Source organism: Pseudonocardia sp. Cha107L01, assembly GCF_052566575.1.
In genome coordinates, this window is sequence record NZ_CP199579.1 from 6372632 (window position 1) to 6485362 (window position 112731).

The following is a 112731-nucleotide window of genomic DNA, read 5'->3' on the forward strand; positions in this document are numbered from 1 at the left end:
CCTCGAGCAGCCGGGTGACCTGCCGGTTCACCGTGGCGTGGCTCAGCTCGGTCGCGGCCACCAGCTCGTCGCGGAAGATCAGCCCAGCGCGCCGGGCGGCGTCCAGTACCGCGGCTGAGGGTGGGCGTGGGGTTGGGGACGGACCCCGGTGGCGCACCGCGGGAATCGGCACCGCGGGAACCGGCACCGCGGGAACGGGCACTGCGGGGACCGCCGCGCGGGGGATCGACGGAGCGGTGGCGGGCGGAGCGGTGGTGGGAGACACGGGTGTCCTCGCGGGAATCGCCCCGGTCGGCTCTCGGCGACGGTCCGGCGCGTGGGGCGCGGCGGGCAGTGCTCGCGGGTCGGCGAGCGTCGGTCACCGGGAGCCGGGGGACGGAAGTCGGCTGGCTCGAACGGACTCTGTCGGACTCGGTCGGGGGCGGGGTCAGGCCCGACAGAGCGCGGTGGCCGTACGGCAGAAGTCCACGTGGCGACGGGTGCGCAGCAGTGTGACGTGCAGTGCGCGCGGGTGCTCGCCGTCACTCATAAAGGTGACGCTAACACGGGCACGGGCCGTCGTCGATGACCCGCGAACCGATTCGGGTCACATTGAGCATCTCTATCGGTTCGCTCAGGATGCGCACCTCTGACCGGCGTCGACCCCCACCCGTCACTTGCCTTGCGTGACCAGCGGGGCGATCTGGGGGTTGAACCGGCGATCGACGTACGCGGCGAAGTCGACCTTGCCCGGCAGCTGGCCCGCCGAGGCGAACGCGTCGGCCAGCCGCTGTTCGGAGGCGACCACCGCGTCGTCGACCGCGACCGGGGAGAGCGCGATCCTGGGCACCGCGATCTTCGCGATGTCCACCGGGATGCCGGTCTGCTGGGCGTAGATGCCAGCCCACTGGTCCGGATGGTTCTTGGCCCACAGGTTCGCCTTGGCGACCCGGACGACGTAGTCCGCGATAGCGGCGTTCTTGCCGGCGTCGGCCAGTGAGCTCCGGTTGGCGATCTGCAGCGAGTAGCCGTTGGACAGCGCCGTGCCGCCGGCGAGGCCGGTGCCGTTGAGGGCGTCGGCGCCGCTGACCAGCTCCCGCGCGCCGAGGCTCGCCACGGCCTCGCTCACGTACGGCTCCCACACCGCCCAGGCGGCCACGCTGCCCTGGTTGAACGCCGCGTACGCGTCACTGGGCTGCAGGTAGGAGATGGTCACGTCGGACGGCTTCAGCCCGGCCTTGGCGAGGGTGTTCAGCAGGGTGCCGTTGGCGGACGAGCCCTTGGCCACCGCGATGGTCTTGCCGCGCAGGTCGGCCAGGTTGGCGAGCGCGGAGCCCTTCGGCACCAGGACGGCGTCACCGACCGTGGAGCGCAGCGCGCTGACCAGGTCGATGTTCCCGTTGGCGGCGGCGGAGAAGATCGGCGGCGTGTTCCCGACCTGCCCGATGTCGATGGCGTTCGCGTTGGCGGCCTCCAGCATCGGCGGTCCGGAGGTGAAGGTGGACCACGCCAGGTGGTACGGGACGCCGTCCAGCAGCCCGGCCGCCTTCAGCAGGACCTGCTGGCTGGTGCCCTTCTGGTCACCGACGCGCAGGGTGGTCTCGGCCAGCTGCGCCGGGCTGACCGCCGCCGGGACCGCGGCCGGCGCGGCGGGCTGGGCCGGCGCTGCGCACGCGGAGAGTCCCAGCGCCGCGAGACCCACCACCGCCGCGACGACGCCGAGCGGAACGAGGTCACGCGGCTTCATGATCATTTACTCCCAGGTCGGACAACACGTGCGCGCGCAGCTCGGACAGCTGCGCGATGCTCCGGGGCCGGGGCGCGGACACCAGGTGCTCGGCCGCGATCCGCCCGCCCTCCAGTACGAGAACCCGGTCGGCGAGAGCGAGCGCCTCGTCCACGTCGTGGGTGACCAGCAGGACCGCCGGCCGGTGCCGTTCCCACAGCTGGGTGACCAGGCGGTGCATGGCCAGCCGGGTCAGCGCGTCCAGCGAGCCGAACGGCTCGTCCAGCAACAACAGGTCGGGCTCCCGGACCAGTGCCCTGGCCAGCGAGACCCGCTGCGCCTCGCCGCCGGACAGGGTCCGTGGCCACGCGTCGGCCCGCTCGGTCAACCGCACCTCGGCCAGCGCGCGCTCCGCCACACCCCGTGCATCGCCGGTCTCCACACCGAGGGTGATGTTGCGCCAGACCCGCCGCCACGGCAGCAACCGGGGCTGCTGGAACGCCATCGACACCTGGCCGTCCACCGTGGACTCGCCCTGGATGTCGGTGTCCATCCCGGACAGGACGCGCAGCAGCGTGGACTTGCCGGAGCCACTGCGGCCGAGCAACGCGGTGAACTCGCCGCGCCGCACGGTCAGGTCGAGGCCGTCGAGCACCCGGCGGTCGCCGAACTCCTTGACCAGCCCACGCACCCGGGCCGTCTCGGCGCCCGTCATGACACCCGCCAGCGCAGGATCCACCGTTCGGCCAGTCGCACGACGGTGTCCATCAACAGCCCGACCACCGCGTAGACGAGCAGCCCGACGATCACGATGTCGGTGCGCAGGAAGTCCCGGGCATTGTTGATCATGTACCCGATCCCGGAGTCGGCGGCGATCGTCTCCGCGACCACCAGCGCCAGCCAGGCCGATGCCACCCCGAGCCGGACGCCGACCAGGGTGTACGGGGCCGCGCCCGGCACCACCACGTGCCACAGCCTCTGCCACCGGGAGTAGCCCAGCACGGCGGTCGCCTCGACCAGGTGCGGATCGGCGTTGCGCATACCGGCGTGCACGTTGAGGTAGATCGGCAGCCCGGCGGCCAACGCGATCAGCACCAGCTTCGGCAGCTCACCGATGCCGAACCAGAGGATCAGCAACGGGATCAGACCGAACAGCGGCACATTGCGGATCATCTGCATCACCGGGTCGACGGACACGTCCCCCCAGCGCAGCAGTCCGGCGAACACCCCGAGCGCGGCGCCGATCACCGCGCCGATCACGAACCCGATCAGCATCCTGCGCAGCGATACCGCGAGCCCGTCGCCCAGCTGGCCGTTACCGGCCACCTCGAGGGCGGCCCGCCACACCGTGGTGGGCGGCGGCAGCTTGCGCGGCGAAACCAGACCGGTGCCGCTGACCAGCTGCCAGCCGAGCAGCAGCACCAGCGGGCTGACCCAGCGGGCCAGCTTCGCGCCGTGCCGACTCAAGCCGCGCCGATTCACGCCGTGCCAACTCAAGCCGCGTCGACTCAGACCGCGCCGATCACGCCGGGAAGGCGGACTGGAGCGGGAGTTCGGCGCCGCGGCCGCGCCCGGCACCTGTCGCGATGCATCGCGCTGCTCCCCGAGCGGAGCCCGCGTCGCGGCATCAGCCCCCATCAGTACTTCACGCTCCTGTAGCGGTGCCGCCGACCAGCATCTGACGAGAGAGTGATAGTCGAGTTCGCACCGCCGGAGAAGGGTTTGGCTCACCGTGAATCTGGCGCGGCCGCGCATGACGCCGGGCCAGCGGAGCAGGGCCGGACGGAAATGCTCACCGAGCGACGCATCCGACTGGATCACCGAACGCGACCAGCGGCATCATCCAGGACCCTCCTAGACCTAGATGTGCGTTCTCGACCTGCCCGGTCGGACGAACCGCCGGGTGGCCCGCGCCGGCCGTCCAGCCCGGCGCCCCCTCCCAGCCCGGTCCCACGCGGCGTGCGCGCACGCCGCGAGAATGGCGCGCCCGGCCTTCTACGTGTTGTCGGGTCCGTCGTGGTGTCGGCACTGCGGTCCTGCGCGCGCTGCACATTCCCGCCGTCGAGACGATTGTTTCGCCGAGTTCAACCCCACCCGCTGTTGATCACGCGCGGGAGGCCGCTGTGGTTGAACTCGGCGGGGGTGGCGGCTCGCCGGGCGCGGACCTGAAACCGGCGCCACCGGCTGAATCTCCTCCGGTCCGATGTGGAATCGACTGGTGTGCCAGCGAGGATTGGGACGTAAGCTCTCAGCTCATGGCCGGCTTCCTGACGCAGCGTCGTTGGATCGACTGCTGTTTCGTCACCTCCAGCGCCTGTCAACTCGGCTGACAGCGGCCCGCCAGCACTAGCGCGCCGCGTTTCGACATTCCTTCCGCCCCATCCCCCGAATACCCGCGCGCGCCCGTCCGCCGGGCGTGGCACCGTCCGCTGGAGGTCACCTTGAGTACGAACCCGTCGGAGACAACCCCGACCCCGGACCCGGATCCGTCGCACCTGGGCCTGACGGCCCGGCTCGGAGCGGACTGGGCGGCCGTGATCGTCGCGGCCGTACTGGTCCTGCTCGCCGTCACGGGCCTGCTGCCCTCGATCCCCTTCCTCGTCAAATGACCGCCCCCGCGGAGTCCACCACCAGCAGCGGCGCCAACACGGGAATCCCCGTACTGCGCTACCTGCCCGGCCTGGTCCTGCTGGTGGTCGTCGGCGTGATCGGCACCTTCGCCCAGACCGGGCTGCGCAGCGTCGGCAAGGCCACCGGGACGGCGTTGCCGGACATCGAATATGTGCTGTGGGCGATCATTCTCGGCCTGCTCATCCGCAACACGGTCGGTGTGCCCAAGGCGTTCCGCCCGGGCGTCGGCACCTACGAGTTCTGGCTGAAGATCGGCATCGTGCTGCTCGGCGCGCGGTTCCTGCTGGGCGACCTGGCGAAGCTCGGCGGCTTCAGCCTCGGGCTGATCCTGATCGACATGGTGGTCGCCACTACGGTGATCCTGCTGGTCGGCAAGGCGTTCGGGCTGAGCGGCAAACTCTCGACGCTGCTGGCGATCGGCACGTCGATCTGCGGGGTCTCGGCGATCATCGCGGGCAGGGGAGCAATCGACGCCGACGACGAGGACTCCGGCTACGCCATTGCCGCGATCCTCGCCCTGGGCGCCGTCGCGCTGTTCAGCTTCCCCGCCATCGGGCACGCGCTGCAGCTCTCCGACACGCAGTTCGGCCTCTGGGCCGGCCTCGCCGTCGACAACACCGCCGAGACCACCGCCACCGGCGCGGCCTACTCCCAGCACGCCCAGCAGGTCGCGGTGGCGGTCAAGAACACCCGCAACGCGCTGATCGGCATCGTCGTGCTCGGATACGCGATCTACTGGTCCAACCGCGGCGGGGTGGCGGTGGCCAGCGGGCTCCGGGCACGGTCGGCGTTCGTCTGGCGCACCTTCCCGAAGTTCGTGCTCGGCTTCATCGCCGTCTCGGCGCTGGCCACCGCCGGAGCGTTCACCAAGGCCGAGGTGACCAGCCTCGGCAACCTGTCGAAGTGGGCGTTCCTGCTCTGCTTCGCCGGCGTCGGACTCAACTTCGATCTCCGCGAGATTGCCCGCAGCGGTGTCCGGCCGCTCATCGTCGCCGCACTCGGCCTCGTGGTCGTCGCGGGCTGCTCACTCGGGCTGGTGCTGCTGACGTCCAACTGGATCACCGGCACCTGAGCGACCGGCGGCCCCGGGGGCCGAGCGTCGCGATCGACAGCTCGGATCGGCGAAGCGTGGCCCGCTCTCGCCGGTCCAGGCCGGTCCGGGGCCGGCAGGCCGCGACAACCAGCGCACCCAGCGCTGAAAGGCCCCCGGCGACCAGGGTGGAGTGATTCCAGCCGGCAACCATCGCGGCGGGCTCGGCGTGTGTGCTGAGCACTGCCACCACCGTCACTCCCAGGGCCCCACCGAGGTAGCGCGCCGTGTTGTTGGCCCCGCTGCCGATGCTGGCCAGGCCGGCCGGCGCACTGGCCACCGCCTGGCGGGCCAGCGCGGCGTTGAGCACCCCGTTCGCCACACCGGCCACCAGTAGACCGGGCAGCAGGTGCGCCGCGCCCGCCGCGGGGCCGAGGCCGGACATCGCCAGTCCCACCCCGACCCCGAGGAGGCCGAACACCAACTGCGAACGCGGGGAGACCCGGGCCGGCAACCGGCGGGCGAGCAACGCGGTCAGCACGCTGGTGGCCGACCAGACCAACAGGACCAGTGCCGCGTAGGAGGCACTGTGGCCGAGGCCTCGCTGGACCAGGGTCGGCAGGAACGACATGGCCGCGACGACCCCGGCGCCGGTGGCAAGCGCGGCGATCGTCGCACCCGCGAAGTCGGGCCGGCCGAACAGTCGCAGATCCAGCATCGGCGCCCGCCGACGCAGTTCGACGACGACGAACACCGCGCCCAGCACGACACCGCCGACCAGTAGACCCACCACCAGCGGCCGGCCCCACCCCGCCCGCCCCTCGACCAGGCCGGCGATCTCGCAGGCCAGCGCCGCGGCGAGCAGAAGCATGCCGGCCAGGTCCACAGGTTGCCGCCGGTCCGCCCTGGACTCGGTGAGCAGCCGCCGGGACAGCACGCCCAGCACCGCCGACAGCGCCGCGGTCGACCAGTAGGCGCTCCGCCACCCCGGCCCGGCATCCAGTGCCCCGGCCATCAGCGGGCCGACCGCGATCCCCGCGCCCAGGCAGGCGCCCCACACCCCGGTGGCCTGGATCCGCCGGGGGCCGGGCGGGAACGCGTGCCCGATCAGCCCCAGTCCGCAGGACAGGATCGCCGCCACCGCGAGACCCTGCCCGACCCGGGCCAGAGCCAGCGCAGCGGTGCCTGGTGCGAGCGCGGCGGCCGCCGACGCCACGGTCAGCCCGATGGCCCCGGCGAGGAACATTCGGCGCCGCCCGTGGTCGTCACCGAGCGCACCGGTCGGCAGCAGCCCGACCGCCAGCCCGAGGCTCATCGAGCTGAGGATCCAGGCCTGGCCACCCGGGCCGGAGCCCAGGTCCCTCGCGGTGCTAGCCAGCGTGGCGATCGGGGTGGTGAAGGTGACCAGCGCCAACACCGTGCCGGCCGCCGCCACACACAGGGCGCGAGCCTGCTCGCCGGTAGGCCCCTCCTGAAAACGCATGGTCATCTGCTCCTCTTGATCTGATCACCCCTCGGCGGCGGCCAACCCGGGCCGACCCGGCTGGCGGGAGCCGCCCAGGGAGCGTCCGACGCGGCCTAGCGCTGGACTTCGTAGATGCGGTTGAACGGCGTCTCGGCGGCCAGCCGGAACCGGGTGAACCCGGCGTCCGCCGTCACCTGGCGGATCGCCTCCCCACCGGCCTGGGCGCCGAGGGCGTAACCGCCCGGTTGGGACAGCCCGTTCGGCACGCACAGGAACGTTGACGCCGAGTAGTACATGCGGCCCACCGGGTTCAGGTTGTCCTCGACGCGGTCACCCGCGGCCGGCTCGACCACCATCCAGGTGCCGTCCGGGGCCAGCGCTTCGCGGACGTGCTGTGCGGCCCCGAGCGGGTCACCCATGTCGTGCAGGCAGTCGAAGGAGGTGACCAGGTCGTAACCGGTACCGGTGAAGCTCTGGGCCGACGCCAGCTCGAAGGTCGCACGGTCGGCGACCCCCGCGTCGACCGAGTGCTTGCGCGCCAACTCGATCGAGGCGTCGTGGTAGTCCGAGCCGACAACCCTTGCTCTCGGATAGGCCTGCGCCATCAGCACGGTCGAGGCCCCGAGCCCGCAGCCGATGTCGGCGACGGTTCCCCCCGCCGTCAACTTCGCCTCGACACCGTCCAGCGCGGGGATCCAGTTCGCCGTGAGGTTGGCGAGGTATCCCGGGCGGAAGAACAGCTCGGTGCCGGTGAACAGGTCCTCGTGGTGCTCGTGCCAGCCCATGCCCTCGCCGGTCCGGAAGGCCTCGGTGATTCTCGGTTCGGCGCGCAGCGCGGCGAGCGCGAGCAGGAATGCGCCGGGCAGGTAGACCGGACCGGACGGGTCGGTGAGCGCGAACGCCTGTTCCTCGGACATGTCGAACGTACCGGTGGCCGGGTCGTAGCCGACGTAGCCGCCGGCGGCCTGCCCACGGAGCCACTCGGCCAGGTAGCGGGGATGGCAGCCGGTCCGCTCGGCGAGCTGCTCCGGGGTGGCCGCACCCTCCGCGAGCGCTCGGTACAACCCGAGTCGGTGGCCGATCACCACGCCACCGGCGGCCATGGTCGCCCCCAGATCTCCTACGAACTGCCCGAGCAACTGCATCAGCTTGTCGTCGTCGACGGCCATGTCGGTTCTCCTGTCGTTGGTGACATCGCCGCCCACAGTGCCGCCGGTGGATTGCAAACCGATTGCACCCGGGCTGTAACAGACCCGGCGGGATCAGCAGGATCGGCGAAGGCAGGAACGCGCAACGGCGACAGCCGCCGCGGCGGAGAGCCCCGAGCCGAGGGACCGGGCGGCGGCGAACCGCTCCGCGCCGAGGACCTCGGCCAGCCCCGCCGCCCGCGACGCATCCAGCGGGGACGGCTTGGCCGCCGCCAGGAGGCAGTGATGCAGCACCACGGCGTCGTAGTCCGCACCGAGCCGGACGAGCAGTCGCACCACGTACCGCAGGTTGAGCCACTGCTGGGTCCGGTCCCCGACCCGATCCCAGTGATCCAGGACGTCGATCAGAGCCCGGGCAGCGACAGCCGGCTCACCGTGCACCGCGCGGGTGGACGCGGCTTCCATCAGCGCGATCCCCGACCACCAGAAGTTGTGCACCGACGCGGCCAGTGCCGCGGCCTCGTCGAACAGCGCCAGCGCCTGGTCGGGGTCGGACTTCTTGAGCACCAGGCCGAGCGCGTAGCGGGCCATCGACACGGCGGTCGGGTTCGCGGTCGCCTCCGCCACCTTCCGGCACTCCCGGGCGGCGGGGAGCCCGAGCTCGGGTGCACGGCGGACGGCGTGGCAGATCGCCACGTAGTAGAGCGTCCACACCAGCCGGATCGGGTCGTCGTCGCGCCGCGCGAGCAGGACCTGCGCCTCGTAGTGGCGCAGGGCGGGGTCGACGTCACCCTCGTAGAGGCCCACGTCCGCCGCGACGTCGGCGGGATACCCGGACCGCGCCGTGCCGCGATCGGGGACCCGCCCGCCGGCCCGTGCCACCAGACGGCGGGCGCGCGCGAAGTCGCCGACGTTCCACGCGCCGCGGGCCGCCGCACCGACACCCGCGACGAAGAGCGGGTGGCTCTCGGATGTCAGCTCGAGCGCACGCTCGGCCCAGCCGGCCGCCTCGTAGCCGACCCGGATGTGGGAGACCTCGGGCAGCGATGTCACCAACCGCATGGCGAGGTCGGGATTGCGGTCGGCGACAGTCCGCTCGAATGCCGCCCGCAGGTTGTCCTGGTCCGGCAGCGTCCGCTCGACCCAGATCCGTTCGTCGGGGCCCTGCACCCCGAGCGCCGCCTGCTCGGCCAGCTCCGTGTAGTACTCGGCGTGCCGGTCCGCGAGCGATCCGCCCGCCGGCCGGCGCTCCCGCCCGTACGCGCGCAGCGTCTCCAGAACGCGGTACCGGGTGCCGCCCGGACCACCCGCCGCCACCACCATCGACTTGTCCACCAACGCGGCGAGCAGGTCGAGGGTGTCGGCCTCGCTTCGCCCGGGCTCAGCGCACACCGCGTGGACCGCGGCGAGATCCGCGCCGCCCGCGAACACCGACAGCCGCGCGAACAGCCGCTGCTCGGGTTCGGACAGCAGCCGGTAGGACCAGTCGATCGCGGCGGTGAGGCTCTGATGGCGCGGCTGCGCGGCACTGGATCCACGGGCCAGCAGGCGCCCGTCGTCGAGTCGGCGGGCTACCTCCGCCGCGCTCATGACCCGCATCCGCGCGGCGGCCAGCTCAATCGCGAGCGGCAGGCCGTCGAGCCGCCGGCAGATCTCGGCGACCGAACCCTCGATCTCGTGATCGGGGTGGAAGTCCGGGCGGGCCGCCCGTGCGCGCTGTACGAACAGCGCGGTCGCGTCGTCCACCGACAGCGGCGGCAGCGGCCAGACCTGCTCGCCCTCGACTCCCAGCGCCTCCCGGCTCGTGGCCAGCACGACGACATCGGGGCAGTGCGAGACCACGCGATCGAGTAGCCGCGACGCCGCGTCCAGTACGTGCTCGCAATTGTCCATGACCAACAGCAGCTTGCGGACCCGCAGGTACTCGATCACGGTCTGCTCGATCGTCAGTCCGTGTCGTTGCTGTACCCGGAGCGCGACGGCGACGGCATGACTCACCGGACCGCCATCGGCGAGCGGCGCGAGCTCACAGAGCCACACGCCGTCCGGGAACCGGGACCGGTCCTGCCCCGCCGCCTCCAGCGCCAGCCGTGATTTGCCGACACCACCGACGCCCGTCAGTGTCACCATCGACGCGTCGCGCATCGCCGCGGTCACGCGCCGGATCTCGTCGTCTCGGCCGATCAGACTGCTCGCCCGCCGCGGCAGGTTGCTGGGCGGTCCGGAGCGGGGCGGCACGAGAGCGGGGTCGTGCGTGAGCATCTGCCGCTGCAGGGCCCGCGCCGGCTCCGACGGCTCCACACCCAGATCGCCGACGAGCCGCCGGCGCAACTCCTGGTACACGGCCAGCGCATCGGCCTGGCGGCCACAGCCGTACAGCCCGCGCATCAGCAGGACCGCGAGCCGCTCCCGCTCGGGGTAGGTCTGGAAGAGCGCGGCGAGCTCGGCCACGACCTCACTACCTCGGCCCAGTCGCAGCAGTGCGTCCGCACGCTCCTCGATGGCGGTAAGCCGCAGGTCAGCGAGTCTGGATGCCGCCGCGCCGACAAAATCGAGGTGCGCGAACTCCGCGAGCGGATCATCGCGCCACAGTCCCAACGCGGTGTCCAGCAGCTGAACGACCTGCTCGTACTCAGCTGTCGCCGCCGGCCCTCGGGCCAGGGAGATCAGCCGTGCGAACTCCGCGGCGTCGAGCTCGCCGTCGGCCAGTGCGAGCACGTATCCCGGCGCCCGGTAACGCAGCCGCTCCGCACCGCCGACCGAGCCCAGGACGGTCCGCAGGCGCGAGACGTAGGCGCGTAGCGCGCTGAGCGCGTTCGGTGGCGGGGCGTCGCCCCAGACAGCCTCGACGAGGCGGTCGGTCGACACGGCCGCTCCCGGTCTGAGGAGCAGGGCCGCGAGCAGCGCACGCGGCTTCGGACCGCCGAGCGCGACGGGTTCGCCGTCGGCCGTGACCTCCAGTGTCCCCAGGATCCGGAACTGCATTCGCCCTCGCTCACGGGATGCAATCCGATTGCAAGCCGGTCCCGGGAGAGTAGTGCGACCTGGACGGAGGAGGACAGATGCGATCAGCCCCCCTGCCCGCGACCGAGCGTGGCGACCTGTCCCACATCGCCTACGGGTTCATGGCCTCCAAGGCGCTGTTCGCCGCCCTGGAGATCGACCTGTTCAGCCTGCTCGCCGACGGACCGCGCAATGTCACGACTTTGTCGGCGACGACCCGCATCCCGCCGAACCGGTTGCGGACGCTCCTGCACGCGCTGGCCGCGCTCGGGCTTCTCGTCACCGAGGGGCCGTGCTACCGGAACGCGCCGGCGTCGCAGCGCTACCTGGTGCGGGGTGCACCCGGTGACTTCGGCGAGTACTTCCGTCTCCAGGTCGCCCGGCAGATCTATCCGGCGCTCCTGCACCTCGACGTCGGGCTCGCGGGTACCGGCTCCGCATTCGACACCCTCGGCGGGCTGATGTCCGAGCCGGCGGAGGCCCGTACGTTCACCGCGGCCCAGCACGCGGGCTCGCTCGCGGCGGCACGGGTCCTGGCCCGGCGGGTTCCGCTGGGCGCCGCCGAGCGGCTGCTCGACGTGGGCGGCGGCAGCGGTGCGTTCTCGATCGCCCTGTGCGAGGCGAACCCGGGCCTGCGGGCCACCGTCCTCGACTTTCCCGCCGTCGTCGATGTCGCGCGGGACTACCGCGACGCCAGCGGCCTCAACGCGCGGATCGATCTGCGGGCGGCCGACGCTGTGCACGACCCCTGGCCGGGTGGGCAGGACGTGGTGGTCATGTCGTACCTGCTCAGCGCGCTCGGCGAGTGCCAGATCGACACCGTGCTCCGGAAGGCACACGCCCGCCTCGCACCTGGCGGACTGCTCCTCGTGCACGACTTCATGCTCGACGACATCGGGCCCGGGCCGGCGCTCGCTGCACTGTGGTTCCTGCAGTACCTGGCCTACCGCTCCGACGGTGTGTCGTTCTCCGCCGCCGGGCTGTCCGACCGGCTCCGCGGCGCCGGCTTCGCGCCCGCCCCCGCCGAGGTGCTCATCCCCGAGATCACGAAGGTGGTCCTGGCCAGGAAGGTGTCCCGATGACCACGATCCGACCGCTCGCCGTCGGGATCACCCCGCTGGAGACCCGGCGTGAGGTGGTGCTGCACCTGGCCACCCGGGCCGAGGAACTCGGCTACACCGCATTCTTCGTGGCCGAGGCGTGGGGCCACGACGTCTCGGTGCTGCTGACCGAGATCGCCATCAGGACCAGCCGGATCCAGCTCGGGACCGGCGTGCTCAACATCTGGGGTCGCAGTGCCGGGAGCATCGCGATGCTGGCCAGCAGCCTCGCCGAGCTGTCCGGCGGGCGTTTCGTCCTCGGCCTCGGCGCGGGCAGTCCACAGCTCGCCGAGGGACTGCACGACGTCGCGTTCCGCGCGCCGGTCGAACGGCTCGGTGCCGTCACCCGCCAGGTTCGGAGGTTGCTCGACGGCGGCCGCATCGTGTCCTCGGTCTCCGGCGGGAGCAGGCCGCTGCGGCTCGGGGTGCCTCCGTCGTCGGATATCCCGATCCAGTTGGCCGCGCTGGGCCCGGCGGCGGTACGGCTCTGTGGTGAGCTGGCGGACTGCTGGTACCCGTTCCTGCTGCCAGCGTCCGGTCTGAAGGAGGGTCTGCGCCTGATCGAGGACGGTGCTGCCCGTGGCGGGCCCGGGAGGCCGCTGCCGCGGATCTGTCCTGGACTGCCCGTCGCCGTGGCTCCCGATCCGGCCCGAGCCCGCGCGCTGGCCTCATGGTGGGTCGCGTTCTACCTGACCAGCATGGGCCCGCTCTATGCGCGCACGCTGCGAAACCACGGCTTCGGGGCCGCCGTCGACGCGGTGCTCGCGGCGAACCCGACCCACGGCACCTCCGAGGTACCGGCCGCCGCGGCGGTACTCCTCGACGAGCTCACGATATGGGGGAACCCGGACGCCGCACGGGCTGCCCTGTCCGGGTGGTATGCCGCCGGCGCGGACATGCCGGTCCTGGTCCTGCCGCCGAATCGCGACCGGGACGAGTTGGACGCCGTCCTCGACGCCCTGCGCCCGAGCTCACCGTGACCGGGCACGAGGGGAATGCCGGTGCTCAGCGAGGTCTGAGCGACGCCGGCTCCGGGGGTTCTCCCTACCTCGGACTGGCGGGTTCTACCCGGCCGGTGTGGGGCCTGCTCGATGGTCCGCGCCGCGCGGGCGGAGCAACCTTGCAGGTGTCCGGGAAAGCCAGCGGACACCCAGAGATCGGCAACGCGGCCCGCGATCGGACCGGAAAGGACCGGCAATCATGAACACCACCTCTCCCACCCAGTTGAGCAGCCGGGACCGCGCCGTTCTCCGCGCGATCGCCGAGGGACGCTGCATGGTGTCCGGCAGCTGTGGCACCTCGCTGACCGTCGACGGTTTCTGCCTGGCGGACCAGTTCGCCGGCTCGCGGCTGGCCAGCGCGGGCCTCATCACGGCGACCGGTGCGATGCCCGCTCCGGCCGCGCTGACCTCGGTGGGTCTGGCAGTCCTCCAGGCCGCTTGAGATCGGTGACCGGGAGAGTCACAGTGCGTAGCGCCCGGGCGGCCGCACCGTCACACACAGTGAGACGGAGCAGCGGTCCATCCTTTACGTCACCTTAACCTCCTATTGAGTTAACTCTTCCGGGTCTATCAGTGACGGAATCGTTCTGAGAAGTTACAAATTGCGAGGTGATATTCACCCGATCGGAAACCTGATCAGGTGACCTGCATCGAGCATTGCGCCGATCGGGCCGTCATCGCAATAACGAGGAGCGCTGCCGCGTCCCGACTTCTCAGCCTCCGGCGAGACGCGGCAGAACCGCATCCCAGACCCAGATCCGGTACTGACACAGGAGCCGAACCATGGAGGATTCCATCCAGTCACATACCGCCGGCAGCCATGCGCCCGGGGCGGGCAGCCGGGGCGCCCACCGGCTCGACGTGCATCCCCTCCCCGGTGGGGACCAACGCCCCGGGGACAACGGTGCCCGCGTCCCCCAACAACGCGGCGAAACGCCCGACGAGCAACTCGAACCGGAACAGTCGGACGGTCACAACCGCGACGCTCAGGGCCGATTCATCCGACGCACCCCGTTCGCCCCGCTGCCTGACCTGGTGGCCGTGCTGTCGGCCGTTCCGGGCGGCCTCGGCGTCGAGCAGCCCACCGAGTTCACCTTCGCCGGGATCGACTGGGACTCCGCCGACGCGGCCGTGGACGGCGCCCCGATCGGGTTCCGCCTCGCCAGCGAGCTGCACCAGACCGCGGAAGAGCGGAATTCGACCTCGCGATAGCGGGTCGATCGTGGGATCTCGTAGCCGTCCGATCGGGTGCCGGTCCGCGCGACGGGCCGACAAGGGGCAGGATGGCGACGTGTCCACACCAGACGTCACCGCCGACCACCCGATCGACGTCACGACCACGCCTGAGTGGTCCGCTCTGACCGAGCACCACACGACGATCGCCGATACCCATCTGCGCGAGTTCTTCGCCGACGATCCCGGCCGCGCCGAGGCCATGACCGTCCAGGGCGCCGACCTGCGCCTCGACTACTCCAAGCACCGCATCACCCGCGACACGCTGCCGCTGCTGACCGCGCTCGCCCGGCGCGCGGGCCTGCCCGAGCGCACCGAAGCGATGTTCGCCGGCAAGCACATCAACACCAGCGAGAACCGGGCCGTGCTGCACACCGCGCTGCGACTGCCGCGCGACGCATCACTCGTGGTCGACGGCCAGGACGTTGTGGCCGACGTCCACGAGGTGCTCGACCGGATGGGCGCGTTCACCGACGACGTCCGCTCCGGGAAGTGGACCGGGCACACCGGTGAGCGGATCCGCACGGTGGTGAACATCGGCATCGGCGGCTCCGACCTCGGCCCGGTGATGGCCTACGAGGCGCTCAAGTCGTACTCGGACCGGGGCTTGGAGCTGCGCTTCGTCTCCAACATCGACCCGACCGACATCAGCGAGGCCACCCGCGACCTCGACCCGGCCAGCACGCTGTTCATCATCTCCTCCAAGACCTTCACCACCCTGGAGACGCTGACCAACGCCCGCACCGCCCGCGACTGGCTCCTGGCCGGGCTGGACGGCGACCCCGCCGCGGTGGCCAAGCACTTCGTCGCCGTGTCGACGAACGCGAAGGAGGTCTCCGCGTTCGGCATCGACGAGGCCAACATGTTCGGCTTCTGGGACTGGGTGGGCGGGCGCTACTCGGTCGACTCCGCGATCGGTCTCTCCCTGATGGTGGCTATCGGCAAGGAACAGTTCGCCGAGTTCCTGGCCGGCATGCACGCCATGGACGAGCACTTCCGCACCACGCCGCTGGAGCAGAACCTGCCGGTGATCTCCGGGTTGCTCAACGTCTGGTACGTGAACTTCTTCGGCACCCAGACCCACGCGGTGCTGCCCTACAGCCAGTACCTGCACCGGCTGCCGGCCTACCTGCAACAGCTGACCATGGAGAGCAACGGCAAGTCGGTGCGCCGCGACGGCACGCCGGTCACCACCGACACCGGGGAGATCTTCTGGGGCGAGCCGGGCACCAACGGCCAGCACGCCTTCTACCAGCTCCTCCACCAGGGCACCCGGCTGGTCCCGGCCGACTTCATCGGCTTCGCCGAGCCGAACAACCCGGTGCCCACCGACGACCCGAGCACCGACATGCACGACCTGTTCATGTCGAACCTGTTCGCCCAGACCACGGCGCTCGCGTTCGGCAAGACCGCCGAGGAGATCGCCGCCGAGGGCACCCCGGCGGACGTCGTGCCGCACAAGGTGATGCCCGGCAACCGGCCGACCTCGACGCTGCTCGCGCGGAAGTTGACCCCGTCGCTACTCGGCCAGCTGATCGCCTTCTACGAGCACGTGACGTTCGTGGAGGGGACGATCTGGGGCATCGACTCGTTCGACCAGTGGGGCGTCGAACTGGGCAAGGTGATGGCACGCCAGCTCGGGCCGGTGCTCACCAGCGACACACCGGACACCGCCGGGCTGGACAGCTCGACCGCCGCGCTGGTGCGCACCTACCGGGAGTGGCGCGGCCGCTCGGTATGAGATCCGCGCGGGGTGAGCTTGCCGCGGTACGTCCCCCGGGCCGGGCACCTGGGGGACGTACCGCTCCGCGGGTTCGGGACGGCCCTTGTCCCCCGGGCGGAGCCGCGAACCGGAGAGATTAGGTCCGGTCAGCCACGGCGGGGCGCGCCGTGCGAACGGGACACAACCACCGCCGTGACGCCGGAGATAACGCCGCGTCACCGACAGGGCGGCCTGGTGTCAGCAGCCCTGGCGCGACTGGCGCGTCAATTGTTCACCGAGACCAACGTCAGTCCGGTATTTTTCGACGTGCGCATCGGTCACACCAAGTCGCTCTGCGGAACGCCCAACTCAGCCACCACCTCGGCGGTCCGGCGCCCAGAGCTAGGAGCTGGCCTCGCTACGGGGGCCGTGACAGATCAGCAGCCGAGCCGGCGGAAGGTTTGCCCAGGTCGGAGAGGTGATTGCGACCTCCTTGAACGACGCCTCGAGGATCGTCCGGAAGGTGCGCGAGCGCGGGTTGAGCCGGGTCGGCAGGCAGGCGATGGTGGCGAACATCCCGCCCGGAACGAGCACCGAACACACCTCGGCCATGATGCGCCGCTGGAGGTCGCCGTCGAAGTAGCCCCAGGGCAGCGCGCTGATCACCACGTCCACCTCGTCGACCTCGAGGGCAGCGAGATGGCTGACCAACTCGGCGGCATCACCGGGAATTCGCTGCGCCCACGGGGCCCGGGTCTCGAGGGCGACAAGCAGGTCCGGGTCGCGCTCGAGGGCGAAATGCCGCGCTCCCGGACCCAGCCGAGGCCCGATCGCGGTGCTGACCGCGCCGGTGCCGGCACCGAGCTCGACCACCCGCAGGCCTGGCGTCGGCGGGATCAGCCCGGCCAGGCGTCGCGCCAACCTGGGGAACGTGGGCGCGATGGCGCCGATGTTGGCTTGGTCGGTGATTACGCGGCGAAGAAATGCCGCCGTTCCCGTGCCGGATCCCCGTTGGGAGATCGGAGATCTCGACATGTGGCCCTTCCCTTACCTTCTCCGCACTTCGACCTTTTCCGCATTGCCCCGACGATCACCTACATACCCGACCGATCAGGCCGGCAACCGTCGACTCGCCGCCACCGCGCTGTGACCTCGGGCTCAGAAACGTCGCCTGACGGGCTGCACTCTCCCGCCTACGCGGCGTGCACCACCCACTCGGCCCGAGCAGAAGGTACCCCGAACGGCGGCTAGTGACCGGCCACAGGACACTAGGCCAGCGCCGCCCGATCGGTTACACTCAGTAGGCACGATGCCGCGCTAGGTGTCCTGCGTCCGGGCGTCAGCGCCTGGTGTCGTCGACTTTCGCTCCCCTTTGAGGTCTTCTGTGGCGAACGACCCGTACCCACATACCCGCAGGAACGTGAATGCCCCCGCCTCGAGCGAACCGGCCCAGGGGATTCGCGTGCACGAGCTCGCCGCGGAGCTGGGCACCACCAGCACCCAGGTGCTGAGCGTTGCCGAGCGCCTCGGGTTCTACCTGCGGAGCGACTCCAGCCAGGTCGGCCTCTCCGACGCGCGGCGGATCAAGGAGGCGTGGCGGGCCCGTCAGCGGCGCCCGAGCGGGCCACCCGCCGCACGGCCCGCGCCCACCGAGGACTGGACGACCGCGGTGGCCGAAGAAGACCCCGATGAGGCCGCGATCCGCCGCTTCCTCGGCGTCGGCACCAGCCAGGCGCCGCACCGCCCCCGACTGCCCGGACGGCCCCGCCCGGCGGGCCCGCCCGCACAGCGCCCCCAGACCAACGCCCTCGCGGCGGAGCTGCAGCGGCGCGAGCCCCGGCTGAGCGACGCCGAGGCCGCCGCCCATGCCCAGGCCTGGGTCACCGCGCTGGCCCTGCCGCCGGAGGACTGCATCCCCTGGCTGGAAGTGTTCCGCCACGATCAGCTCGCCCAGGTGAAGCGACTGGCCGGGGTGGGTATCACGCCCGAGCTGCTCAACACCCCCGTGCAGAACGGCAGAACCGCGGGTTGGCTGCTGCGCAAGGGCGAACCCGTCGACTACGTCGTTCGCCTGCTCCGCGACCAGGGCCAGCTCTAGAGCGAGCCCCGCGGGTCATCCAGCCGGCTTCGCGGCGAGCCGGGCGCGCCCCGCCGCGTTGTCGCGGCGGCCGGTCAGGAGACCAGGCCCTGGCGGAACCCGTGTGCCACGGCTTCGGCGCGGTCCTTGACGCCGAGCTTGCGGAACAACCGGCGGGCGTGGGTCTTGATGGTGTCCTCGGACAGGAAGAGCTCGCGGGCGATCTGGCCGTTGCTCTTGCCCTGGCTCATGCCCAGCATCACCTGCAGCTCCCGCTCGGTGAGCGCGGTGACCGGGCCGGTGCGGGTGACCGCGGACTGCACCGCGTTGCTGGTCAAGGTGTGGGTCAGCGCGGCCAACAGGTCCGGGCGGGTGGCGTCCCATCGGAGGTAACCCCGGGCTCCCCCGGCAATGGCCGCGGTGATGCTGCCCGCGTCGTCCGGTGCACCGAACACGATCACGTTGGCGGTCGGGTAGGCGGCAAGGAGTCGACGCACCGCGTCCACACCGGTCGGCACTGCCCGCTGGGTGCCCACCAGCACGATGTCCACCGGCTGGCGCGAGTACCGGGCCAGCAACTCGTTGCCATGCCCGACAGCGTCGATCCGCACCATCCCCGTCACCGCGCCCATCACGCGGGTCAGACCTTCACGAACACTGCGTCGATCGTCGCAGATCAGAGCAGTCGTCATCGGGACCCCCTTCGCACACCGCATCGACGGGCGTGGGCCACGCCTTTAATACGGGCAGGCAAATCCTTTCACTCCAACACCACACTTCACAACTCGGGCGCGCCGCCGGCAGTCGGCGGGAAATCTCGAAGATCACTACGAGAAGACGATGAAGATCGGTTCGTAGCGGCTATGACGTCGCGGGTAATCGACAGTGCCGGTCTGGCGCATCAGGCTGATACGGACATCGAACCCGAATTCCCGGCCCGCTATCGAGGGAGCACCTCATGACCGCCTACGCAATTGCGAACCTCCGCGATGTGAACCTCGGCGCGGGCATCGTCGAGTACCTGGAACGAATCGACGCCACGCTCGCGCCGTACCAGGGGCATTTCATCGTGCACGGCGACGAGCCGGAGCGAATGGACGGGCATTGGGTCGGCACCCCCGTCGTGATCGCCTTCCCGAGCGTCGAACATGCCCAGAACTGGTACGCCTCACCGAGCTACCAGGCGATACTGCCCCTGCGAACCGAGAACTCTACCTCCGACACGATCATCGTCGGCGGCGTCGGTCCCGAGCACAAGGCCACGGACGTACTCGGCTGAGCTCCTCGAGACGGACCCGGCCCGGCGTCAGGGACGACCTCGACCATCGAGGAAGTCCCGCAGCGCACTACCGAACGACTCGGGCCGGTCGACCATCGGCGAGTGACCGGCCCCGGCGATCTCGACCGAGGTGCAGTCGGGAATCCCCGCGCACAGGATCCGGACGTGCTCCTCGGTGCGGGCGGCGTCCTGCTCGCCGCGCACCACCAGCGTCGATACGTCGATGCCCGGCAACTGGTCGGTGAGGTCCCGGCCGAGGACCCCGCGCAGCACGGCACTGAGGAACGGGTAGTCCGCCGAGGCGACCGCGTCGGCGTACACCTCGAACGTCGCCGGGTCCGGGTCGGCGGCCAGCAGCGACCGCACCGCCGAGCGGGTCAGTTCCGGGGTCGGTGCACCTTCGGCGTCCAGCCACTCGGCGAGCGTCGCGCGGAACGGGGCAGGGATGCCAACTGCCGATGCCCCGGTCCCGACCAGCACCAACGCCTCGAGCGGTGGCCGGCCGGCGATGGCGATCGTCTGGGCCACCAGCCCGCCGGTGGAGTTGCCGGCGAGGACCACCGGGCCGTCGGCGACCTCGCCGATCAGCGCGGTGACCGCGGCCGCGAGCCCGTCGAAACTGTTGTCGTCCGCACTGATCGCGGCGGCGCCGGAGTACAGGTCGACGAGTACCCAGTCGCGCTCCGGGAACCGCTCCACGACCGGCAGCCAGAACTGCCAGCACCCGAACCACGGGTGCAGCGCGACGATCGGGGCATGGCCGGACCCGGTGCCCCGCCGGACGTAGTGGTCCAACCCGGACGTCGAGCGGACCGGGCCGTCGACGGCGCTCACCTCGGCAGCAACCCGAACTGCTCCGCACGGGCCAGCACGGCCTCGCTGCGCAGCGCGATCGGGTAGTCGACGAGCTTGTCATCCACCGTGATCGCGGCGATGCCCTGGCGCTCCGCCTCCCGGAAGGCGTCCACCACCCGGCGTGCCACGTCGATCTCGCCGGCGCCCGGCGACAGCACGTCATTGACGATCGCCACCTGGTCGGGGTGGATCGCGAACTTGCCGCTATAGCCCATGGCGAGGGCCTCCCCGGTCTGCCTGCGCATCCCCTCGGGATCACGGACGTCGGCGAACGCGGTGTCGATCGGTTGGATCCCGGCGGCCTTGGCCGCGAGCGCCACCTGGGCGCGGACCTGCGCCAGCAGCGGGCCGGACGTTTCGACCCGCACGCCCATGTCGAGAGCGAAGTCGTAGGCGCCGAAACAGATCCGCCGGGTTCGGCTGCCCGGCCGGGCCAGTCGCTCGGCCGCCAGGATGCCCAACGCGGTCTCCACGATGAGCACGATCTCGAGGGCATCGGGACTGGACTCGGCGGCGCGCAGCCGACTCTCCACCTCGGCCACCACCGACGGGTCCTCGCACTTGGGCACGATCACCCCGAGAGCCCCGATCGCCGCGGCCGCCGCCAGGTCCTCGTCGTGCCACTTCGTGTCGACCGGGTTCACCCGCACGTACACCGGCACCCCGGCCTCGGCCGCCAGCTCGGCGCCGGCCGGAAGGTTGTCCCGGGACGCCGCCTTCTGGCTCACCCCGACCGAGTCCTCCAGGTCGAGGATCACCGCGTCGGTCCCGCTGGCCACCGCCTTCGCGAATCGTTCCGGCCGATTCGACGGCACGAACAGCAGGGATCGGGGGTCGAAGGTCATCGTGGTCTCCGTTCGTTGCGGTGCTGGGGCAGGGACCTCAGAGTGAGCCCGACTCCCGGACTTCCTTGCGACGGCTGTACCTGGACGCGCACACCGCCACGACGAGCGCCCCGCCGTAGAACAGGTCCTGCACGTACGACTGGGCGCCCATCGTCGTCAGGCCGGTCGTTCCGGTGACCAGGAAGTAGACCGCGAGCAAGGAACCCCACGAGTTGAACTTGCCGGGCAGGATCGCGGTCGAACCGAGGAACGCGGCGGCGAAGGTGGGCAGCAGGAACGCTTGGCCGGACACCGGGTCGGCGGCGCCGGTGGTGCCGGCGTACAGGACGCCCGCCAGCGCGGCGATCGTCGCGGAGGCGACCAGCGCGCTCCAGCGGATCCGCGTCACCCGGAGGCCGCTGAGCCGGGACACGGCCCGACCACGCCCCACGAACAACAACCGGCGACCGGCGGCGGTGTACTCGAGGAAGTACCAGAGCAGCGCGGTCAGGATCAGCCCGTACCAGAAGGCCAGCGGCACCCCGAGGAAGCGGTAGACGATCACATAGTTGGTCAGGCCGGTGGAGATCCCGCTGATCGTGGTCGAGTCACCGATCCACAGGACGACACCGCTCAGCACCGTGCCGGTACCCAGCGTCACGATGAACGGATCCACGCCGAAGAGCAGTACGAACGCGCCGTTGATGAACCCGACAACGGCACCCGTGACCAGGCACAGGACGACGACCAGTCCGATGTTCATGTGCAGCTGGGCGTTGAGGACGCCGATCATCATCTGCGACAGCATCAGTACACCCGCCACGGACAGGTCATAGTCACCGGCAGTGAGCGGGATCAGCAGCGCGCAGGTCAGCACGACGAGCACCGCCTGGGACCCGAGGATGCCCTGCAGCATCGACGTGGTGAGGAACGCGTCCGGTTTGAGCGCCCCGAACACAATTACCACCACGACGAGTGCGATGACGATCGAGAAGCGCTGGGCCAGGCCGCGGGTCAGACCCCCCACCGCCGATGCCCGGCCAGCTCCTGTGGCGTCTTCTGCCTGCTCCGCGGTCCGCGGTACCTGAGTCATCGCCCACCAGCCCTCACCTGGTCAGCCTGGCCGTCAGTTGCGGCGGGGCCGGTTGGATCCACACGATCGGCGAGCGTGTAGCACTCGTGCGCGATCCGGTCCTTGCTGATCTCCGAACCGCGCAGCTCACGAGCCACCCGGCCACGGTCGAAGATCAGGACACGGTCGCAGATCAGGGCGAGCTGCTCATAGTCGGAGCTGGCGCAGAGTACCGAGCAGCCCTTGCCGGCGGCATCATGGATGAAGCGGTAGATCTGCGCGCGGGCGCCGACGTCGACGCCCTGGGTCGGCTCGTGCAACAGCAACATCTCGGGTTCCGCGCTGAGCCACTTCGCCAGCAGCACCTTCTGCTGGTTGCCTCCGGACAGGGACTGGTAGGCGATGCCGGGTATGGGCGGGCGCACGTCGAACCGTTCCAGGGTGCGCTCGCAGTCCCGCGCCATCCGGCGGCGCTGCAGTCCCCGCCAAGAGGTGTAGCGGTCGATCACCCGGAGCATCGCGTTGTCCCGGACGCTGATGCTCCCGACGCTGCCATCGCGCTGCCGGTCCGCCGGGATGAGCGCCATCCGGTGCGCGATCGCCTTGACCGGGTCCATCGCCGGCAACAGCAGTTTCTCGCCCGCAATCTCGAGTGATCCGGACCCGGCGGCGAAGGCACCGAACAGGAGATACGGAACCCGCTCGAAGCCCGATCCGAGCAGCCCGGTCAAACCGAGCACCTCGCCGGCCCCCAGATCGAAGGAGACCGACCGGAGGCGTTCGTCGGACAGGTCGCTCACCCGCACCGCCAGGTCACTCTCCACCGCTCCATCGGCCGAGATAGCCACGTGCTCGGCGGAGTAGTCGGGCAGCTCACGACCGATGATCAGCTGCACCAGGTCCGCGTCGCTGACCCCGGCTGTGTCGACGGTGGCCTTCAGCAACCCGTCCCGGAACACCGTGACGCGGTCGGTGATCTCGCGGACCTCGTCGAGGTCGTGCGAGACGAACAGAACGGCGGCGCCATCGGCGGCGATCTCGCGCATGAGCGCGAACAACTGCCGACGCCCGGTCTCCGGCAGGAACACCGTCGGCTCGTCCAGGATCAACATTCCGGGCCCCGTCCTGGCCCCGCCGCGCAGCGTGCGCATCTCGTGCACCGCGCGGACGATGGCGAGCAGTGCCCGCTCGGTGCCGGACAGGTCCGACACCCGTGCCGCCGGGTCGAGGTCCAGCGCGAACTCCGCGAACAGCTCCCGCGCCGCCTGTGCTTCCTTGCGCCACGAGATCGCCCAGCGGCTGGCCCGGCTGAAGGTGCCCAGCCGCAGGTTCTCCAGCACGCTCAGGGTCGGCATGAGCCCGAGGTCCTGGTGCACGAAGCTCATGCCGTAGTCGCGGAAGGCCCCCGGGGCGAGCGGCATCGGCACATCCTCGCCGTTGACCTGCAGCTCGGCACCTGGGTCCGGCTCGTGGAAGCCCGCCAACACCTTGATGAAGGTCGACTTCCCCGAACCGTTCTCCCCGAGCAGGCCGTGAATCTCGCCGGGGAGAACGTCGAGGTCCACGGCGTTGAGCACCCGCACGCCGCCGAAGCTCTTCGAGACGTTCCGCGCCCTGACCAACGGAGGACGGTCCAGCTCCGCCGCGTTCATCCGCCCAGGCCCCTCGTCGATCGTGCGCATCAGGCAGTCAGGCCCCACAGCTTGAGGTAGCCCGCGGTGTAGGCATCGCCGTAGCCCTTGCCCAGCTCGGCCGGCGTGCCCGCCTCGTTGACGTTGGTCCTGGTGAACACCCGCAGCGGAATTCCCTCGTCACCGGAGGCGATCGGTCCCGCTCCGGTCAGGATCCGGCCCACCTGGTCGACTACGGCATAGCCCACCTGTGCCGGGTTCTCCCCCACGTCCATTCGGACGACGTCGGCGTCCTGCATCATCTTCAGCACGAACGGGGTGCCGTTGAATGTCGAGATGTGCACCCTGCCGGTCGCGCCGGCCAGCTGGATGCCCGGCACGACGAACTGCGACATGCTGTCGTAGAGCGGCACGACGTAGTTCAGTTTCGGGTCGGCCTGGATGGCCGTGCGCACGATGCCGGTGATCTGGGTCGACCAGTCGGGCACCGAGACGTTCTGGAAGGTCAGCTTGCACTGCGGGCACTGGGTCTTGAACTCGTCGGTGAGCGCGTCGATCGAAGCCGGGCTCCCGATGACCTCCTTGGAAGTCAGCACCAGCACATCGGCCGAGCAGCCGGTGTCCTTGATCGCGTAGTCAGCGCTCAGCCGCGCCGCCTGCGTGTACGGCTGAGCGACGCGAGCGGTCACGTCGGGCCCCTGCGGCTGGGTCAGGTCCTCGTTGACCACCGTGATGATCGGGATCCCGGCCTCTCGCGCGGCGGTGGCCTGGGGCTTGAAGTAGTTCGGGCTGATCGTGCCGCCGGTGAGGGTGATCGCGTCCGGCTTCTGGGCGATCGCCGCATTCATGCCCTGGATCCACTGCGTGTGGTCGCCCTGGTTCGGGTAGTCGACGACCTTGATACCGACCTTCTCGGCGGCCGTGGTCATCGCGGCGGTCAGCGCCTGGGTGAACGGGTTGGCGCTCGACTCCTGGATGTTGAAGATGGTCTTGCCCTTTGCCTTGCTGATGTCGAAGGCCGGCCCGGGATCCTTGTATTCCGGAATCCCCGAGTACTTGTCCAGGGCAGCGTTCACCTTGCTCAGGTCACAGGCCGCCGCGGACCCACTCGAGCTGGACGCGTTCGAGCTGGACGCGCCGGTCGAGCAGGCGGTCAGGGTCACCAACAAGGTGGCCGCGCCCACGACTGTCAGCCGTCGTCGGAAGGTATTGGTCATCATGGTTTCTCCTCGTTCCGCGAATGGCATTCCACTTCCGGCAACCGGTCGATCAATCGGCTCTTCCGACGAGGGTCGCCAAGTACTTCTCGACTTCTTCCCGCCGCATGACGTCCGCGTACTTGGCCCTGATGTCGAACAGGTTCGCCCGGTGCGGCGCCTCGGCCCGGTCGAAGACGCACTCCTCCGGGACGACCACCCGGAATCCGTAGGACACCGCGTCCACCACGGTCGCCCGGATGCACCCCGAGGTGGAGCAGCCGGTGACGATCACCGTGTCGATACCCCGCTGGACCAGGTGCGAGGCGAGATGCGTGCCGAAGAACGCCGACGGGAACTTCTTCACCAGCACGAGCTCGTCCGGGCGACGCCGGAGCAGCGGGTCGATCTCCACCGCGGCCGGGTCCTCGGTGCGCAGTTCCCGCAACGCCGGCACCTTCGCGCCGAAGAACGCCCCGTCCTCGGCCGGCTCGAACGCGATCGTGGTGAAGACGACGGGTACGGCCGCGGCTCGTGCGTGCCCGAGGAACTCGGCGATCTCCGGGACCGCCGGCGGACTGTCGGCACCCACGCCGTAGGCCGAGGAGGTGAATGCTCGGGAAACGTCCACCACAATAACGGCCGGGCGTGACCCCAGACCGGACGATCCACCGATTCCCCGGTCGGCGTAGAAGCACTCGACAGCTTTGAACTGTGCCCCGGAATCGGCCACGTCACACATCCTTCCGCAGTGTCGGATAACGGCGCTCAGATAACGCCGGTGGTCTCCAGGTGGGCTATTTCCTCGTCCGAGAGACCGAGCTCGCCGCGATATACCTCGCTGTTGCTCGATCCCTTCGGAGCCCCGGCGAAACGCACCTTTCCCGGTGTGTCGGACAGGACGGGCACGACGTTCTGCATCAGTACGTCCCCCAGTCCCTCGTGCGGAACCCGAACCACGGACTCCCGGGCCAGGTACTGCGCGTCGCGGAGAATGTCCTCGATGGTGTACACGGGTGCGATCGCTCCCTCCGCGGCCTCGAAGGCGGCGAGCACCTCCTCGGCCGTGCGGTCCCCGATCCACCCGCCGATCACCTCGTCCAGCTCCTCGGCGTGCTCCACCCGGCCCCCGTTGTCGGCGAACCACGGCTGCTCGATGAAGTCGGGCCGCCCGATGAGCCGGACCACCCGCTCGGCGATCGACTGCGCGGTGGCAGAGAGCGCCAGCCATTTGCCGTCCTTGGTCCGGTACGCGTTGCGCGGCGCGGTGAAGGGAGTCCGGTTGCCGGTGCGGCCGATGATCTCGCCGGTCTTGTCGTACAGGGCCGCCTGCGGCCCGAGCATCCAGAACATCGGCTCGTAGATCGACAGGTCGATGACCTGGCCCTTGCCGTCGCCGCCGTGCTCGCGCCACCACAGCGCGAACATGATCGCGAAGCAGCCGGTGAAGCCGGCGATGCAGTCACCCAGGGCGAACGGTGGCAGTGCCGGTGGTTTGTCCTCCCAACCGTTGATGTTGGCGAAGCCGGAGATCGCCTCGGCCAGAGTGCCGAACCCGGGCCGCCTGGCGTACGGACCGGTCTGCCCGAAACCCGTCGTACGCAGGATGACCAGTCTCGGGTTGATCTCGTGCAACACCTCGGGGCCGAGGCCCCATCGCTCCAGCGTGCCCGGGCGGAAGTTCTCGATGAACACGTCGGCCTCGGCGACCAACCGCTTCAGCAGGTCACGCCCCTCCGGCACCGACAGCTTGAGGGTGATGCACCGCTTGTTGCGCGACACCAGGGCCCAGAACAGTGACTCCCCGTCGACCGTCCATCCCATTGAACGGATGCTGTCGCCGCGTGGATGTTCGACCTTGACGACGTCCGCGCCGAAGTCGGCCATCAGTGTGGCCGCCACGGGGCCGGCGAAGATCGATGCGGCATCGATCACCTTCAGCCCCGCCAGGGGAAAGTCTGTCATAGAGCACAGCTCCTCATCCATAGAAAATTAAAAATATTCTATGTAACAATGCGCAACACGCACCGCTCAGCGGACCGGTACGTCGGGGTGCTCGGCGAGCCAGAACCGGGCGATCTCCTCGCGGGTGGTGAACCAGACGTCCGACTCGCCGAGGGCGTGTTCGATGAACTCCCGCAGCGCCGAGGTCCGTCCCGCCTGGCCCACCCAACGGGGGTGCAGCCCGATCGACATCATCTTGGGATGCCCGCCCCTGCCCTCGCGCAGCAGCTCGTCGAGCCCCCGGCGGCATACATCGAAGAAGTCGGTGGGGCTGCTCATCCCCGGCGGCATTGCGAACTTCACATCGTTGTAGACCATGGTGTACGGCACGACCAAGTGCCTCGCCCCACCGACGCTGACGTAGTACGGCAGGTCGTCGGCGTAGGAATCGGAGTCGTAGACGAAGCCACCCTCCTCCACCAGCAACTCACGCGTGTGCACGCTCGGGCCGTACCGGCAGTACCACCCGACCGGCCGGGCACCCACGGTGTGCTCGAACGACGCGATCGCCGCCTGGATGTGCTCGCGTTCCTCGTCGCGGCTCAGCAACCAGGGCTCTTCCCAACGCCAGCCATGGCTGCAGACCTCGTGCCCGCCCCTGCCGATCCACTCGGCGACCTCCCGGTTGCGCTCGAGCGCAACCGCCGCCGCGAAGAAGGTCGTCCTGAGCCGGTACTCCTCGAACAGCCGGAGCAGGCGCCAGATGCCGGCCCGCGCCCCATACTCGTAGATCGACTCGACGCACAGGTCCCGGTACTCGGCGGACATGCCGTACGGGATCTCCCCCAACCCCTCGTTGCGCCCGTCGCCGGAAGCGAACGAGACCTCGGACCCCTCCTCTGCGTTGACCGCGATGTTGACCGCGATCTTCGCCCCACCCGGCCATTGGACGACCGGCGGCGCGGAGCCGTATCCGACGAGGTCTCGCCGGGGGCCCGGTACATCCGTCACGCTGAACCGCAACGTCATCGTTTCCTCATTCGGTTGGGGACCGACCGTTCAGCTCGGGCTGCTCGGCGGCGGAGCCCGCTTGAATGTGAGCGCGCATCGCCTTGGCGCCGGCCTCGGCGTCGCCCGCGTTGAGTGCGGTCATGACCTGGTCGTGTTCGATCACGCTGTCGGCGGAGCGTTGGTCCAGCGCCCAGTTCGTTCGCCAGGGAAAGACGTCCCAGAGCCGCGCGATGAACTCCTGCAACATCTCCGAGCCGGAAGCCTGGTAGATCGCCAGGTGCCAGTCCGAGTTGAGCTTGGCCATCCGGGCGCCCCGTCCCGCTTTGCCGGCGGCGAGGAACTTCTCGTGGGTGCGGTTGATGGTGTCCCTCTGTTCGGGGGTCATCCGCTCGATCGCCAGGCTGGTGGCCAGCGGCTCGAGTTCCAAACGCATGTCGTAGACGTCCGACAGCCGCTCCGGCGAGTGCCGTGCGACGACGACGCCGCGGTGTGGTTCGTAGTGCACGAGCCGATCGGCCTGAAGCAGGCGGAGCGCCTCCCGGATCGGCGTCGGGCTCATCCCGAGTTCCTCGGTGAGGTCGAAAACCTGCAGTCGGTGACCCGCCTGCAGCTCCCCACTCCGGATCCGCTCGCGGAGCACCCGCAGCGCCAGTTCGGTCTTGGTCTGGTGCCCGGGCAGATCGGGATCAGTCATGGAAGGAATCTTGCACGATCACCCTGGCCGAGCAGCCTCACAAGGGCCCTCCTCTCCACGATGTTGCACAAAATAGAAAATAACTTGCAGAATCCACGAACCGCAACGGGCGCCACCCACTCAGCCGAACGCACGCGAACAGGCCCCGAGCTGGCGAGCAGGCCGCGGTCAGCGGACGCCGGCGAGTGCCTCGTCGAGCACCCCGGCACGCGCGTCATCCACGATCGCCGCGAGTTGCACGAGGCTCAGCTGGATCCGCTGACCGAAGTCGTCGGTGATCACCACGCGGCGGTCGTCGTCGGCGGCGGGATCTATGAACAGCTCCGGGCATCCGCAGTTGCACTGGCCACAGAAGGTGGCGACGTGCCTCAACTGGTGATCGGCCATAATCGATATTCTCCTCTATCCTCGCGACCATTCGAGGCCACTGGTGGGCAACCACTGTATTGCCACGCAAACCGCACTGTGCGAACCTTGTTCAATCTCTTACACCCGGGAACTTCTCGGACGGTTCAACCGACTCCTCTGAAATGCGGGGTCGGTCCACGGATAGACCTAGAGCAGGCCGAGTACGGAGCGCCCGATAAGGTCACGGACGGCGTCGGAGTTCCCTCAAGCAGGAGCTCGGCCTCGGCGACGTGGTACTGCACGAAGGGCTACGGCAGCACTGATCAGCCGGCCGGGACCAGTCAGATCGACGTGTCCGACCACCTCGAGGCAGCGGTCAGCGTGCCACGGCCAGTGCGATGGCCCGGTGCGGCGCGAACGCTACCGACAGCGCGCGCTGGTGATTCGACAGAAGTCGACGTGTGCACGCGAAGTGAGCGGCGGCCGAATTGACACAGGTCGAAAGTAACCGCGCCCGTCGGCAGGGTCAAAGCGTGCCCCGAGACGACGACTTTAAATCAACGAGAGATTAAGGACACGCGGGACACACTCCGGGCGGCCGCCTCCATGGGTAATGTGGGAGCTGTCTACGATCGACAGAGGTAGGACAGGGTGGGAATGCTCGGTCGGCATCCGCTGGACAATCCGGCACGGTCATCGCTGCTCGGACCGCACGCCCATCTCGCCGAGCGCCTCGGCGAGGTGCTGCGCTACCCGGCGGACGTGTCCCCGTTCGTCGCACTGCCGGACGAGCCTGACGAGCGCGCCTGGCACGACGTCGCGGCGCTGCTCGGCCCCGGGTCACTGGTGCCGCTCGCCGCGGTGCCCACCTCCCCGCCGGCCGGGTGGGAGGTGGTGATGAGGGGCTCCGGGGTGCAGCTCGTCGATGAGGGCGTCGCCGCGGTGCCCGACAGCGAGGCGGTACCGCTCGGCCCGGCGGACGTGCCCGAGATGCTCGCACTGGTCGAGCGGACGAAGCCCGGCCCGTTCCTGCCCCGGACGATCGAGCTCGGCACGTACCTGGGCATCCGCCGCGCCGGCGCGCTCGTCGCGATGGCCGGCGAGAGGTTGCACCCGCCGGGGTGGACCGAGATCAGCGCGGTGTGCACCGACCCCGGCCACCGGGGCCAGGGCCTGGGGACCCGGCTCGTGCACGCGGTGGCCGCCGGCATCCGCGCACGCGACGAGACGCCGTTCCTGCACGCCGCCGCGACCAACACCAGCGCGATCCGGCTGTACGAGTCCCTGGGGTTCCGCCTCCGCAAAGAGGTCACGTTCCTCGCCGCGCGGGTACCGATCCGAGAACCCGCGAGCTGAGCCCGGCGCGACTCCGAGCAGACCGACCGGTCCAGTATTGATTGCCGAGCGCGGACGACCCGGACTAACGTGCGGGACGGTCATGGACATCAGCGTCGAGCCGCATGCCCGCACTCCCACCGCGCACTGATCTCAGCAGGAAGCGACGTCAACCACCGAGCACGAGGGCGACACCCTGCGCGAGCACCTGCACCTCGACCCGGTGGCGCCCACCGACCGGTCGGTGGGCGCGGCGTCGTGACGCCGGTCAGCCGCGGGCGGCACGGCGTCCGCCGGTCGGCCGGTCCTGAGCGGTGAGATGGGCGATCAGGTCGTCGCGGGCCCGGGCGACCCTGGAGCGGATCGTGCCGACCGGACAGTCACAGATCTCCGCGACCTCGAGGTAGCTGAGGCCGAGGACCTGGGTGAGTACGAAGGCCAGCCGTCGGTCCGGGTCCAGCTCGCCCAGCAGGGCGTGCAGCGCCACCGACTCGCCGAGGTCACCGGGCGCGCCCGCCGCGGCGGCGTCCTCGGCGCCCAGTTCCGGCGCGGTCCTGGGCCGGGCGCGGGCGGCCCGGATGTGATCGGCGGCGACCCGGCGGGCGATCGAGAGCAGCCACGGGCGGATGGGCGACTCGCCGCGGAAGCTCGGCAAGGACCGGAAGGCTCGCGCGTAGGTCTCCTGCGCGAGGTCCTCGGCCACGCCGCGGTCGCTCAGCGCGACCAGCATCCGCCAGAGCAGCTGATGGGTCTGCCGCACGAAGAGCGTCGCCGCCGCACTGTCGCCAGCACGCGCCCGCAATGCCAACGCGGTGAGCGCGGCGTCGTCAACCACGGCACGTCCTCTCTCGGTCTGCTGGTAACGGGCGGGCTCATGGGTTGTGCGGTGGTGTGCCGAGCGTGGGGCTGATCGGGACGACGGTGCCGCCGGGGTACCAGTCGGACGGTTCCCCGCCCATGTCCATCTCGTCGTCCATGCCCATCGGCACGTTGACCGGTGCGGATCCGTAGAAGGTGGATCGGCTGTCCAGCGGCGTGCGCTGCTGGGCGGCCCAGGACAGATAGCCGGCCGAGGACGGCGACTCGCCGGGGAACACCGCGCTGACGGTCGAGGCGTACTGGCGGGGGTCGAGGTTCTGCGGGTTGAAGGTCAGGGCCAGCATCTCCGACGATGCCGAGCCCAGCACCCCGCCGGTGAGCAGCCAGGGGGCGAGCACGATGCCACCGTTCGGCACTCCGGTGGCCGCGTCGGTCGCCTTGCCCAGCGCATCCTTCGCCCGTGCCCATCCGGAGACCACCAGCAGGGTGTCCCCCTCGGCCGGCGTCGCCGAGATCGGCAGGTGACGCTGGGCGGCCTCGGTACGGACCAGGTCGGCGGCAGCCCGCGACCGCGGCGAGTCGTCGGAGACACGTCGAGTGCCCGGATCCCCCTGCCGGCCAGGAACGTGACGGTATCGCGCAGCGAGCTCCCATCGGCCGCGGTCAGTGACTGCGACGGGCAGGCCAGCGGCGGGGCCCAGGTCAGCGACGAGCTCGGATCGGCGCCGGCGAGCAGTCCGCCCAGCGCCGCGCTCGCGCACTCCGGGCCGTCCGGTCCGGTCAACGCGCTCCGCACGGCCGGGTCGGGCGGCGTGGTGCCCAGGTTGACCGGCACCGTTGCCGTGATCCCGTCACCGCTGATCTCCAGTCGGTCGGTACCGACCGGCAGGTCCAGCACCGCCCAGCTCCCCGGAGCGCCGGCCCGGTCGGCCACCGGCACGCCCGTGCCGGAACCGGCGCTGACGGTGATCACCCCCGGCGCGGCGGCCGGAACCGGTGGCGTCGCGCCGTGCCCGTGCGCGGCGATCTCCTGCCCGCCGCCCGCATCCCCGATGTGCACGAGGTTCGTGCCGGGCCGCATCGGCAGCACCAGTACGGCCAGGTGCCGCAGTCCGAGGTTGACCGGACGCAGCAGGGGCTGACCGGGTTCCGGTGCCGCGAGCGGGCGGTTCGGGTGCGGCAACGGTGGCCCGCGCGGCGGTGGGCTCGGGGTGCGGTGCGGCCGTCACGTCGCGGACCGGCCCGGCGGGGTGGGCATTCTCAGCTGCCCACCGGGGTCGCCAGCTGGAAGCCCGCCTCGGTGATGACACGGCGCAGGTCAGAGGGGTCGATCGGCTGTTCGACGGTGAGGCTGACCTGACCGGAAGCGAGGTCGATCGTCACCTCACGCACGCCGGGCAGGGTCTTGACCTCCTCGGTCACCGAGGCAACGCAGTGCCCGCAGCTCATCCCGGTCACGGTGAACGACTCCGAATACAAGGGAACCTCCAGAGGAGATGCGCGTCCCGAGCGGGGAACTCGCGCTACGTGGGCGCGCCAGGGACAGCCGAGCGCCGGGGACAGATCTGGGCGGCCGGGCGGAGGACACCGGCACGACGTCAGCCCAGTGGCCGGGTACACAGCGCGCTGGCTTGCCGGCGCAGATCCACATGGATCCGGTACGCGGCGAACAGCTGCCAACTACGCTTGGCCGAGATGATTGCACGCGGTTACCGGGCCCTCGCTGCGAACCCCTCGCCCAACGTGCCCTCGGATGCACCGACTGAGAGAACTGGGCGCCAAAAGGCCAGTTCCAGTGGCTCAAAAGCTCACCAGATCTGTCAACTTTGCCGGGTTGGGAGCCTCGATGTCACTCCACTGGGATCCACTACATCGTGTGACCGCGGGTACGCACGGCAGTCAGGCACGCCCGCGGTGCCCGCTCGCCCGCTGTCCCGGCCCACTCGGGTCGGCGGATCGCGCGGGCAAGCGGTCCGGCAACAGGTGGTTCGCCACGCTGAGCGACCCCGCCCTCGGTGCGCGCGGCCACCTCGGACCGGAGTTCGCCGACAGGCGAGGATGGGGACATGAGCATCGTCCGCTGGGGAGTGGTGGGTCCGGGTCGGATCGCGTCGAAGGTCGTGCGGGACTTCCCGCATGTCCCCGGCGCCGAGGTGGTGGCCGTGGCGTCGCGGTCGGCGGAGCGGGCCGGCGCGTTCGCCGCCGAGCACGGGATCGGCCGGGTGCACAGCTCGTACCGCGCGATCATCGAGGACGACGACGTCGACGTCCTCTACCTCGCCACCCCGCACCCGCAGCACCGGGCGCTGGCGCTGGCCGCCCTGCGAGCCGGGAAGGGCGTTCTGGTGGAGAAGGCGTTCACCGTCACCCCGGGCGCGACCCGCGAGATCACCGAGCTGGCCGCGAAGCTCGGGGTGTTCGCGATGGAGGCGATGTGGACGCGGTTCGTGCCCGCGGTCGCCCGTGCGCGGGAGCTCGTGGCCGGCGGGGCGATCGGGTCTGTCCAGGCAGTGCAGGCCGACCTCGGCGTGCGGCCCCCGGTCGACCCGACCGACCGTTTCTACAACGCCGCCATCGGTGGGGGCGCACTGTTCGACGTGGGTGTCTATCCGATCTCGTTCGCCCAGATGTTCCTCGGCACCCCGGACTCGGTCACCGCGCACGGGATCGTCGACGGGCACGGCGTCGACGTCGAGGAGGCCGTGCTGCTCGGGTACCCGGACGGGCGCAGCGCGTCGCTGTTCTCCTCACTGCGGTGCGCGACACCCGGGCAGGCACGGGTCTTCGGGACCGACGGCTGGATCGACGTGCTGCCTCGGTTCCACCATCCCGACACCATCGTGCTCCACCCGGCCGGCGGCGAGCCCCAGGAAATAACCCTGCCCCTTACCGGCGGCGGGTACTCGCACGAGCTGCGCGAGGTCACCGAGTGCATCGCGGCGCAACGCCCGGAGAGCGCGGTCATGCCGCTCGCCGACACGGTCGCGGTCCAGGACATCATGGGCACGGTGGCCGACCAGCTCGGTTTCGTGCCGCAAGAGGGCCCCGCCGAGCTGTAGCTGTTGCGTCTGCCCGCTCCAGCTTCCGGGTTGAGGTGGCACGGCCGGTCACACTGCCAATCGGACGTCCGAACGGGACACAACCACCGCCGTGACGCCGAGATAACGCCGTGTCACCGACAGGGCGGACTGATGTCGACCCTGGCGCGACTGGCGCGTTCATTGTCATCGAGACCAACGTCAGTCCGGAAAATTTCGCCTAGATCCAGACTCACGTTGCTCTCGACTCACTCCCGTCCCTCAGGTCAGCGGCCTGAGCCAATCGGCCGGTCACTGACAGTGACTGTCGCTACGTAGCGGCGGGCGACGTCTGTCGATCACGACCGTGAGTCCCCGGCGTGAGCGTCGGTCACATCAAGTCGCTCAGCTCAGCCACCATCTCGGCGGTCCGAGGCACAGCCTCACTAGGCGATGGAAAGCACACGTTCGTGAGTGTGCACGGGGACCGGGCCGCTGTGCTGCTGGAGACCGGCGGAGCTCTCTAGCCCTGGTCGGACCGCACCGCCCGCCCGCTCGGCTCGGCCTTCTCGACCCGGGTACGCCGCACCGAGCGGACGACCGAGACCGCGATCAACACGAACAGCGCTCCGCCCACCGTGACCAGCGGGAAGTTGACCAACAACGGCACGACGACCAGCAGCGTCGCCCCGATCAGTGCCATGGCGGCGATGCCACGGCCCGCCTCACTCATTCCGGTCACTCGCTCCGACCTCGGCCCTTTGTTCTTCTCTGTCAGGGCATTCATCAGGCTGGACACAATCCCAGCCGCCCGGTCTTCGCGTGCCATGTCTATCTATACGTGCGGCCCGCACGGTTCGTTACCGCACCGCGCGGCGAGAGCTGAGGGAATCCGGAGCACGGCCCGCCGCCGCCGGTGACCGCACCGGCACGGTGATCCGGGTGCACGCGGCGCCCCGGGACCCGTAGTACTCGATCACCGGTTCGCGGGGTACCGCGCCCCGAGTCTCGATCGCCGACAACACCAGGGCGTAGCTGAACGGAAGCTCGGGCGATCGCCATCGCGCTGGCCTGCACACCGAAGGTGCTCATCGCCGACGAGCCCACCACCGCGCTGGACGTCACCGTGCAGGCCGGGGTGCTGCACCTGCTGCGGGACCTGGCCACCGAGATGGGACTGGCCGTGCTGCTGATCACCCACCACCTCGGCGTGATGAGCGCGGTCGCCGACCGGGTCGCGGTGATGCGTCACGGCGAGGTGGTGGAGAACGGTGACCGGTTGCAGGTCTTCACCTCACCGGCCCACCCCTACACGGCGTCGCTGCTGGCCAGCCTGCCCGGTGCGGCCGGTGGAGTGCGCACCCTGGACGACGTCCGGGCGCTGGATACCCCGAGGGAGGAGTTGTGAGCGAGCTGCTCGAGGTCGCCGGCCTGCGGGTGGTCTACCGGGGCAGGCCGCCGGTGCGCGCGGTGGACGGCGTAGACCTGCGGGTGGGCGCCGGTCAGGTGGTGGGCCTGGTCGGTGAGTCGGGCTGCGGCAAGTCCACCGTGGCGCGCACCATCTGCGGCCTGGTCAAGCCGGCGGCGGGGAGCGTGGTGTTCGACGGGATCCCGGTCACCCCGTTGGGCCTGCGCCGCCGTCCGGCCGCGCTCACCCGGATCCAGATGGTCTTCCAGGACCCGTACGCCTCACTGCACCCCCGGCGTCGGATCGGGGCGCAGATCGGCGAAGGCGTGCGGGCCGCGACGGCGCGCGGCGGCGAGACGGGGCCGGGCGCCGAGGAGGCTCGCGGCGACGGCACGGGGTCGGGGACGGGGACGGGGACCGAACCGGCCTGGTGGCTGCGCCGGGTGGGGTTGGAGCCCGACGCGGCGCGCCGCTATCCGCACGAGTTCTCCGGTGGCCAGCGGCAGCGCATCGCGATCGCCCGCGCCCTGGCCGCCCGGCCCGACCTGCTGATCGGCGACGAACCGATCTCGGCGCTGGATGCCTCCACCCAGGCCGTGGTGGCTGCGCTGATGCGGGACCTCGCGGTGGACAGCGGTGCCGGGCTGCTGTTCATCTCGCACGACCTGTCGGTGGTCCGACTGATCGCCGACCGGCTGGTCGTCATGTACCGGGGGCGGATCGTGGAATCCGGCCCGGCGCGGGCGATCTGGGAGGATCCCCAGCACCCCTACACCCAGTCGTTGCTGGCCGCGGTGCCGGTGCCGGACGGCCAGGGCACGATGCCCGCTCCCCCGCCGGACGACGCCGACTATCCGCTGGAGCCGGTGCTCCGCTGACCTGTGCGTCGCGGTCAGTTCGACGGGCCCGGCCGGTGGCGAAGGCTCAACAGGCCGGTGACGAACGCGACCGTGGTGCCAGCGAGGAGCAGGAACCACCCGATGGGAACGAGCGCGAACGGCTCATGGAGCACGCCGTACTCGCCCACCGTGGAGTCCGAGGCGCAATCCGTTCGTGAGATCTAGTTCGGGATTCAATTTAACGTCAGGGCTGCAAATCTCGTGATCAAACAGCCGCCTTGTTAAGTTGAATGATCGGGCACGACCAGCTAGACGGCCGCTCCGGGCGGCGGGGGGACGAGAAGAGCCACCGCCCAGCCCGGACTGTCGTCGGCGCTCTGCTCTGCGCACTCATACGCAACAGGGCCACGTTGCGACCGCTGGTCAGGAGTCGTGAGTGGCGATGGTCGCGATAGCGACCATCGCCAGTCACCGTCAGCCGAGCGACTCGGCCAGCCTGCTGCCACGGTCCCGGTAGGCGGCCCGCGCGCGCAGCGCCTCGTCGAGATCGACAGCCACGAACCTGGTGCGGGAGTTCGGCGCGGACTGGGCGACGATGTCGAGGTCGCCGGAGATCACGGTGCCGACCATCATGTAGCCGCCACCGGACACCGCGTCCCGGTGCAGCACGATCGGCTCGACGCCACCGGGCACCTGGATCGAGCCGATCGGGTAGGGCGCGTCGACGATGTTCGACGGGTCCTGGCCCGCACCGAACGGCGGCTCCCGGTCGACCATGTCCAGCTCGGCGCCCTTGTAGCGGAAGCCGATGCGGTCGGCGACGGGGGTGAGCGTCCAGGTCGTGTCGAGGAAGGCCGCCCGGCCGCCGTCGGTGAGCCGGTGGTCGTAGAGGCCCATCACGACCCGGACCTCCATGTCCTTGCTCAGCACCGACCGCAGGTCGTCGGGCACCCGGCGACCGGCCGTCGCGCCCGGGCCGTCGCCGACCGGGAGCCGGTCGCCCGCCGCGAGCGGCCTGCCCTCCAACCCACCGAGGGTGCCGAGTCCGTAGGTGGAGCGGCTGCCTAACACCTCGGGTACGTCGACACCACCGGCCACCGCGACATAGGCCCGGGCCCCGGCGGTGAGGTAGCCGAAGTCGAGCCGGTCACCGGCGCGCACCGCGAACGACTCCCACGGCGGCCGCTCCTCGCCATTCACCCGAGGGACCATGGCCGCCCCCGTCACCGCGACCACGCTGTCCGCGGTGAACACCAGTTCGGGCCCCAGGTACACGCATTCCAGGGCGGCCGCCCCGGCCGGGTTGCCGACCAGCAGGTTGGCCGCCCGCAGTGAGTACTGGTCCAGCGCCCCGGACGGCGGGATGCCCACGTCGTAGTAGCCGGTGCGGCCGGAGTCCTGGACGGTGGTGGACAGACCGGGCTTGTGAACCTCGATCGAGCTCACCGCAGCACCTCCAGCAGACGGGCGTTGTAGCCGTCGGGGTCGTCGAGGAACGGTTGCAGGCTGAACTCGACCGGCCGCGCGTTGATCCGGAACGTCCCGGCCTCCACCTCGGCGAGGTAGGCGTCGTAGCGCTCCCGGTCGATCGGGGTGAACTTGACGATGTCGGCCGGCCTGAAGAACACCATGAAGTCGGCGAAGTCGGGCAACGACTGGGACGGGTCGTAGATCGGGGCCGGGGTGATGCCGAACATCTGGTAGCCACCCGCGCCGCGGACCGAGTAGATGCAGGAGAAACAGCCGCCGTAGCCGACGGTCTGCTTGGGGGTGTCGGTGCGCGGGCGCAGGTACTTCGGCACCACGATCTGCCGTTCCCGGGGCACCATCTGGAACTTGAACGGCAGCCCCGCGACGAACCCGACCATCGAGGTGAACCAGGGGGAACCGGAGTGCGCGGCGATGAACTCCTCGACGCTCGCGTACCCGTTGATCCGCGCGGCGTACTCGATGTCGGTGGCGTCCGGATCCTGGTGGCGGTCGCGGAAGCGCATCAACGTCTCGGTGGTCCACGGGTCGCGGTAGAGCACCGGGATCTCCAGCACCCGGGTCGACAGTGCGAGGTCGTGGGCGTCGCCGACCCGTTTCTCCAGGTCCCGCAGCTGGGCCAGCAGGTCGTGCGGTTCGATCACGTCCGGGTCGTAGCGGACCTGGTAGGACGCGTTCGCCGGGCAGATCTCCAGCACGCCGTCGGGCCGCTGCTCGCGCAACGCCTTGGTGATCGCCATGACCCGGAAGTTGGCCTGCAGGCTCATCTCCTCGGCCAGCTCCACGAAGATGAACTCGTCACCGCCCCAGCTGTAGCGCGCGGCCTGGATGTCGCTGAGGTCGCTCACTGTTCCTCCTTCCGGTCGCGCAACCACTGCTCCAACGTCCCGGTGTGGAACTCCCCCGCCGCCAACCACGGCTGTGCGAGCAGTTCGGTGAACAGGCCCGCGGTCGTCGGCACGCCCTCCACGACGAACTCCGCGAGCGCGCGGCGCGCACGGCGCAGCGCCGTCTCCCGGTCCTCGCCCCACACGATGATCTTCGCCAGCAGCGAGTCGTAGAACGGCGGGACGCTGCTGTCCGGTTCCAGCCAGGTGTCCACCCGAACCCACGGGCCGGCCGGCAGCACCACCCGCCCGACGTTTCCGGGTGCCGGCAGGAAGTCGCGGGACGGGTCCTCCGCGCACACCCGCAGCTCGATCGCGTGCCCGCGCGCCACGATGTCCCGCTGGTGCAACCGCAGCGGTTCGCCGGCCGCGATCCGGATTTGCTCGGCCACCAGGTCGACGCCGGTGACCAGCTCGGTGGTGGGATGTTCGACCTGGATGCGGGTGTTCATCTCGATGAAGAAGAACTCCCGCGTCTGTTCGTCGAGCAGGAACTCCGCGGTCCCCGCGCCCCGGTAGCCGACCTCACCGGCCAGCCGCACCGCGGCGGTCGCCATCGCCTCCCTGACCCCCGCGTCGATGCCCGGCGCCGTGGCTTCCTCGAGCATCTTCTGCCGCCGGCGCTGCAACGAGCACTCCCGCTCGTGCAGGTGGACGGCGTCCGTGCCGTCCCCGAGCAGCTGGACCTCGATGTGCCGCGCCCGCCGGACGAAGCGCTCCAGGTACATCCGCCCGTCGCCGAACGCGGCCGCCGCCTCCTTCGACGCGGCCGGGAAACCCGAGCGCAGACCGGACTCGTCCTCGACGACCCGGATGCCGCGCCCGCCCCCGCCGGCGGCCGCCTTGAGCATCACCGGGTAGCCGATGTCCGCCGCCGCGGCGACCGCGGCGGCGACGTCGTCGACGCCGTCCCGGGTGCCCGGCACCGTCGGCACCCCGGCGGCCGCGGCCACCTGGCGGGCCCGGACCTTGTCGCCCATCTGGTCGATCACCGCGGCGTCCGGGCCGACGAACACCAGCCCCGCATCGGTGACCGCGGCGGCGAAGGCGGCCCGCTCGGACAGGAACCCGTAACCAGGGTGCACCGCATCCGCGCCGGTGGCCCGCGCGGCCTCGAGGATCGCCTCGACGTTGAGATAGCTCTTGGCGGCCTGCGGTGGCCCGATCTCGACCGCCGCGTCGGCCAGCCGCACGTGCAGCGCGGTCGCGTCGGCGGTGCTGTGCACGGCGACGGTGGAGATCCCCAGGTCACGCGCGGCGCGGATGATTCGCACCGCGATCTCGCCGCGGTTGGCGACGAGCAGCCGCCTCATTCGACCTCGATCACGGCGACCGCCTGGCCCGCCTCGACGACACCCTCGTCCTCGATGAGGAACTCGACGACCGTGCCGGCCGCTCCCGCCGGCACCTGGTGGAACGACTTCATGACCTCGACCAGGCACACCGTGTCGTCGGTCCCCACACTCTGTCCCTCGGAGACGAACGGGTCGCTGCCCGGGTCGGCCCTGCGGTAGAAGACACCGGGGATGGGCGAGAGAACTTCGTGACGGGCCATCGGACTCCTTCGTTGGTCGGGCCGAGCGGTGTGGATCGGCCCGAGGCGCCGGACCGGCTACCGGGTGGCCAGGTACGGCCGCAGCGCTTCGTTGACGGCTTTGGCCAGGTCAACCGCATTGGGGGTGTCCGAGTGCACGCACACGCAGTCCGCGCGGACCGGGATCTCCATGCCACCCACCGATGTCGCGACGCCGTCGGTCACCGCCCGGAGCGCACCCCGGGCCGACGCCTCCGGGTCGAAGGCGGCGTGCTCGCGCGTGATGATCAGCGAGCCGTCGTCGCGGTAGTCGAGGTCGGCGTAGTACTCGGCGATGAACCCGGCGTCGCGGGCTCCCCACACCTTCTCGTGGACCGTGCCCGACATGCCCATCAGCGGAACGCCGAACACGTCCGCCGCGTCGGCGACCGCACCGGCGACCTCCTCGTCGCGCGCGGCCATCCCGTACAGCGACCCGTGCGGCTTGATGTGGTGCAGCTCCATGCCCTGGCCGCGCAGGAAACCGGACAGCGCGCCGACCTGGTAGATCACGCACGCGGTCAGCTCGTCGCGGTCCATCTTCATCTCGCGGCGGCCGAAGCCCTCCCGATCGGGCAGCGACGGATGCGCACCGACCTTGACGCCGTGCTCCTTGGCCAGCGCCACGGTCCGCCGCATCACCCGCGGATCCGAGGCGTGGAACCCGCACGCCACGTTCGCCAGCGTGATCCAGGGCATCAGGCCGTCGTCGTCGCCGCATCGGTAGATGCTGAAGGCCTCACCCATGTCGCAGTTGATGGCCACCATGGTCGGGCTCCCTCCTCCGGTATGCCGCGGGGCTGTCAGTATCCCGCCGCGCGCCCGTGAACGCCTGCCCTGGCGACTATTTGTGCACTCCTCCGCACCGCCGAGCCGTCACTCAGCTCCCGGGCCGGGCGCTCGGCAGGGCGTCGATCAGCTGGTCGAGCTCGCCGTCGGTGTTGTAGTAGTGAACCGACGCGCGCACGATCTCGGTCAGGCCGCGCCGGGGCATGTCGAGCTGGGCCGAGCTCGTCTGGGAGACGTGGGTGTTCACGCCCCGCTCGGTCAGTCGGAGCTTCACCTCCTGAGCCGGCACCCCGTCGACGGTGAAGGTGACGATCCCGCAGCGGCGCTGCCCCTGGTCGTGCACGGTGACCCCGTCGACGGCGGTCAGCCGCTCGCGCAGCGCCCGGGCGAGGCCGGTGACCCGCTGTTCGATCGCGTCCAGACCCCAGGTCAGCGCGTAGTCGATCGCGACCCCCAGACCGATCTTCGCGGCGTAGTTGGCCTCCCAGTTCTCGAACCTGCGGGCGTCGGCGCGCAGGACGTAGCGGTCCGGCGCGGTCCAGGTGGCCGCGTGCAGGTCCAGCAGCGGCGGTTCCAGGGTGTCCAGGATCGACCGGCGCACGTAGAGGAACCCGGTCCCCCTCGGTCCCCGCAGGAACTTCCGACCGGTCGCGGACAGCAGGTCGCAGCCGATCCGCGTGACGTCGACGGGGAGTTGGCCCACCGACTGGCAGGCGTCGAGCAGGTACGGCACGCCGGCCGCGCGCGCGAGGACACCCACCTCCTCGGCGGGGTTGACCAGCCCGCCGTGTGTCGGGACGTGCGTGATGGCGATCAGCTTGACCTCGCCGGCCCGGTCATCGAGTCGGCGGCGGAGGTCGGCTACCGACAGCTGCCCGTGTTCGTCGTCGTCGACCACCTCGACCACCGCTCCGGTACGGGCCGCGACCTGCAGGAACGCGATGACATTGCTGGCGTACTCCGCATTGCAGGTGAGGATGCGGTCGCCCGGCTTGAACGACAGCGCGTAGAACGCCATGTCCCAGGCCCGGGTCGCGTTCTCCACCACCGCGACCTCGTCGCGCTCGCAGCCGATCAACTCGGCGATCGCCGCGTAGGTCCGGTCGACGTGGTCGGCGGCCGCCGACGCGGCTTCGTAGCCGCCGAGCTCCGACTCGCGCCGGAGATGCGCGATCACCGCTTCGGTGACCTGCGACGGAGGCAACGCGGCGCCGGCGTTGTTGAGGTGCGCGACCCGGCTCGCGCCCGGGGTGTCCGCTCGCGCGCGCTCGATGTCAAACATCCAGAGCACAGTACTGCGCCGCGGACATGCTCAGCACATACCGGTTGATCTCGAACTAGAGCATGGGCACGTGGTGCCCGACACTGCGGTATGGACTCGCGGCGGCTGACTGATCATGCTCTGATAGGTCGGGGGCCCAGCTGGGTCCGTTCGGGCTCAGCTGACTGACCAGGGCAGTCGCGTCGACATCGCGGGTGGTGGTCTCGATTCTCGTCGACTTCTCCGAGGGCGGCCAAGATCTGAACCTGGACGCCGATCTCTGCGTGATCGGAGCAGGTGCCGTCGGCCTCACCATCGTCCACGAGCTGCGACAGTCCGGGCTCCGGGTCGTCGTCATCGAGACCGGTGGGCTCGACCGCGACCCGGTCAGCGACGGGCTCAGCGATACCCCCGCCGACGGCTCCCCCACGCTTGACCTGCACAGCACCCGGCCCAGGGTCTTCGGTGGCAGCACCGTCGAATGGGGCGGGATGTGCTGCCCGCTCGACGCGTGCGACTTCGAGACCCGGCCCTCCATGCCCCTGCACGGCTGGCCCATCTCGTTGGCCGAGCTGCAGCCCTACTACCAGCGCGCACACGCGGCCCTCGGGCTCGGACCGCCGTACTTCGACGAACGCGTGTGGTCGGACCTCCGCATCGCCCCGCCGGCCGTGGACCCGGCGCTGCTGCGGACCAAGTTCTGGCAGTACCGTTCGCCCGGCCTGCTGCCACCCGACAGCCCACTGCGCTTCGGCGAGGCCTACCGGGCCGACTTCGCCTCGAGCCCCGATATCAACGCCGTGCTCAACGCAACGGTCGACAAGCTGGTCCGGGTACCCGGGGAAGATCGCCTGGACGGTGTCGAGTTCCGCAACATCGCCGGCCGGCGTGGCTCGGTGCGGGCAACCGTCTTCGTGCTCGCCGCCGGCGCCGTGGAGAACGCGCGGGTCCTGCTGGCCTCGGAGTTCAGCAACTGCAGCGAGGCGCTCGGCCGGTACTTCATGGAACACCCACACGCGATCGTGGGCAGGCTCTCGTACCGGGACATGCACCGGATCCTGCCGAGATGGGCGGTGCTGCAGCGGACCCGGCGGGTGTCGTTCAGACCCAAGTTCCTGCCGACCCCGGCCTACCAGCGCGAGCACGACATCCTGAACGCGGCCATGTCGCTGGAGGTGCGCTGCGAACCGGACTGCCCGCACCGGGCGCTGGCGGACCTGACCCGCGGCCTGCGGGCGAGGCGGTTCGACTCAGAGGTGGGCAGCAGCGCCCGGCGGGTGGCGACACATCCCGGGATCCTCGCCGGTGTGGCCTACCGGCGCGCCCGCGGCGGCCCCGCGTGCCCCGCCCACGGCGGAATCGACCTGTACTGCCGGTCCGAGCAGGAACCGAACCCGTCGAGCCGCGTCACCCTCGGTCCGGACCGCGACGCGATGGGCGTCAACCGGGCCGTACTCTCCTGGCGGCTGACCGACCGGGACCGGCGCACCGTGGTCGACTACGCCAACCTGGTCGGATCCGAACTACGCCGCCTCGGCGCCACCACCCTCACCCTGGACCCCTGGCTCAGCGATCGGGAAGGGTGGCCGGCGGAGATGCGCGGCGGGCCGCACCACAGCGGCACGACCCGGATGTCGGACACCGCCACGACCGGCGTGGTCGACAAGCACTCGCGGGTGCACGGCGTCGCGAATGTCTACGCCGTCGGCCCCTCGGTGTTCCCGACCGGCGGATACGCCAACCCGACCTACACGATCGTCGCGCTCGCGATCCGGGCAGCCGATCACATCCAGGCCCGGCTCCGTGAGCGGGCACCGCTGGCGACGTCCTAGTGTCCTGAGTCGCGCACCCGGTTCGGTCACGCCACGGAGGCTTCTTCCATGATCACCCTTACCCAGGCCGGCACCATCGTGCGGCACGCGCTCGAGCACGCCAGGGAGCAGGAGCTGCCGCCGATGACGGTGGCCGTGCTCGACGCCGGCGGTCACCTGGTCGCGTTCGCCAGGGAGGACCGGTCGAGCCTGCTGCGTGAGCGCATCGCCCGGGGCAAGGCGCTCGGTGCGCTCAACATGGGCGTCGGCAGCCGCAGTCTGGCCGGCAGGGCCGCGGCACACCCACAGTTCATCAACGCGGTGACCGCGCTGGCCGAGGGCAATCTCGTACCGGTACCCGGCGGAGTACTGGTACGGGACGCCGACGACGAGATCATCGGCGCCGTCGGGGTCAGCGGACACCAACCGGACCTGGACGAGGAGTGCGCGGTCCGGGGCATCACCGCCGCCGACCTCCGCGCCGATCCGGGGGTGTCCTGACCGGCGCCGAGGCGCTCAGTGGTTGTCGCGCGGGATGCCCTTGCTCTGCGCCACCCGCTGGTAGCCGACCGCCGGCCGCAGCACCATGCCGTCGGCGAGCTGGTCGACCATCGAGCGTTGGATCTCCTGCCACGGGGTCTGCGACGCGGGCATCGGGAAACCGCCCGCGGCGTCGAGATCGGCTCGGCGGTGGGCCAGCTCGTCGTCCGGGACGAGCATGTCGGCGGTGCCGTTGACCAGGTCGATCCGGATCCGGTCCCCGGTGCACAGCAGGCCGAGCCCGCCGCCGGCGGCGGCCTCGGGTGAGGCGTTGAGGATCGACGGCGAACCGGAGGTCCCCGACTGGCGACCGTCGCCGATGCAGGGCAGCGCGTGCACCCCCTTCTTGATCAGCTCGGCGGGCGGCTGCATGTTCACCACCTCGGCGGCACCCGGGTAACCCAGCGGGCCCGCGCCCCGGATGAACAGGATGCAGCCCTCGTCGATGTCGAGCGCCGGGTCGTCGATGCGGTGGTGGTAGTCCTCCGGCCCGTCGAACACGATCGCCCGCCCCTCGAACACATCGGGGTGGTCGGGGTCGGAGAGGTATCGCTCCCGGAACTCCTTCGAGATCACGCTCGTCTTCATGATCGCGGCGTCGAAGAGGTTGCCGCCTAGCACCACGAACCCGGCGTCCTCGACCAACGGGTTGTCGAAGGTCCGGATGACCTCGCGGTCGAGGGTCGACTGGTCACGGCAGTTCTCCCCCATCGTCCGCCCGGTGACCGTGGGCGCACCCTCGTGGATCAAGCCGTGCTGCATCAGCTCGTGGATCACCGCGGGCACCCCGCCCGCCCGGTGGAACTCCTCGCCGAGGAAACGGCCCGCCGGCTGCAGGTCGACGATCAGCGGCACGGCCAGGCCCAGTCGCTGCCACTCCGGCAGGGGGAGGTCGACCCCGGCGTGCCGGGCGATCGCGGTGATGTGGACCGGGGCGTTCGTCGAGCCCCCGATCGCCGAGTTGACCACGATGGCGTTCTCGAACGCCTCCCGCGTCAGCACGTCGGACGGCTTGAGGTCCTCGTGCACCATCTCCACGATCCGACGCCCGGTGAGGTAGGCCATCCGGGCCCGGTCCCGGTGCGGCGCGGGGATCGCCGCGCAGCCGGTCAGGCTCATCCCGAGGGCCTCCGCCAGCGCGTTCATCGTCGACGCGGTGCCCATCGTGTTGCAGTGCCCCGCCGAGGGGGCCGACGACGCGATGAGCTCCAGGTATCCCTCCTGGTCGATCTCGCCGGCGGCCAGCATCTCCCTGGCCTTCCAGACGATCGTGCCGGAGCCGGTCCGCTCGCCGCGGTGCCAGCCGTTCAGCATCGGGCCACCGGACAGCACGATCGCCGGGATGTTCACGGTGGCCGCGGCCATCACACAGGCCGGAGTTGTCTTGTCACAACCGGTGGTCAGCACCACGCCGTCGAGCGGGTAACCGTAGAGAACCTCGACCAGGCCGAGGTATGCGAGGTTGCGGTCCAAGGACGCCGTGGGCCGCTTGCCGGTCTCCTGGATCGGGTGCACCGGGAACTCGAACGCGATGCCGCCGGCCTCCCGGATGCCCTCCCGCACCCGGTCCGCGAGCTGCAGGTGATGCCGGTTGCACGGGGCGAGGTCCGAGCCGGTCTGGGCGATGCCGATGATCGGCTTCCCGGACTGGAGCTCCTCCCTGGTCAGACCCCAGTTCATGTACCGCTCGATGTAGAGCGCCGTCATCCCTGGGTTGTCCGGGTTGTCGAACCACGCCTGGCTGCGCAACGACACATCTCCCCCATCCCACGATCGTCCCGAGCTGACCGGGGCGACGTTCTCCTGCTCGAAGCGGTGGCGCCGGGCTCCCGGCACCACCGCTTCGACAATAGGCTCGACCCAGCTGCTCCGGAGCCACCTCCCGGCGGCAAAGTCCGGCGAATGGGCGGGGATCAGTAGTTGGCGCCGGTACCGCCGTCGGCACCGGCGCCACCGGTGGCGTTGCACTGCGAGTTGTCCCCACCTTGGCCCACCACACCGGCGGAGATACCGATCGGGACCCCGCAGTTGGCGTTCGCGGCGCCGCCGTTCCCGCCGTTGCCGCCGTCGTTATCGTGGCTCCCGCCGTCGCTCCCCCAGCTGGAGTCGTGCGAATCGGAGTCGTGCGAACCGTCATGATCACATCCGGCGAAGGCGGTGCCGGCCATGGCGGCGGAACCACCTACCGTCAGAACGACCATCACCGACGCCGTGAGGGCGCCTCGGCCAAGCTTGCGGATCACGTCTGCCTCCAGGACCGTGACCGGAGCGGCTCCTGCTCCGGTTCAAGGGGCTTAGAACTAATGCCCAGCGACCCCCAAGTCCACGACACGGGGCCGTCCCACGGTGAGGAACACTCCATCGGGGCGACGAAGTAGACGAGAACTAGCTAACACTCCTCCACCGACGCTGAGCGGACGTCGAGAAGAACCTGCTGCTCACACCCAGCAAGTCGGATCGGGTGCGCTCGGGGACTCAGTTTGGAACCAGTCCAAGATTTGACTCAGTCAATTCTAGAGACTAGACAGGTGAACAGCGTCCCCCACAGAAGAGGAGTGGTCACCATGTCCGTCACCCACACCCGCAACCGCTCGGCAGCCCGCGGACCGGAGGCGATCGACGTCGGGTTCGTCGCCACACCGTCGCTGAGCTCGAACCTGCAACTGGTGCTCGCGGACCTCGTCGAGCTGCACCTGCAGGGCAAGCAGGCGCACTGGAACATCGTGGGCAGCAACTTCCGCGACCTGCACCTGCTGCTCGACGAGATCGTCAGCTCGGCACGCGACGCCAGCGACACCATCGCGGAGCGGATGCGTGCCTTGCATGCGATTCCGGACGGCCGCTCGGAAACCGTCACAGCCACCACCAGCCTGCCGAGTCTGCCGAGCGGGGAGATCAACACCCGCGAGGCCGTCGAGCTGATGGCCGCGCGCCTCACCGGAGTGGCGACGCGGGCGCGTTCGGTGCACGACGCGGTGGATGAGCAGGACCCCACCTCGGCCGACCTGCTCCACGAGGTCATCGAGACCAGCGAGAAGTTCGCTTGGCTGATGGGCGCCGAGAACTGGGGCTAGAGCGTGTCTCTCAATCCTATGCCGAGTGGTGTGGCGGCCAGGTAGGCGCATCGCAAGGCTTGCGTCGTCCTCGGAGTCGCCGGTCCCGTTGTTGGACCGGCGGCGACGACAACGCCGCGAGGTGTCTGCCTGGGCGCCACGACGCCGGCTGGATGGTTTGGGAGACACGCTCTAGGACCCAGACCGGTCGACGAAACGGCCGGACGCCCCCTCGAAGGGGCGTCCGGCCGTTTCCTATTCATTCCGAACCGGTCCGGCCGGTGGCTATGCCGGGTCTTTCGAGCGCGAACACGCATCGCACATACCCCACCAGATGACTTCTGCCTCGTCAACGGTGAAGCCTTCGAACTCGAGCGGCTGAAGACACGGGGCCGCGCCCACCGCACAGGAGACGTCCTGGATGCGCCCGCACTGCCGACATACCAGGTGGTGATGATTATCCCCCACCCGCACTTCGTAGCGGGCCGCCGAACCGGCGGGTTCGATGGACCGCACGAGTCCGGCCCGCGTCAGGTCCTCCAGCACGTTGTACAGCCCTTGGCGCGACAATCCGTCGACGGTCGCGACCGATGAATCTCCGGCCGACTCGGAACGGCGTGCCGCCGTACTGACCGCGGCGGCAAGCTCGGCGGCGGTCGAATGGGGCGCGTGACCGAGCGCGATCAATACCGCACGACGCTGCGGGGTGTTCCGCAGGCCGGCCTGTCGGAGCTGTGCCGCCAATCCATCCACACCACAAACACTACGCGTAGAGTTGACTAAGTCAAATCTACGTGTGTGCGCGGTCACGCCAGGTCGGTCACTTCTCCTGGTGGTAGGCCTCGGTGACGTCGGACGGGATACGGCCGCGGTCAGACACCTTCATGCCGCGCTTGCGCGCCCACTCCCGAATTGCCTGGTTCTGCTCCCGGTCCACCGACGCGCTCCGTACCGGAGCCGCCGCGGCACTGCCGTTGACCCGGGTCGGCCGGCCGGCCTTGCGTGCCGCCCCCACGAAGTTGGCCAGTGCATCCCGCAGTTTTCCCGCGTTGGCACTCGACAGATCGATCTCGTACGACTTTCCGTCCAACCCGAAAGTGACGGTCTCATCCGCCTGCGAACCAGACAGATCGTCAACCAGTGAAACCGTGACCTTCTGCGCCATTTGGGCGATCCTCCACAAGCGACCGGGGCGGAAATCATCCGCACACACTTCGATTCGGCGAGAACGCGAATCGTGAGCGGGACGCTACTCAGAACTCCAAGATTTGTCGAATCCCCTCGGCATCACACCACCATCAGGTCGCGCGACTCAGCCTATCGGTTGGACGCACCCGGATCCCATTACAGATCCGAACTCGAGCCCATCACCGAGCCGAGGAATCCCGCCGATCGCTCATTGATTCCGACGACTCCCACCAAAGTGACCCGGCTCACAATGTTTTACCCGCCGCGGCGTTTTAGCCGCCGCGGCGCCCGCCCGTCGAAACGGTCAGGAAAACAGGTCAGGAAACCAGGCCCTGGCGGAACCCGTGGGCCACGGCCTCGGCCCGGTCCTTCACCCCGAGCTTGCGGAACAACCGGCGGGCATGGGTCTTCACGGTGTCCTCGGACAGGTAGAGCTCCCGGCCGATCTGGCCGTTGCTCTTGCCCTGGCTCATGCCCAGCAGCACCTGCTGCTCCCGCTCGGTGAGCGCAACGGCCGGGGCCGTGCGGGACAGCGGTGCGGGAACCGCGTTGCTGGTCAACGTGTGGGTCAGCGCGGCTACCAGCCCGGGACGCGTGGCATCCCAACGCAGGAAACCTCGGGCTCCCCCGGCAATCGCCGCCGTGATGCTGCCCGCGTCGTCCGAAGCGCCGAACACGATGACATTGGCCGACGGGAACGCGGCGATCAGGCGGCGCACCGCGTCGATGCCGGTCGGAACAGCGCGCTGGGTGCCCACCAGCACAACATCCACCGGCTGGCGCGAGTACCGGGCCAGCAGCTCGTTTCCCTGCGCCACCGCATCGGTCCGGGTAATCCCGGTCACCGCTGACATCACCCGCGTCAGACCCTCACGAACACTGCGGCGATCGTCACAGATCAGAGCCGTCGTCATAGGAACCCCCTCCGCACACCGCACCCGCGGTAGACCAACTTCTCATCTGTCGTATCGGTCGCCGTGGGACAGATCTGTACTACGAGAAGCTAACGACTTTCCGCCGATATCTCCCGATCGGCGGGCGCAACGCTCAGCGGGCGCCGAGGCCGCGCTGGGGTCCGCTCTCGAGCAGCGCGAACGCCTCGCGGATCGCGGCATGCAGATCCGTGTCCGGTCTGGCATAGGCGCGCATCACGGCACGGACCGTGCCGACCATGGTGGACGCATAGAGCTGGCTGGTGAGATCCGACTCGGGACTGACGCCGCGCTCGGCGGCGAAGAACTCGGCGAGCACCTGCTCCCAGAGGTGACTGATCTCGAGATAGCGGCACAGCGGGGTGGGGTGGCTGAACCAGAGGTTGATGCACGCGCGCGGCAGTGCGGACTCCCCGCTGAGGAACCCGACGAACTCCTCGATCCCCACCACCTTGGCGACCGTCCACGGGTCGTCGCAGGGGTGCCGGTCCGCGAGCGCGGTCCGCAGGGCCGCGAGGCGGGCGTGGACGTCGCCGAACAGGATGTCTTCCTTGGTACCGAAGTAGCGGAACAACGTGCTGCGCGAGCAGTCAGCGGCCTCGGCTATCTCGTCGGCGGTGGTCGCCTCGAAGCCGCGCTCGGTGAACAGCGCGACCGCGGCATCGACGATGCGTGCCTCGGTCTGCCGGCGTTTGCGCTCCTTGAGCGAGAGTCCGGTCGCCACCACCCGAGCGTAGCTTTCCGCCCGGGTGCGCTGGACCGCCGCGGTGGGGCCACTCACCAGACCAGCTCCCTGGGTCGCTGCTCGACCGGCGGGGTCGAGTGCTCGACACCGTGCCCGGGCGAGCCTGGGCCGTCGGCGGGCACCGGGCTGCCCGAAGCGCCGCTCGGCTTCACCTTGAGCATCAGCGCGGTGACCGCGCCCACCGCTGTGACCAGCGCGGTCACCAGGAACACATTGCTGTAGGCGCTCGCGGTCACCTCCAGCTGCAGGCGCATCCACACCGGGTAGAGGGCCTGCGCGTCCGGTGCCCCGCCGCCGAGGGCGTTCGCCGGAATGAGCGCCGACCGGTCCGCGGTGAGTTGGGCCTGCGTCGCCGTCTCCATGGCCACCAGCAGCGCAAGCCCCAGCGCGGAGGCGACCCGCTGGGCGACGTTGTTGATCGCACCCGCACCGTTGACCTGGTGCGCCGGCACCACCGCGAGCCCGGCCGTGATGATGCACATCATGGCCAGCCCGTTGCCCGCCCCCCGCACGCACGTCCACAGGATGATCTGACTCTCCGGGACGTCAGCGGTGATCCCACAGAGCAGGTAGGAGCCGTAGGCGGCGACGGCCAGCCCGATCACGCTGGGCCAGCGCGGCCCGATCCTGTCGTAGAGCAAACCGGAGAACGGCGTGATCACCCCCATCACGATCGCTTCGGGCAACAGGATCAGCCCGGCGTGCAGCGGCAGGATTCCCTGGCCGGTCTGCAGGAACAGCGGAATGTAGAACAACACCGCGAACAGGCCGACGAACAGCGCGGTGAGCAGCAACAGCGAATTGGTGAACGGCCACAGCTTGAACAGCCGGACATCGAGCAGCGGCGCCTCGACCTCGAGCTCGATGACCACGAAGAAGGCCAGGCAGATGACCCCGCCCACGATCAGCATCAGAATGCGGTACGAGTCCCAGCCCCAGGTCTCGGCCTTGGTGAAGGCCAACAGCAGCGCGAACAGCCCCGTCGCGATGGTGAGAAAGCCCCACACGTCGAACCTGGCGATGGGTGGTCGGGCGAACTCGGTCAGGACCAGGTACGCGGCCACCGCGCCGAGCAGGCCGATCGGGACGTTGATGAAGAAGATCAGCCGCCAGTCGACGTACTCGACGAGGTAGCCGCCGAGGGTGGGGCCGGCGGCCGGGGCGAAGACCACCCCGAGGCCGTAGATGCCCATCGCGGTACCGATCTCGCCGGGCGGCACGATCTTGTAGACCATCGACATCGTGACGACCGGCAGTACTCCGCCCGGCACGGCCTGCAGGATCCGGAACACGACCATGCTGGGCAGGTCCCAGGCAAGGCCGCACAGCGCCGAGGTCACCGCGAACCCGACCAGCGAGATGATGTACACCCGGCGCAGGCCGAACCGATCGGCCAGCCAGCCACTGGCGGGCACCAGTACACCGAGGGTCAGCGAGTACGCCGTGGAGATCCACTGGATGTCCTCGACACTGGTTCCGAACTCCTTCTGGATGTCCGGAATGGCGACGTTGACGATGCTGACGTCGAGCACCGAGACGAACGTGCCGATGATCAGCACCAGCAGCGGTACCAGCCAGTTCGGTGCGCGGCCGCTCATCCGGTTGGGCACCTCCTGGGCCGAGCTCGGCTCTGAGCGTCTTCAGATCCGGAGCGTCTTCGGATACTGCGCGTCTTCAGATACTGAGCATCTCGAGACACTGAGTTTCTTCAGACACTCAGTGTCTGCAATGACCATCCCTCTCGTCAAGACCGGAGCCGCGCCGATAACGGCCGGTCTCGCGAGCGAGCCCCGCCGGCCGGGATTCGACACGGAACGGCGGCTGTCTCCTCCCTCACCTTTCCTTCGGGTCCATCGGCACACCCGGCGAGAGCTGCTAAGTTCTAAATTGCAACTCAGTATTCAGGTGGTGCGCGCCGTGGTCCGCCAGGCCCACCACATCCCGGAGGTGAACCGGTGAGCACGGCTACCGCCCAACGGCCCAGCGGCACTCAGACGAACTGGATCGTGCCCCTGTCCGTGCTGATCGTCGGCAGCTTCATGTCCGTCCTGGACACGAGCATCGTCAACGTCGCCATCCCGCGGATGCAGGTCGACCTGAACGCCTCGACCGATGACATCGAGTGGGTGGTCACCGGTTACACCCTCGCCCTCGGCGTGATCGTCCCGCTCACCGGCTGGCTCGGCCTGCGCATCGGCCAGACCCGGCTCTACATCCTGGCAATGATCGGGTTCGCCCTCGCCTCCGCACTCTGCGGGCTGGCCTGGGACCTGGACACGATGATCATTTTCCGGGTCATCCAGGCCATCCCGGGCGGCGTCCTGCCCGTGGTGACGCTGATCATCCTGTACCAGATCGTGCCGAGAGAGAAGATCGGCACGGCGATGGGCATCTACGGGCTGGGCATTGTCGTCGCCCCGGCGGTCGGCCCGACCCTGGGCGGTTTCCTCGTCGAGTATGTCGACTGGCGGCTGATCTTCTTCATCAACGTGCCGATCGGGATCGTGGGCACCACCCTCGCGATCATCGTGTTCCCCCGGATCCACCCCACTACGTGGCCGAGATTCGACTTCGGGGGCTTCGTCACCATCGCCTACGGCCTGTTCGCCATGTTGCTGGCGTTCTCCGAGGGCGAGGACTGGGGCTGGACCGGATACCGCATCCTGGGCCTGTTCGTGTCCGGGGCGTTCAGCCTCGCGCTCTTCGTCATCATCGAGCTCGAGGTCGACACTCCCCTGCTGGACCTGCGGATATTCTCCTCCCCCGCCTACACACAGTCGCTGCTGCTGCTCGGGATCGGGGTCACCGGCCTGTTCTCCGCGCTGTACTTCCTGCCCCAGTACCTGCAGCGGGTGCAGGGCCTGCAGGAACTGGACTCCGGCCTGGTGTTGGTACCCGGCGCCCTGGTCCTTGTCGTGTTGATGCCGATCGCCGGCAGGATCTACGACAAGATCGGGCCGCGCTACCCGATCGCCATCGGGATGGCGATCATGGGTTACGGGTCCTACCTACTGGCCCAGATGACCCCCACCACCCCACGGATCGACATCGAGATGTGGCTGGCGATCCGCAACGTCGGCATCGGCCTGTCCATGATGCCGATCATCACCGCGGGCGTCTCCTCGCTGCCGACCGCGCTCACCGCGGCGGGCAGCGCCATGAACAACGTGATGCAGCGGGTGGCCTCCAGCGTCGCGGTGGCGGTGTTCGGCAGTATGAACACCAGCCAGGGCGCACAACTGATGGCCGACCGAAGCCTGCTGGTGGGTTCCGGCGCCCAGACCCCGCCGGCGATCGCGGCCGCCCAGAGTCAAGGACGCGCGGGCCTGACCGGCATGTACACCGAGCTGACCAAGGCGGTGACCACCCAGACCTACGCCAACGCGTTCTACGTGGTGGCGCTGATGTGTGCCGGCGGCGTGCTGCTGGGCCTGACCATGCGTTCGGGCAAGGCCCGGAACAGCGGAGTGAAAGCCCACGTCGAGGTGTGACCGGGCCGGGCCGGGCTGTCAGCTGACCTGCGCCGACTCCGTCGCGCCGGGGCGGGGCCGCGGACAGCTCGCAGGGACTACCGCACCGACTCCATCGAACACTGGGCGGCGCGGTCTCGGCCGGCCTGCTGTTCGGGGCTGCCGTCCGCCTCGTCCTCGAACGGGAAGTGGATGTCGAAGGGCTTGTTGGTGATGAAGAGGATCACGCAGTCCTCTTCCTCGGTGGCCCCGTGGAACATGGTCATCCCCTCCGGGAGCCAGACGAAGTTCCCGGCCGGAAATTCTCCCTTGTGGGTTCGCAGAGTTCCGCTCAGGACGTAGAGCCCGTGCGCGCAGTTGTGCGTGTGCCAGGGGTTGATGAACCCGGCCTTGTACTTGATGAGTTGGCAGCTCATTCCCGTCTCGGGGTCCGAGGTGAAGGCCTTGATAGGTACACCTCTGCCGAGCTGGTCGATGTGGAGCTCGTCCCACTCCATCGAGTTCGAGTCGTAGACCTCGAACCCGGAGTCCGCCGCTGGATCTGCCATTTCTGTGCCCTTCGACCGGGGGGCCAGGTTCCCCCGACAGCGCGCCCGCGTCAACGGTCGATATCAATCGGCCGGGCGTCGGTGAGTGCGTAGCCGGCGGCGGGCCAGCACCACCAGGGATCCGGGGGTACTCCCCGATTGCGCGGGGGCGCACACCATCGATGGCGGGCGCCTGGGATGACACCGTCCAGGTCAGTGGAAGCATCCGATTCCGAGGGGCAACTGACATGGACATGCGCAACTCTTCCCGGTGGAAGGCACGGCTGTGGAAGGCGCAGCTGCCGGTTGCCGCCACCCTCGCGACTCTCGCGTTCGTGCTGGTCCCGGGGGTGACACCCGCGGTCACGAGCACCTCGCACGTTCTCGGCCTCGGCAGTTCCCCGACCGCGAGCTCACGATGTTTCGAGCCCGTGACCGTGCTGCCCCCCGGACCCGAGCCGGCCAAGCCGCCGAAGCGGGAGCTCGACCCCCGACCTGCACCGCCGTGCCATTCCTAGCATCGACAGCCGGTAAACGCCGGGAAACGTCGTTGCGGGCGGCCCGGTGATCCTCAGCCGGCGGCCCGCAGCAGTTCGGCGAACCGGCGCAGCTCCGCCCATTGGGTCTCGGTGTCACTCGGCGCGAGCAGCAGCAGAATGCGGTTGAAACCCATGTCGGCGAGTTCACCGATGCGCCGGGCGCTGCCGTCGACACCGGCCAGCTGATATCCGGTTATCACGGTGAAGTCGAGATCCGTGATCGGCCGACCGACCCGGTCGGCCTCCGCACGAATGTTGGCCATCCCCAGCTCGAGGTCGTTCTGGCCGTCCATCGGTAGCCAGCCGTCGCAGTACTCGAGGATGTGCCGCGCGATCCGTTCGGTGGCCGCCGCCCCGATCAGCACCGGCGGTCCGCCGGGTTGGACCGGTTTGGGCGCGCAGTACAGCGGATCGAAGTTCACGAACTCGCCGTGGAACTCGGCGATGTCGTTGTCCCAGATCTGGCGCATCGCCAGCACCCGTTCGCGGGTGACCTTCCAGCGGTCCCGGTGCTCGACACCGTGATCGCGCAACTCCTCCGCGTTCCACCCGGCACCGATACCCAGGACCAGGCGCCCCTGGGCAACAAGGTCCACGCAGCTGACCGTCTTCGCCAACGTGATCGGATGGCGCTCGGGTACCAGACACACCGAGGTCCCGACCTTGAGCCGCTCGGTCACGGCGGCGGCGGCGGTCATGCAGACGATCGGGTCGGAGATCTCCCGGAAGTAGTCGGGCATCTCGGCGCCCTCGAGCAGGAACCGCGTCTCGCGCTTGGCGGGCAGGTGCGAGTGCTCACCGAAGAAGACCGAGTCGAAGCCTTCGGCCTCGGCCCAGCGGGCCAGCTCGACCGGTTGGACGGTGTAGTGCGTCTGCATCGAGCAGATCCCGATGTCCACCCCGATGTCCGCCACGGTCAACTCACCTCCTGGTTCCGCCGGACCGTGATGGTCCTCGGCACCGTGTACTCCAGCAGCCCTTCGAGCCCGTTCTCGGTACCGACGCCCGACTGCTTGTGACCGGCGAAGGTGACCGACGGGGTCAGGTGCTGGATCTCGTTGATCCAGACGGTCCCGGCCAGCAGCCGCTGGCCGACCGCGAGGGCCCGGTCCGGGTCGCCGGACCAGACCGACGCGCCCAGCCCGTATTCACTCGCGTTGGCGCGGGCGATCGCATCGTCGATGTCGTCGTACCGCAGCAGCGGGAGAACCGGTCCGAACTGTTCCTCCTGGACGATCCGGGAGTCCTCCGGCGGGTTGTCGAGGATCGTCAGCGGGACGAAGTAGCCCTTCTGCTCCTCCGGGAGCCCCCCGATGAGGAACTCGAAGCCCGCGTCCTTCGCATCCCGGATGAGGTCGAGGACCCGCTCGTACTGGGAACGGTTCTGGATCGGCCCGAGCTGGACGCCGTGCTCCGCCCCGTCGCCGACCTGCACGGTCCTGACGATGTCGACAAGCGCACGCTTCAGCGGCTCGTAGACGTCCGCGTGGATGTACACCCGCTTGGCCGCGAGGCAGACCTGGCCACTGTTGCCGAACGCGCCCCAGAACAGCTTCTCGGCGACCGAGGGAACGTCGATGTCGGGAAGCACGATCGCCGGATCGTTGCCGCCGAGCTCCAGCGTGACCCGCTTCAACGACGCCGCCGCGCTGGCCATGACCTTGCGCCCGGTCTGCGTCGAGCCGGTGAAGCCGATCTTGTCGATACCCGGGTGAGCCGTCATCCACGGCCCCAGGTCGTCCCCGCCGGACACGACGTTCAGCACCCCGTCGGGCAGCACGCCACGCAGCAGCTCGCCCACCTTCAGGGTCATCAGCGGCGTGAACGGTGACGGCTTCAGGACAACCGTGTTGCCGGCCAGCAGGGCGGGGCCGAGCTTGAAGGCGGCCAGGCCGAGCGGGAAGTTCCACGGGGCGATCGCACCCACGACGCCGAGGGCCACGTGGCGCGTGATCGACCGGCGGACCTCGCTGTCCTCGTTCACGACCTCCGGCAACTCCAGCTTCGCCGTCTCCCGGAGCCAGTAACCGGCGCCGAGGATCTCCGTCGCGGCATCGTCGAGCGTCTTGCCCTGCTCCGCGGTCAACAGCCGCCTGAGCGGTTCGGCGTGGGCGTCGATGGCGGCGGCCATCTCGAGCAGGAACCTCCGGCGTTCCCCGATGGGTCGGGCCGACCACGCGGGAACGGCGTCGCGGGCCGCCGCGACCGCGTCGTCGAGCTGCTCACTCGAGCAGTCGGGCGCCTGGGCCACCACGGTCTCGTCGGCGGGGTTGAGGACGTCGAACGACGATGCGCCCGCCACCCCGTTGCCGTTGATGGTCAGGGTGAAGTCGGCATCGAATCTGACGGGCATGACTGTGTCCTCCGGGGACCGTGTCCAACTGGAGCGTGCGGTGGGTGATCTGGCCGCTCGACGCAGCGGCGGAGCGCCGGACCACTGAGGTCAACAGTGGCCGCCACGCACCCTCGGAAGAAGGGTGAGCTCTCCTAGGTGTGCCACACCCAGGCTCAGCCGGCGCGGTGCACGTCCGTGCAGCTCGCCGGGCGGCCGTTCGACCAGGCCGGCTACCGCGGGTCGCCCAGCTCCTGCAGCACAACGGGCCCCACACCCGACCGGCCCCCACACCCCCCCGGGCCCGGGCCGGCCGAGCCCGGGGCCGGCGCGGCGGGCGGTCACGCCATCAACGCGGCGGCCTGGTGCGGCTGACTTATATCCGTTTGTGCGTATATACAGTCAATGCGATACTCGTGTCATGACCCGCCCCACCTCGACGACGTGCAGGAGCCCCGCATGAACCGACCCGCCGTAGTCGTCGCCTACCACTCCGGATGGGGACACACCGCCGTCCTCGCCGAGGCTGTGGCGGACGGCGCTCGACAGGCCGACGCCACCGCCACCGCGCTCGCCGTCGACAACATCACCGAGTCGGACTGGGCCGCCCTCGACGGGGCGGACGCCATCGTGTTCGGCACCCCCACGTATATGGGCAACGTGTCGGCCGGGTTCCAGACGTTCGCCGAGGCGACCTCGGGGCGCTGTGTCCAGGGCTCCTGGCAGGACAAGGTCGCCGCCGGGTTCACCAACTCCGGATCCAAGAGCGGCGACAAGCTGCACGCGCTGACCTCGTTGGTGGTGCTGGCCGCCCAGCACCACATGCACTGGGTGAACCTCGGGCTCGGCCCAGGTTGGAGCAGCACGACCGCCAGCGAGGAGGACCTGAACCGACTCGGGTTCTTCCTCGGCGCCGGCGCGCAGACCGACACCGACGTCGGAGCCGACCGCATGCACGACTCCGACGTCCGCACCTGCCGGCAGCTCGGTGGCCGGGTCGCCGATGTCACCGCTCAGCTGCTGGCCGGACGCCTGGTGACCTCCCGCCGGTAACCGCCGCCGCATGATCACGCACGCACTAGGGTTCCGGGGGTGAGCGACGAGCTTGATCCCGGGGCATCCCCCGGCGGGCGCGCGGGCGGCGGTCCCGCCCACCCGGCACCGGAGAACTCGCTGGCCAAGTTCCGCGACGGCTGGCGCAGGACCGATCGGAACCAGGGTGTGCTGAAGGCCGTGGGCACGCTGCGCCGCATCGCCCCCGGGGGAAGCCAGCTGTACGAGGCCGGACCATCGGGCGACCGCGCCTCGGACCGGATCGCGCGGCTCATCACAGAGGTCAGTGCGGACCAGCCGAGCGCCACCCGCGAGCTCGGTCTCGCCGGCATCCAGGTGTGGCAGGCGCTCACCCGGTCCCGGGGCATCGGCCGCAACAACGCTGCGGTCACCATCCTGTTCACCGACCTGGTCGGCTTCTCCGACTGGGCGCTGAAGGTCGGCGACGACCACGTGCTCCGGCTCCTCCGGGACGTCGGGCGGGTGAGCGAGACCGCCATCGCGCGGCACGGCGGCAGCGTGGTCAAGTCGCTCGGCGACGGACTGATGGCGGTCTTCGCCTCTCCCGCTCCGGCCATCGAGGCGGCCCACGAGGCGTGCACGGCGGTCAGCGCGATCACCCTGGACGGCTACCGGCCACAGCTGCGGACCGGGTTGCACAGCGGCCATCCCCGCAAGGTCGGCCGGGACTACATCGGGGTGGACGTCAACGTGGCCGCGCGGGTCGCCGGCGCGGCGGCGGGCGGAGAGGTTCTGGTGTCCGGACCGGCGCTCGCCGACGTCGACGCCGAGCTCTACACCGTGCGGCGGCGACGCGGGTTCCGGGCCAAGGGCACACCGGCCGATCTCAAGGTCTACTCGGTGGTCCCCCGCTACGGAGGCGACCCCCGCACACCCGTCGACTGAGCAGCCGCGACGATCTCATCGAAATCACAGGGGCGGTGGGTACCGTCGCGGGAGTGCCCGCACGGATCAAACTCATGCGACTGGGGGGCGCGGTACTACTCGCCGGCGTCCTGCTGGCGACAATGGTCAGCCCTGTTGTGGTGGGTGTGGGCGTGTTGGCCAACCAGATCACCGACTCGGCGAAGCGCGTCTCCAGTACCGTCGTCGACGCCCAGCTGAGCACCGCCCAGCTGCCGCTGGTCACCACGGTGCTGGATCGCACCGGCGCCCCGCTCGCCTACCTGTACGACCAGTACCGGTTGCCCGCCACCTTCGACCAGATCTCGAACGCGATGAAGGCCGCCATCATCTCGGTGGAGGACCGCCGGTTCTACTCCGACCAGGGCATCGACCCGCTCGCCACGCTCCGGGCGATGCTGCACGACAGCTCGGGCGGCGGACTCCAGGGCGGCTCCACCATCACCCAGCAGTACGTCAAGAACTACCTGATCAACGTGGTGGACCGGAACGATCCCGCCAACCAGCAGGCCGACCGCGCCGACACCGTCGCCCGCAAGCTGCGCGAGGCGGAGATGGCGATCGTGGTGGACCGCAACACTCCGAAGAACGACATCCTGGCCGGCTACCTGGACCTGGTGGAGTTCTCCGGGAACATCTACGGGGTCGGCGCCGCGGCGGCCGCGTACTTCCACACCACCCCGGCCCAACTGGGCGTTCCGCAGGCCGCCCTGCTGGCCGGCATGGTCAATAACCCCAACCTGTACAACCCCTACACCCACCCCGACCAGGCACTGGCGCGGCGGAACCTGGTGATCGACGCGATGGTCGCCGCCGGGTCGCTGCCCCCGTCCCTGGCGGCGCCGGCCAAGGCGAGCCCGCTCGGTGTGGTGGCCGGTGGCCCCACCGTGCCGGGTGGCAGCTGCCTCTCCGCCGCGCCGGATGCCGGGTTCTTCTGCGACTATGTGGTCCGCTACCTGCGGCAGGCCGGGTTCACCGCCGACCAGCTGGACACCGGCGGCTACACGATCCACACCACCATGGACCCCTCGGCCAGCGCCGCGGTGAAGGCGGCCGTGGAACGCAACGTGCCGGCAGCCGCGGACGGCGTCGCCAACACGTTCGCCCTGATCAGACCCCAGGACGGCGGCCACGAGGTGCTGGCGATGGCCGCCAACCGCAACCTGGGCACCGATGCGTCGGCCGGCGAGGTGTACACGAACCTGGTGGCCGACCCCAGCAACGTATTCGGCGCGGGTTCCTCCTTCAAGATCTTCACCACCGCCGCCGCCCTGGAGCAGGGGGTGGTCGGCTTCAACTCCGCCCTGGCCAACCCGTCCTCGGCCTGCTTCACCCCGCCGGTCACCAACCGCTACACCCACTGCTACCCGGTGCAGAACGACGGCACCAGCTACCCCGACCCGATCAGCCTGCAGAACGCGCTGGCCACTTCGCCGAACGTTGCCTTCGTAGACCTGGAGAGCCGCACGGGCATGCCGGCGGTGCTGCGGATGGCACAGCGGCTCGGGCTGCGCCAGACACTGCAGAGCAACGATGCGGGGGCCGCCCCGGTGACCGACCCGGGTGACCCGTTGTCCCGGGACCCGCGCTACGACGAGCCCCAGTCGCGGTACTTCCAGAACCTGCTCTCCTTCACCCTCGGCGACAGTCCGGTGAGCACCCTGGAGATGGCCAACGTCAGCGCCACGCTCGTCGACCACGGCCGCTGGTGCCCGCCCAGCCCGGTGCTCTCGGTGACCGACCGCAACGGCCGACCGGTGGCCATCCAGCAGGAACCGTGCGAGCAGGTCGTATCCAGCGGGCTGGCGGACACCCTGCTCGCCGGGCTGAGCCAGGACACCAAGATCGGTACCTCCGCCGCGGCGGCCAAGGCCGCCGGCTGGGACCGCCCGGACATGGGCAAGACCGGCACCACCAACTCCAGCGAGTCGGTGGCCTTCGTCGGCGGTGTGGACGGCTATGCCGCGTCCTCCATGTTGTTCGCGGACGGCCGACGGCCGCGCGAGCTGTGCCCCGGGCCGCCGGTGCACCTCGGCGACTGCGGGCACGGCGCGTTCGGCGGCACGGTCGCGGCACCGCCCTACTTCCAGGCCATGGACCAGATCCTGGGCAACCAGCCGGACCAGCCGCTGACCCCCGGCCCGGACCCCGCCTACCTGGAGGCCGGCGACCATGGCCAGGTGGTGCCTTACCTCGTCGGCGAGCAGCGCGCGGCCGCCGAGCAGACCCTCAGGCTCGCCGGCTACCCGGTCCGGGTCGGCGCACTGGCCTCCGCCGCGCCGGCAGGGCAGGTCATCAGCCAGAGCCCGCAGGGCAACGTCGCCGGCGGGACCCCGGTCACGCTGTTCACCAGCACCGGCACACCACCGCGGCCCGCTCCGCTCCCCTGACCCGCTCCGCCGGGACACCAGGGCCCCGGGGCCGCCTCAGCTCGTCACGGCCCCGTCCAGGAGCGGTCCCAGCTCCCGCGTGACAGTCGTGAGAGCACGCACGTCCTGTTCGGACCGCGCGATCAGGACCGCTCCCTCCAACGCACTGACCATGAGCGTGGCAAGTGACTCGGCTCGGGGCGCCGGCACCCCCATCTGGGTCAACGCACTCGTGATCGGCCGGCGCCAACCCGCGAAGGCGGCGGCCGCGGCGGCCCTGGTGGACTCGACGGAGTGCGCACTGTCCACCGTTGCGGCGGCGACCGGGCAGCCCGCGCCGAACCCGTCCGTCCGGAACTCGTCGGTCCACTGGCTCACCATCGCGGCGAACAGGCCGCTCGGCGACGGTTGCGGCAGGGCGGCCAGGAACCGGTCGATGCTGCCACCGGCATAGCGCCCGCCCCAGTCCACGGCCTCGTTGACCAGCTGCTCCTTGCCACCCGGGAAGTAGTGCTGGAGCGAGCCGCGGGGCGCCTGCGCGTGGGCCGCGACGTCACGCATCCCCGTCGCCGCGACCCCGTCGCGCCGGATGAGCTGAGCGGCGCTGAAGACCATCCGCTCGCGAGGTCCCCGACCGGAATCGACTATGACAGGCGTCATGGTCGCCATTATCATGACCGCTGTCATAGTCCACAAGCGCGGCGGCGACCGCCGGCGAGGAGAGGTGGGGCAGCCGTGGACGTGGGTTTCATCGGTCTCGGTGTGATGGGGCAGCCCATGGCGCTCAATCTGGCCCGCTCCGCGACTCCCCTCGTCGTGTGGAACCGCACCGCCGCGAGGAGCGAGGCACTGCGCGCGGCCGGCGCCGCGGTGGCAACCGGACCGGCCGAGGTGTTCGAGCGGGCTCGCGTGGTGATCCTCATGCTCGCCGACGGGGCCGCGATCGACTCCGCGCTTGGCCGTGGCACGCCGGCCTTCGGCGCGACCGTCGCGGGACACACCATCGTCCAGATGGGGACGACCGCACCCGACTACTCGCGCGGGCTCGAAGCCGATGTCCGGGCCGCCGGCGGCAGCTACGTCGAGGCCCCCGTCTCCGGCTCGCTGAAGCCGGCGGAGGCCGGGCAACTGGTGGCGATGCTCGCCGGCGAGCAGGCGGACACGGCGGCGGTCCGCCCGCTGCTCGGACCGATGTGCCGGGACACCGTGTTCTGCGGACCGGTGCCGAACGCGCTGCTCATGAAGCTCTCGGTAAACCTGTTCCTGATCACCATGGTCACCGGCCTCGCCGAGGCGACACACTTCGCTGGCAGCCAAGGGCTGGACCTCGACCAGTTCGTGGCCGTTCTGGACGCCGGCCCGATGGCGAGCAGTGTCTCGCGGGTCAAGGCCGCGAAGCTGGTCGCGGAGGATTTCGCGGTGGAGGGCGCGATCTCGAACGTTCTCGAGGTCAGCCGGTTGATCGCGGCGGCCGCGCGGAAGTCCCAGATCGCCTCACCACTGCTCGACGTCTGTTTTGCGTTGTACGGCGAAACGCGCGCGCTCGGTCTCGACGGCGCCGACATGGTGGCCGTGATCCACGCGATCGAGCAACGCACGCTCTCCGCCAGGTGATCCGGTTCGTCCTGCTCAGCCTGCCGATCTTCGGGGTTGTCGCACTGGGCTGGGCGGCGGTGCGGACCCGCGTCGTGAAACCCGATGCGCTCGATGCGCTCGGGGCGTTCTCCTTCCGCTACGGCCTGCCCGCCCTCGTCCTGCTGTTGATCGCCGGACAACCGATCAGGGAGTCGTTCGACGCGACCTTCTACGCCGGCTACCTCGGGAGCGGCGCCCTCGTCTTCGCGCTCACCCTCGGTCTCTCCCGCGCGGTCGCCGGCCAGCCACTCGGCGCGGCGGGCGCGCGGGCCACCACGGCGGCCGTCAGCAATCTCGGCTTCCTCGGATTACCGCTGATGCTGGCGTTCTTCGGCGACCGGGCGGCGGGGCCGCTCGCCATGGCGATCCTGGCGGAGGTAATGGTTCTGCTGTCGGTGGGCGGCGTGCTGATGAGCGCCGCGAGCCGCGACGGCGCGAGCGTCGGCCGGCTGGTGCTGCGCGGCACGGTCCTGAATCCCATCGTGGCCGCGATCGTGCTGGGCGCGGCGATCGCGGCGGCGGGCCTGTCGCTGCCCGAACCGATCGGGCACTTCCTCGGCTTCCTCGGCGGGGCGGCCGGCCCGACCGCGCTGTTCGCGCTCGGCGGCGCACTGGCCGCCCAGCGCCTGGACCGGGCGACGATGCTCGCCGCGTCCGGGATCACAGCGGCAAAGCTCGCGCTGTACCCGGCAATCGTCTGGTGCGTGCTGGACCGGCTGCTGGCGGTCGAACACGTCCTGGTCCAGGCCGGCGTACTGATCGCCGCGCTGCCCTCGGCCGGCAACATCTACGTGATGGCGCAGCGTTACGGCGCCGATGCCGAACGGGTGTCCGCCGCGATCGCTCTCTCGACGCTCGTCAGCGTCGTCTCGGTGCCCGTCACGGCCTGGCTCGTGCTCCGGTGACCCCGGACCACACCCTTCACCGCAGGAGCCGAACCGTTGGCCCCTAGATGTCGCGCAAATCCGAGACTTCCGGTCAACGGCACTACGGTCTATGGCTGCGACATCCCCCGCCGATCACCGGTCAGACACGGTCGGTGATCGCTTCGCTCCCCCACACGAGGTCACCATGTCACGCTATCTCCGCCTGGTCGAACCGCTCGCGCAGGTCCGCGACGTAGCACGCGCGCTGGGCACCACGAGCCGGCAACTGCTGCCCGTCGCGGCAGTCCTGGGCATGCGGGTCTCGTGCCCGTCCAGCATCCTCACCGTCGACCAGGCCGAACGGCTCGAGGACGCCTGGCTGCGCCGGGCGCGCCCGGAGGATGCCGCTCCCACCAACAGCGGAGTTCCCGCGCAGGTGACGCGATCGTCGGCCCTGGATGACAGTCAGACCAACCAGAGCGCCTGACCGGCGCAAAACTCCGCGCGAAACACCGGCCAGACCAGCCGCCGTTCACTGTCTGCCATCAAATTGGTCGGTGAAGACTCAACTGTGCCCTTCTGTCACACCAGAAGAGTGGCGGCGCCGCGATTGCGATGACTACTTGTGATCGCCACTTCGCCCCATCAGTGCGAATAGCACACAACGCCTTGATCGTGAGTTTGTGGGCCGTGGACCTTGAGGATCATCTTAGGTATTCTGTTAGCCTCACCTAATGGGGAGCAGGGATGACTAATACTTGGGGTGGCCATGCTGAATGGCCCGCTGTGGCGCGGCTCACCGGCAGCGGTCTGCCGCGTCTCGGCCTCCTCAGTCATCGGTGTCCCGTGTCCGCATTCCCGCGGGTAGGCCATCCCGACGCCCGGGTGGCCGAGATCCGCAATCGGAAGATCGGGTTCGTGTTCCAGTCGTTCAACCTGATCCCCCGCACCACGGCGGTGCGCAACGTCGAGCTCCCCATGGTCTATGCCGGCATCAGCGCGCGGCGCGAACACGCCAACGCCGCTCTGGAAAAGGTCGGCCTGGCCAACCGGGCGAAACACCTGCCCAGTGAGCTCTCCGGCGGCCAACAGCAGCGGGTGGCGATCGCCCGGGCGATCGTGACCGACCCGGTGATGATCCTGGCGGACGAACCGACCGGGAACCTGGACAGCGCCTCCACGCTCGAAATCATGAAACTGCTGGTCGAGCTGAACAACACCGGGCGCACGGTCATCCTGATCACCCACGAGAACGACGTGGCCAATTTCGCCAAGCGGATCATCACCTTGCGCGACGGGAAGATCGTCGGCGACCGGGCCCCGGAGAATCGCTCCGTGGTCGAACTGAACGAATAAGGCGTCCTGACAAACGGTTCCCACCCGCAACCCCGAGCGGGCGATACCGGTCTCGAATTCTCAGCGATCCCCACGAACCAAATCGCACAATCGCTCCCCCATTCTCCGCGGTTACCCCCGATTACCGCGGAGCCGGTATGAAAGGTACATAGTTGATGACTAGGACTGCGAGACGCGGTGGCCCGCGATTGTGCCGGGCCGGCGCGGTGTCCCTGGCCCTCGCGGTAGTCACGGTGGCATCGGCATGCGGGGCCGCGCCGACCGCTCCCCCGACGGCTCGTGTCGAGCGCGGCACCGTGGCCATGAAGGTGGCAGCCTCGGGTGCCCTCACCCCCGTGACGTCGCAGAACATCGGCTTCCAAAAAGGGGCGAAGCTCGTCGAGCTGATGATCAAGGTGGGCGACACGGTCACGCCGGGCCAGATCCTCGCCCGCGAGGACGACTACATCTTCCGGCAGACCCTCAACCAGCAGTCCGCGTTGCTGGCGCAGCAGCAGGCCCAGCTGGACCGGCTGATCGCCGGCGTCACTGTGCCGAACGGCAAGGACGCCCTGGACGCGGCGGAACGGTTCTACGACAAGACCAAGAAGGCCGTCGACGAGCAGGTCTCACTTGCGCACTTCAACGTAAAGACCGCCAGGGCCAAGTACGAGGAGGACCTGAAGGCTTTCCGGAAGGCAAAGGCGGCATACGACGCCTGCCCGACCACTCCCGTGCCCGTCCTGCCGTGTACCGGTGGGGAGGAGGCGGCCTACAAGGCGGCCAGGACCACCGCCATCACGTCGAGGACCGCTTACAAGACGGCCCAGCACAACTCGAAGATCGCCGAGGCCAACGGTGACGTGACCAAGGCCAACGCGAACACCCTGCTCGTGAGTGCCCGGAACGGCCTGCGGACCGCCAGGTCCGACCGGCCGGGCTCGATCGACGTGCAGGCCGCGCTGGTGCAGTCCGCCCGCGCCGCCGTGGCACTGGCCCAGAACGACGTGAACAACACCATTCTCCGGGCACCGGTCGGCGGCACCGTCTCGGCCATCACCGGTACCGTCGGCGAGTATCTGGGCGCCGGAGCGGGGACGACCGCCCTGTCCCCGGGCAGCGACGCGGCAATCCCCGGCGTCGGTGCGGCGGCATCGAGCGACGCGGCCGGCAACGCCGCGTCCGGGCTCTCCGCGACCCGCCCCGGTGGTGGCGCGTTCATCGTGCTCAACAACCTGAACACGTTCCAGGTCGTCGTTCCGTTCGAGGAGTCCGACGCCGCGAAGGTGTCCCCGAACCAGAAGGTCGAGGTGAACTTCGACGCGGTGCCGGACCTGGAGCGCGATGGCACGGTGCTGTCCGTCGCACCGACCGGCGTGAACATCTCGGGCGTGACGAACTACTACGCGACGGTCCTGCTCACCGAGTCCGATCCCCGCCTGCACGCCGGGCAGACCGCCGAGGTGTCGGTGGCCACCCAGGCGGTGGACAACGTTCTGCTGGTACCGAACGCGGCCGTGCTCAAGGACGGTGGCCAGACGTTCGTGAACGTGCCCGGGCAGGACGGCAACCCGGTGCGCACGCCGTTCCAGCCAGGCATCGTCGGCGACGGCAGCACCCAGGTCCTGTCCGGGCTGCGGGAAGGCCAGGTGATCCAGCTTCCCCAGGTCAATGCGCCGCCCGCCCAGCCCAGCGGGACCATCGGCGGCGGCTGACCCAGCAGGCCCAAGCGGTAACCACACGCGCCTGTTGTTACCGAGCTGCACACGGTGCAGGTTGAGCGCTGGAAATGCCTGCCTGGTGTGCAGCTCGGTAACCGGCGGCCGCCCGCCGCCTGTGAGCGCGCGGCCACCCGCGTGCGCGCCGTCACTGAGCCACCACCTCGGCGACCGTCTAGTACCGGAGGGCTTCGATGGGGTGCAGTCGAGCGGCCCGGATGGCGGGATAGGAACCCGCGATCAGCCCGATTCCCAGGCTGACAGCGAAAACGCCCAGCACGATGTAGATCGAGACACCCGGTGCGCCCAACTCCGGCCAGAAATGGGGTATCACCTTGGCGCCGGCGAGGACGAGGCCTACGCCGAGAACGGTCCCCACCAGCCCACCCAGGCCGGCGAGTACCACAGACTCGATCATGAACTGTCCCCTGATCGCGCTCCGGCGGGCGCCGATCGCCTTGCGGATCCCGATCTCCTGGGTCCGGTTGTTGACCGTGACCAGCATGATGTTGGCGACCCCGAGTGTCCCGATCACCAGGGTGAGGCCGCCGACGACCAGAGTCACCCAGTTGATCAGTTTCAGGTATTTGTTGATCTCGTTGATCTGGATGAGCAGCGCGGAGGTGGTGTAGTCCCGGAAGCCGGGGTCGCTGATGTCGTGCCGCTGGTCGAGTATCCGGTTGATCTGGTCGATCGCTTTCGGCACCTGGGCAACGCTGGGCGCCATGACACCGATCCCGTTGAGCCAGTTGGAGCCGGCGAACAGTCCCCGCGAGGAGTTGATCGGCACCAGCACGAAGGCGTCCTGGTCGTCACCGCCGGGCTCCGTCACCCCGATCACCTTCATGCCGAGCCGGCCGATGAAGACGTCCGCGCCGATGGCCCTCCGGACATCGCCGTCGAAGAGGTACTTGAGCACCTTCGGACCGATGACCGCGACCTTGAGCCGGTCCTTGTTGTCCTGATCGGTGAACATGGAGCCGGCGGCCATCTTCCGGTTCCGCACCAGCAGGAACCCCGGTGTCGTTCCGGAGATGTTGCCGCGGAAGTTCCGATCGCGGTACCGGGTGACCGCGACGCCGTTGCGCAGCGGGGTCACGCTGTCGATGTCCGGTGCCAGGGACTTGTCGGCCAACGCCGCCGAGTCGTCCTCGGTCAGGCTCCGCGAAGGGTTGGCGCCGGGCGATGAGGCATTCGCCTTCGAGATGACGATGGCGGTGTTGAGCGAGCCGTACGACTTGTTGAAGCCGTCCCGCATCCCGTTACCCAGGGCCACCAGGAAGATGACCGCCGCGACGCCGACCACGACGCCCAGAGCGGTCAGCGTGGTACGCAGCCGAGCGGACCGCAGGCTCCGGATCGCGATGACCAGCGACTCGCTGAAATGCATAGCTGTACTCCCTGCCGGACCTTGTCAGTGACGGGATGCGACGACCGAGCGGGCGCGCTCTTAGTAGCGGAGCGCGTCGATGGGGTGCAGCCGGGACGCCCGCCGAGCGGGGTAGCTGCCGGCGAGCAGGCCGATGACCAGGCTGACCCCGAACGCGACCGCGATTCCCGTCACGGACAGGTCGGGCAGCCCGAGATCGGGCTGGATCCTGGGCACCAGCTGCCGGCCGGCCAGGACGAGCACGATGCCCAACACCACGCCACCGACCCCGCCGACGCCGGAGACCGCCATGGACTCGACGAGGAACTGCTTCATGATCGCGCCGCTGCGGGCGCCGATCGCCTTGCGGATTCCGATCTCGCTGGTCCGCTCGGTCACCGTGACCAGCATGATGTTGGCGATCCCGAGCGCGCCGACGAACAGCGCGACACCGGCCACCGAGACTGTGAACAACAGCAGCAGGTCGACGAACTTGTTGATCTGGTCCAGCTGCGCGACCATCGCCGTGGTGTTGTAGTCGCGCTGGCCGGGGTCGGTGATCCCGTGCTGGGCATCCAGGATCTGGTTGACCTCCTGGGTCGCCGCCGGCACCGAGTTGACGTCGGTCGCGAGGACGCCGATGCCGTTGAGGTTCTGACCACCGGCGAACAGGGCGCGCGAGGAGTCGAGCGGCATCACGCCGACCCCGTCCAGGTCGTCCCCGCCCGGGGCCAGCACACCGACGACCCGCATCGTGAGGCGGCCGATGCGAACGTTGGAGTTGAGGGCGGCTACGACGTCACCGTTGAACAGGTATTGGACGACCTTCGTTCCCAGCACGACGACCCTGGCCCGGTCTTGGTTGTCCTGGTCGGTGAACATCGAACCGGCCATGATCGAGCGGTTGCGCACCCGGAGATAGGTCGACGTTGCACCGGCGACGCTCGCCTTGAAGTCCTTGTCGCCGACACTGATCAGGGCGGCGCCGTTGCGGAGCGGGGTCACCGCCGCGATGTGCGGCGCCGCGCCCGGCTTGGTCAACGCCGTGATGTCGGACTCGGTGAGGCTCTTGACGGAGTTGCCGCCCTGCTGGGCCTGGTTGGTCTTGCTGACCACGATGGAGGTGCTGAGCGCCCCGAACTTGTCGTTGAAACCGGACCGCATGCCGCCGCCCAGCCCGACCAGGACGATCACCGCGGCGACGCCGAGCACGATGCCCATGGCGGTGAGCAGGGTCCGCAGCCGAGCCGTTCGCATACTGTGCGCGGCAATGATGACCGCTTCCCTGACGTTCATCGACGCGCTCTCCTTCAATCGTCCCGCGCGCCCAAGCATTAACGCTGACCACAGTTAAGGCAAGGCTAGCCTCTCATCCTGGAGAAGGAGATCACTCACAGCGCGTCGGTCGTGCCGAGCGCGTGGAGCATCGTTCGAAGCTTGGCGCCCGTCTCCGCGAGCTCCACCTCGGGATCCGATCCGGCCACCACTCCCGCGCCGGCGAACATCCGGAGCGTCCGGTCGCGGATCTCGGCGCTGTGGATCGTCACGACCCACTCGCCGTCCCCGTCCTCGGCCGACCAACCGACCGGCCCGCTGTAGTAGCCGCGATCGACCCGCTCGAGGGTGGCGATCGCGGCGCGCGCCGCCGAAGGCCGGTGCCCCGGGTCCCCGGCCCGGCGCGCAACAGCCAGCCGCCGAAGGCCGCGCCGAGACACAGCGCCGCGAGGAACCCGCCGAGCGCGACCCAGCCGAGCGCCCGCCGCTCCAGTCCGGCGGAGTGCAACAGACTCCGGTACCCGCGCCGGCCTTCGCCGACCCGCCGCGGCCCGGGTCAGCTCAGGTGGCCATGAACAGGATCTGGTCGCGGGTGTACTCGTGCCCCGGGTGGTTGGCCTTGAGGTGCGCCTGGGTCAGCTCCACCAGGGTGTCCTCGTTGTCCGCCTCGATCGACTCGCCACAGGGGCAACGGAGGTAGCGGGTGCGGGCCGCGGGCTGCTCGGACATTCGGGTCTCCTCTTGGTCTGAAATGGCCTGGGCCGGCATGCTCTGGAACCGCCGGCGGACGGGTTTCGGTGATCAGCAGCTGGATCATTGCACTCCGCGACCGGCCGCGCTCCCTGTCCGAGGCCCGGCAATTCGCCTCGGCTGGTATGCCCGGCCGCCCCGCCGCGGTTGTATCCGGTGTCGAGGTGCAACAGGTCCACCACCGGAGGGCAGACCCCATGACCACCACCCCAACGACCACCGCTCAGGGCGCCGATCCCGTCGAGACCTGGACGGCGTGGCACACCGAGCGCGAGGCACTGCTGCGTGAGCCGCACGGTTGGCTGAGCCTCACCGGCCTGCACTGGCTGACCAGCACGGCCGCCACCTACCCCGACCTGCCCGGCAGTTGGCGCGCCACCGACGACGGCGGAGTCGAGATCACCACTGAGACAACCACCGAGACCACCACGGCCGCCGCCGACGAGCTGGAGATCGACGGAGTGACCGTCGACGGCACAGTCCGGATCGAGCCGAAGGACGGCCAGCCCGGCGTGCTCGTGACGGTGGGCGCGCGGCGTGTCGAGGTCATCCGCCGCACCGACAGCTACGCGCTGCGGGTCCGCGATCCACAGGCGATCACCCGCACCGCGTTCGACGGCGTCCCCAGCTACCCGGTGGAGGCGCGCTGGGTGGTGACCGGGCGGTACGAGCCCTACCCCACCCCCAGCCCGATCACCGTCGACGCCGTCGTGGAGGGCCTGCACCACTACTTCACCGCGGTGGGCGAGGTGCACTTCGACATCGACGGCCAGCAGCAGACTCTGGTGGCACTGCCCGGCAAACAAGGCGGCCTGTCCCTGCACTTCCGCGATGCCACCTCGGGCCAGGAAACCTACGGCGGCGGGCGGATCCTCGCGGTCGGCGACCCGGCGGAGGACGGCACCGTGGTCGTCGACCTCAACCGGACCGTCAACCTGCCCTGCGCGTTCACCGCGTTCGCGACCTGCCCACTGCCGCCCGAGGGCAACACCGTGACGGTGCCGGTCGCGGCCGGCGAGCGGACCCCGCCGCGGCCCGACCTGACCTCCTGAACCCGGAGGCCACCGCCACAGGTCAAGGCCACCGGTCATCACCACAGGTAATGGCCCACCTACGGCCCGACGCACGGAAAAGCCGGGGCCGGCGTTCCCCGAACGCCGACCCCGGCGGGCCCACTCGCCAGCTTCCCCGTGACGAAATGGGCGGTCCTCATAGCCAGCCCAGCCAGCCCATAACCATGGGCAGCGGTCTGTCGAATGCCGCGACGCTCAGTCGTCGTCGCTGTTGCGCTGGCCGCACTTGCCGTCGTGGCTGTCGCTGTTGCGCTGGTGGCCCGCCAGCACTCCGAGAGTGCCTTCAAGAATGCTGTTGTTGCACAGCTGCACGGGCACCTGAGCACCGATGTGCTGGAGGTTGACCAGGCCACTCTGCACGTCGGCCCGGTCCCCGTGGTGGCGGTGGTGCCCGTGGTCGTCACTGGCAAACGCCAACGGGCTCACTGCCAGGATCCCCACCGCGGCGGTAGCAACAACGACGCCTGCCTTGATGAACACTGAATATCTCCCCTAGATCGTCTCTTCGCCTGTCGGCGGGTGCCTCGAACGGGCACCATCTCTCACGACGGTGTGAGTGCTTCGATCAACGATGGCGACGTGACGTGGTCACGCAACCTGAGAGAGTGTCCACCGAATGGAGTAGCGTCACTCCATCGTTCACGCGGTGAACTCGACAGTCACCGCGAGTGGTGATCGGCTCGGCTCGGTCCCCTATTGACCTCAAGTTTAGTTGAGGTATTAGCGTCGCCGACGTCCACCCGGCTGCCCGAGAGAGGGCGACATGACGTTCACCGATCCTGAGATCGACTACCGCACCGGCCAGCCGATCGGCCGACAACGGCCGAGTCGCTTTCGTTCTCGACGACGTGGTCTCGACCGACCCGTGGCGGGTGCGGTTGCTGGAGGTCCGGGGGCGCGCCGAGGCGATCCCCGAGCCGACCGACTCCGCGTCGCGCGTCAGCGGGGCGATCATCCGCATCCACCCGGAACGCATCATCAGCTTCGCGCTCGACACCCCGGATCTGGAACCACACCAGGTGCAGGTCCACAGCCGAGCCGTCCCGGCGACCTGACGACCGGCCTCCGACCGGACAGCCGGTCCGCGGACATGCCCAGAGCCACGTCCCGCACCCGGTGAACTGCGCTCCACGTCACACCGAACCGGTAGTGCTATTACAGCGCAGTTACCACTGTGCAAAGTCGACCGCGGAATCCCGCTGAACACTCTGGAAATCGAATTCTCCCGGTAGCCTGCCCTTACGTGCGTATTCCCCGGATTTGACCGGTCTGTAATGTCCGAGGAGGCCAGGCATGGAGTTGCTGCTGCTCACCGCCGACCCCACCCCTGACCGGGTGCTACCGGCACTGTCGCTGCTGCCGCACGGGGTGCGTACCGCCGCCCCGGAGGTCGCCGCGCTGCTCGATGCCGGTCCGCACGACGCGGTGCTGGTCGACGCGCGGGTTGACCTGGTCGGCGCGCGCGGGCTGTGCCGGCTGCTCGGGACCACCGGGATGGAGGTGCCGGTGGTGGCCGTGCTGACCGAGGGCGGCCTGGTCGCGGTGTCCTCGGAATGGGCCATCGACGACATCCTGCTGCCCGGCGCCGGGCCGGCCGAGATCGACGCCCGGCTGCGGCTGCTGCGCTCCCGCGCGGGAGCGGACGCCCAGGCCGGTGGCAGCGCACTGGTGCTCGGCGAGCTGGTCATCGACGAGGCCACCTACACCGCACGACTCAAAGGCCGCGCCCTCGAGCTCACGTACAAGGAGTTCGAGCTGCTCAAGTACCTCGCCCAGCACGCCGGCCGGGTCTTCACCCGCGCCCAGCTGCTGCAGGAGGTCTGGGGCTACGACTTCTTCGGCGGCACCCGCACCGTCGACGTGCACGTGCGGCGCCTGCGCGCCAAGCTCGGCCCCGGGCACGAGCAGCTGATCGGCACCGTGCGCAACGTCGGCTACAAGTTCGTCCGGCCGGGCCGCGCCGGGCTCGCGGTGGCCGGGAACACCATCGGGAACAGCGAGCACGACGAGGCGCCGACGCTCACCGACACCCCCCGTCTGGCCCCTGCCGACCGGCCGTTCTCCGCGGCCGTCTAGGGCACCTACGCCGTCCCGGGCTCCTAGCCGACCGCACTCTCACCGCCGGGGCACCCGAGCACTACCGGCCTGCCCGGCGTGCGGAGCAGCGGCGTGACCGCGATGGCCGCCGGCCAGCACGCGTGCCACGACGCTCGGCCGAAACAGCCCGGTTGGCGGCTCGAGGAAGCCGAGGACCTTGAGGAACAGCTCGGTGAGGCCGGAATCAGTCTCGGCCACACGAAGCACCCGGTCCAGGTAGGCGTTCGTCGCGCGGACCGCCGGCGGGCGGTGTCCCGGCACCTCCGGCAGAGCGAGGTCACCGCCCAGCGACAACCGCCAGGCGACGTCGACAGGCTTCGCCGCGGCCCGGAAGAACCGTCGCGCCAGGTCTTCCGCGCCATCGGCGAGACTTTTCCGCAGCGCGACGGCCTGCAGGGCCGCGATCGACATGCCCTGTCCGTAGGTCGGGTTGAAGCTGCAGATCGCGTCGCCGAAAGCCAGCAGCCCGGCGGGGAACCGAGGCATCCGCTCGTAGCCGCGGCGCAGGCTCGCGGGAAAACGGTTGGTGACCGGGTCGTCCAGCGGCTCGGCGTCGCGGATCGCGGCAAGGATGTGGGCGGGGGCCATCGTCGCCGCGAACTCGAGGGAGCCCTGGGCACCGGCGGGCGGGTGGTGACCGCCGTAACCGGCCACCGTGAGCATCCACCAGTCGTCCTCCTGCGCGATCAGCGCCAGCGTCGTGGGCCTACCGGGCACCGCGCCGATCAGCACCATCCGCGTCGGGCCAAGTGCTCCCGGGGGCAGCCGCAGCCGCCGGCTCACGTACATGATGTCGACGGCGAACCGTTCCTCAGCCGGAGGCGGGTACCCCAACGCCGGTAGCCACGTTGCCATCCGACCACCCCTGCCGGTCGCGTCGACGACCAGGTCGGCCTCGATGCTCTGCTCGGTGCCCGGGTCGGAGTGATCCAGGACCCGGGCACCGGTCACCCGGTCGCGGCCGCCGGCGCTGAGCAGGCCGGTCACCTCACTCCGCTGGGCGATCTCGACGTTGGGTAGCGCCCGCACCCGCGCGCGCAGGTGATGCTCCAGGTGCGCCCGACTCGACAGGTAGACCACGCCGGCCAGGCCGTGCCGTTGCTGGGACAGCAGGTGACCGCCGAAGCTGAAGTGCGTTTCGGACAGGTCCCGCAGCACCGGCACCCCGCTGGCCGCGAGCTCGGAGAGGAACCCGGGGAACAGCTCCTCGAGGACCTCCGACCCGCCCGCCTGCAGCGCGTGGGCATGACGCCCCTGTGGCACGCCCCGGCGATTCGCGCTGACCTCGGGAAGGACATCCCGCTCGACCACCGTCACGCGCTGGTAGGCCTCCGACACCGCGCGCGCGGCCAGCAGCCCCGCCACGCTCGCGCCGAGGACCACCGCGTGCTCACCGAGCTTCCGCATCGCCGACCCCCGAGCGCAGGATGAACCGGCAGCAGTATGGGCTCAGGAATGCCGGGACGTAACGGCTCGGTCCACCCATCGGACCGCGGCTGAGCCGGCGGCGAGCTCCGGGTCGTGCGCGGAAAGGTCAGCCGGAGGATCCGCTGGGTGGGAAATCCTTAGGCCAGCTATTGAGTTCTAGAAGCAAGTTATGTTATCTCTCAGCGGTGACGTCACAATCCACGAGCGCCGGGCCCGGTCCGTCCGCGAAGTGGCTTGCCCCGCTGCTGGTGCTGATGCTCGGCAGCTTCCTGCCGCCGATGGACAGCGCCATCGTCAACGTGCCCATCCCGCACATCCAGCGGGATCTGGGCGGGGGCAACGATGACGTCGCGTGGATCAGCACCGCGTACTCGCTGGGGATGGCCGTCTTCGTACCGCTGAGCAACTGGCTCAGCGACCGGTTCGGGTTGACCCGGGTCCTCCGTGCGGCGCTGATCGGTTTCCTGCTGGGCTCCGGGCTGTGCGGGCTGGCGTGGGACCTGAACAGCCTGATCGCGTTCCGGGTGCTGACCGCCATCCCCGGCAGCCTGGTGCCGGTGGTCACGATCTCGATCATCTACCGGATCGTCCCGAGGGAGAGCATCGGCACCGCGATGGGTCTCTACGGGCTGGGGGTCATCGTCGCGCCGAGCATGGGGCCGACCCTCGGCGGACTGATCGTGCAGGACCTGAGCTGGCGGTGGATCTTCCTGTTCAAGGAACCGATCGGCGTCATCGCGGTCATCGCGGGTCTGTTCCTGATCCCGAGGATGGAGGGCAGCCCGACGGTCCAGAAGTTCGACCGGTGGGGCTACCTGACCTTCGCCTACGGCCTGTCCGCGATCATCGTGGTGTCGGCCAAGGGGCAGAAGTGGCACTGGGACTCCTACCTGGTGATGATCCTCTCCGCCAGTGCGGTGCTGTCGCTGGCACTGTTCGCGGCCATCGAGAACGAGGTCGAGAACCCGCTGATCGACCTGCGCATCTTCCGGTGCTGGCCGTTCGTCAACTCGTTGCTGCTGATCGGCGTGCTCCTGATCATGCTCTTCGGGGTGTCCTACTACATCCCGCAGTTCCTGCAGAACGTGCAGGGCTTCGACGCGCACAACACCGGCATGGTGTTGCTGCCGATGGGGCTGTTGATGGTGGTGGCGGTGCCACTCGCGGGCAAGCTGTACGACTGGATCGGACCCCGCTGGCCGGCACTGGTCGGCATGCTCGGGTCGGTCGTCGGCCTCACGCTGATCTCCGGCGGCATCAGCGTGGACATGGGCCGGACCGAGGCATCGATCTGGGTCATGATCGCCATGCTCGGCGGCGCCCTCGGCATGATGCCGATCATGACGAACGGGCTCAGCTGGCTGCCGCCGCACCTGGTCGGCTACGGCGGCGCGATGAACAACGTCATGCAGCGCGCCGCGTCCGCGCTCGGTGTCGCCATCGTCGGGGTGATCGTCAGCCGGTCGAGCGCTCAACTCACCTCCGACATGAGCGCACTGCAGACGCCCACCTCACTGCCCCAGTACCGCGACGCCGACCAGGAGACACTGGCCGGCCTGTACCAGCAGACGCAGGGGCACATCCAGGCCACGGCGGACGGCGACGCGTTTCTCGTGACCGCCGGGCTGGCGGTCGTCGCCGCCCTGCTCGTGCTGATGCTCAAGAAGCCACCCCGGCCGACCTCGCCGCCGTCCGGTACGCCCGACAGCGCGCCGGCGTCCCGTCAGTCACCACAGACCCGGCACCCGGGCCGGTCGGCGAACGCCACCCGTTGACGGGCACCTTGCGCGGACGTCAGTGCCCCGCGCCGTTGTAGGTGCTGTTGGGCCCGTCCTGCCCGTTGCGGCCCCCGGGGCCGTCCGTACCGTTCGTGCCGTCGCCGCCGCGCGCGTTCGACCCGTCGGGCCGCGATTCGCGGCAGACCGACGGGGAGTTCGACGGCACGAACTGGCAGTGTGCGTGCGCCTCCCCGGGCCGGCCAGGGCTGCCGTTGTGGTTGCCGCCGCCGTCATCGCCCGGCCTCTGGGCGGCTGAGAACGTACCGCCGAACATTACGGAACCGGCCACGCTGAGCATGAGGACAGTCGTGGCTACCCCGGCCCCAGAGCCGAACTTGCGGGTCACTCGCGACCTCCGTGTCATTTCCGCACCGAAGTACCTTCGCACCTACTCGTACGGGAGGTTCCGACGCGATTCCGAGATTGAGTATGCGGAATTCTGTTCGACCGAACGCGCGAGAGGCAGGCAGCGGTGCCCGACACATCCCGGCGCCGCTCCCTGCCCACTCGATTGGAGATCAGTAGTTCGCGCCCGTCCCGCCGTCGCCGGCGTCGCCGCCGGTCGCCTGGCACTGCGAGTTGTCTCCACCCTGACCGATGATGCCGGCGCTGAGACCGATGGGAAGCACGCAGTTGACGTTGGACTTGCCACCGTTCCCGCCGTCACCACCGGAGTTGTTGTGCTCGCCGTGGCTACCCGCCAACGCCGACCCACCGAACAGGGCCGATGCGCCGGCCGCCAGAGCGGTTGCGGCGACCGCCACGACCGCGCGCTGTCCGAGCCTGCGATTCATTTCTTCCTCCCCAACGACTGGACGAGACCCGTCGTCTCATCCGCCTCGGCAGTCTTAATAGTCGGCGATTGCCTTGTCCAACGCTGGACAACTGTCGGGAGACGAATCCACTCAAGGGAGTGAAACACAGAAGTGTTTTCAACAACCCGGACCGGCCTTATTGGCGCCATATTTACGGCGCGTTCAGACTCTCGTGCCCGACATTGCCATGATCGCGGGGAGCTTCCCATTCCAGTGAATTTTTCGATGCGAGGAATCGCGGCGGAATGGCTGTCGGGCCGCTGTCCGCGCCGCGCGGAGCCAGGCGTTGCGGAGCCGGCCTCGCCGTCCGAGTGCCCGGCTACACGGGACACCGCGGGGCCGCTCGACGCAAGCCCAAAGATGATGTTGGCTCCCCGCCGCTAGGGGGTCCGGCACACTTGGCTACGTTGAGTCAACGATTTTGGAGTGTGGCTCTGTGGTCATGACGCCCCCGCCCGGTGCTGCCGGGCTGTCCCGCCGCAGCCGGATCCTGCTCGTCATCGGCGGGGTTGCGCTGGTCGTCCTGCTGGCCGGCTCCCGGTTGCTGGACTACTACGTCAACTGGTTGTGGTTCGGCAGCGTGGGCTACCGGCAGGTGTTCAGCACGATCGTGTTGACCCGGATCGTGCAGTTCGTGCTGGTGGCGGTGGTGTTCGCGGCGCTGCTCGCGGCGACGCTGGCGGTGGCTTTCCGGTCCCGGCCGGTGTTCGTGCCGGTGAGCGGCCCGGAGGACCCGGTTGCCCGGTACCGGACGGTGATCATCCAGCGGTTGCGGGTGTTCGCCATCGGGGTGCCGTTGGTGATCGGGCTGATCGCGGGGTTGGCCGCGCAGGGCGACTGGCAGACCGCGCAGATGTTCCTGCACTCGACGCCGTTCGGCACCGCCGACCCGGTGTTCGGGATGGATGTCGGGTTCTACGCCTTCCAGCTGCCGTTCTACCGCTGGGCGCTGAACCTGATGTTCGTCGCGGTGGCGTTGTGCTTCGTGGCGTCGCTGATCACGCACTACATCTTCGGCGGGGTGCGCCTGGCCGGGCGGGCCGGTCAGGTCTCGGTCGCCGCGCGGGCCCAGCTGGCGGTGTTGGCCGGGGTCTTCGTGCTGCTCAAGGCGGTGGCCTACTGGTTGGACCGGTACTCCACGCTGTTGTCCTCCTCCAGTGACAACGGTGGGGTGTTCAGCGGCGCCAGCTACACCGACCTGAACGCGGTGATCCCCGCCAAGATCATCCTGTTGTTCATCTCGCTGATCTGCGCGGCGGCGTTCTTCGCCGCGGTGTTCCGGCACAACCTGCAGCTGCCGTCGATCGCGATCGCGCTGCTGGTGCTGTCCAGCGTGCTGATCGGGGCCGCCTGGCCGGCCGTCCTGCAACAGTTCGTGGTCAAGCCGAACGCGAACGTGCGCGAGGCGATACCGATCCAGCGCAACATCGAGGCCACCCAGGCCGCCTACGGGCTCACCCCGGACAAGGTGAAGTACCAGGACTACTCGGGCCGGACGGATGCGACTCCCGCGCAGGTGGGCGCGGACACCGCGACGATCTCCAACCTGCGACTGCTCGACCCGAGCCGGCTGTCCAAGACGTTCACCCAGCTCGAGCAGCGCAAGAACTTCTACGGCTTCCCCCAGCAGCTGAACATCGACCGCTACAAGGTGAACGGCCAGGTCCGTGACTACGTGGTCGCGGCGCGTGAGCTGGACAGCAGCGCGCTCACCGGCAACCAGACCAACTGGATCAACCAGCACATGGTCTACACCCACGGCAACGGGTTCGTCGCCGCACCGGCCAACCAGGTCAACTCCGCGCTCGACGACGCGGCCGCCGGCCAGGGTGGCTACCCGAACTTCACCGTCAGCGACACGACCACCAAGGGCGACATCCCGGTCAGCCAGCCCCGTATCTACTACGGGCGCCTGATCACCGACTACTCCATCGTCGGCGCCGCACCGGGCGTCCCACCCCGCGAGTACGACAGCGACACCGACCAGATCACCTACGACGGCAAGGGCGGGGTGCCGCTGGGCAACCTGTTCAACCGCCTGGTGTTCGCCATGTCCTACGGCGAACAGAACATCCTGTTCAACGGCTCGATCAACGCCAACTCGAAGATCCTGTTCGTGCGGGACCCGAGCGACCGGGTCAGCCAGGTCGCGCCCTGGCTCACCCTGGACGGCGACCCGTACCCGGCGGTGGTCGACGGCCGGATCCAGTGGATCCTGGACGGCTACACCACCCTGGAGAACTACCCCTACGCCGAGCACGTCGGACTGGGCGACGCCACGGCCGACTCGACACCGGGCGTACCCCGGCTGCCGAACAACACGATCAGCTACCTGCGTAACTCGGTCAAGGCCACGGTCGACGCCTACGACGGCACGGTGAACCTCTACGCGTTCGACGAGAAGGACCCGGTGCTCAAGACCTGGATGAAGGTCTTCCCGGGCACGGTCAAGCCGAGCAGCGACATCAGTCCCGACCTGCGGGCGCACTTCCGCTACCCGCAGGACGAGTTCGAGGTGCAACGTCAGTTGCTGACCCGCTACCACGTGAACAACCCGGCGGAGTTCTTCTCCACCGTCTCCTTCTGGAATGTTCCGTCCGACCCGACGGTGCTCGACAACGGGCCGAACCCGACTCCCCAGCCGCCGTACTACGTGTTGGCCGGGCTACCGGGCCAACAGGGCGCCAGTTTCCAGCTGACCAGCCCACTGGTCAGCCTGCAGCGCCCGTTCCTCGCCGCCTACGTCTCGGCCAACTCCGATCCGGGCAACTACGGCCACATCACCGTGCTGCAGTTACCCACGGACACCCAGACGCCCGGGCCCCAACAGGCGCAGAACCAGTTCGTGTCGCTACCGCAGGTCAGCCAACAGCTCAACCTGCTCAAACAAAACCAAACAACGATTGATTATGGCAACCTGCTGACCCTGCCGGTGGCCGGCGGCCTGCTCTACGTGGAACCGATCTACATCGAGCGGGCCAACCAGGAATCGTCGTTCCCCCAACTGGCCAGGGTGTTGGTGAGTTTCGGCGGCAAGATCGGCTACGACGCACGGCTGGACGTCGCGCTGAACCAGGTGTTCGGACCCGGCGCCGCGGCTCAGGTGACCCCGACCCCGGCGCCGGCCACCGCGGGCGCCGGCCCGACCGCGCCCGCGACCGGCACGGCGCAGGCCCCCGCCGCGCTGCAGGGCGCCGTGACGGGCATCAACGGCGCACTCGGCGAACTACGGGCGGCCCAGCAGTCCGGTGACTTCGCCGCCCAGGGCAAGGCCCTGGCGGATCTGGACAAGGCGATCAAGGACTTCCAGTCCGCCAACGCGAAGCCGCACTGAGCAATTGCCCTGACGGCACACAGCGCCGAGCCACCGCACACACGGCCCAACCTGTGTGCCGCGGCACTGCGCTGTGTGCCGTCGACTCAGGGAACTAGGGGCCCCGGCTGCCTCGGGGTCAGGTGGCGGCGCATCCGATGCCGGGCGAGGTCGCCGTCTCCCACCAGCAGGGCGTCGATGATGCCCCGGTGCGGGTGCGCGTCGTCGCCGGTCGCCTCGGGCCGGGGCTCCACCGGTTCGGGCTCCTGGCGAAGCCACAGGGTGATCAGGATGCGCAGGAAGAGTGCCAGCACCGGGTTGCCGGCCAGCTCGGCCAGTTCCACGTGCAGGAAGGGTTCGTCCCAATTCGGCGGTCGGGTTCCGTCGCCGCCCTGGTCGAGCGTTCCCACACCGTCCCGCAACCGCTGCAGCCGCCGCGCCACCTCGGGGTCACCGACCCGGGCCGCGACCATGTTGAGGCAGGCCAGCTCGACCGCCTCCCGAACGGCCCGCAGGTGCTCGACCTCGATGCCCTGGTAGTCCAGGTAGAGCGCAATCGCCTCGATGCTGGCACCGGGCGCCGGCTCGGCCACCACCAGCCCACCACCGGGGCCGCGCCGCATCCGCGCCACCGAGTGGTACTCCAACAGCCGCACCGCCTCCCGCAGCACCGCGCGGCTCACCCCGAACCGGTCCAGCAGGACGCCCTCGGACCCGATCACCGAGCCGACCTCCCAGCCGCCACCGGTGATCTCGCCGAGCAGCCGCTGGGCCACCACCTCGGCCAGCTTCTGCTCCTGGGTGCGCCCGGGGGTGTGGATCGCCCACAGCCAGCTCGGCAGGTTCCGCGACTCGGGCCGCCAGCTGATCAGGAACTCCCCGAACATCTGCAGGTGCTGGATGGCCAGGTACTGGGCGCGGGGCCCGTCACCGGCGACGACCGCGTGCACGATGGCCTCGTGCGAGCTGTCCGAGGAGGTGAACGCCGGATGGTCCGGGTCGTCGGGTAGGTGGCTGAGCTGGTCGCTCGCGTAGCGCCAGGTCAACCGCAGTAGGACATCGACGAACAACTGCAGCGCGGGGTTGCCGGACACCTCCGCCAGGGTCAGGTGCAGGGCACCGCGGACGTGCCCGTCCCGGTTGGGCCCGGCCGCGAACTCGTCGGCCAGCGCGGTGCGCACCTGCGCGATGCCGGGCTCGGTGATGTTCGCCGCGGCCAGCGCGGCGGCCAGCGGCTCGATCATCAGCCGGGCCGTGAGCAGGTGCTCGATGGTGGTCCCGACGAACTCCAGGTACACCATCATCGCGCTGGTGGCGGCGCCCGCATCGGGCGCGCGGACCACCAGCCCACCGGACGGCCCCCGGCGCATCGAGGCCACCTGATGGTGCTCGACCAGCCGGATCGCCTCCCGCAGCACCGCCCGGCTGACCTGGTAACGCTCCCGCAGCTCGGTCTCCGAACCGAGCACCTCACCCACCGGCCACCCCGTGCGCAGCACGTCCTGCTCGATCTGACGCGCTACCCGCGCGGCGAGCTTCCCGTTATCGGCCGGATCAGTGGCGGCGTATTCCCCCAATGCGAGGCCCGCCCGGTCCCGACCCGCGGCCGAGGTACCGGTCGGACAGGCATCGGAATAGGCATTCACAGACTCTCCCTCGAGCGGATAACTGATCATGCTACGCACTCACTGTTCAGGATAATGAATGTGACGGGCAACTATCGAGCGCGCGATAATGAGTATTCTTTACTGGATTCCGGAAAATGCGACACCTCGAAAAAGCACCGGGGAACGGCGGTCCGCGACCGGTTCCTGACCAGCCCAAAGGGCCCGCTGGACCGAGGGCTGCTGGCACGAGACAACGACGGAATGGTGGCGCCTGTTGTTCGAATGAGTGCGCTGCTCGCACAACACGAACCATCGCGCGTGCCTCTTTCGGCTCAACACGCGAGGCAGAACGATACCGCCGAACCGGGACCTGTCGAGTCGCCAACCGCCCGAGCCCGAGTTCGGCACGCTCGGAACCCGCCCGCCGTCGCGGCACTGCCCAGAAGAACCGCGCTGCTCACGGAGCTGGCCAAGGCGGGGTTGCCCTTCGCCACCCCACTCCCCTGGGCCCGGTCAGCTCGACGCCCGACTGGACCGCCGTCGCGGTCTCCTGGATTCCCGGCCACCCGGCGCCATCCGGCACCGGTGACCCGGCACTCGAGCCCGGCCCGCCCCGGCTCGTCCACGGGGATCTGACGTCGAACAGGTCGTCCGATGGATGGACGGCGACGGCTGCGACTGAGCGAGGCACCCCGCCAGTGAACATTTCCTATGAACTTCACAGCATTTGCTGTTGTCAGAGATCGCCAGTGGCAGCAAGCTTGTAATCGGAATCACTTTCCCGAAAGGTGACGAAGATGCGTCGTCTGCTCGCTGGCCTTGCCGCTGGACTCGCCGTACTGTCGCTGACTGTCCTGGGCGCCGCCGCGACCAGCCCGGCTCCCTCGGCAGCCGCTGTCACCGCCTACGGATGCCCCAACGGCACCATGTCGGTGCCGTGGCAGACCGGTTGCGTCCCCGGCTGAGCGCCCGGAGACCTCGGCTCTGCCCTGACGCGCGTGACCTGACCGGCGGGCGCGGCGATTCTGGCCGCCACCGCCCCGCCATAGCGGCCCTGAACTGATCCTGCACCGCCCTCAGACCCTGACACCCGGCGCCCCGCGCCGGATCCAGGTATATCTCGATGACCAGCGGATCGCGAACTTGGAGCACGGCGCGACGATGCGCGTGCCGACCGAGGAAGGCCCGCACCTGCTCCGGCGCGCCCGAGGACCTGCGAATCGACCTCGACCCGGAGTCGGCGTCTCCGTGAGACCGGCACCGGTCGCCACGGGGTTACGCCTCGAGCGTCTGCGCCAGCTCGTCGACCAGGTCGCGGTACTTCTGTATCGACACCGTGACCGCGATGTGGCGGATGACCGCCGGGTCCGTTCCGTCCGGCATCGCGCCGGCGATGATCGGATACCAGTGCTGCCAGTTGGCGGGCTTCTGCGCGGTCACGGGCTCCTGGGGAGTTGCGGCCGCTGGCCCGCTCGGGATCGGCTGGCGACCGCTGGCCCGGCGTACGCCCGCCCGCCGCCGGCGCAGCTCGTTGACATAGGTCCAGTCGGCACCGTGCACGGCCAACTGGACGGGTTGCGCAGTTGCGGTCATGAATCACCTCGTTCGCTGCCTGGTTCACAAACCAGTCGTACATGTGCCTTCGCTGGGCACCGTCTGGGTGTTACCTGTGTCCCGACCGCTGCTGCACCTGGCCCTCTCCGTTCAGGCGTTCGGCTTAGTGGCGACGATGGTCACGGCACCGCGATGGGCGCCAGCAGGGCGACTCCAGCGCCGCCGGCGCACCCGAGAACGTCAGTTCTCTCAGTTCCGTCACAGCAACCGCGCCGTGGGCCCACGGTTGGCGGTGCCCACGCGTCCTACGGATATTCAGTCTTGAACGATCCAAAGGCGCACTACCGGAGGCACCTCATGATCGTCGACTGTGCGCACTACCGTGACGGGCAACGCTCGCACGAGGCCGCAATGCCCGTGGAGGAGGCCGCCGGCTGCTGCACGGGGGACGGGTTCGTGTGGCTCGGACTGTTCGAACCCAGCCCCGAGGAACTGGAACGGGTGCAGAGCGCCTTCGGGCTCCATGAGTTGGCCGTCGAGGACGCCCAGACTTTTCACCTGCGCCCGAAGATCGAGCGGTACGAGGGCGGGTTCGAGCTCGCCATCCTGCGCACCGCCCGCTACGACGACGAGCGCGAAGAGATCGATACCGGCGAGATCAGCATCTTCCTCGGCAAGAACTTCGTGATCACCGTCCGCAAGGGGGTGGCCAGCGAACTCCACGGTGCCCGCACCCGCCTCGAACAGCACCCCGAGCTGTTGCGGGTCGGCAGCGCCTCGGTCCTGTGGGCGATCTTGGACCAGATGGTCGACTGTTACGCGCCGGTGGTGGCCGAACTCGACCGCGACATCGAACAGATCGAGGCCACCGTATTCTCCGGGACGGTTGCCCCCACCGAACGCATCTACTTCCTGCGACGCGAGGTCACCGACTTCTACCGCGCCGTGCACCCTCTCCTCGCCGTGCTCGCCAGCCAGGTCCAGCCCAACAAATGGCCCGCCGACCTGCTGCCCTACTTCCGTGACGTCTACGACCATCTCGTGCTGGTCAGCGAGGAGGTCGCGGCCCAACGAGACGTGCTGGGCACCATCCTCGAGGCAAACATCGCGGTCATCTCCGTCGAGCAGAACAAGATCACCCTCCGGCAGAGCGCCACGATGGAGCAACTCACGATCTTCGCCAGCATCTTCCTGCCGCTGTCGTTCGTGGTCGGCTTCTTCGGACAGAACTTCGACTGGCTGGTCACCCACGTCCAGAGCTTCACCGCGTTCGCAGTCCTCGGCATCGGCGGCCTGGCACTCCCTTGCGTGCTGCTGTTCCTGTGGTTCAGGCGGCGCGCGAACCTACCGATGCAATAGGACTCACGAGTGTTCAGTCGCCGGGGGGCTCGAACCGGAACCCGCGCCCGCGCAGCGTCACGATCCTGGGTACCGCGCCGCACTGCTCGAGGGTGGCCAACTTGCGGCGCAGCGCGGCGACGTGCACGTCCAGCGTCTTGGTCGAGGCGAACCAGTGCTCATCCCAGACCTCGGCCATGAGGGTCTCCCGGCTGATCGCCACACCGGGCTCGGCGGCCAACCGGGCCAGCAGGTCGAACTCCCGGGCCCGCAGCCCCAACTCCCGCTCACCCAGGGTGACCCGCCGAGCGGCCGTGTCGACGCGCAGGTCGCCCACTGTGCGCATGCTGGGCGCACCTTCCGCGGCCGCGGCCCCGCGCCGCAGATGCGCACGGATCCGGGCGTGCAGCTCGGCGAGCCGGATCGGTTTGGTCAGGTAGTCGTCGGCGCCGGCTTCGAGCCCGACGATGACGTCCATCTCCTCGTCGCGCGCGGTCAGGATGACCAGCACCGCACCCGGCTGGCGGCTGCGCAACTGCCGGCACACCTCGACGCCATCAAGGTCCGGCAGCCCGAGATCCAACAGCACGAGGTCGAGCTCACCGGCGTCCGACGCGCGCAGCGCGCCCTGCCCGGTGCGCTGCCACACCACGTCGTGCCCGTGCGCGCGCAGGCTCGACTCGAGGTGTCGACCGATGGTTCCGTCGTCCTCCACCACCATCAACCGCGCCATGCCGGTACCCCCGTCCCACTGTGCCGACGTGGCGGATCGGCGCCGCAAAGCGACTACAGTCTGACCACTACTGTAGTCGTCCTACCTTAAGGTCTGCCGGGACCCGTCTCAGTCGACCTCGGAACCGGGCTCGTCCTCGAAGTGCCGGAAATGGTCCGCCTGATAGACGGCCTCGTCCAACAACTCCACCACGTGCGAGTCGTAGATGGCATAGACGACATTGCGCCCCTGGCGCTGCCGATCGATCAGGCCCAGATGCCGGAGAGAGCGCACCCAGGCCGTGACCGAGGAATAACTCATCCCGACCGTCTCGACAAGTTCGCTGATGCTTGCCGGACTCTGCCTCAGCCGACTCAGAATCAACAGTCGCCCGGGTGTGGCGAACGCGCGCAGCATCGCGGCGACGGCGTTGGCCTCAGCGAGATCCAACGGCGCGGTTGGGCTACCGCCGCGCCGGGCCTGGCCCATGCGTCCGGCATCGCCCGAGTGTCGCGACGAACTCCCGGGGACGGCGCCATCCGGAATTCGGTGACCATCCTCCGCGCGGTCCTGCAGCCCCGAGTCGATCAGACCACGCTCCCTAGGCCCTTCGAACGCGTCCCACCGCCCTACGGCGCGGCCCCTCGCCGCGCAGCAGCTGGCACGACTGCCGGAGATGAAGGTCAAGTATGTAGCACAGCTACTGTCGATACTCTACCGAAGTGAGCACCGGGCGCATCCCCGCACCGGGCGTCTCCCGGATCCGAATTTCCGACAGTCAGCGTGCGTTCTCAGCCACGCACCAATCGTTCGAGGAGATCCACGCCGGAGGCGAGCGCCGCCTCGTCGAAGTCGAAGCTCGGGGTGTGGTGCGGGCCGGCCAGGTCGGCACCCAGCCCGACGTAGGTGGCCGCGCCGCCGCTGGCCTGCACGCGCCGCATCAGGGCGGTGGCGTCGTCGCTGGCCACGGCACTGTCCGCGGCGGGCTCGACGACACGCAGGCCCACCGCCCGCCCGGCCGCCGTCACCGCCTCGGTGGCCGAGGGGTCCGCCCGGGCCGTGGTGACCGAGCCGATCAGTTCGACCTCGACGGTCAGGCCGTGCATCTGCGCGGCGCCGGCGAGCATCGCGCGCGCCCTCGCCTCGAGATCCGCGTTGACGTCGCCGTCGTCGGCGCGGGTCTCCAGCAGCACCTCGGCGGCATCGGGGACGATGTTGCTCGACGTCCCGCCGCTGATCCGCCCGACCGCGACCCGTGTCTGGTGCCCGGCCACCCGCGTCAGACCCTGCAGCGCGAGGGTGGCCGACGCCGCGCCGAGGAGTGCGTTGCGGCCGTCCTGGGGGGCGAGTGCCGCGTGGGCGGAGCGGCCGTGGAACACCGCGCGCAGCTTGGAGTTGGCCAGCAGCCCGTCGATCGATGGCGCCAGCGCCCCGGTGGGCAGTGACAGCCCGAGGTGCACGGCAACGAACAGGTCGATGCCGTCGACGAGCCCGGTCGGCGCCATCGCCCGGCCGCCGCGACCACCCTCCTCAGCGGGCTGGAAGAAGATTGACACCGGTCCCGGAGGCGGGTCGGCGGTCAGCCGCTGCGCGAGCTCCAGCGCCATCCCCACGTGCCCGTCGTGCCCGCACGCGTGCATCGCCCCCGACCAGCGGGACGCAAAGCCATCCCGGGTGGGTCGGTGCCCGGAGCCGGAGGACTCGACGATCGGCAGCGCGTCCATGTCAGCCCGCAGCCCGACCGCGCGACCCTGCCCCGAGCCCCGCAGCATCGCGACCACCGCGGTGTGCCCGCCGCGCATCGCGGGCAGGAACCGCGGATCGCCGCCCTCGGCCCGTGCCCGCTCGTACGCGGCGTCCAGCTCCGCCTCCAGCGGCACACCCAACCGCTCGCCCGCCACCATCGCATCGGGGCCGGTGACCACGTCCCAGCCCAGGTCGGCCAGCGCCCCGGCCACCCGGCTCGCGGTGCGGAACTCGGTGAATCCCAGCTCGGGATGACGGTGCAGGTCCCGCCGCCAGTCGACCGCCGTGTTCATCAGACTCCTCCGACTCGGGCGCACCGGCGAACACCGTGCTTGATCCCGCTCTGGACGAGGCCCCAGACTGCCAGCGGCCGCGTCGGAGCCCTGTGAGTGGGCAGGTGTGGGGAGAGGGGCAATGCGGTGTTGATCGAACCGGGTACCGAGCTGGAGAAGGTGGCCTCCGGCGCCATCTGGTCGGAGGGTCCGGTATGGCTGCCCGACAGTGCGACGCTGCGCTTCAGCGACATCCCGAACAACCGCATCCTGCAGTTCCACCAGGAGTCGGGCGAGCTCACCGTCTACCGCGACGAGGTGGGGTTCACCAACGGCCGGACGCTGGACCTGGACGGCTCGGTGATCCAGTGCTCGCACGGCGGGCGGGCGATCGAACGGGACTCGGGCGGCACCGTCGAGGTCATCGTGGACGCCTGGCGGGGAACCCCGTTCAACTCCCCCAACGACGTCGTCGTCAAGTCCGACGCGACGATCTGGTTCACCGACCCGTCGTACGGGATCCGCAAGGCCGGCGAGGGCTACCCGGGCGAGCTCGAGTACGGCGACCACTACGTGTTCCGCTTCGACCCGGCGGACGCCACGGTGACCCCGGTCGTGCTGGACGTGGAGATGCCGAACGGGTTGGCGTTCTCGCCCGACGAGTCGTTGCTCTACGTCGCCGACTCGGGCCTCGAACCACCGGACGGAGTCCGGGACCCGCGCCGCCGAGGTGGCCACTCGATCCACTGCTACGACGTGTTCGACGGGCGGCTGTGCAAGAACGGCCGTGAGTTCGTCGAGGTGAGCCCTGGCCTCCCGGACGGGTTCCGCGTCGACGAGCTCGGCAACGTATGGACCTCGAGCGCGGACTCCGTGCAGGTGTTCGACCCGGCCGGGCAGCGCGTGGAGCGGATACCGGTGCCGGAGACGATCAGCAACCTGTGTTTCGGCGGCCCGGACGGCCGAACCGTCTACATCACCGCGAGCACCAGCCTCTACCGCGTGCGCACCACGGTGCGGGACGCCGCCGCGGTGCTGCGCGAGCGCCGTGCCGCGGTGCCACCCCACTCGCCCTGAGCGCACTCGCCGAGGGCGCCATCAACAGTTACTCAGAACGACCCGCTGCTCCCCCTGCTCACCGCGCGGCTCGGCTGAGCGACCGCGCGCACCCGGAGCCCCGCCGCCGTCCTAGCGGTCGAACGCGCGGACCCGGAACTCCCCCGGGGTGCAGCCGCGGGTCTTGCGGAACAGGCGACTGAAGTAGGGCGCGTCGGTGAACCCGCGCGACGCGGCGATCGCCCGGATCGGCTGATCGAGCAGCACCGGGTCGACCAGGTCGCGGCACACCGCGTCGAGCCGGCGGTCCCGGACATACCCGGCAACCGTGTGCCCCTCGACCTCGAAGACCTTGTGCAGCTGACGCGGTGAGACGAAGTGGGCGGCGGCGATCGAGCGGGGCCCGAGCGCGGGATCGGCGAGGTGCGCGTCGACGTATGCGCACACCTGGGGGAACAGTGCCGTCGACGGATGGCCGTGGACCGCCCCGCCCACCGGGCCGGGTTCGTTGCCGTAGAGCAGCCGGACCACGTCGACCACGCAGTCCGCGAGGCCGGTGGCGCTGGCGTCGAGGCTGCCGTCCTCGATCCGGTCGGCCAACCCGCGCAGGAACGGTCCGGCCACCGCCGCCCTGCCGGACCGCCTGTCGAGAGTGGTCGCGGTGCGTGCACAGATCGCGTCGGCACGCGGGCCGAACAACGCCCGGGGCAGCGAGAACAGGAGCAGCTCGAACCGGCCGGCGGACTGCACCTCGTAGGGGTGGGAGGTCTCGTAGCCGGAGATGTCACCCACCCCGATCACCGCGACCCGGCCGCCCTGCTCGATCCGGAAACGCCCCCGCACCAGGTGCGTGATCTGCAGCTCCTCGGGATCACGGCGGGAGACCAGCAGCGACGTCCGCTCGATCGTCGACGCGTCGCCCTCGATCCGGAACAGGGTCACCGGGCCGACCCGATGGGCCCGGATGCGCCCGGCGAACGGCCCGCTGCCCGGCCTGCGCAGGCGGAGCGGGTGCAGCACACGGGCGTGCGCACTGGCCCAGTAGTCGAAACGGTCAGTGCTGGGGACGGTGCCGGTATCCACGATGATGGGCATGTTCGTCGTCTCCGCGAGGTGTCGGGCCATCATCGCGGCTCACCGGCACCGACACCACCCCCCAGCTCCCCGGACATCGGAGCACGTCAGGCACCTCGGTGTTGTCCGGTGGCGCACCGCCGGCCCACCGCCTTGTCCCTGGGCGCACACCCCCCACAGCGCCGGTCAGCGGCCGCCTCCGTGAGACCTATTGTCGCGCTGCCCGCACTCGGCACACCGGAGGTTCCCGTGGCGCACATCAACGGCAGCCATCACGTCACCATGTCGGTCGGATCGGCGCAGGAGGATGTGGACTTCCACGTCCGCACCCTGGGCCTGCGATTCATCAAGCGGACCGTCCTGTTCGACGGCTCCACCCCGATCTACCACCTCTACTACAGCAACGCTGCCGGCGATCCCAGTGCGGTGCTGACAACGTTCCCGTTCCGCCAGGCCGGCCTCATGGGCAGGCGCGGCACCAACCAGGCCCGGGAGGTACTGCTCGCCGCGCCGTCGGACTCACTCGACTACTGGACGCGGCGCCTGTCCGAGCGCGGGATCGCGGTCACCGACGCCGAGGTGCAGGATCAGCGCCGGCTGGTGTTCCGCCACCCGTGCGGCATCGAGTACGCACTGGTCGGCGTGTCGGACGACCCACGCGTCGGCTGGGCGGAGGGCGGCGTGCCCGCCGAGCACGCGATCCACGGCATCCACGGCATCGGGGTGCACGTGTCCCACCCGGAGAACATGGTCGAGTTCAGCGCGAACCACCTCGACGGCAAGGACTTCGTGGAGGAAGGCGACCGGGTACTGCTGCGGACACCTGGCCAGGGCTGCGCGATCGAGCTGGTCGTCAACCGCACCGACGACCCCGGCACCTGGCGCTACGGCGAAGGCACGATCCACCACTTCGCCTGGAACGCCGAGACCCTGGAGAACCAGGACGAGCTCAAGTTCGCCATCGAAGGCGCCGGCTACACCGACATCTCCGAGCTGAAGGACCGCAAGTACTTCAAGTCGGTCTACGTCCGCAGCCCGGGCGGTGCGCTGTTCGAGCTGGCCGTCACCCACAGCGAAGGCGGTTGGACCTGCGACGAGTCGCCCAAGGAACTGGGCACCGCGTTCCAGCTGCCCGAGCAGTTCGAGGACCGCCGCACCGAGCTGCTGAGCCAGCTGGAGCACATCGACATCTGAGCCACGATCCGGCTGTCGCCTGAGCACGGTTCGTCACCGACCGGACCGGCACCGAACTGACCGGGTGACACGCCTCCCCGTGCGGGCGACACGCCGGGCGCGGCTGGTCGTTGACAGCCACCGACCTCTTGGTGATCCACTCCCGTGTCCCGCCCGCTCGGGGGCCAGCGGCGGCCGTTCTCCGCGTTTCCGCAGGTAGTCGACTCGTGATGCGCCAGTTGAGGCCGATTCGCCCGGCGCGGTGATGTGCGGTCCGTGTCCGAATTCGCGAGCGACACGACTATTGAACACTTTCGAGTGAGCGAGCGACGTAACTCGGTCACCCTGTGCTCGTTGAGGGATGTGATGCATTTGTGACAGACGGTGCTGATGAACCGCACCGGGTCTCGGGAGTGTGGAGTGGAGATGCTGAGCACTGTGCGCAAGGGCTTCGGGCTCGCTGGCTCGATGAGCGCGTCGATCGGACGCGGGCCGGACGAGGCCGGGGGTGCACAGGACACCGCGCCGCCGTTGCCTGTTCCCAGGCAACCCGGCGCAGGCGCGGTCCTGAACCCGGGTCCGTCGCCGTCCGCGAGCACGGGGGCGGCAACGGAGAACACGGCAGCGGGCAACACGGCAGCGGGCAACACGGCGGCGGGCAACCCGGCGGCGGGCAACACGGCGGCGGGCAACCCGGCGGCGGGCAACCCGGCGGCGGGCAACACGGCGGCGGGCAACCCGGCGACGGGGAGCTGGCTGGAGCGGCTCGAGCAGCTGGAGCGGCAACCGACCCCCACCCGTCGTACCCGTCAAACTCGCCGAGCCCGCCGGAAGACGCCTCGCGGGTCGGTCTGGCTGAGCAGCTCCGTGTGGCTGAGCTGGCCGGGCCGACCGGCGTGGCTGGCCAAGCGGAGCGGACCGGCCAAGCGGAGCGGACGGCGCGGCCCGCGTTGGCCCTGGGGCCGCCGCGCCGGCGTGCTGGCCGCGGGGACCGCCACCGCACTCCTGCTCATGGCCGGGGCGAGCACCCTGATGGTCACCCGCGACAGCGGCCGGACCGCCTCGCCCGCCTCGGCCGACTGGACGAGCAGGCCGGACGCGGCTCTCGCCGTGACGACCCTGGAACGGGCCGGGACCGGCCCCGACGCGGCTGCCCCGGCCCCCATGACGCCGCCGCAACCTGCCGTACCGGCGCTCACCGCACCCGTGCCGGCCGCACCAGCCGTGCCCGTGCCGGCCGCACCCGCACCCGCGCCCGCCGCACCGGCCGCACCCGCACCCGCCGCGCCCGCACCGGCGGCGACGAGCGGCGCCAGCACGGACCTGCCACGACGAGCGCCCCGGAGTGGCGAGCGGCTGGCGGTCCCCGCCCTACCCCAGACCCCCGCCCCGCGCCGGACCCATGCGCCGCTCACCGGACCGACAGCCCTGAGCACGCCCGCCAGCCGAGGCAACACGCCCTCGTTGCGCACCAAACCCTCCGAGCCGCACCAGCGGTCGGCCAACCGGCAACGGTCGGCCCGGCCGGCTCACGGCGCCCGGAGCGAGCAGATGTTGAACGCGGGTCTGCTCGACGCCCTCACCGGCATCCTCGACCAGGGCCTGCTCGGCGTGGGATAGAACACCCAGGGGCACGGGCCGTCAGTCGGCCACTCCCGATGCGACGGTTGCCCTGGCCGCGGTGGGCCGGGGTGGCCGTCCCGGTGCCGCGCGCACGGCGCGTGAGCCAGGTCATGCACCCGACCCGGATCTGCGTGCATCCCGGCACCAGCCGGGGTGCAGACTGGCACGGTGACCGATGATCAAGCGGTGGCCGGAGCGGCGGGGCAAGCATCCGTGCCGGCGCCGGCACGCCGCACGGCGGGTGGCAACCCGCACCACCCGGCCGCCCACAGCGGCGGCCTGTTCGGCCTCGCCCTCGGAGCACTCGGCATCGTCTTCGGGGACATCGGCACCAGCCCGCTCTACGCGGTGCAGACGGTGTTCTCGATCGACAACAACGCGGTCAGCCCTGCCCCGGACGACGTCTACGGCGTCGTCTCCCTGATCTTCTGGTCCGTCACGGTGATCGTGACGATCAAGTACGTGTCGTTCATCCTGCGGGCGGACAACGACGGCGAGGGCGGCATCATGGCGCTCGCCGCCCTGGTCCGGAGCGTGTCGGTCACCTCGGCGAGGCGCGCGTCGATCGCGCTGGCACTCGGCGTGCTCGGGGCGTCGCTGTTCTACGGCGACTCGCTGATCACACCGGCCATCTCCGTGCTCTCCGCGGTCGAGGGCCTCGAGGTCGCCCGGCCCGACCTCGCCCAGGCCGTGCTACCGATCGGGATCGCCATCCTCACGCTGCTGTTCGTGGTGCAGCGCTGGGGAACCCACCTGATCGGCCGGCTGTTCGGGCCGGTGATGGTGCTCTGGTTCGTCACGATCGCGGTCCTCGGGGTGCCGCACATCCTCGCGCACCCGGGCGTCCTGCGCGGGCTGTCGCCGACGTACATCGTCTCGTTCGTGGCCGGCCATCCCCTCACCGCCTTCCTCGCGATGGGCGCGGTGGTGCTGGTGATCACCGGTGCCGAGGCGCTGTACGCCGACATGGGCCACTTCGGGCGGCTGCCGATCCGGGTGGCCTGGTTCGTCCTGGTCTGGCCCGCGCTCGTCCTGAACTACCTGGGACAGGCGGCGTTGATCCTGAGCGACCCCGGCGCCGTCGCGAACCCGTTCTACCTCCTCGCGCCGGACTGGGCCCGTCTCCCGCTCGTCATTCTGGCCACCGCCGCCACGGTGATCGCATCGCAGGCGGTCATCTCCGGGGCGTTCTCGGTGTCGCGGCAGGCCGTGCGGCTCGGGTTCCTGCCGCACCTCACCGTCCGGCACACCTCGACGCGGGAGAGCGGCCAGATCTACGTTCCGGCGGTGAACTGGCTGCTGTTCGGCGGCGTACTCGTACTGATGGTCGCCTTCCGGTCGTCGAGCCGCCTGGCCACCGCCTACGGGCTCGCGGTGACCGGTACCCTGCTGCTGACCACCTCGCTTTTCCTGATCTATGCCGCCACCGCGTGGCAGTGGGCGCGGTGGAAGCTCGTGCTGACCGCGGTGGTCTTCGGCGGCATCGAGCTGACCTTCCTGGCCGCCAACCTGACCAAGATCGTGCACGGCGGCTGGCTACCGCTGGTCATCGCGGCGGTCGTCGTCACGGTGATGACAACCTGGCAGCGCGGCCGCCGGATCGTGACCGCCCGCCGGGTCGACGTGGAGGGCCCGCTCCCGGAGTTCATCGACAAGCTGAACGCCGAGCGCATCGCCCGGGTACCGGGCACCGCGGTGTTCCCGCACCCGACGAAACAGACCACGCCGCTCGCGCTGCGGGCCAACGTCGAGTTCAACCACGTGGTGCACGAGCGGGTCGTGATCGTGAGCGTGGTGTCGGAGACCGTGCCCCACGTGCCGCTGGGCGAAAGGCTGACCATCGACCAGCTCGGCCACACGGCGGACGGCATCGTGCACCTGTCGGTCCGGTTCGGGTTCCAGGACGACCAGGACATCCCCGAGGTGCTGCGCGAGGCGCGAGGGTTGTCCGACGAGCTCGACCTGGATCCCGACGCCGCGTCGTACTTCCTCTCCCGCATCACCATCGAACGCGGCCGGCACCCGGGCATGGTCACCTGGCGGAAGCGGCTGTTCATCGGGCTCTCCCACAATGCGGCCACCCCGGCCACCTACTTCAAGCTGCCCCTCGACCGCACCGTTGTGATGGGCTCACGCATCGAACTCTGACCAGACCGGTCGGAGCCGAACCGTGATTGCGACGCGCGCCGGCAGGCCCGCTCGAACACAACCACGATTCGGCTCCCAGGACGACCGATATTCTGGCGACCGATACCTGACGACCGATATCTAGAGAAGTCCGCGCAGTAGCGGGTGCAACGTCTCGCCGACGCCATGCAGCAGGCCGCCGACGCCTTCGGCAACTCCGCCGAGAAGCCCGACATGGTGGTAGCCCTGATCGTGGCGGGACCTGTCATGGCCGTGGTCATGATCGCTGGCGAACGCCAGCGGCGTGAGCCCAACCACGCCGGCGGCGGCAATGGACACGACAATTCCAGCTTTCTTCAACACGAGGTGACTCCATTCGGGATTTGGTCAGATGACAGACCAACAATTACCTCGGCAAGACACGGGGAGCGCCGCCGATAGGGCAGAACACTAACAACACAAGACTTTACGGTCAACTGTAAACCTGTAAAGCAGGTTAGATATCTATGTCGGCAATAGGTTGCACATCCAATCGGGTTCCATTCAATACGCATCAAGTGGCAGCTGGGTGCGCAAGTGGGTTAGGGGTGCTTCGTCGCTGGTCTTTGTGGGTGTATCGAAAGCTGTTTCACCACTCACATGGACTAGCAGCGCGGTGTGCCGGACGGCACATCGCCGCGAGGCCACTCTGAGATGATGGCGTGGAAGCTAGTGTCGGAGGCCGGTGCACCACATGGATGTGGAAGCCAGGATTTTGCGGGCCGCGGTCGAGGTCCTGTCGTCGGCGGGGTTCGCGGGAATGACGATCAGCGCGGTCGCCCGCGTGGCCGGCGTGTCGCGCCCGACGGTGTATGCGCACTACGGGGACCGTGAGTCCCTGGTATCGGCGGTATTGGGAAGTGTCACCACCGAGGTGGCCTCCCGCGTCGTTTCCGAGGCCCGGTCGGCGCCCACCGCCGCGGAGTTCGTCGTCGAGGTCCTCGTGGCACTGCGCCGGGACTTCCGTCAACAGCCGGCACTGGCCCCGCTGGCATTTCCGCAGTACGGCAGCACAATCTTCGACGGCGGCGCGATGGGCGCCGACGGTATCGCAATAGCACGAAGCTTCCTCGCGCCACTGCTCGATTTCCATCCCGAACTGAGGGACGACCTTGACGAGATCGCCGAGACAATGGTGCGTTTCCTATTTTCGTTGGTGATGTTCGAGAGTGAGCGGTCGGCCTCCGACGACAGACTGCGTGGCTACCTCCATCGCCGATTGGTACCCGCCCTCGGTCTGCCGATCAATGCGGTCGCCGCCGGTGCCCGTGATGCGCCTGAGGCGCCAGGGACAAAAGAGCACTCCTAGTCGCCGTCGGGCGTGCTCGGCGATGTCGTGAATGGACGACTCCGCAATTTGGATCCGGGCGAGAACAAGGGTTGCCGTCCGCCGGAACCCGTTCGTATCGTGGGTAGTCAGTTCGGTAAGCCGACCCGATTGTGCAGGCCTACGCCGACCCCTTTCCAGACCGATGTCCTCCCACCGCTGCCCGGTCACCGCCGCTGGAGGCACTCATGTTGCGAAATCGGCGGCGGTGGATTGTCACCACCTTCGTCCTGATCATCAGCGCCGTTGCCTACGTGGACCGGGTCAACCTGTCGGTCGCGGCTCCGGTGCTGACCAAGGAGTTCCACACCAACGCCGCGGTCATGGGGTTGCTGCTGTCCAGCTTCACCTGGTCCTACACCCTGCTGAACGTGCCAGCCGGAATGTTGGTCGACCGGGTGCGCACGAGGTTCGTCTACTCCGGCGCCCTCCTGATCTGGGCGGCATCCAGCTTCCTCACTGTGCTGGCGAACTCGATCGGCGCCCTGTTCGGCCCGAGGCTGTTGCTCGGCGTCGGAGAGTCGCCGTTCATCCCGGCGGCGGTGCGGACGATGTCCGACTGGCTGCCGAGGTCGGAGCGCGGACTGGGCGGCAGCGTATTCATCTCCGGGGTCGCGCTCGGCTCCGCGGTGGGGCCGCCGATCCTGGCCGCGCTGGTCAGCGCCTACGGCTGGCGCAGCTGCTTCATCGCGACCGGCGCGCTGTCGGTGCTGGTCGCCGTCGTTTGGTATGCCTGGTACCGGCACCCGAGCGAGGACCGCAAGCTCTCCGCCGAGGAGCGCGAACTGATCGTTGCCGACCAGGAGCCCTATCCCCTCCAGGGCCGGGCGTCCTGGGGCACCATCGTCCGGCGAGGTGAGATCTGGGCGATCACCAGCGGCTATTTCTGCCTGTTGTACGTGCAGTACACCTTCGTCACCTGGGTGCCCAGCTACCTCGTCGAGGACCGGCACATGACGGTGCTGAAGTCCGGCTTCGCCACCTCCATCCCGTGGGCCTGCGCCTTCCTGGTCGGCATCCTGGCCGGGCGTACCTCGGACATCGCGCTCCGCCGAGGCATGTCCGCGCTCAACGCACGCAAGATCGTGCTGGTCACCGGGATGGGCGCCGCGCTGGCCATCCTCGGCACCGCGTTCGCCTCCTCGGCGACGGTCGCGATCGTCTTTCTGTCCATCTCGACCTCGGGGCTCATCTTCGCCAACGGGGCGGCCTGGGCGGCTACCCAGGACGTGGCGCGCCAACTCGGCCTCTCCGGCTCCGCCTCCGGGTTCATCAACGGGGTGAGCAACGTCGGCGGCATCCTGGGGCCCATCGTGACCGGGGCGCTGGCCTACGCCACCAGCTCGTTCGTGGTGCCACTGGTCGTGGCCGCCGGGGTGGCCCTGGTCGGCGGCCTGGCCTGGCTGTTCGGCATCCGCGCCCGGCCCGCTGCCCTGACGCCGGCCGAAGAGGTCGCCGCCGGCAGCGGCGCCTCCCCGGCCTGAGCCGAGTGATCGAACGGATCACCGCGGACGCGCTCAGCCGGGCGGTCTGAGCTCCTCGGCCGGACCCGGTTCCGACGGGTCGGTCCGCCAGGAGCGGGTCACCGCGAGCTGGTGGGCCCGCTCACCGGTCAGCGTTCGGGCGCGAACGTCGCAGTGATCAACACCGCGAAGAGCCACCCGATACCGCCAGACCACATCCTCTAGCGCGTTCCGAAGACGTCCGGTGATGGGTTGGCGCGCGCAACTCGGCTCGGCCCTGACAGGGAACACGACGAAGACTCCTGGGAAGAAGGGATGTCAGCTGGCGCATTGACATTCCCGTCGACACAGCGCGCTGGCGGTGCGCTTGAAGTCCAGGTGACGGCGGCTCACGAGCTCTCGGTTCGCCGCCATAGTTAACTAATACAGTCAACTTTGGGACAGTTCAACTCCCGGTCGGTGGTCCGTGTCCACCGGTGCGGCGGTCAGCGTCCGGCGTCCGCGGCGAGGCGGCGGAGCGCGGCGACGAGCACGTCGATCTCCTCATGGGTGTTGTAGAAGGCCAGCGAGGCTCGCACGGTGCCTTCGAGGCCGAACCGGCGAAGGATCGGCTGGGCGCAGTGGTGGCCGGCGCGTACCGCGATGCCCTCCTTGTTGAGTGCCGAGCCGACCTCCACCGGCTCGTACCCGTCGAGCACGAAGGACAGCACGCTCGCCTTGTCCTTGGCCGTGCCGATGATGCGCAGCCCGGGGACGGTCCGCAGCCCCTCGGTCGCGTACTCCAGCAACTCGTGCTCGTAGGCCGCGATGTTGGACATGCCGATGCGCTGCACGTAGTCCAGCGCGGCGCCGAGACCCACGGCGTCGGCAATGTTGCCGGTGCCGGCCTCGAACCGGTTCGGCGGGGCCTGGAACTCGGACCGTTCCAGGGTGACGTCGGCGATCATGTTGCCGCCGCCCTGCCACGGCGGCATCGACTCCAGCACGGCGGCCTTGCCGTACAGCACGCCGATCCCGGTCGGCCCGAACACCTTGTGGCCGGAGAAGACCAGGAAGTCGGCGTCCAGCTCGGTCACGTCGACCGGGGCGTGCGGAACACTCTGGGCGCCGTCGACCAGGGCCAACGCCCCCGCGGCGTGCGCCATCTCGATCACCGCGCGAATCGGGGTGACCGTGCCGAGCGCGTTCGACACCTGCGCCACGGCCACCAGCTTGGTGCGGTCGTTGAGCAGCTTCTGGTATTCCTCGAGCAGGATCTGGCCGTCGTCGTCCACCGGGATCACCCGGAGTACGGCGTCCTTCTCGGCCGCCAACTGCTGCCAGGGCACGATGTTGGCGTGGTGCTCCAGGTGCGAGATGACAATTTCGTCGCCGGCACCGATATTCGCCCGGCCCCAGCTCTGCGCCACCAGGTTGATCGCCTCGGTGGAGCCCCGGACGAACACGATCTCGTCGGGCGAACCGGCGCCGATGAACCGGGCAACCGTGTCCCGCGCCTTTTCATAGGCATCGGTGGAGCGGGCCGCCAGCTCGTGCGCGGCACGGTGGATATTGGAGTTCTCGTGCGTGTAGAAATGCGCCAACCGGTCGATGACGGCCTGCGGCTTCTGCGTCGTGGCACCGTTGTCGAACCAGATCAACTGCTTTCCGTTGACCCGCTCGGACAGGATCGGGAAGTCCCGCCGCACCGCGTGCACGTCGAAGGCCGGGTGCGGGTCCAGCGGTAACGCGGGCAGCTCGCTCTCGCCACCACCCCGCCCGGCGTCCAGGAAGTAGAACCGCGCCCCGCTGACCGGTTCGGGAGCCACCGCCGGCAACTCCGGCACCGCGGTGTGCCCGAAGCCGGGTACGGCCGGGGCGGCCGGGCTGTAACCGGGAGCCCCGCTCAGGAAGTAGAACCCGCCCGGGTCGGGGGTGACCGGCGCCGAGGGAGAGCCCGGTGTGGCGGCCAGGTTCAGCAGCGTCGGGACCTCCGGGATCATCGGCGGCCCGAAACCCGCCGCCGTCGCTCCGTGCACGACCGGAGCACTGGTGTTCGGCGCGACCCCGGGTGTGCTGGGCCGCGACCGTGGTGCCGGCGGTGGCAGGTCCGCCGTCGGCAACCCGGCCGGTGTCGGCACACCCGGTCCGGCCGGAGCCCCGTTGCCCAGCTCGGCCGGCAACACCCCGGTGGGGGTGGCGGTGATCGGGTCCTGGCCCGGCAGTGCCCGGAAGAACTCCCCGGCCATCCGGGTCAGCGTCTCCTCGTCAGGCAGCCATGCCGGGACGTGCCCGTTAGCGGTAGGAGGGGGCGTAGTCATGGAACTTGTCCACCTCGACGTCCTCGAGCACGGCAACCGCGTCCTCGGTCAGCACGGCCAGGGAGCAGTACAGCGACACCAGGTACGACGCGATGGCGCTGCGGTCGATCTGCATGAACCGCACCGACAGCCCGGGTCCCTGCTCGCCGGTCAGCCCGGGCTGGAACAACCCGACCACGCCCTGGCGCGCCTCGCCGGTACGCATCAGCAGCACCTTCGACTTGCCGGACACCACTGGCACCTTGTCCGACGGGATGATCGGCAACCCCCGCCAGGTCAGGAACTGGGAGCCGAACATGCTCACCGTGGGCGGCGGTACCCCGCGTCGGGTGCACTCCCGACCGAACGCGGCCACCGCGTCGGGGTGGGTCAGGAAGAACGCCGGCTGCTTCCACACCTTGGCGATGAGGTTGTCCAGGTCGTCCGGGGTCGGCGGACCGCCCAGGGTGGAGATCCGCTGCGACTCGTCGGTGCTGGCCAGCAACCCGTACTCCGGGCTGTTGATCAGCTCGCTCTCCTGGTGCTCCTTGACCGCCTCGATCGTCAGCCGCAGCTGCTCGGCGATCTGGTTGTGCGGGCTCGAGTACAGATCCGACACCCGGGTGTGGATATCCAGGATCGTCTGCACGGCTTTGAGCCGGTATTCCCTGGGGTCCTGCTCGTAGTCGACAAAGGTGTCCGGCAGCGGCGACTCGTCGTAGTTGTCGCACTGAATGTGCACCGACTCCGGATGAACGACCTTGTTCACCCGGTAGATACCAGCCTCCACCGGCACCCACGACATCAGATGGGTCAACCAGCGTGGGGTGATGCTGGCCATCTGCGGAACGGTCTTGGTCGCGTTCGCCAGGGTCTGCGCGGCGGAATCACTCAACGACATCGACTGCGACGACGACGAATTCACAGAGGTGGTCATACGCCTCTCCTCGGTCCAGGTATGGCGGGCAGGCACGCGTCGATGGCCGGGATCGTCGACGATCTCACCGAAACCGTTCTCGCATTCGCCTGGCGTCACCCTGTCAGCGGTACCGGCCGGGGTCTAATGCCTGTTTTCGAGGCATCCATCGGCGCGGCCTATGATTCATCGATGATCGATCTGAGTCGGCTCCGCGTGCTGGTTGCCGTCGCCAAGGAAGGATCGGTCACCGCGGCCGCTGAGGCGCTGCACTACGCCCAGCCGTCGGTCAGCCACCACCTCGCCAAACTCGAGGCCGAGGTCGGGGTTCCCCTACTGCAGCGGATGGGGCGCGGTATCCGGCTCACCGACGCCGGTCGGCTGCTGGCCGACCGGGCCGAGTCGATCCTCGCGCAGGTCGAGTCGGTGCGCGTCGAGCTGGACGAGCTGGCCGGGCTGCGCACCGGTCGGGTCCGCGTGGCGGCCTTTCCCTCCGCTCTGGCCACCGTGGTGCCGCTCGCCATAGCCCGGGTGACCGCCGATCATCCCGGTATCGAGCTGTCGCTCACCGAGGCCGAACCGCCGGAGGCGCTGAGCGCGCTGCGTAACAACGAGGTGGATGTCGCACTCATCTTCGAACACGGTGACCCGCCGCAGCGCGACCGCCGTGACATCACCATGATCCCGCTGCTCGACGAACCGCTGTACGTCGTCACACCCGCCGGCCGCTCCTGGTCGGGGCCGAGGGCGGAGCTGGCGAGCTACGCCGACGACCGGTGGATCGCCGGCTGCGAGCGTTGCCGGGAGCATCTCGTCGTGGCGTGTGAGCGGGCCGGTTTCACCCCGACCGTGGACTTCGAGACCGAGGACTACGTCGCGGTGCAGGCGCTCGTGGCCGCGGGGCTCGGCGTGAGCCTGCTGCCCGGCCTCACGTTGGTCGCCAACCGACACCCCGGAGTGCGGCTGGACCGGGTCCCCGGGCTGGGTAGGCAGGTGCTGGCCGCCGTGTGCGGCAAACCGCCGCCGTCCCAACCCGCCCAGGTACTGCTCAGCGCGCTGGCCGCCACGATCACCGAACCCGGCTGGCCGGCGTAGGGAGCGTCTGTCAGGGCGAACCGCTGCTCACGGCCGCCGCCACCGCGCCCACCGGGTGCGCCGGGTGCGACGCGGTCCGGCCCGCGCGGCGGGCCGTCGTGGCCGCGGCGACGGCCGAGACCGCGGCGTCGATGAGAATGACGTAGCCGATGCCCGCCACCAGGTCGACGACGTAGTGCTCGCCGGTGTAGACGAGCGTGAGCCCCATCGCCACCGGGTAGGCCAACAGCAGCGGCCGGGCCCACCTCGGTACCCGGCGCAGGAAGAACAGCGCGACCAGCATGGTGTACGCGACGTGCAACGACGGCATCGCCGCGACGTCGTTGGAGATGGCCTGCCCTTGGGTGATCAGGTCGCTCGCGGCGCGCAGTCCCAGGTCGGACCAACCCAGGCTGGAAATCCGCTGGACCGAGCCGATTGCACCCTCGCGGGCCGCGTACCACGGCGGCGCCTCCGGAAATGCCACGTAGGTGGCCAGTGCGGCAAGGGACACCAGCACCACGTTCGCGGTGAAGCGCCGCCACAGCGCCCGGTTCCGGATCCACAGCACGGCCATGACCACGGGAACCGTCAGGAAGAACGAGAAATAGGTCAGCGACGCGGCGATGTCGTACCAGTGCACCACACCGGGACTGTGGAACCGGTGCTGCAGCCAGACCGTCGGGACCGTGCCGAACAACCGCTGATCGGCGGCAGCGGGCCAGGTGACGTGCACGGGCTGGTCGAACTTGTCCGCCGCGCCCCGGGACAGGTCGTAGCAGATCATCACCGCGCAGAACGGCACCCAGTCCAGCAGCGCCCGGCCGAACAGCCGCCACCCACGCCCGATGCAGTAGACACCGAACGCGCCCAACGTCCACAGGACCACGGACATCCGGAACAGCGGCACCCCGTCGACGACCACGGACACCGCTAACGCCACCGCGTAGGCCGCCGCGGCCAACCACCGGATCCGCCGGTAACGCGGCTCGACCGGATCGGTCCGACCTCGGTCAGCGATTGGCCGCAACGACACTGACGCTCCAATTCCGCCGTTCATCACGTCCACCGGCTCAGCGCGGCCAGCGGTCGGTTTCCCGGCAAACTCCGAACACGATCCCAGCGGAAACTGTTCTCTCGGTCCGCTGGTCCAGGGGAGCCTCAGCGTCGAGGACCGGTTGAGTTTACGGGGCCCGGGCGGGCCACCCCGACCGCCAGCCGGCCGCATACGGTGACGTGGGCAACCTCGCCGTTGACACGAACCCGTCGGAGCTGCCTACAGTTGCGCCGCCGGCCGCTGGTCGGCGAACCATCCAGAGCGGCTGAGAGACCTGGCTCGGTGACGCCGCAGCAACCCCCCGTGTGAGCGGGAGCGGGTGCTTCCGCCGGGAGCGATGGAGGTCAGGTGCGCGCGTTCTACGGCGACGGTGGCTGCTGCTACCGGCGGCACGTGGACCTGCTGCGCGTGACCAGCGCGGCCTGTCGGGTCGGTTGACCTACTCCCCCGCCCCACCCCCTCGCGCCATCCTCAACGCCGCGTCGCAGGAAACGGCGGCACAGCTGATCTACCAGAACCCCTACACCTCGCTCGACCCCCGGTTCAGCATCGAAGAGGTCATCACCGAACCATTGCGCGCCTTCGACGTCGGGACGGCCGCGAGCCGACGGCGACGAGCCGCCGAGCTGATCGGGCGGGTGGCACTGCCGACCTCGGTACTGGCGCGCCATCCGGTCGAGCTCTCCGGCGGACAACGCCAACGGGTGGCCATCGCCAGGGCCCTCGCCCTGTCCCCCGACCTCGTGGTCTGCGACGAACCGGTATCCGCGCTCGACGTCTCGGTACAGGCACAGGTGCTCGACCTGCTCAACGAACTGCAGCGCGAAGCCGAGCTCAGCTACCTGTTCATCTCCCACGACCTCGCCGTCGTCCGTCAGATCGCCCACCGCGTCGGTGTTATGCGCCGTGGCCAGCTGGTCGAGCCGCGGGCCACCGAGGAGCTGTTCACCGACCCCCACCACAGCTACACCGCGGAGCTGCTGGACTCGATCGCCGGGCACCGCCACCAGGAACCACAGACGACACGCTGACGGGCCATCAGGAGCGCATCTTCCCCACCTCGGCCAGGATTTCCAGCTCCCATTGCCGTGAGGTCAACTCAGCTACTCCGCTGGTCAGCTCCCGGAGCCGCTCAGCCCGTGGGAAGGCCAGGAGGGCGGCCCCACCTTGGTACGGGCCAACATCAGACCGAGCAGCGCGAGCTTGGCCGGGCGTGGCCGGCTTGGCGGCGTGGCCGGGCGTGGCGGCGGGGCCGGGCGTGGCGGCGTGGCAGCGTGGCGGTGCATGGTGTTACCGAGCTGCACACGAGGCAGGTTTTGGAGCGCTCCACCCTGCCTGTTGTGCAGCTCGGTAACGACAGGCAGGTCGGCTGCGCCGCCCTGCCTGTTGTGCAGCTCGGTAACGACAGGCAGGTCGGCTGCGCCGCGCCGGTCGGCCGCTGCGCGCTGCCGCTGCCGCGCGCGGCGGGCACACCGTTCGGGTGGTGTCGCATTTCCGCCAGCCGAACCGCCGTGCAGCGACGATGCTGGAGCGCATGCACGAAGACGTAGAACACTGTGTCCGGGCTGTCCAGTCCAAGGACGCCCGGTTCGACGGCTGGTTCTTCACCGCCGTGCTGACCACCGGGATCTACTGCCGCCCGAGCTGCCCGGTGGTGCCGCCCAAGCCGGAGAACATGCGCTTCTACCCGAGTGCGGCGGCCGCTCAGCAGGCCGGGTTCCGGGCGTGCAAGCGGTGCCGGCCGGATGCCAGCCCGGGCTCACCGCTGTGGAACGAGCGCGCTGACGTGGTCGCCAGGGCGATGCGGCTGATCGCCGACGGTGTGGTCGACCGGGAGGGTGTCGCCGGGGTGTCCACCCGCCTGGGCTACAGCACGCGACAGCTCCAACGGCAGTTGCTCGCCGAGCTCGGCGCCGGGCCGCTGGCGCTGGCCCGCGCGCAACGGGCGCAGACCGCGCGGGTGCTCCTCGAAACCAGCTCGGTGCCGATGGGCGATGTCGCCTTCGCCGCCGGTTTCGCCAGTGTCCGCTCGTTCAACGAGACCGTGCGGGAGGTCTTCCACCGCACCCCGACCGAGGTGCGTACCCGCGCCGCGCGCGGGCACCCGGCGACCACGCCTGGCACCCTCGTCCTGCGTCTGCCGTTCCGCCAGCCGTTCTGCCCGGACAACCTGTTCGGGCACCTGGTCGCCACCGCGGTGCCCGGCGTCGAGGAGTGGCGCGACGGGGCGTACCGGCGCACCCTGCGGCTGCCGCACGGTCACGGGATCGTGGCGCTGCGGCCGCTGCCGGACTACGTCGACTGCCGGCTCACCCTCACCAACCTGCGGGACCTGTCCACGGCGATCAGCCGGTGCCGCTGGCTGCTGGACCTGGACGCCGACCCGGTGGCTGTCGACGACCTGCTGCGCGCCGACCCGGTGCTCGCGCCGGTGGTGAACAAGGACGTCGGCCGGCGGGTGCCGCGCACGGTCGACCCGGTCGAGTTCGCGGTGCGCGCGGTGCTCGGCCAGCAGGTGTCGACCTCGGCCGCGCGCACCCTGGCCGCCCGGCTGGTCACCGCACACGGCGAGCCGGTTGCCGACCCCGCCGGCGGGCTCACCCATCTGTTCCCCGACCCGGCCACGCTCGCCTCGCTGGACCCCGAGCAGCTGGCCATGCCCAGGTCCCGCCGGGCCACGCTCACCTCACTGATCGCGGCGCTGACCGGTGGGGAACTCGACCTGAGCGTGGGCAGCGACTGGCAGCGGGCGCGCGGCGAGCTGGCCGCGCTGCCCGGCTTCGGGCCGTGGACCATCGAGACGATCGCGATGCGCGCACTGGGCGATCCGGACGCGTTCATCCCCACCGACCTGGGCATTCGACGCGCCGCCGAGAGCCTGGGCCTGCCCACCACCCCCGCCGGGCTGACCGCGCGGTCCGCGGTGTGGAGCCCGTGGCGGGCCTACGCGGTGCAGTATCTCTGGTCGACCGGCGACCACGCCGTCAACCGGCTCCCCGACTGACCACCGCCGACCGCTCGGCGATTCGACCATGATCCAGTGGAGCCGCCGGCCATCAGCGCGCGTCCCAAGCTGTGAGAGCAACTCAATCCCCGCAACTCAAGGAGATGACGTGCACGTCCGGGTACACACAGTCGTGGACAGCCCCATCGGGCCGCTCACCCTGGTCGCCGAGGACGGCGAGCTCGCCGGCCTCTACATGGACAACCAACGGCACCTGCCGCCGGTCGAGACGTTCGGCGAGCCGGACCCTGCGCCGCTGCGGGTGGCGCTCGCCCAGCTCGAGGAGTACTTCGCCGGCCGGCGCACCGAGTTCGACCTGCCGCTCGCGATGGGCGGTACCCCGTTCCAGCGCTCGGTCTGGAACGCCCTGCGGGAGATCCCGTACGGCGAGACGGTGTCCTACCGAGGGCTCGCCGAACAGATCGGGCGGCCCACCGCGATCAGGGCGGTCGGGCTGGCCAACGGGAAGAACCCGATCAGCATCATCGTGCCGTGCCACCGGGTGATCGGCACCGGCGGCAACCTCACGGGTTACGGCGGCGGGCTCGGCCGCAAGCGTCACCTGCTCGACTTCGAGCGCGGCGCGGACCTGCTCAACGGAGCTGACACGGCGGCTCCCCGGCCGATGGCGGTGCTACCCGCGTAGTTGGCGAGGCCGCCCGTTTTTGCCGGCGAGGCCACGACCTCGGGGTCGATACACTGGCGATCGGCAACGGCGAGAGGGACGGTGCGACCTCGGACGGGAACGTCAGGGCGCCCACCGAGCGTTGTTCGAGGGCAAAGCGAAGGAGCAAACAATGACCGGAACCACTGAGAAGGCGATCCTTGCGGGCGGCTGCTTCTGGGGCGTCCAGGACCTCATCCGCAAGCAGCCCGGTGTGCTCTCGACCCGGGTCGGCTACACCGGCGGCGAGGTGCCCAACGCGACCTACCGGAACCACGGAACCCACGCCGAGGCCATCGAGATCCTCTTCGACCCTGAGCAGATCTCCTACCGGGACCTGCTCGAGTTCTTCTTCCAGATCCACGACCCCTCGACGAAGAACCGCCAGGGCAACGACGTGGGGATGAGCTACCGGTCAGCCATCTTCTACACGAGCGACGAGCAGAAGCAGGTCGCCGAGGACACCATCAAGGACGTGGACGCCGCCGGTCTCTGGCCCGGCAAGGTGGTCACCGAGGTCACCGCGGCCGGACCGTTCTGGGAAGCTGAGCCGGAACACCAGGACTACCTGCTCAACTACCCCAACGGCTACACCTGCCACTTCATCCGGCCCAACTGGAAGCTCCCGCGCCGGCAGGAGAAGACCAGCATCTAGTGAGGGGCGGCCTGGCCCCCGCCCGCGATCAGCTCACACTCACCATCGCTGAGACTGGCGAACAGGGCCGTGCCGCTGCCTGGCCGGGCCGAACGCTGCGTACCGCACCCTTCGTCCCGGTCGGGTCCAGGTGCAGCCAGGCGAGGGTCCGGTCCTCGTGCAGGCGGTCCAGCCGGGAGGGCAGCTTGCAGAGAACCCGTTCCATGCGGGCGTGCTCGAGGGCGTAGAGCACGCCGTAGGTGAACGCGTTGTGTCCTTCGTCGTGGGCGGCGGCGGCGAGTTGGCGCAGCACGGGGCGGGCGACGACGGCGTCCTGGTAGTCGCCGAGCAGGTCCTGGAGCTTCTTGGTCTGCTTGCGCAGGCGCCGCGCCGGCGACCCGATGACCGGGGCGGCGACCTCGGTCATGTACCGGACCCGTTTGCCGACCTTGCGTGCCTCGTGCAGTGCGTTGTCGCGGTCCGGGCCGGCGGGCAGGGCGGTGAACTCGTCGAGTTGTTGGTCGAGTTTGCGGAATGCCTTGGCCACGGCCTTGGGCAGTTCGGTCTGCGCCGGCCGCTCGGCCTTGCGGGTGAGCGGCGGGTGCTCGAGCAGTGCGTCGAGTGAGTGCTGCAGGGCCACGTACCGGTCGCTGTCCAGGGCGGCCATGATGGTCTGCTCGCCCTGTTCGACCAAACGTCCCAGGGAGCGTTCGAGGTCGCTGGCCAACGGGCCCATGATCAGGTGCTCCGGCAGGCCGCGGATGACCTGGGTGAACCGTTCGATCATGACCTCGGTGTCGTGTTCCTCGGCCAGCTGCGCGCCGAGCCATTTCAGCTCGTCGGCGACCGGTTGGGTCTGCTCGGCGTCCAGGATCCGGGAGAAGCCGTGCAGGACCGACCGCAGCTGCCGGGTGGCCACCCGCATCCGGGTCACCGCCTCGGGCAGCTCCTGGCGTACCCGGGGCTCCTGGGCGCGGAGCTGGCGGACCTGTGCGCGCAACGCCGCGACCACGACGTCTCCCGCCCGCGCCGGGCCAGCGCCGTATCCCGGGCGGCGCGCACGGTCGTGCCTGGGAGCGAGCAGGTGCTCCAGCTCGGACCGGGTGGCGTCGGACACCGGGTCCGACTTCGCACCCTGCGTGTAAGCCCGAAGCAGCGAGCTCAGCTCATCCGGTTGCTCCCGCGCGGCCTCGAGTGCCACTCGGACCTCGTCGGAGCGGTCAGTGGCGGTGACGGTGGGCGTCATCAGATGCCAGCCTTCGTCGTCGTCCCCGGTGCCTCGCGCGGTGCCGTCGGCAACGGGCGAGTGCAGCCGCGAGGTGTCGTAATAGGTCGTGCTCCGCTGATCTGTGCCGGTTGTCATCGCAGGGCTCCCCCGGTGTCCTCGATGTGCGTCGTCTTCTCGTGCATTTCAGGCGGCCTGCTCAGCCACAGCGGGCACCCGCGCCGGAGCCGGCAGTTCGTTGACGTTCTCCGCGGTCACGGGCCGACGCCGGGACAGCCCGAAGATCCCCAGGGCCACGGTCGCGGCGACGGCGGCGACGAAGGCTGTGCCGGTGGTCCCGGTCGCGGCGACCCGGGCCGCCAACGCGCCGAGAACCGCGGCCGCGGGCAGGGTGAACAGCCAGGCCAGCGCCATCTTCGCGGCCGTGCCCCACTGGACGGTGCCCACGCGACGCCCGATCCCGGCGCCGAAGATGGACCCGGTGGCCACCTGGGTGGTCGAGAGCGGGAAGCCCAGGTGGGTCGAGGTCAGGATCACCGCTGTGCTGCTGGTCTCGGCCACGAACCCCTGCGGGCTCTGGATGTTGCTGATCCGCCTGCCCAAGGTCTGGATGATCCGCCACCCGCCGAGGGCGGTGCCCGCCGCGATGACCAACCCACAGCTGGCGATCACCCACAACGGCGGGCCGGCGGTCACCGGCAGAAGCCCCACGGTGATCAGCGTCAGGGTGATCACACCCATGGTCTTCTGCGCGTCGTTGGTGCCGTGGGCCAACGCCAATGCCGAGGCCGAAAGGACCTGCGCGACCCGGAAGAACTTGGTGACACCGCGCTGCTCACGGTGCGCGGTGAACTTGTAGAGCAGGTAGGTGGCCGTCAGCGCGACGGCCCCGGCCACGATCGGGGACAGCACCAGTGGCAACAGCACCTTGCTCACCACGGTGGAGAAGTTGACCGCTCCCGGCCCGGCGAACACCCAGGTCGCCCCGATCAACCCACCGAACAGTGCGTGTGAGGAGCTCGAGGGCAGGCTGAACAGCCAGGTCAGCAGGTTCCAGAGAATTGCCCCGATCAACCCACCGAAGATCACCACTGGGGTGATCTTCGCTTCGTTGACCAGGCCGCTGGAGATCGTCTTGGCCACCTGCACAGACAGGAAGGCCCCGATCAGGTTCAGCGCTCCGGCCAGCAGAACCGCGGCCCTGGGCCGCAGCGCCCCGGTGGCGATCGAGGTCGCCATCGCGTTCGCCGTGTCGTGGAAGCCGTTGGTGAAGTCGAACAGCAGCGCGGTCAGCACGACCGCGACCACGATGACAGACATATCGCCCCTCCAGGAACCTGACCATCCAGGTCCGGCGTAACTCGAGGCCGTTTCCTGGCTGCCCCTGGTGAGGACGTGGTTGCGGCTTGCGGAGATCACCGGCGGCGCCCGGTGAGCCGCCGCGGCGGCGGAAGCTGCGCGCTCCAGTGCCGTGACAACTCGTTCGGTAACCATCACAAGACTGTAGCTCTTAGATACCCAGTGGACTCTGAAGTGTGACTCAAGCCGCCAAAAGCATCACATGGGAATATCTATGAGCCACGGCCGCGTCCAGCGGGTCCACGGCGACGGCAGCACCGATGTCCTCAGCGTGACACTTCCGATCCCTAACGACCACTGCGCTGTGTCTGTTCATCACCAAGAGGGAACTGTGATGTGACTCAAACAGTCCGAACTGTCTCACAGCGTACGATGAACGCCATGCGAGCAGATGCTGAACGAAATATGGACGCGGTCCTCCGCACGGGGGCACGGCTCCTGGCCGAGGACCCCCGCACAACCATCGCCACCATCGCGGCCGAGGCCGGGGTCGACCGGCGCACGATCTACCGCCGCTTCGCGCACCGCGAAGCCCTGCGCGACGCCGTGTTCGACACCAAGCTCGATGCGATCGACGCGGTGCTCGAGGACGCCAGACTGGACAGCGCACCGGTCGCCGTGGCTCTGCACCGGTTCGTCGAAGGCATCATCCCGGTGGTTCGCCGGTACCCGTTCGACCCGGACGAGATGCACTCCGACCCCGAGTCCTACCGACGACTGCTCAATCAGCGTGAGCAGATTGCCAGCTTCCTCCAGCGGGCCATCGACGAGGGGCTCATCCGGTCCGACCTGTCCGACGGCATGGCCGTCGCCCTACTGCAACAGCTCATCACCCTGCTCGCTCGGCAGTTCCGCGACCACGACCCGGCCCGCGCCGCGGACGTCGCCGTCGACACCCTGCTCAGGGGAATTGGCCGAAACTAACTCGCCGCCCCGCACACCGTAGGCCGACTGCCAACCGGTCGAATGCGCCGAACGTCGTTCAGCAGGTTAGCTCGCAAATGCACTCTCCACCTGCGGAATCAATTCCCACACGATTTGCCTCGGTGCGCGACTGGACCTCCGCCGCGTGCCGCCGCGGCCTCCGCGCCATCAACGGCAAGCATGAGCGCGTTACGCTGCCAGCATGAGCGGCAAGAAGGAACGGGTAACCATCACGCTCGACCCAGATGTACTGGAGGGCGTGAAGGCCGCGGCTGCCGAACTCGGAGCGGCGAGCGTGTCCGAGTACGTCGAAGGGGCGGTCGCCGCGCGACTGGCCCGCGACGACCGGTTGTCCCACCGGGCCGCGGGGTCGGGACCAGCCGATCCCGACGAGCGGGACCTCCCCCACCGCACCACGGGAAATGAGCAGGTGGAGCCGCCGGCAGACCCGCTTCCGTGAGCCGCGAAGCCCACAATTTGCCCCGGCGACCGCGGACACCACCTCGGGCCGTGAGGCACAGCCGCGAACCGCGCGGCCGACGTGCGGGTGTTATCGACGGTTCGTGATCCGCAGCGGTGTGCCCACCATATTCCGCCGCCCTGACTGGTGACCCGCGAGTGGACGCAAGTCGGCGAAGTCACTCTTAGTGAGCCAATCTGCGTAAACAGTGGTCACCGGGCCGTGGTGCCATGCATCAGTTCACCGGCTCGCTCGGCGCCGTCGAATCAATCAAATCTGTCGAATATGCGGACACGCCCGCGACGTTGCCGCCCATTCGGGCCGGGGCGCGGTAAAAATATCCAACAGCGGCCGTGATGGCCCGAGTTTCACCCTAGCGAGCGAAGGCATTCCGTGGACGAACTGCGTCGCGAGGCGGCTGAGCGCATCAGAGTCGCTTTGAGTACTATCGGCAATTCACCGGATACGAGCGACACTGGTACCGCGGTCAGTGACGACCCGACCTTCATCGAAGGGCAGCTCGACGGCGTGTTCAACGGGCTCGACGAGATCCGCCGCACCTACGCCTACGTCCTGATGGTCGAACTCCGCTCGCTGGGGATCCTGACCGCGAATGAGCTCGAGGCCCTCAAGGAGCGCCTGCTCTGGGTGCGCTGACGCCTCGGTCTCACCTCCAGGGCCGATCTTGTGATGCGGGGTCGGGCGGGTCAGAATCCGCGTAAGT

The 112731-nt window shown here is 69.6% G+C and carries 110 protein-coding genes, 1 pseudogene and 1 riboswitch (2 of these 112 only partly in view); of the genes and pseudogenes, 49 read left to right on the plus strand and 62 right to left on the minus strand.

The features are described from left to right. The 4 genes from ACTXG6_RS29950 to ACTXG6_RS29965 form a co-directional block, all read right to left on the minus strand. Positions 1-172 carry the 5' portion of an ROK family protein gene (locus ACTXG6_RS29950; protein WP_445182751.1) on the minus strand. It extends 1061 nt beyond the left edge of the window, so only the first 172 of its 1233 coding nucleotides appear in the window; its start codon is at positions 170-172; its stop codon lies off the left edge, out of view. 480 nt (positions 173-652) lie between these two features. Further along, positions 653-1726, minus strand: coding sequence for an ABC transporter substrate-binding protein (locus ACTXG6_RS29955; protein WP_445182752.1), 1074 nt, complete (start codon positions 1724-1726; stop codon positions 653-655). Continuing rightward, the gene (locus tag ACTXG6_RS29960) at positions 1713-2420 is read right to left on the minus strand and encodes an ABC transporter ATP-binding protein (protein WP_445182753.1); all 708 of its coding nucleotides are present in this window, start codon (positions 2418-2420) and stop codon (positions 1713-1715) included. Before ACTXG6_RS29960 ends, ACTXG6_RS29955 begins: the two co-directional genes overlap by 14 nt. Next, the gene (locus ACTXG6_RS29965; protein ID WP_445182754.1) at positions 2417-3187 is read right to left on the minus strand and encodes an ABC transporter permease; all 771 of its coding nucleotides are present in this window, start codon (positions 3185-3187) and stop codon (positions 2417-2419) included. Before ACTXG6_RS29965 ends, ACTXG6_RS29960 begins: the two co-directional genes overlap by 4 nt. A 959-nt stretch (positions 3188-4146) precedes the next feature. Here ACTXG6_RS29965 and ACTXG6_RS29970 point away from each other — a divergent pair. After that, positions 4147-4314, plus strand: a complete 168-nt coding sequence (locus ACTXG6_RS29970) for a hypothetical protein (RefSeq protein WP_445182755.1) — start codon at positions 4147-4149, stop codon at positions 4312-4314. Next, positions 4311-5408: a YeiH family protein gene (locus ACTXG6_RS29975; protein ID WP_445182756.1), complete on the plus strand. Its 1098-nt coding sequence runs from the start codon at positions 4311-4313 to the stop codon at positions 5406-5408. The genes ACTXG6_RS29970 and ACTXG6_RS29975 overlap by 4 nt, the downstream gene beginning before the upstream one ends. Here ACTXG6_RS29975 and ACTXG6_RS29980 read toward each other — a convergent pair. From ACTXG6_RS29980 to ACTXG6_RS29990, 3 genes are all read right to left on the minus strand, one after another. Then, a complete protein-coding gene (locus tag ACTXG6_RS29980; RefSeq protein ID WP_445182757.1) occupies positions 5395-6849 on the minus strand; it encodes an MFS transporter in 1455 nt (484 codons plus the stop codon). The two genes, ACTXG6_RS29975 and ACTXG6_RS29980, sit on opposite strands and share 14 nt — an antisense overlap. Positions 6850-6944: 95 nt before the next feature. Next, complete coding sequence (locus tag ACTXG6_RS29985) at positions 6945-8000, minus strand: class I SAM-dependent methyltransferase (RefSeq protein WP_445182758.1); 1056 nt, start codon at positions 7998-8000, stop codon at positions 6945-6947. A 93-nt stretch (positions 8001-8093) separates the two neighbouring features. After that, positions 8094-10964, minus strand: coding sequence for a BTAD domain-containing putative transcriptional regulator (locus tag ACTXG6_RS29990; RefSeq protein WP_445182759.1), 2871 nt, complete (start codon positions 10962-10964; stop codon positions 8094-8096). A gap of 77 nt (positions 10965-11041) precedes the next feature. Here ACTXG6_RS29990 and ACTXG6_RS29995 point away from each other — a divergent pair, with 77 nt between their 5' ends. From ACTXG6_RS29995 to pgi, 5 genes are all read left to right on the plus strand, one after another. Continuing rightward, positions 11042-12064 (plus strand): methyltransferase, encoded by a 1023-nt coding sequence (locus tag ACTXG6_RS29995; RefSeq protein WP_445182760.1) that lies wholly within the window; start codon positions 11042-11044, stop codon positions 12062-12064. Next, complete coding sequence (locus ACTXG6_RS30000) at positions 12061-13062, plus strand: LLM class flavin-dependent oxidoreductase (protein ID WP_445182761.1); 1002 nt, start codon at positions 12061-12063, stop codon at positions 13060-13062. Before ACTXG6_RS29995 ends, ACTXG6_RS30000 begins: the two co-directional genes overlap by 4 nt. A 220-nt stretch (positions 13063-13282) precedes the next feature. Next, positions 13283-13525 (plus strand): hypothetical protein, encoded by a 243-nt coding sequence (locus ACTXG6_RS30005; RefSeq protein ID WP_445182762.1) that lies wholly within the window; start codon positions 13283-13285, stop codon positions 13523-13525. Positions 13526-13866: 341 nt separating this feature from the next. Then, on the plus strand, positions 13867-14295 hold the full coding sequence (locus tag ACTXG6_RS30010; protein ID WP_445182763.1) for a hypothetical protein: 429 nt from the start codon (positions 13867-13869) through the stop codon (positions 14293-14295). A gap of 79 nt (positions 14296-14374) precedes the next feature. Next, positions 14375-16057 carry a glucose-6-phosphate isomerase gene (pgi, locus tag ACTXG6_RS30015; RefSeq protein WP_445182764.1) on the plus strand — a complete coding sequence of 561 codons (1683 nt, stop codon included), beginning with the start codon at positions 14375-14377 and terminating at the stop codon, positions 16055-16057. Positions 16058-16420: 363 nt separating this feature from the next. On the opposite strand, the gene ACTXG6_RS30020 is transcribed toward pgi, so the two are convergent. Continuing rightward, complete coding sequence (locus ACTXG6_RS30020) at positions 16421-17053, minus strand: class I SAM-dependent methyltransferase (RefSeq protein ID WP_445182765.1); 633 nt, start codon at positions 17051-17053, stop codon at positions 16421-16423. Between the two features lie 427 nt (positions 17054-17480). Here ACTXG6_RS30020 and ACTXG6_RS30025 point away from each other — a divergent pair, with 427 nt between their 5' ends. After that, complete coding sequence (locus ACTXG6_RS30025; RefSeq protein ID WP_445182766.1) at positions 17481-18116, plus strand: hypothetical protein; 636 nt, start codon at positions 17481-17483, stop codon at positions 18114-18116. A gap of 74 nt (positions 18117-18190) precedes the next feature. Here ACTXG6_RS30025 and ACTXG6_RS30030 read toward each other — a convergent pair whose 3' ends face one another. Beyond that, positions 18191-18787 carry a LuxR C-terminal-related transcriptional regulator gene (locus ACTXG6_RS30030; protein ID WP_445182767.1) on the minus strand — a complete coding sequence of 199 codons (597 nt, stop codon included), beginning with the start codon at positions 18785-18787 and terminating at the stop codon, positions 18191-18193. Positions 18788-19053: 266 nt separating this feature from the next. Here ACTXG6_RS30030 and ACTXG6_RS30035 point away from each other — a divergent pair, with 266 nt between their 5' ends. Continuing rightward, positions 19054-19374, plus strand: coding sequence for a DUF1330 domain-containing protein (locus ACTXG6_RS30035; RefSeq protein ID WP_445182768.1), 321 nt, complete (start codon positions 19054-19056; stop codon positions 19372-19374). 27 nt (positions 19375-19401) lie between these two features. Here ACTXG6_RS30035 and ACTXG6_RS30040 read toward each other — a convergent pair whose 3' ends face one another. The 10 genes from ACTXG6_RS30040 to ACTXG6_RS30085 form a co-directional block, all read right to left on the minus strand. Further along, positions 19402-20208 carry an alpha/beta fold hydrolase gene (locus ACTXG6_RS30040; RefSeq protein WP_445182769.1) on the minus strand — a complete coding sequence of 269 codons (807 nt, stop codon included), beginning with the start codon at positions 20206-20208 and terminating at the stop codon, positions 19402-19404. Further along, entirely contained in the window at positions 20205-21074 is an 870-nt protein-coding gene (locus ACTXG6_RS30045; protein WP_445182770.1) for an HpcH/HpaI aldolase/citrate lyase family protein, read from the minus strand. The genes ACTXG6_RS30040 and ACTXG6_RS30045 overlap by 4 nt, the downstream gene beginning before the upstream one ends. A 37-nt stretch (positions 21075-21111) precedes the next feature. Continuing rightward, positions 21112-22080 (minus strand): ABC transporter permease, encoded by a 969-nt coding sequence (locus tag ACTXG6_RS30050; RefSeq protein WP_445182771.1) that lies wholly within the window; start codon positions 22078-22080, stop codon positions 21112-21114. Positions 22081-22142: 62 nt separating this feature from the next. Further along, positions 22143-23807, minus strand: coding sequence for a sugar ABC transporter ATP-binding protein (locus tag ACTXG6_RS30055; RefSeq protein WP_445182772.1), 1665 nt, complete (start codon positions 23805-23807; stop codon positions 22143-22145). Continuing rightward, positions 23807-24973 carry a sugar ABC transporter substrate-binding protein gene (locus ACTXG6_RS30060; protein WP_445182773.1) on the minus strand — a complete coding sequence of 389 codons (1167 nt, stop codon included), beginning with the start codon at positions 24971-24973 and terminating at the stop codon, positions 23807-23809. The genes ACTXG6_RS30055 and ACTXG6_RS30060 overlap by 1 nt, the downstream gene beginning before the upstream one ends. A gap of 52 nt (positions 24974-25025) precedes the next feature. Next, positions 25026-25685 (minus strand): isochorismatase family protein, encoded by a 660-nt coding sequence (locus ACTXG6_RS30065; RefSeq protein WP_445182774.1) that lies wholly within the window; start codon positions 25683-25685, stop codon positions 25026-25028. Between the two features lie 35 nt (positions 25686-25720). Beyond that, positions 25721-26917, minus strand: a complete 1197-nt coding sequence (locus ACTXG6_RS30070) for a CaiB/BaiF CoA transferase family protein (RefSeq protein WP_445182775.1) — start codon at positions 26915-26917, stop codon at positions 25721-25723. Between the two features lie 66 nt (positions 26918-26983). Beyond that, positions 26984-27925 (minus strand): polysaccharide deacetylase family protein, encoded by a 942-nt coding sequence (locus ACTXG6_RS30075; RefSeq protein WP_445182776.1) that lies wholly within the window; start codon positions 27923-27925, stop codon positions 26984-26986. A 7-nt stretch (positions 27926-27932) separates the two neighbouring features. After that, positions 27933-28601, minus strand: a complete 669-nt coding sequence (locus ACTXG6_RS30080) for a GntR family transcriptional regulator (protein ID WP_445182777.1) — start codon at positions 28599-28601, stop codon at positions 27933-27935. A 168-nt stretch (positions 28602-28769) separates the two neighbouring features. After that, complete coding sequence (locus ACTXG6_RS30085; RefSeq protein WP_445182778.1) at positions 28770-28988, minus strand: hypothetical protein; 219 nt, start codon at positions 28986-28988, stop codon at positions 28770-28772. 618 nt (positions 28989-29606) lie between these two features. On the opposite strand from ACTXG6_RS30085, the gene ACTXG6_RS30090 reads away from it, so the two are divergent. Continuing rightward, complete coding sequence (locus ACTXG6_RS30090; RefSeq protein WP_445182779.1) at positions 29607-30305, plus strand: GNAT family N-acetyltransferase; 699 nt, start codon at positions 29607-29609, stop codon at positions 30303-30305. 247 nt (positions 30306-30552) lie between these two features. On the opposite strand, the gene ACTXG6_RS30095 is transcribed toward ACTXG6_RS30090, so the two are convergent. Both ACTXG6_RS30095 and ACTXG6_RS30100 read right to left on the minus strand, forming a co-directional pair. Further along, entirely contained in the window at positions 30553-31119 is a 567-nt protein-coding gene (locus tag ACTXG6_RS30095; protein WP_445182780.1) for a sigma-70 family RNA polymerase sigma factor, read from the minus strand. Between the two features lie 37 nt (positions 31120-31156). Then, the gene (locus tag ACTXG6_RS30100) at positions 31157-31582 is read right to left on the minus strand and encodes a hypothetical protein (RefSeq protein WP_445182781.1); all 426 of its coding nucleotides are present in this window, start codon (positions 31580-31582) and stop codon (positions 31157-31159) included. Between the two features lie 42 nt (positions 31583-31624). On the opposite strand from ACTXG6_RS30100, the gene ACTXG6_RS30105 reads away from it, so the two are divergent. After that, positions 31625-32245 (plus strand): hypothetical protein, encoded by a 621-nt coding sequence (locus tag ACTXG6_RS30105; RefSeq protein ID WP_445182782.1) that lies wholly within the window; start codon positions 31625-31627, stop codon positions 32243-32245. 118 nt (positions 32246-32363) lie between these two features. On the opposite strand, the gene ACTXG6_RS30110 is transcribed toward ACTXG6_RS30105, so the two are convergent. Together ACTXG6_RS30110 and ACTXG6_RS30115 are read right to left on the minus strand one after the other, a co-directional pair. Continuing rightward, complete coding sequence (locus ACTXG6_RS30110) at positions 32364-32582, minus strand: heavy-metal-associated domain-containing protein (RefSeq protein WP_445182783.1); 219 nt, start codon at positions 32580-32582, stop codon at positions 32364-32366. A 119-nt stretch (positions 32583-32701) separates the two neighbouring features. Beyond that, positions 32702-32803: a putative leader peptide gene (locus ACTXG6_RS30115; protein ID WP_445190134.1), complete on the minus strand. Its 102-nt coding sequence runs from the start codon at positions 32801-32803 to the stop codon at positions 32702-32704. A 366-nt stretch (positions 32804-33169) separates the two neighbouring features. Here ACTXG6_RS30115 and ACTXG6_RS30120 point away from each other — a divergent pair, with 366 nt between their 5' ends. Beyond that, positions 33170-34162 (plus strand): Gfo/Idh/MocA family protein, encoded by a 993-nt coding sequence (locus ACTXG6_RS30120; RefSeq protein ID WP_445182784.1) that lies wholly within the window; start codon positions 33170-33172, stop codon positions 34160-34162. Positions 34163-34643: 481 nt separating this feature from the next. Here ACTXG6_RS30120 and ACTXG6_RS30125 read toward each other — a convergent pair whose 3' ends face one another. Beyond that, on the minus strand, positions 34644-34862 hold the full coding sequence (locus ACTXG6_RS30125; protein ID WP_445182785.1) for a hypothetical protein: 219 nt from the start codon (positions 34860-34862) through the stop codon (positions 34644-34646). Between the two features lie 342 nt (positions 34863-35204). Here ACTXG6_RS30125 and ACTXG6_RS30130 point away from each other — a divergent pair, with 342 nt between their 5' ends. Beyond that, the gene (locus tag ACTXG6_RS30130) at positions 35205-35528 is read left to right on the plus strand and encodes an ABC transporter ATP-binding protein (protein WP_445182786.1); all 324 of its coding nucleotides are present in this window, start codon (positions 35205-35207) and stop codon (positions 35526-35528) included. Further along, positions 35525-36406, plus strand: a complete 882-nt coding sequence (locus ACTXG6_RS30135) for an ATP-binding cassette domain-containing protein (protein WP_445182787.1) — start codon at positions 35525-35527, stop codon at positions 36404-36406. Before ACTXG6_RS30130 ends, ACTXG6_RS30135 begins: the two co-directional genes overlap by 4 nt. 14 nt (positions 36407-36420) lie before the next feature. Here the strand turns inward: ACTXG6_RS30135 and ACTXG6_RS30140 are convergent, their stop codons facing one another. The 7 genes from ACTXG6_RS30140 to ACTXG6_RS30170 all read right to left on the minus strand — a co-directional run bounded on the left by ACTXG6_RS30140 (position 36421) and on the right by ACTXG6_RS30170 (position 42386). Continuing rightward, positions 36421-36555 carry a DUF3955 domain-containing protein gene (locus ACTXG6_RS30140; protein WP_445182788.1) on the minus strand — a complete coding sequence of 45 codons (135 nt, stop codon included), beginning with the start codon at positions 36553-36555 and terminating at the stop codon, positions 36421-36423. Positions 36556-36841: 286 nt separating this feature from the next. Beyond that, entirely contained in the window at positions 36842-37813 is a 972-nt protein-coding gene (locus ACTXG6_RS30145) for a biotin-dependent carboxyltransferase family protein (RefSeq protein WP_445182789.1), read from the minus strand. Then, entirely contained in the window at positions 37810-38703 is an 894-nt protein-coding gene (locus ACTXG6_RS30150) for a 5-oxoprolinase subunit B family protein (protein WP_445182790.1), read from the minus strand. The genes ACTXG6_RS30145 and ACTXG6_RS30150 overlap by 4 nt, the downstream gene beginning before the upstream one ends. Then, entirely contained in the window at positions 38700-40055 is a 1356-nt protein-coding gene (locus tag ACTXG6_RS30155) for an acetyl-CoA carboxylase biotin carboxylase subunit (RefSeq protein ID WP_445182791.1), read from the minus strand. Before ACTXG6_RS30155 ends, ACTXG6_RS30150 begins: the two co-directional genes overlap by 4 nt. Next, complete coding sequence (locus ACTXG6_RS30160) at positions 40052-40297, minus strand: acetyl-CoA carboxylase (RefSeq protein WP_445182792.1); 246 nt, start codon at positions 40295-40297, stop codon at positions 40052-40054. The genes ACTXG6_RS30155 and ACTXG6_RS30160 overlap by 4 nt, the downstream gene beginning before the upstream one ends. 57 nt (positions 40298-40354) lie before the next feature. Then, positions 40355-41083, minus strand: a complete 729-nt coding sequence (locus ACTXG6_RS30165) for a LamB/YcsF family protein (protein WP_445182793.1) — start codon at positions 41081-41083, stop codon at positions 40355-40357. A 112-nt stretch (positions 41084-41195) separates the two neighbouring features. After that, the gene (locus ACTXG6_RS30170; protein ID WP_445182794.1) at positions 41196-42386 is read right to left on the minus strand and encodes an aminotransferase class V-fold PLP-dependent enzyme; all 1191 of its coding nucleotides are present in this window, start codon (positions 42384-42386) and stop codon (positions 41196-41198) included. 194 nt (positions 42387-42580) lie between these two features. On the opposite strand from ACTXG6_RS30170, the gene ACTXG6_RS30175 reads away from it, so the two are divergent. Beyond that, positions 42581-44197, plus strand: a complete 1617-nt coding sequence (locus ACTXG6_RS30175; protein ID WP_445182795.1) for a GMC oxidoreductase — start codon at positions 42581-42583, stop codon at positions 44195-44197. A 48-nt stretch (positions 44198-44245) separates the two neighbouring features. Beyond that, on the plus strand, positions 44246-44677 hold the full coding sequence (locus tag ACTXG6_RS30180; RefSeq protein WP_445182796.1) for a GlcG/HbpS family heme-binding protein: 432 nt from the start codon (positions 44246-44248) through the stop codon (positions 44675-44677). A 15-nt stretch (positions 44678-44692) separates the two neighbouring features. Here the strand turns inward: ACTXG6_RS30180 and ACTXG6_RS30185 are convergent, their stop codons facing one another. Both ACTXG6_RS30185 and ACTXG6_RS30190 read right to left on the minus strand, forming a co-directional pair. Beyond that, a complete protein-coding gene (locus tag ACTXG6_RS30185) occupies positions 44693-46471 on the minus strand; it encodes an IlvD/Edd family dehydratase (RefSeq protein ID WP_445182797.1) in 1779 nt (592 codons plus the stop codon). A 158-nt stretch (positions 46472-46629) separates the two neighbouring features. Further along, positions 46630-46959, minus strand: coding sequence for a hypothetical protein (locus tag ACTXG6_RS30190; RefSeq protein WP_445182798.1), 330 nt, complete (start codon positions 46957-46959; stop codon positions 46630-46632). Positions 46960-47280: 321 nt separating this feature from the next. Between ACTXG6_RS30190 and ACTXG6_RS30195 the strand changes: the two genes are divergently transcribed. Continuing rightward, positions 47281-47790: a Dps family protein gene (locus ACTXG6_RS30195; RefSeq protein WP_445182799.1), complete on the plus strand. Its 510-nt coding sequence runs from the start codon at positions 47281-47283 to the stop codon at positions 47788-47790. A 264-nt stretch (positions 47791-48054) separates the two neighbouring features. Here the strand turns inward: ACTXG6_RS30195 and ACTXG6_RS30200 are convergent, their stop codons facing one another. From ACTXG6_RS30200 to ACTXG6_RS30220, 5 genes are all read right to left on the minus strand, one after another. Beyond that, positions 48055-48522: a Fur family transcriptional regulator gene (locus ACTXG6_RS30200; RefSeq protein ID WP_445182800.1), complete on the minus strand. Its 468-nt coding sequence runs from the start codon at positions 48520-48522 to the stop codon at positions 48055-48057. Positions 48523-48589: 67 nt separating this feature from the next. Next, positions 48590-48934: a histone-like nucleoid-structuring protein Lsr2 gene (locus tag ACTXG6_RS30205; protein WP_445182801.1), complete on the minus strand. Its 345-nt coding sequence runs from the start codon at positions 48932-48934 to the stop codon at positions 48590-48592. 340 nt (positions 48935-49274) lie between these two features. Further along, positions 49275-49871, minus strand: a complete 597-nt coding sequence (locus ACTXG6_RS30210; RefSeq protein ID WP_445182802.1) for a LuxR C-terminal-related transcriptional regulator — start codon at positions 49869-49871, stop codon at positions 49275-49277. Positions 49872-50004: 133 nt separating this feature from the next. Continuing rightward, on the minus strand, positions 50005-50670 hold the full coding sequence (locus tag ACTXG6_RS30215) for a TetR family transcriptional regulator (protein WP_445182803.1): 666 nt from the start codon (positions 50668-50670) through the stop codon (positions 50005-50007). Continuing rightward, positions 50667-52232 carry an MDR family MFS transporter gene (locus ACTXG6_RS30220; RefSeq protein WP_445182804.1) on the minus strand — a complete coding sequence of 522 codons (1566 nt, stop codon included), beginning with the start codon at positions 52230-52232 and terminating at the stop codon, positions 50667-50669. The genes ACTXG6_RS30215 and ACTXG6_RS30220 overlap by 4 nt, the downstream gene beginning before the upstream one ends. Before the next feature lie 357 nt (positions 52233-52589). Between ACTXG6_RS30220 and ACTXG6_RS30225 the strand changes: the two genes are divergently transcribed. Beyond that, positions 52590-54125, plus strand: a complete 1536-nt coding sequence (locus ACTXG6_RS30225) for a DHA2 family efflux MFS transporter permease subunit (protein ID WP_445182805.1) — start codon at positions 52590-52592, stop codon at positions 54123-54125. Between the two features lie 77 nt (positions 54126-54202). Here ACTXG6_RS30225 and ACTXG6_RS30230 read toward each other — a convergent pair whose 3' ends face one another. The 3 genes from ACTXG6_RS30230 to ACTXG6_RS30240 form a co-directional block, all read right to left on the minus strand. After that, complete coding sequence (locus ACTXG6_RS30230; protein WP_445182806.1) at positions 54203-54652, minus strand: cupin domain-containing protein; 450 nt, start codon at positions 54650-54652, stop codon at positions 54203-54205. 550 nt (positions 54653-55202) lie between these two features. Further along, complete coding sequence (locus tag ACTXG6_RS30235; protein ID WP_445190135.1) at positions 55203-56084, minus strand: LLM class F420-dependent oxidoreductase; 882 nt, start codon at positions 56082-56084, stop codon at positions 55203-55205. A 2-nt stretch (positions 56085-56086) separates the two neighbouring features. Continuing rightward, positions 56087-57523, minus strand: coding sequence for an aldehyde dehydrogenase family protein (locus tag ACTXG6_RS30240; RefSeq protein WP_445182807.1), 1437 nt, complete (start codon positions 57521-57523; stop codon positions 56087-56089). A gap of 438 nt (positions 57524-57961) precedes the next feature. Here ACTXG6_RS30240 and ACTXG6_RS30245 point away from each other — a divergent pair, with 438 nt between their 5' ends. From ACTXG6_RS30245 to ACTXG6_RS30255, 3 genes are all read left to right on the plus strand, one after another. Beyond that, positions 57962-58555: a flavodoxin family protein gene (locus tag ACTXG6_RS30245; protein ID WP_445182808.1), complete on the plus strand. Its 594-nt coding sequence runs from the start codon at positions 57962-57964 to the stop codon at positions 58553-58555. Positions 58556-58594: 39 nt separating this feature from the next. Next, positions 58595-59461 (plus strand): adenylate/guanylate cyclase domain-containing protein, encoded by an 867-nt coding sequence (locus ACTXG6_RS30250; RefSeq protein WP_445182809.1) that lies wholly within the window; start codon positions 58595-58597, stop codon positions 59459-59461. 74 nt (positions 59462-59535) lie between these two features. Further along, the gene (locus ACTXG6_RS30255) at positions 59536-61869 is read left to right on the plus strand and encodes a transglycosylase domain-containing protein (RefSeq protein WP_445182810.1); all 2334 of its coding nucleotides are present in this window, start codon (positions 59536-59538) and stop codon (positions 61867-61869) included. Between the two features lie 36 nt (positions 61870-61905). Here the strand turns inward: ACTXG6_RS30255 and ACTXG6_RS30260 are convergent, their stop codons facing one another. After that, positions 61906-62409, minus strand: coding sequence for a TetR/AcrR family transcriptional regulator (locus ACTXG6_RS30260; protein ID WP_445182811.1), 504 nt, complete (start codon positions 62407-62409; stop codon positions 61906-61908). 174 nt (positions 62410-62583) lie between these two features. On the opposite strand from ACTXG6_RS30260, the gene ACTXG6_RS30265 reads away from it, so the two are divergent. From ACTXG6_RS30265 to ACTXG6_RS30285, 5 genes are all read left to right on the plus strand, one after another. Beyond that, positions 62584-63462, plus strand: a complete 879-nt coding sequence (locus ACTXG6_RS30265; RefSeq protein WP_445190136.1) for an NAD(P)-dependent oxidoreductase — start codon at positions 62584-62586, stop codon at positions 63460-63462. Continuing rightward, complete coding sequence (locus tag ACTXG6_RS30270; RefSeq protein ID WP_445182812.1) at positions 63459-64388, plus strand: AEC family transporter; 930 nt, start codon at positions 63459-63461, stop codon at positions 64386-64388. Before ACTXG6_RS30265 ends, ACTXG6_RS30270 begins: the two co-directional genes overlap by 4 nt. Positions 64389-64554: 166 nt before the next feature. After that, the gene (locus ACTXG6_RS30275) at positions 64555-64836 is read left to right on the plus strand and encodes a hypothetical protein (protein WP_445182813.1); all 282 of its coding nucleotides are present in this window, start codon (positions 64555-64557) and stop codon (positions 64834-64836) included. A 299-nt stretch (positions 64837-65135) separates the two neighbouring features. Continuing rightward, a complete protein-coding gene (locus tag ACTXG6_RS30280; protein ID WP_445182814.1) occupies positions 65136-65705 on the plus strand; it encodes an ABC transporter ATP-binding protein in 570 nt (189 codons plus the stop codon). 155 nt (positions 65706-65860) lie between these two features. Continuing rightward, positions 65861-67399: an efflux RND transporter periplasmic adaptor subunit gene (locus ACTXG6_RS30285; protein ID WP_445182815.1), complete on the plus strand. Its 1539-nt coding sequence runs from the start codon at positions 65861-65863 to the stop codon at positions 67397-67399. 178 nt (positions 67400-67577) lie between these two features. Here ACTXG6_RS30285 and ACTXG6_RS30290 read toward each other — a convergent pair whose 3' ends face one another. From ACTXG6_RS30290 to ACTXG6_RS30305, 4 genes and pseudogenes are all read right to left on the minus strand, one after another. Further along, a complete protein-coding gene (locus ACTXG6_RS30290) occupies positions 67578-68792 on the minus strand; it encodes an ABC transporter permease (protein WP_445182816.1) in 1215 nt (404 codons plus the stop codon). Between the two features lie 60 nt (positions 68793-68852). Beyond that, the gene (locus ACTXG6_RS30295; protein ID WP_445182817.1) at positions 68853-70067 is read right to left on the minus strand and encodes an ABC transporter permease; all 1215 of its coding nucleotides are present in this window, start codon (positions 70065-70067) and stop codon (positions 68853-68855) included. Between the two features lie 95 nt (positions 70068-70162). After that, a pseudogene (locus ACTXG6_RS30300) lies at positions 70163-70414 on the minus strand (chorismate-binding protein); the annotation flags it as partial. Positions 70415-70607: 193 nt separating this feature from the next. Next, positions 70608-70775 carry a hypothetical protein gene (locus ACTXG6_RS30305; RefSeq protein ID WP_445182818.1) on the minus strand — a complete coding sequence of 56 codons (168 nt, stop codon included), beginning with the start codon at positions 70773-70775 and terminating at the stop codon, positions 70608-70610. 218 nt (positions 70776-70993) lie between these two features. On the opposite strand from ACTXG6_RS30305, the gene ACTXG6_RS30310 reads away from it, so the two are divergent. Then, on the plus strand, positions 70994-71848 hold the full coding sequence (locus ACTXG6_RS30310; protein WP_445182819.1) for a DUF1684 domain-containing protein: 855 nt from the start codon (positions 70994-70996) through the stop codon (positions 71846-71848). 216 nt (positions 71849-72064) lie between these two features. Here ACTXG6_RS30310 and ACTXG6_RS30315 read toward each other — a convergent pair whose 3' ends face one another. Then, entirely contained in the window at positions 72065-72349 is a 285-nt protein-coding gene (locus tag ACTXG6_RS30315; protein ID WP_445182820.1) for a hypothetical protein, read from the minus strand. 368 nt (positions 72350-72717) lie between these two features. On the opposite strand from ACTXG6_RS30315, the gene ACTXG6_RS30320 reads away from it, so the two are divergent. Next, positions 72718-72924, plus strand: coding sequence for a hypothetical protein (locus ACTXG6_RS30320; RefSeq protein ID WP_445182821.1), 207 nt, complete (start codon positions 72718-72720; stop codon positions 72922-72924). A gap of 238 nt (positions 72925-73162) precedes the next feature. Continuing rightward, positions 73163-73945 carry a winged helix-turn-helix transcriptional regulator gene (locus ACTXG6_RS30325; protein WP_445182822.1) on the plus strand — a complete coding sequence of 261 codons (783 nt, stop codon included), beginning with the start codon at positions 73163-73165 and terminating at the stop codon, positions 73943-73945. Positions 73946-73984: 39 nt separating this feature from the next. Here the strand turns inward: ACTXG6_RS30325 and ACTXG6_RS30330 are convergent, their stop codons facing one another. Next, a complete protein-coding gene (locus ACTXG6_RS30330) occupies positions 73985-75373 on the minus strand; it encodes an FAD-dependent oxidoreductase (RefSeq protein ID WP_445182823.1) in 1389 nt (462 codons plus the stop codon). Between the two features lie 206 nt (positions 75374-75579). Here ACTXG6_RS30330 and ACTXG6_RS30335 point away from each other — a divergent pair, with 206 nt between their 5' ends. Beyond that, positions 75580-77169 carry a DHA2 family efflux MFS transporter permease subunit gene (locus ACTXG6_RS30335; RefSeq protein ID WP_445182824.1) on the plus strand — a complete coding sequence of 530 codons (1590 nt, stop codon included), beginning with the start codon at positions 75580-75582 and terminating at the stop codon, positions 77167-77169. 19 nt (positions 77170-77188) lie between these two features. Here ACTXG6_RS30335 and ACTXG6_RS30340 read toward each other — a convergent pair whose 3' ends face one another. Both ACTXG6_RS30340 and ACTXG6_RS30345 read right to left on the minus strand, forming a co-directional pair. Next, positions 77189-77518 carry a hypothetical protein gene (locus tag ACTXG6_RS30340; protein ID WP_445182825.1) on the minus strand — a complete coding sequence of 110 codons (330 nt, stop codon included), beginning with the start codon at positions 77516-77518 and terminating at the stop codon, positions 77189-77191. A gap of 172 nt (positions 77519-77690) precedes the next feature. Then, positions 77691-77966 (minus strand): hypothetical protein, encoded by a 276-nt coding sequence (locus ACTXG6_RS30345; RefSeq protein ID WP_445182826.1) that lies wholly within the window; start codon positions 77964-77966, stop codon positions 77691-77693. A gap of 463 nt (positions 77967-78429) precedes the next feature. Between ACTXG6_RS30345 and ACTXG6_RS30350 the strand changes: the two genes are divergently transcribed. Then, the gene (locus ACTXG6_RS30350) at positions 78430-81321 is read left to right on the plus strand and encodes a UPF0182 family protein (protein ID WP_445182827.1); all 2892 of its coding nucleotides are present in this window, start codon (positions 78430-78432) and stop codon (positions 81319-81321) included. A gap of 86 nt (positions 81322-81407) precedes the next feature. Here the strand turns inward: ACTXG6_RS30350 and ACTXG6_RS30355 are convergent, their stop codons facing one another. Further along, on the minus strand, positions 81408-82946 hold the full coding sequence (locus tag ACTXG6_RS30355; protein ID WP_445182828.1) for a FadR/GntR family transcriptional regulator: 1539 nt from the start codon (positions 82944-82946) through the stop codon (positions 81408-81410). A 758-nt stretch (positions 82947-83704) separates the two neighbouring features. Here ACTXG6_RS30355 and ACTXG6_RS30360 point away from each other — a divergent pair. Continuing rightward, positions 83705-83872: a hypothetical protein gene (locus tag ACTXG6_RS30360; RefSeq protein WP_445182829.1), complete on the plus strand. Its 168-nt coding sequence runs from the start codon at positions 83705-83707 to the stop codon at positions 83870-83872. A 310-nt stretch (positions 83873-84182) separates the two neighbouring features. Here ACTXG6_RS30360 and ACTXG6_RS30365 read toward each other — a convergent pair whose 3' ends face one another. After that, positions 84183-84500, minus strand: coding sequence for a hypothetical protein (locus ACTXG6_RS30365; RefSeq protein ID WP_445182830.1), 318 nt, complete (start codon positions 84498-84500; stop codon positions 84183-84185). A gap of 372 nt (positions 84501-84872) precedes the next feature. Between ACTXG6_RS30365 and ACTXG6_RS30370 the strand changes: the two genes are divergently transcribed. Then, positions 84873-85820 (plus strand): magnesium and cobalt transport protein CorA, encoded by a 948-nt coding sequence (locus tag ACTXG6_RS30370; RefSeq protein ID WP_445182831.1) that lies wholly within the window; start codon positions 84873-84875, stop codon positions 85818-85820. A 13-nt stretch (positions 85821-85833) separates the two neighbouring features. Here the strand turns inward: ACTXG6_RS30370 and ACTXG6_RS30375 are convergent, their stop codons facing one another. From ACTXG6_RS30375 to ACTXG6_RS30385, 3 genes are all read right to left on the minus strand, one after another. Then, positions 85834-86532: a response regulator transcription factor gene (locus ACTXG6_RS30375; protein ID WP_445182832.1), complete on the minus strand. Its 699-nt coding sequence runs from the start codon at positions 86530-86532 to the stop codon at positions 85834-85836. A gap of 108 nt (positions 86533-86640) precedes the next feature. Continuing rightward, positions 86641-87000, minus strand: coding sequence for an ArsR/SmtB family transcription factor (locus ACTXG6_RS30380; protein WP_445182833.1), 360 nt, complete (start codon positions 86998-87000; stop codon positions 86641-86643). Positions 87001-87302: 302 nt separating this feature from the next. Next, positions 87303-88550, minus strand: coding sequence for an amidohydrolase (locus ACTXG6_RS30385; protein WP_445182834.1), 1248 nt, complete (start codon positions 88548-88550; stop codon positions 87303-87305). A 126-nt stretch (positions 88551-88676) separates the two neighbouring features. Between ACTXG6_RS30385 and ACTXG6_RS30390 the strand changes: the two genes are divergently transcribed. Next, positions 88677-89606, plus strand: coding sequence for an SMP-30/gluconolactonase/LRE family protein (locus ACTXG6_RS30390; RefSeq protein ID WP_445182835.1), 930 nt, complete (start codon positions 88677-88679; stop codon positions 89604-89606). Positions 89607-89717: 111 nt separating this feature from the next. Here ACTXG6_RS30390 and ACTXG6_RS30395 read toward each other — a convergent pair whose 3' ends face one another. Then, entirely contained in the window at positions 89718-90680 is a 963-nt protein-coding gene (locus tag ACTXG6_RS30395; RefSeq protein WP_445182836.1) for an AraC-like ligand-binding domain-containing protein, read from the minus strand. 228 nt (positions 90681-90908) lie between these two features. Between ACTXG6_RS30395 and ACTXG6_RS30400 the strand changes: the two genes are divergently transcribed. The 3 genes from ACTXG6_RS30400 to ACTXG6_RS30410 all read left to right on the plus strand — a co-directional run bounded on the left by ACTXG6_RS30400 (position 90909) and on the right by ACTXG6_RS30410 (position 95603). Beyond that, positions 90909-91853 (plus strand): VOC family protein, encoded by a 945-nt coding sequence (locus ACTXG6_RS30400; protein WP_445182837.1) that lies wholly within the window; start codon positions 90909-90911, stop codon positions 91851-91853. A gap of 405 nt (positions 91854-92258) precedes the next feature. Continuing rightward, on the plus strand, positions 92259-93452 hold the full coding sequence (locus ACTXG6_RS30405) for a hypothetical protein (protein WP_445182838.1): 1194 nt from the start codon (positions 92259-92261) through the stop codon (positions 93450-93452). 171 nt (positions 93453-93623) lie between these two features. Further along, positions 93624-95603, plus strand: coding sequence for a potassium transporter Kup (locus tag ACTXG6_RS30410; RefSeq protein WP_445182839.1), 1980 nt, complete (start codon positions 93624-93626; stop codon positions 95601-95603). Between the two features lie 120 nt (positions 95604-95723). Here ACTXG6_RS30410 and ACTXG6_RS30415 read toward each other — a convergent pair whose 3' ends face one another. Beyond that, complete coding sequence (locus ACTXG6_RS30415) at positions 95724-95945, minus strand: hypothetical protein (RefSeq protein WP_445182840.1); 222 nt, start codon at positions 95943-95945, stop codon at positions 95724-95726. A gap of 370 nt (positions 95946-96315) precedes the next feature. On the opposite strand from ACTXG6_RS30415, the gene ACTXG6_RS30420 reads away from it, so the two are divergent. Both ACTXG6_RS30420 and ACTXG6_RS30425 read left to right on the plus strand, forming a co-directional pair. Continuing rightward, on the plus strand, positions 96316-96930 hold the full coding sequence (locus ACTXG6_RS30420) for a TetR/AcrR family transcriptional regulator (protein ID WP_445182841.1): 615 nt from the start codon (positions 96316-96318) through the stop codon (positions 96928-96930). Positions 96931-97136: 206 nt separating this feature from the next. Then, positions 97137-98432 (plus strand): MFS transporter, encoded by a 1296-nt coding sequence (locus ACTXG6_RS30425; RefSeq protein ID WP_445182842.1) that lies wholly within the window; start codon positions 97137-97139, stop codon positions 98430-98432. A 464-nt stretch (positions 98433-98896) separates the two neighbouring features. Here the strand turns inward: ACTXG6_RS30425 and ACTXG6_RS30430 are convergent, their stop codons facing one another. Together ACTXG6_RS30430 and ACTXG6_RS30435 are read right to left on the minus strand one after the other, a co-directional pair. After that, positions 98897-100711: a family 2A encapsulin nanocompartment cargo protein cysteine desulfurase gene (locus ACTXG6_RS30430; protein ID WP_445182843.1), complete on the minus strand. Its 1815-nt coding sequence runs from the start codon at positions 100709-100711 to the stop codon at positions 98897-98899. After that, positions 100686-101627 carry a family 2A encapsulin nanocompartment shell protein gene (locus ACTXG6_RS30435; RefSeq protein WP_445182844.1) on the minus strand — a complete coding sequence of 314 codons (942 nt, stop codon included), beginning with the start codon at positions 101625-101627 and terminating at the stop codon, positions 100686-100688. The genes ACTXG6_RS30430 and ACTXG6_RS30435 overlap by 26 nt, the downstream gene beginning before the upstream one ends. A gap of 171 nt (positions 101628-101798) precedes the next feature. Between ACTXG6_RS30435 and ACTXG6_RS30440 the strand changes: the two genes are divergently transcribed. After that, positions 101799-102701, plus strand: a complete 903-nt coding sequence (locus tag ACTXG6_RS30440) for a LysR family transcriptional regulator (protein WP_445182845.1) — start codon at positions 101799-101801, stop codon at positions 102699-102701. A gap of 10 nt (positions 102702-102711) precedes the next feature. Here ACTXG6_RS30440 and ACTXG6_RS30445 read toward each other — a convergent pair whose 3' ends face one another. Next, positions 102712-103644 (minus strand): phosphatase PAP2 family protein, encoded by a 933-nt coding sequence (locus ACTXG6_RS30445; protein WP_445182846.1) that lies wholly within the window; start codon positions 103642-103644, stop codon positions 102712-102714. Positions 103645-103986: 342 nt separating this feature from the next. Beyond that, positions 103987-104081, plus strand: a riboswitch (SAM riboswitch). Between the two features lie 4 nt (positions 104082-104085). Between ACTXG6_RS30445 and ACTXG6_RS30450 the strand changes: the two genes are divergently transcribed. From ACTXG6_RS30450 to msrA, 5 genes are all read left to right on the plus strand, one after another. Continuing rightward, positions 104086-104175: a putative leader peptide gene (locus ACTXG6_RS30450; RefSeq protein WP_445190137.1), complete on the plus strand. Its 90-nt coding sequence runs from the start codon at positions 104086-104088 to the stop codon at positions 104173-104175. Next, positions 104160-104768 carry an ATP-binding cassette domain-containing protein gene (locus tag ACTXG6_RS30455; RefSeq protein WP_445190138.1) on the plus strand — a complete coding sequence of 203 codons (609 nt, stop codon included), beginning with the start codon at positions 104160-104162 and terminating at the stop codon, positions 104766-104768. The genes ACTXG6_RS30450 and ACTXG6_RS30455 overlap by 16 nt, the downstream gene beginning before the upstream one ends. A 503-nt stretch (positions 104769-105271) precedes the next feature. Then, entirely contained in the window at positions 105272-106741 is a 1470-nt protein-coding gene (locus ACTXG6_RS30460; protein WP_445182847.1) for an AlkA N-terminal domain-containing protein, read from the plus strand. A 109-nt stretch (positions 106742-106850) separates the two neighbouring features. Next, entirely contained in the window at positions 106851-107387 is a 537-nt protein-coding gene (locus ACTXG6_RS30465; protein ID WP_445182848.1) for a methylated-DNA--[protein]-cysteine S-methyltransferase, read from the plus strand. A 151-nt stretch (positions 107388-107538) separates the two neighbouring features. Beyond that, complete coding sequence (gene msrA / locus ACTXG6_RS30470; protein WP_445182849.1) at positions 107539-108060, plus strand: peptide-methionine (S)-S-oxide reductase MsrA; 522 nt, start codon at positions 107539-107541, stop codon at positions 108058-108060. A gap of 28 nt (positions 108061-108088) precedes the next feature. Here msrA and ACTXG6_RS30475 read toward each other — a convergent pair whose 3' ends face one another. Next, complete coding sequence (locus ACTXG6_RS30475) at positions 108089-109402, minus strand: CHAD domain-containing protein (RefSeq protein ID WP_445182850.1); 1314 nt, start codon at positions 109400-109402, stop codon at positions 108089-108091. A gap of 48 nt (positions 109403-109450) precedes the next feature. Then, the gene (locus tag ACTXG6_RS30480; protein WP_445182851.1) at positions 109451-110584 is read right to left on the minus strand and encodes an anion permease; all 1134 of its coding nucleotides are present in this window, start codon (positions 110582-110584) and stop codon (positions 109451-109453) included. A gap of 444 nt (positions 110585-111028) precedes the next feature. On the opposite strand from ACTXG6_RS30480, the gene ACTXG6_RS30485 reads away from it, so the two are divergent. From ACTXG6_RS30485 to ACTXG6_RS30500, 4 genes are all read left to right on the plus strand, one after another. After that, positions 111029-111547 (plus strand): TetR/AcrR family transcriptional regulator, encoded by a 519-nt coding sequence (locus ACTXG6_RS30485; RefSeq protein ID WP_445182852.1) that lies wholly within the window; start codon positions 111029-111031, stop codon positions 111545-111547. Between the two features lie 202 nt (positions 111548-111749). Further along, positions 111750-112007 (plus strand): ribbon-helix-helix protein, CopG family, encoded by a 258-nt coding sequence (locus ACTXG6_RS30490; protein WP_445182853.1) that lies wholly within the window; start codon positions 111750-111752, stop codon positions 112005-112007. Between the two features lie 393 nt (positions 112008-112400). Continuing rightward, entirely contained in the window at positions 112401-112664 is a 264-nt protein-coding gene (locus ACTXG6_RS30495) for a hypothetical protein (protein ID WP_445182854.1), read from the plus strand. A 65-nt stretch (positions 112665-112729) separates the two neighbouring features. Further along, on the plus strand, positions 112730-112731 hold a 2-nt sliver of the coding sequence (locus ACTXG6_RS30500; protein WP_445182855.1) for a DMT family transporter. Its footprint extends 331 nt past the window's final position; a 2-nt sliver of its 333-nt coding sequence is all that appears in the window; only part of the start codon is in view: it crosses the right edge, with 2 bases visible at positions 112730-112731; its stop codon lies beyond the right edge, outside the window.

Excerpts from the sequence above, each read along its gene's own strand:
- ACTXG6_RS29955 (WP_445182752.1), bottom strand. The coding sequence starts at position 1,726 with ATGAAGCCGCGTGACCTCGTTCCGCTCGGCGTCGTCGCGGCGGTGGTG.
- ACTXG6_RS29960 (WP_445182753.1), bottom strand. The coding sequence starts at position 2,420 with ATGACGGGCGCCGAGACGGCCCGGGTGCGTGGGCTGGTCAAGGAGTTC.
- ACTXG6_RS29975 (WP_445182756.1), top strand. The coding sequence starts at position 4,311 with ATGACCGCCCCCGCGGAGTCCACCACCAGCAGCGGCGCCAACACGGGA.
- ACTXG6_RS29980 (WP_445182757.1), bottom strand. The coding sequence starts at position 6,849 with ATGCGTTTTCAGGAGGGGCCTACCGGCGAGCAGGCTCGCGCCCTGTGT.
- ACTXG6_RS29985 (WP_445182758.1), bottom strand. The coding sequence starts at position 8,000 with ATGGCCGTCGACGACGACAAGCTGATGCAGTTGCTCGGGCAGTTCGTA.
- ACTXG6_RS29990 (WP_445182759.1), bottom strand. The coding sequence starts at position 10,964 with ATGCAGTTCCGGATCCTGGGGACACTGGAGGTCACGGCCGACGGCGAA.
- ACTXG6_RS29995 (WP_445182760.1), top strand. The coding sequence starts at position 11,042 with ATGCGATCAGCCCCCCTGCCCGCGACCGAGCGTGGCGACCTGTCCCAC.
- ACTXG6_RS30000 (WP_445182761.1), top strand. The coding sequence starts at position 12,061 with ATGACCACGATCCGACCGCTCGCCGTCGGGATCACCCCGCTGGAGACC.
- ACTXG6_RS30005 (WP_445182762.1), top strand. The coding sequence starts at position 13,283 with ATGAACACCACCTCTCCCACCCAGTTGAGCAGCCGGGACCGCGCCGTT.
- ACTXG6_RS30010 (WP_445182763.1), top strand. The coding sequence starts at position 13,867 with ATGGAGGATTCCATCCAGTCACATACCGCCGGCAGCCATGCGCCCGGG.
- ACTXG6_RS30020 (WP_445182765.1), bottom strand. The coding sequence starts at position 17,053 with ATGTCGAGATCTCCGATCTCCCAACGGGGATCCGGCACGGGAACGGCG.
- ACTXG6_RS30030 (WP_445182767.1), bottom strand. The coding sequence starts at position 18,787 with ATGACGACTGCTCTGATCTGCGACGATCGACGCAGTGTTCGTGAAGGT.
- ACTXG6_RS30035 (WP_445182768.1), top strand. The coding sequence starts at position 19,054 with ATGACCGCCTACGCAATTGCGAACCTCCGCGATGTGAACCTCGGCGCG.
- ACTXG6_RS30045 (WP_445182770.1), bottom strand. The coding sequence starts at position 21,074 with ATGACCTTCGACCCCCGATCCCTGCTGTTCGTGCCGTCGAATCGGCCG.
- ACTXG6_RS30055 (WP_445182772.1), bottom strand. The coding sequence starts at position 23,807 with ATGCGCACGATCGACGAGGGGCCTGGGCGGATGAACGCGGCGGAGCTG.
- ACTXG6_RS30060 (WP_445182773.1), bottom strand. The coding sequence starts at position 24,973 with ATGACCAATACCTTCCGACGACGGCTGACAGTCGTGGGCGCGGCCACC.
- ACTXG6_RS30070 (WP_445182775.1), bottom strand. The coding sequence starts at position 26,917 with ATGACAGACTTTCCCCTGGCGGGGCTGAAGGTGATCGATGCCGCATCG.
- ACTXG6_RS30075 (WP_445182776.1), bottom strand. The coding sequence starts at position 27,925 with ATGACGTTGCGGTTCAGCGTGACGGATGTACCGGGCCCCCGGCGAGAC.
- ACTXG6_RS30080 (WP_445182777.1), bottom strand. The coding sequence starts at position 28,601 with ATGACTGATCCCGATCTGCCCGGGCACCAGACCAAGACCGAACTGGCG.
- ACTXG6_RS30085 (WP_445182778.1), bottom strand. The coding sequence starts at position 28,988 with ATGGCCGATCACCAGTTGAGGCACGTCGCCACCTTCTGTGGCCAGTGC.
- ACTXG6_RS30090 (WP_445182779.1), top strand. The coding sequence starts at position 29,607 with ATGCTCGGTCGGCATCCGCTGGACAATCCGGCACGGTCATCGCTGCTC.
- ACTXG6_RS30120 (WP_445182784.1), top strand. The coding sequence starts at position 33,170 with ATGAGCATCGTCCGCTGGGGAGTGGTGGGTCCGGGTCGGATCGCGTCG.
- ACTXG6_RS30155 (WP_445182791.1), bottom strand. The coding sequence starts at position 40,055 with ATGAGGCGGCTGCTCGTCGCCAACCGCGGCGAGATCGCGGTGCGAATC.
- ACTXG6_RS30160 (WP_445182792.1), bottom strand. The coding sequence starts at position 40,297 with ATGGCCCGTCACGAAGTTCTCTCGCCCATCCCCGGTGTCTTCTACCGC.
- ACTXG6_RS30165 (WP_445182793.1), bottom strand. The coding sequence starts at position 41,083 with ATGGTGGCCATCAACTGCGACATGGGTGAGGCCTTCAGCATCTACCGA.
- ACTXG6_RS30170 (WP_445182794.1), bottom strand. The coding sequence starts at position 42,386 with ATGTTTGACATCGAGCGCGCGCGAGCGGACACCCCGGGCGCGAGCCGG.
- ACTXG6_RS30180 (WP_445182796.1), top strand. The coding sequence starts at position 44,246 with ATGATCACCCTTACCCAGGCCGGCACCATCGTGCGGCACGCGCTCGAG.
- ACTXG6_RS30195 (WP_445182799.1), top strand. The coding sequence starts at position 47,281 with ATGTCCGTCACCCACACCCGCAACCGCTCGGCAGCCCGCGGACCGGAG.
- ACTXG6_RS30205 (WP_445182801.1), bottom strand. The coding sequence starts at position 48,934 with ATGGCGCAGAAGGTCACGGTTTCACTGGTTGACGATCTGTCTGGTTCG.
- ACTXG6_RS30210 (WP_445182802.1), bottom strand. The coding sequence starts at position 49,871 with ATGACGACGGCTCTGATCTGTGACGATCGCCGCAGTGTTCGTGAGGGT.
- ACTXG6_RS30220 (WP_445182804.1), bottom strand. The coding sequence starts at position 52,232 with ATGAGCGGCCGCGCACCGAACTGGCTGGTACCGCTGCTGGTGCTGATC.
- ACTXG6_RS30230 (WP_445182806.1), bottom strand. The coding sequence starts at position 54,652 with ATGGCAGATCCAGCGGCGGACTCCGGGTTCGAGGTCTACGACTCGAAC.
- ACTXG6_RS30240 (WP_445182807.1), bottom strand. The coding sequence starts at position 57,523 with ATGCCCGTCAGATTCGATGCCGACTTCACCCTGACCATCAACGGCAAC.
- ACTXG6_RS30245 (WP_445182808.1), top strand. The coding sequence starts at position 57,962 with ATGAACCGACCCGCCGTAGTCGTCGCCTACCACTCCGGATGGGGACAC.
- ACTXG6_RS30255 (WP_445182810.1), top strand. The coding sequence starts at position 59,536 with ATGCGACTGGGGGGCGCGGTACTACTCGCCGGCGTCCTGCTGGCGACA.
- ACTXG6_RS30260 (WP_445182811.1), bottom strand. The coding sequence starts at position 62,409 with ATGCGTGACGTCGCGGCCCACGCGCAGGCGCCCCGCGGCTCGCTCCAG.
- ACTXG6_RS30275 (WP_445182813.1), top strand. The coding sequence starts at position 64,555 with ATGTCACGCTATCTCCGCCTGGTCGAACCGCTCGCGCAGGTCCGCGAC.
- ACTXG6_RS30285 (WP_445182815.1), top strand. The coding sequence starts at position 65,861 with ATGACTAGGACTGCGAGACGCGGTGGCCCGCGATTGTGCCGGGCCGGC.
- ACTXG6_RS30290 (WP_445182816.1), bottom strand. The coding sequence starts at position 68,792 with ATGCATTTCAGCGAGTCGCTGGTCATCGCGATCCGGAGCCTGCGGTCC.
- ACTXG6_RS30295 (WP_445182817.1), bottom strand. The coding sequence starts at position 70,067 with ATGAACGTCAGGGAAGCGGTCATCATTGCCGCGCACAGTATGCGAACG.
- ACTXG6_RS30305 (WP_445182818.1), bottom strand. The coding sequence starts at position 70,775 with ATGTCCGAGCAGCCCGCGGCCCGCACCCGCTACCTCCGTTGCCCCTGT.
- ACTXG6_RS30310 (WP_445182819.1), top strand. The coding sequence starts at position 70,994 with ATGACCACCACCCCAACGACCACCGCTCAGGGCGCCGATCCCGTCGAG.
- ACTXG6_RS30325 (WP_445182822.1), top strand. The coding sequence starts at position 73,163 with ATGGAGTTGCTGCTGCTCACCGCCGACCCCACCCCTGACCGGGTGCTA.
- ACTXG6_RS30330 (WP_445182823.1), bottom strand. The coding sequence starts at position 75,373 with ATGCGGAAGCTCGGTGAGCACGCGGTGGTCCTCGGCGCGAGCGTGGCG.
- ACTXG6_RS30345 (WP_445182826.1), bottom strand. The coding sequence starts at position 77,966 with ATGAATCGCAGGCTCGGACAGCGCGCGGTCGTGGCGGTCGCCGCAACC.
- ACTXG6_RS30350 (WP_445182827.1), top strand. The coding sequence starts at position 78,430 with ATGACGCCCCCGCCCGGTGCTGCCGGGCTGTCCCGCCGCAGCCGGATC.
- ACTXG6_RS30360 (WP_445182829.1), top strand. The coding sequence starts at position 83,705 with ATGCGTCGTCTGCTCGCTGGCCTTGCCGCTGGACTCGCCGTACTGTCG.
- ACTXG6_RS30365 (WP_445182830.1), bottom strand. The coding sequence starts at position 84,500 with ATGACCGCAACTGCGCAACCCGTCCAGTTGGCCGTGCACGGTGCCGAC.
- ACTXG6_RS30370 (WP_445182831.1), top strand. The coding sequence starts at position 84,873 with ATGCCCGTGGAGGAGGCCGCCGGCTGCTGCACGGGGGACGGGTTCGTG.
- ACTXG6_RS30375 (WP_445182832.1), bottom strand. The coding sequence starts at position 86,532 with ATGGCGCGGTTGATGGTGGTGGAGGACGACGGAACCATCGGTCGACAC.
- ACTXG6_RS30380 (WP_445182833.1), bottom strand. The coding sequence starts at position 87,000 with ATGGGCCAGGCCCGGCGCGGCGGTAGCCCAACCGCGCCGTTGGATCTC.
- ACTXG6_RS30385 (WP_445182834.1), bottom strand. The coding sequence starts at position 88,550 with ATGAACACGGCGGTCGACTGGCGGCGGGACCTGCACCGTCATCCCGAG.
- ACTXG6_RS30395 (WP_445182836.1), bottom strand. The coding sequence starts at position 90,680 with ATGCCCATCATCGTGGATACCGGCACCGTCCCCAGCACTGACCGTTTC.
- ACTXG6_RS30405 (WP_445182838.1), top strand. The coding sequence starts at position 92,259 with ATGCTGAGCACTGTGCGCAAGGGCTTCGGGCTCGCTGGCTCGATGAGC.
- ACTXG6_RS30420 (WP_445182841.1), top strand. The coding sequence starts at position 96,316 with ATGGATGTGGAAGCCAGGATTTTGCGGGCCGCGGTCGAGGTCCTGTCG.
- ACTXG6_RS30425 (WP_445182842.1), top strand. The coding sequence starts at position 97,137 with ATGTTGCGAAATCGGCGGCGGTGGATTGTCACCACCTTCGTCCTGATC.
- ACTXG6_RS30430 (WP_445182843.1), bottom strand. The coding sequence starts at position 100,711 with ATGACTACGCCCCCTCCTACCGCTAACGGGCACGTCCCGGCATGGCTG.
- ACTXG6_RS30435 (WP_445182844.1), bottom strand. The coding sequence starts at position 101,627 with ATGACCACCTCTGTGAATTCGTCGTCGTCGCAGTCGATGTCGTTGAGT.
- ACTXG6_RS30440 (WP_445182845.1), top strand. The coding sequence starts at position 101,799 with ATGATCGATCTGAGTCGGCTCCGCGTGCTGGTTGCCGTCGCCAAGGAA.
- ACTXG6_RS30460 (WP_445182847.1), top strand. The coding sequence starts at position 105,272 with ATGCACGAAGACGTAGAACACTGTGTCCGGGCTGTCCAGTCCAAGGAC.
- msrA (WP_445182849.1), top strand. The coding sequence starts at position 107,539 with ATGACCGGAACCACTGAGAAGGCGATCCTTGCGGGCGGCTGCTTCTGG.
- ACTXG6_RS30475 (WP_445182850.1), bottom strand. The coding sequence starts at position 109,402 with ATGACAACCGGCACAGATCAGCGGAGCACGACCTATTACGACACCTCG.
- ACTXG6_RS30480 (WP_445182851.1), bottom strand. The coding sequence starts at position 110,584 with ATGTCTGTCATCGTGGTCGCGGTCGTGCTGACCGCGCTGCTGTTCGAC.
- ACTXG6_RS30485 (WP_445182852.1), top strand. The coding sequence starts at position 111,029 with ATGGACGCGGTCCTCCGCACGGGGGCACGGCTCCTGGCCGAGGACCCC.
- ACTXG6_RS30490 (WP_445182853.1), top strand. The coding sequence starts at position 111,750 with ATGAGCGGCAAGAAGGAACGGGTAACCATCACGCTCGACCCAGATGTA.